General features: G+C 61.5%; 105 protein-coding genes, 4 tRNA genes and 2 pseudogenes (2 of these 111 cut by a window edge). 54 read left to right on the top strand and 57 right to left on the bottom strand.

Annotated elements, in window-relative coordinates; translation table 11 throughout:
• Positions 1-928, top strand: the final stretch of a protein-coding gene (gene metH / locus BM186_RS09845; RefSeq protein WP_074914995.1) for a methionine synthase. 2,783 nt of this gene lie to the left of the window's left edge; the window shows 928 of its 3,711 coding nt (coding positions 2,784-3,711); the start codon falls outside the window, past its left edge; it ends in the stop codon at positions 926-928.
• A 151-nt stretch (positions 929-1,079) separates the two neighbouring features.
• A complete protein-coding gene (gene osmE, locus BM186_RS09840; protein ID WP_072424036.1) occupies positions 1,080-1,415 on the top strand; it encodes an osmotically-inducible lipoprotein OsmE in 336 nt (111 codons plus the stop codon).
• A 41-nt stretch (positions 1,416-1,456) separates the two neighbouring features.
• Here osmE and BM186_RS27125 read toward each other — a convergent pair whose 3' ends face one another.
• Positions 1,457-1,543 carry a small membrane protein YohP gene (locus tag BM186_RS27125; RefSeq protein ID WP_442873392.1) on the bottom strand — a complete coding sequence of 29 codons (87 nt, stop codon included), beginning with the start codon at positions 1,541-1,543 and terminating at the stop codon, positions 1,457-1,459.
• 88 nt (positions 1,544-1,631) lie between these two features.
• Positions 1,632-1,925, bottom strand: coding sequence for a DUF1883 domain-containing protein (locus tag BM186_RS09835; protein WP_074914993.1), 294 nt, complete (start codon positions 1,923-1,925; stop codon positions 1,632-1,634).
• Positions 1,926-2,064: 139 nt separating this feature from the next.
• On the opposite strand from BM186_RS09835, the gene BM186_RS09830 reads away from it, so the two are divergent.
• The 3 genes from BM186_RS09830 (at position 2,065) to BM186_RS09820 (ending at position 6,176) form a co-directional block, all read left to right on the top strand.
• Positions 2,065-3,090, top strand: a complete 1,026-nt coding sequence (locus tag BM186_RS09830) for a DUF5924 family protein (protein ID WP_074914991.1) — start codon at positions 2,065-2,067, stop codon at positions 3,088-3,090.
• 15 nt (positions 3,091-3,105) lie between these two features.
• A complete protein-coding gene (locus BM186_RS09825) occupies positions 3,106-4,146 on the top strand; it encodes an RNA methyltransferase (protein ID WP_074914989.1) in 1,041 nt (346 codons plus the stop codon).
• A 146-nt stretch (positions 4,147-4,292) separates the two neighbouring features.
• Entirely contained in the window at positions 4,293-6,176 is a 1,884-nt protein-coding gene (locus tag BM186_RS09820) for a methyl-accepting chemotaxis protein (RefSeq protein ID WP_074914987.1), read from the top strand.
• Between the two features lie 69 nt (positions 6,177-6,245).
• Here the strand turns inward: BM186_RS09820 and BM186_RS09815 are convergent, their stop codons facing one another.
• From BM186_RS09815 to BM186_RS09800, 4 genes are read right to left on the bottom strand one after another with little or no spacing between them, the layout of a single operon-like run.
• Positions 6,246-7,322 (bottom strand): polyamine ABC transporter substrate-binding protein, encoded by a 1,077-nt coding sequence (locus BM186_RS09815; RefSeq protein ID WP_099481827.1) that lies wholly within the window; start codon positions 7,320-7,322, stop codon positions 6,246-6,248.
• Between the two features lie 48 nt (positions 7,323-7,370).
• Positions 7,371-7,712, bottom strand: a complete 342-nt coding sequence (locus BM186_RS09810; protein ID WP_064494789.1) for a cupin domain-containing protein — start codon at positions 7,710-7,712, stop codon at positions 7,371-7,373.
• 33 nt (positions 7,713-7,745) lie between these two features.
• Positions 7,746-9,152 carry an NAD(P)/FAD-dependent oxidoreductase gene (locus BM186_RS09805; protein ID WP_074914983.1) on the bottom strand — a complete coding sequence of 469 codons (1,407 nt, stop codon included), beginning with the start codon at positions 9,150-9,152 and terminating at the stop codon, positions 7,746-7,748.
• A 45-nt stretch (positions 9,153-9,197) separates the two neighbouring features.
• A complete protein-coding gene (locus BM186_RS09800; protein WP_072424043.1) occupies positions 9,198-10,019 on the bottom strand; it encodes a helix-turn-helix domain-containing protein in 822 nt (273 codons plus the stop codon).
• 118 nt (positions 10,020-10,137) lie between these two features.
• Between BM186_RS09800 and BM186_RS09795 the strand changes: the two genes are divergently transcribed.
• Complete coding sequence (locus BM186_RS09795; RefSeq protein ID WP_017676936.1) at positions 10,138-10,365, top strand: DUF2970 domain-containing protein; 228 nt, start codon at positions 10,138-10,140, stop codon at positions 10,363-10,365.
• Here the strand turns inward: BM186_RS09795 and BM186_RS09790 are convergent, their stop codons facing one another.
• Positions 10,366-11,352: an ABC transporter substrate-binding protein gene (locus tag BM186_RS09790; protein WP_239690091.1), complete on the bottom strand. Its 987-nt coding sequence runs from the start codon at positions 11,350-11,352 to the stop codon at positions 10,366-10,368. It lies immediately after the preceding gene.
• Positions 11,353-11,859: 507 nt separating this feature from the next.
• Here BM186_RS09790 and BM186_RS09785 point away from each other — a divergent pair.
• The 3 genes from BM186_RS09785 (at position 11,860) to BM186_RS09775 (ending at position 14,543) form a co-directional block, all read left to right on the top strand.
• A complete protein-coding gene (locus tag BM186_RS09785; protein WP_072424045.1) occupies positions 11,860-13,518 on the top strand; it encodes a nitrite/sulfite reductase in 1,659 nt (552 codons plus the stop codon).
• Positions 13,502-13,999, top strand: coding sequence for a DUF934 domain-containing protein (locus BM186_RS09780; protein WP_064494784.1), 498 nt, complete (start codon positions 13,502-13,504; stop codon positions 13,997-13,999). The genes BM186_RS09785 and BM186_RS09780 overlap by 17 nt, the downstream gene beginning before the upstream one ends.
• Before the next feature lie 142 nt (positions 14,000-14,141).
• Positions 14,142-14,543, top strand: coding sequence for a hypothetical protein (locus tag BM186_RS09775; protein ID WP_017676941.1), 402 nt, complete (start codon positions 14,142-14,144; stop codon positions 14,541-14,543).
• An 87-nt stretch (positions 14,544-14,630) separates the two neighbouring features.
• Here the strand turns inward: BM186_RS09775 and BM186_RS09770 are convergent, their stop codons facing one another.
• Positions 14,631-16,322, bottom strand: coding sequence for a DEAD/DEAH box helicase (locus tag BM186_RS09770; protein WP_074914981.1), 1,692 nt, complete (start codon positions 16,320-16,322; stop codon positions 14,631-14,633).
• A 289-nt stretch (positions 16,323-16,611) separates the two neighbouring features.
• A complete protein-coding gene (locus BM186_RS09765; RefSeq protein WP_074914979.1) occupies positions 16,612-17,391 on the bottom strand; it encodes a spermidine synthase in 780 nt (259 codons plus the stop codon).
• 136 nt (positions 17,392-17,527) lie between these two features.
• Here BM186_RS09765 and BM186_RS09760 point away from each other — a divergent pair, with 136 nt between their 5' ends.
• The 8 genes from BM186_RS09760 to BM186_RS09725 all read left to right on the top strand — a co-directional run bounded on the left by BM186_RS09760 (position 17,528) and on the right by BM186_RS09725 (position 25,882).
• The gene (locus BM186_RS09760; protein ID WP_074914977.1) at positions 17,528-18,856 is read left to right on the top strand and encodes a flavin-containing monooxygenase; all 1,329 of its coding nucleotides are present in this window, start codon (positions 17,528-17,530) and stop codon (positions 18,854-18,856) included.
• Entirely contained in the window at positions 18,853-19,791 is a 939-nt protein-coding gene (locus tag BM186_RS09755; protein ID WP_074914976.1) for a bile acid:sodium symporter family protein, read from the top strand. The genes BM186_RS09760 and BM186_RS09755 overlap by 4 nt, the downstream gene beginning before the upstream one ends.
• Positions 19,791-20,573 carry an SDR family NAD(P)-dependent oxidoreductase gene (locus BM186_RS09750; RefSeq protein WP_074914973.1) on the top strand — a complete coding sequence of 261 codons (783 nt, stop codon included), beginning with the start codon at positions 19,791-19,793 and terminating at the stop codon, positions 20,571-20,573. The genes BM186_RS09755 and BM186_RS09750 overlap by 1 nt, the downstream gene beginning before the upstream one ends.
• Complete coding sequence (locus BM186_RS09745) at positions 20,573-21,313, top strand: sulfite exporter TauE/SafE family protein (protein ID WP_074914971.1); 741 nt, start codon at positions 20,573-20,575, stop codon at positions 21,311-21,313. Before BM186_RS09750 ends, BM186_RS09745 begins: the two co-directional genes overlap by 1 nt.
• On the top strand, positions 21,310-23,103 hold the full coding sequence (locus tag BM186_RS09740; protein WP_074914969.1) for an N-acyl-D-amino-acid deacylase family protein: 1,794 nt from the start codon (positions 21,310-21,312) through the stop codon (positions 23,101-23,103). The genes BM186_RS09745 and BM186_RS09740 overlap by 4 nt, the downstream gene beginning before the upstream one ends.
• Before the next feature lie 74 nt (positions 23,104-23,177).
• Positions 23,178-24,524: a class II 3-deoxy-7-phosphoheptulonate synthase gene (locus BM186_RS09735; protein WP_072424053.1), complete on the top strand. Its 1,347-nt coding sequence runs from the start codon at positions 23,178-23,180 to the stop codon at positions 24,522-24,524.
• A gap of 161 nt (positions 24,525-24,685) precedes the next feature.
• The gene (gene loiP, locus BM186_RS09730; protein ID WP_074914967.1) at positions 24,686-25,441 is read left to right on the top strand and encodes a metalloprotease LoiP; all 756 of its coding nucleotides are present in this window, start codon (positions 24,686-24,688) and stop codon (positions 25,439-25,441) included.
• A gap of 51 nt (positions 25,442-25,492) precedes the next feature.
• Complete coding sequence (locus BM186_RS09725) at positions 25,493-25,882, top strand: lysozyme inhibitor LprI family protein (RefSeq protein ID WP_074914965.1); 390 nt, start codon at positions 25,493-25,495, stop codon at positions 25,880-25,882.
• Here BM186_RS09725 and BM186_RS09720 read toward each other — a convergent pair.
• Genes BM186_RS09720 through BM186_RS09705 form a run of 4 tightly spaced genes read right to left on the bottom strand, consistent with a single transcriptional unit; the run spans position 25,879 to position 28,777 of the window.
• Positions 25,879-27,072: a winged helix-turn-helix domain-containing protein gene (locus BM186_RS09720; RefSeq protein WP_074914963.1), complete on the bottom strand. Its 1,194-nt coding sequence runs from the start codon at positions 27,070-27,072 to the stop codon at positions 25,879-25,881. The two genes, BM186_RS09725 and BM186_RS09720, sit on opposite strands and share 4 nt — an antisense overlap.
• Positions 27,073-27,110: 38 nt before the next feature.
• Positions 27,111-27,557, bottom strand: a complete 447-nt coding sequence (locus tag BM186_RS09715; protein WP_074914961.1) for a DUF3291 domain-containing protein — start codon at positions 27,555-27,557, stop codon at positions 27,111-27,113.
• A 26-nt stretch (positions 27,558-27,583) separates the two neighbouring features.
• Positions 27,584-28,528, bottom strand: coding sequence for a DMT family transporter (locus BM186_RS09710; RefSeq protein ID WP_074914959.1), 945 nt, complete (start codon positions 28,526-28,528; stop codon positions 27,584-27,586).
• Between the two features lie 24 nt (positions 28,529-28,552).
• Positions 28,553-28,777, bottom strand: coding sequence for a DUF1127 domain-containing protein (locus BM186_RS09705; protein ID WP_074914957.1), 225 nt, complete (start codon positions 28,775-28,777; stop codon positions 28,553-28,555).
• Positions 28,778-28,874: 97 nt separating this feature from the next.
• Here BM186_RS09705 and BM186_RS09700 point away from each other — a divergent pair, with 97 nt between their 5' ends.
• Complete coding sequence (locus tag BM186_RS09700; RefSeq protein WP_064494772.1) at positions 28,875-29,729, top strand: LysR family transcriptional regulator; 855 nt, start codon at positions 28,875-28,877, stop codon at positions 29,727-29,729.
• Here the strand turns inward: BM186_RS09700 and BM186_RS09695 are convergent.
• Positions 29,724-30,491, bottom strand: a complete 768-nt coding sequence (locus BM186_RS09695; protein WP_074914955.1) for a sulfite exporter TauE/SafE family protein — start codon at positions 30,489-30,491, stop codon at positions 29,724-29,726. The genes BM186_RS09700 and BM186_RS09695 overlap by 6 nt on opposite strands.
• A 100-nt stretch (positions 30,492-30,591) precedes the next feature.
• Here BM186_RS09695 and BM186_RS09690 point away from each other — a divergent pair, with 100 nt between their 5' ends.
• Complete coding sequence (locus tag BM186_RS09690) at positions 30,592-31,554, top strand: LysR family transcriptional regulator (RefSeq protein ID WP_074915252.1); 963 nt, start codon at positions 30,592-30,594, stop codon at positions 31,552-31,554.
• 94 nt (positions 31,555-31,648) lie between these two features.
• Here the strand turns inward: BM186_RS09690 and efp are convergent, their stop codons facing one another.
• From efp to BM186_RS09675, 3 genes are all read right to left on the bottom strand, one after another.
• Positions 31,649-32,221 carry an elongation factor P gene (efp, locus tag BM186_RS09685; protein WP_074914953.1) on the bottom strand — a complete coding sequence of 191 codons (573 nt, stop codon included), beginning with the start codon at positions 32,219-32,221 and terminating at the stop codon, positions 31,649-31,651.
• 34 nt (positions 32,222-32,255) lie between these two features.
• Positions 32,256-33,398, bottom strand: coding sequence for an elongation factor P maturation arginine rhamnosyltransferase EarP (gene earP, locus BM186_RS09680; protein WP_074914952.1), 1,143 nt, complete (start codon positions 33,396-33,398; stop codon positions 32,256-32,258).
• A gap of 108 nt (positions 33,399-33,506) precedes the next feature.
• Entirely contained in the window at positions 33,507-33,713 is a 207-nt protein-coding gene (locus BM186_RS09675) for a hypothetical protein (protein ID WP_074914950.1), read from the bottom strand.
• A gap of 252 nt (positions 33,714-33,965) precedes the next feature.
• Here BM186_RS09675 and BM186_RS09670 point away from each other — a divergent pair, with 252 nt between their 5' ends.
• Positions 33,966-35,291, top strand: coding sequence for a type II toxin-antitoxin system HipA family toxin (locus BM186_RS09670; RefSeq protein WP_074914948.1), 1,326 nt, complete (start codon positions 33,966-33,968; stop codon positions 35,289-35,291).
• Positions 35,292-35,558: a helix-turn-helix domain-containing protein gene (locus tag BM186_RS09665; protein ID WP_074914946.1), complete on the top strand. Its 267-nt coding sequence runs from the start codon at positions 35,292-35,294 to the stop codon at positions 35,556-35,558.
• Between the two features lie 431 nt (positions 35,559-35,989).
• On the opposite strand, the gene tssA is transcribed toward BM186_RS09665, so the two are convergent.
• From tssA to BM186_RS09640, 5 genes are read right to left on the bottom strand one after another with little or no spacing between them, the layout of a single operon-like run.
• A complete protein-coding gene (gene tssA, locus BM186_RS09660) occupies positions 35,990-37,054 on the bottom strand; it encodes a type VI secretion system protein TssA (RefSeq protein ID WP_074914944.1) in 1,065 nt (354 codons plus the stop codon).
• Positions 37,051-40,875 (bottom strand): type VI secretion system protein, encoded by a 3,825-nt coding sequence (locus BM186_RS09655; protein WP_074914942.1) that lies wholly within the window; start codon positions 40,873-40,875, stop codon positions 37,051-37,053. Before BM186_RS09655 ends, tssA begins: the two co-directional genes overlap by 4 nt.
• A complete protein-coding gene (locus BM186_RS09650) occupies positions 40,872-41,642 on the bottom strand; it encodes a DotU family type IV/VI secretion system protein (RefSeq protein ID WP_074914940.1) in 771 nt (256 codons plus the stop codon). Before BM186_RS09650 ends, BM186_RS09655 begins: the two co-directional genes overlap by 4 nt.
• 30 nt (positions 41,643-41,672) lie before the next feature.
• The gene (gene tssK / locus BM186_RS09645; RefSeq protein WP_072424063.1) at positions 41,673-42,998 is read right to left on the bottom strand and encodes a type VI secretion system baseplate subunit TssK; all 1,326 of its coding nucleotides are present in this window, start codon (positions 42,996-42,998) and stop codon (positions 41,673-41,675) included.
• A 53-nt stretch (positions 42,999-43,051) separates the two neighbouring features.
• The gene (locus tag BM186_RS09640) at positions 43,052-43,522 is read right to left on the bottom strand and encodes a type VI secretion protein (RefSeq protein WP_074914938.1); all 471 of its coding nucleotides are present in this window, start codon (positions 43,520-43,522) and stop codon (positions 43,052-43,054) included.
• A gap of 209 nt (positions 43,523-43,731) precedes the next feature.
• On the opposite strand from BM186_RS09640, the gene tssB reads away from it, so the two are divergent.
• The 12 genes from tssB (at position 43,732) to BM186_RS09585 (ending at position 56,590) form a co-directional block, all read left to right on the top strand.
• Entirely contained in the window at positions 43,732-44,325 is a 594-nt protein-coding gene (tssB, locus tag BM186_RS09635; RefSeq protein WP_017676969.1) for a type VI secretion system contractile sheath small subunit, read from the top strand.
• A gap of 29 nt (positions 44,326-44,354) precedes the next feature.
• Positions 44,355-45,833, top strand: coding sequence for a type VI secretion system contractile sheath large subunit (gene tssC / locus BM186_RS09630; protein WP_017676970.1), 1,479 nt, complete (start codon positions 44,355-44,357; stop codon positions 45,831-45,833).
• 82 nt (positions 45,834-45,915) lie between these two features.
• The gene (locus BM186_RS09625) at positions 45,916-46,419 is read left to right on the top strand and encodes an Hcp family type VI secretion system effector (protein ID WP_017676971.1); all 504 of its coding nucleotides are present in this window, start codon (positions 45,916-45,918) and stop codon (positions 46,417-46,419) included.
• A 20-nt stretch (positions 46,420-46,439) separates the two neighbouring features.
• Positions 46,440-46,880 (top strand): type VI secretion system baseplate subunit TssE, encoded by a 441-nt coding sequence (gene tssE, locus BM186_RS09620; RefSeq protein ID WP_074914936.1) that lies wholly within the window; start codon positions 46,440-46,442, stop codon positions 46,878-46,880.
• Positions 46,864-48,651: a type VI secretion system baseplate subunit TssF gene (tssF, locus tag BM186_RS09615; RefSeq protein WP_074914934.1), complete on the top strand. Its 1,788-nt coding sequence runs from the start codon at positions 46,864-46,866 to the stop codon at positions 48,649-48,651. The genes tssE and tssF overlap by 17 nt, the downstream gene beginning before the upstream one ends.
• Positions 48,615-49,634, top strand: coding sequence for a type VI secretion system baseplate subunit TssG (tssG, locus tag BM186_RS09610; RefSeq protein WP_074914932.1), 1,020 nt, complete (start codon positions 48,615-48,617; stop codon positions 49,632-49,634). The genes tssF and tssG overlap by 37 nt, the downstream gene beginning before the upstream one ends.
• The gene (gene tssH, locus BM186_RS09605) at positions 49,634-52,183 is read left to right on the top strand and encodes a type VI secretion system ATPase TssH (protein WP_074914930.1); all 2,550 of its coding nucleotides are present in this window, start codon (positions 49,634-49,636) and stop codon (positions 52,181-52,183) included. Before tssG ends, tssH begins: the two co-directional genes overlap by 1 nt.
• 40 nt (positions 52,184-52,223) lie before the next feature.
• Positions 52,224-52,847, top strand: coding sequence for a YopT-type cysteine protease domain-containing protein (locus BM186_RS26270; RefSeq protein WP_122983564.1), 624 nt, complete (start codon positions 52,224-52,226; stop codon positions 52,845-52,847).
• 128 nt (positions 52,848-52,975) lie between these two features.
• Entirely contained in the window at positions 52,976-53,602 is a 627-nt protein-coding gene (locus BM186_RS09600) for a DNA/RNA non-specific endonuclease (protein WP_074914929.1), read from the top strand.
• Positions 53,603-53,610: 8 nt separating this feature from the next.
• Positions 53,611-53,988 (top strand): hypothetical protein, encoded by a 378-nt coding sequence (locus BM186_RS09595; protein WP_064494761.1) that lies wholly within the window; start codon positions 53,611-53,613, stop codon positions 53,986-53,988.
• A gap of 45 nt (positions 53,989-54,033) precedes the next feature.
• A complete protein-coding gene (tssI, locus tag BM186_RS09590) occupies positions 54,034-56,040 on the top strand; it encodes a type VI secretion system Vgr family protein (RefSeq protein ID WP_074914927.1) in 2,007 nt (668 codons plus the stop codon).
• 7 nt (positions 56,041-56,047) lie between these two features.
• Positions 56,048-56,590 (top strand): toxin-antitoxin system YwqK family antitoxin, encoded by a 543-nt coding sequence (locus BM186_RS09585; protein ID WP_074914925.1) that lies wholly within the window; start codon positions 56,048-56,050, stop codon positions 56,588-56,590.
• Here the strand turns inward: BM186_RS09585 and BM186_RS09580 are convergent, their stop codons facing one another.
• The 6 genes and pseudogenes from BM186_RS09580 to BM186_RS26120 form a co-directional block, all read right to left on the bottom strand.
• Positions 56,591-56,986 (bottom strand): DUF4280 domain-containing protein, encoded by a 396-nt coding sequence (locus BM186_RS09580; RefSeq protein WP_074914923.1) that lies wholly within the window; start codon positions 56,984-56,986, stop codon positions 56,591-56,593.
• Between the two features lie 289 nt (positions 56,987-57,275).
• Positions 57,276-58,244, bottom strand: coding sequence for an LLM class oxidoreductase (locus BM186_RS09575; protein ID WP_074914922.1), 969 nt, complete (start codon positions 58,242-58,244; stop codon positions 57,276-57,278).
• Between the two features lie 220 nt (positions 58,245-58,464).
• On the bottom strand, positions 58,465-60,246 hold the full coding sequence (locus BM186_RS09570; RefSeq protein ID WP_083431587.1) for a monovalent cation:proton antiporter-2 (CPA2) family protein: 1,782 nt from the start codon (positions 60,244-60,246) through the stop codon (positions 58,465-58,467).
• Positions 60,247-60,572: 326 nt separating this feature from the next.
• Positions 60,573-61,043, bottom strand: coding sequence for a phosphate-starvation-inducible PsiE family protein (locus BM186_RS09565; RefSeq protein WP_045733300.1), 471 nt, complete (start codon positions 61,041-61,043; stop codon positions 60,573-60,575).
• Between the two features lie 279 nt (positions 61,044-61,322).
• Positions 61,323-64,154 carry a heat shock survival AAA family ATPase ClpK gene (clpK, locus tag BM186_RS09560; protein WP_074914920.1) on the bottom strand — a complete coding sequence of 944 codons (2,832 nt, stop codon included), beginning with the start codon at positions 64,152-64,154 and terminating at the stop codon, positions 61,323-61,325.
• Positions 64,155-64,259: 105 nt separating this feature from the next.
• Positions 64,260-64,593, bottom strand: a pseudogene (locus BM186_RS26120) (Hsp20/alpha crystallin family protein); the annotation flags it as partial.
• Between the two features lie 986 nt (positions 64,594-65,579).
• On the opposite strand from BM186_RS26120, the gene BM186_RS09555 reads away from it, so the two are divergent.
• Positions 65,580-69,335 carry a hypothetical protein gene (locus BM186_RS09555; RefSeq protein WP_074914918.1) on the top strand — a complete coding sequence of 1,252 codons (3,756 nt, stop codon included), beginning with the start codon at positions 65,580-65,582 and terminating at the stop codon, positions 69,333-69,335.
• Between the two features lie 200 nt (positions 69,336-69,535).
• Here the strand turns inward: BM186_RS09555 and BM186_RS09550 are convergent, their stop codons facing one another.
• The 16 genes and pseudogenes from BM186_RS09550 to BM186_RS09480 form a co-directional block, all read right to left on the bottom strand.
• Complete coding sequence (locus tag BM186_RS09550; protein ID WP_074914916.1) at positions 69,536-70,771, bottom strand: tyrosine-type recombinase/integrase; 1,236 nt, start codon at positions 70,769-70,771, stop codon at positions 69,536-69,538.
• Complete coding sequence (locus BM186_RS09545) at positions 70,764-71,216, bottom strand: hypothetical protein (RefSeq protein ID WP_074914914.1); 453 nt, start codon at positions 71,214-71,216, stop codon at positions 70,764-70,766. The genes BM186_RS09550 and BM186_RS09545 overlap by 8 nt, the downstream gene beginning before the upstream one ends.
• A 281-nt stretch (positions 71,217-71,497) precedes the next feature.
• The gene (locus BM186_RS26760) at positions 71,498-72,355 is read right to left on the bottom strand and encodes an aldehyde dehydrogenase family protein (protein WP_206602772.1); all 858 of its coding nucleotides are present in this window, start codon (positions 72,353-72,355) and stop codon (positions 71,498-71,500) included.
• A gap of 75 nt (positions 72,356-72,430) precedes the next feature.
• Positions 72,431-73,389, bottom strand: a pseudogene (locus BM186_RS26755) (DUF927 domain-containing protein); the annotation flags it as partial.
• Complete coding sequence (locus BM186_RS09535) at positions 73,379-74,446, bottom strand: toprim domain-containing protein (protein WP_083431586.1); 1,068 nt, start codon at positions 74,444-74,446, stop codon at positions 73,379-73,381. The pseudogene BM186_RS26755 and the gene BM186_RS09535, both read right to left, overlap by 11 nt.
• Before the next feature lie 3 nt (positions 74,447-74,449).
• Positions 74,450-74,806 carry a hypothetical protein gene (locus tag BM186_RS09530; RefSeq protein WP_074914912.1) on the bottom strand — a complete coding sequence of 119 codons (357 nt, stop codon included), beginning with the start codon at positions 74,804-74,806 and terminating at the stop codon, positions 74,450-74,452.
• Positions 74,803-75,057: a helix-turn-helix transcriptional regulator gene (locus BM186_RS09525; protein ID WP_074914910.1), complete on the bottom strand. Its 255-nt coding sequence runs from the start codon at positions 75,055-75,057 to the stop codon at positions 74,803-74,805. Before BM186_RS09525 ends, BM186_RS09530 begins: the two co-directional genes overlap by 4 nt.
• Positions 75,058-75,145: 88 nt before the next feature.
• Positions 75,146-75,973: a hypothetical protein gene (locus BM186_RS09520; RefSeq protein ID WP_074914908.1), complete on the bottom strand. Its 828-nt coding sequence runs from the start codon at positions 75,971-75,973 to the stop codon at positions 75,146-75,148.
• A 33-nt stretch (positions 75,974-76,006) separates the two neighbouring features.
• Positions 76,007-77,317: a tyrosine-type recombinase/integrase gene (locus tag BM186_RS09515; RefSeq protein WP_074914906.1), complete on the bottom strand. Its 1,311-nt coding sequence runs from the start codon at positions 77,315-77,317 to the stop codon at positions 76,007-76,009.
• Between the two features lie 162 nt (positions 77,318-77,479).
• Positions 77,480-77,566, bottom strand: a tRNA-Leu gene (locus BM186_RS09510).
• 121 nt (positions 77,567-77,687) lie between these two features.
• Positions 77,688-77,761: transfer RNA gene (locus tag BM186_RS09505), tRNA-Cys, on the bottom strand.
• A gap of 38 nt (positions 77,762-77,799) precedes the next feature.
• A tRNA-Gly gene (locus BM186_RS09500) sits at positions 77,800-77,875 on the bottom strand.
• 67 nt (positions 77,876-77,942) lie between these two features.
• Positions 77,943-78,503 (bottom strand): CDP-diacylglycerol--glycerol-3-phosphate 3-phosphatidyltransferase, encoded by a 561-nt coding sequence (gene pgsA / locus BM186_RS09495; RefSeq protein ID WP_017677046.1) that lies wholly within the window; start codon positions 78,501-78,503, stop codon positions 77,943-77,945.
• Between the two features lie 33 nt (positions 78,504-78,536).
• Positions 78,537-80,360, bottom strand: coding sequence for an excinuclease ABC subunit UvrC (uvrC, locus tag BM186_RS09490; protein WP_026088577.1), 1,824 nt, complete (start codon positions 80,358-80,360; stop codon positions 78,537-78,539).
• 2 nt (positions 80,361-80,362) lie between these two features.
• Complete coding sequence (gacA, locus tag BM186_RS09485; RefSeq protein WP_017677048.1) at positions 80,363-81,007, bottom strand: response regulator transcription factor GacA; 645 nt, start codon at positions 81,005-81,007, stop codon at positions 80,363-80,365.
• A 164-nt stretch (positions 81,008-81,171) separates the two neighbouring features.
• Positions 81,172-81,259, bottom strand: a tRNA-Ser gene (locus BM186_RS09480).
• 165 nt (positions 81,260-81,424) lie between these two features.
• Between BM186_RS09480 and BM186_RS09475 the strand changes: the two genes are divergently transcribed.
• The 7 genes from BM186_RS09475 (at position 81,425) to BM186_RS09445 (ending at position 85,661) form a co-directional block, all read left to right on the top strand.
• Positions 81,425-82,093: a Bax inhibitor-1/YccA family protein gene (locus tag BM186_RS09475; RefSeq protein ID WP_021489164.1), complete on the top strand. Its 669-nt coding sequence runs from the start codon at positions 81,425-81,427 to the stop codon at positions 82,091-82,093.
• A gap of 121 nt (positions 82,094-82,214) precedes the next feature.
• Positions 82,215-82,607, top strand: coding sequence for a sulfurtransferase complex subunit TusD (gene tusD, locus BM186_RS09470; protein ID WP_074914904.1), 393 nt, complete (start codon positions 82,215-82,217; stop codon positions 82,605-82,607).
• Entirely contained in the window at positions 82,607-82,966 is a 360-nt protein-coding gene (gene tusC, locus BM186_RS09465; protein WP_045733264.1) for a sulfurtransferase complex subunit TusC, read from the top strand. Before tusD ends, tusC begins: the two co-directional genes overlap by 1 nt.
• On the top strand, positions 82,966-83,265 hold the full coding sequence (gene tusB / locus BM186_RS09460; protein ID WP_074914902.1) for a sulfurtransferase complex subunit TusB: 300 nt from the start codon (positions 82,966-82,968) through the stop codon (positions 83,263-83,265). Before tusC ends, tusB begins: the two co-directional genes overlap by 1 nt.
• Positions 83,262-83,597 carry a TusE/DsrC/DsvC family sulfur relay protein gene (locus tag BM186_RS09455; protein WP_074914900.1) on the top strand — a complete coding sequence of 112 codons (336 nt, stop codon included), beginning with the start codon at positions 83,262-83,264 and terminating at the stop codon, positions 83,595-83,597. Before tusB ends, BM186_RS09455 begins: the two co-directional genes overlap by 4 nt.
• Entirely contained in the window at positions 83,594-84,589 is a 996-nt protein-coding gene (locus BM186_RS09450; RefSeq protein ID WP_074914898.1) for a glycosyl transferase family protein, read from the top strand. Before BM186_RS09455 ends, BM186_RS09450 begins: the two co-directional genes overlap by 4 nt.
• A gap of 73 nt (positions 84,590-84,662) precedes the next feature.
• Positions 84,663-85,661, top strand: coding sequence for a glutathione S-transferase family protein (locus BM186_RS09445; RefSeq protein WP_074914896.1), 999 nt, complete (start codon positions 84,663-84,665; stop codon positions 85,659-85,661).
• A 54-nt stretch (positions 85,662-85,715) separates the two neighbouring features.
• On the opposite strand, the gene cysG is transcribed toward BM186_RS09445, so the two are convergent.
• The 6 genes from cysG to ftsK all read right to left on the bottom strand — a co-directional run bounded on the left by cysG (position 85,716) and on the right by ftsK (position 93,494).
• Positions 85,716-87,104, bottom strand: a complete 1,389-nt coding sequence (gene cysG / locus BM186_RS09440; RefSeq protein ID WP_045733260.1) for a siroheme synthase CysG — start codon at positions 87,102-87,104, stop codon at positions 85,716-85,718.
• Positions 87,105-87,269: 165 nt separating this feature from the next.
• The gene (serS, locus tag BM186_RS09435; RefSeq protein ID WP_074914894.1) at positions 87,270-88,550 is read right to left on the bottom strand and encodes a serine--tRNA ligase; all 1,281 of its coding nucleotides are present in this window, start codon (positions 88,548-88,550) and stop codon (positions 87,270-87,272) included.
• Positions 88,551-88,630: 80 nt separating this feature from the next.
• Positions 88,631-89,011, bottom strand: coding sequence for a fluoride efflux transporter CrcB (gene crcB / locus BM186_RS09430; RefSeq protein ID WP_021489173.1), 381 nt, complete (start codon positions 89,009-89,011; stop codon positions 88,631-88,633).
• On the bottom strand, positions 89,011-90,333 hold the full coding sequence (locus BM186_RS09425; RefSeq protein WP_074914891.1) for a replication-associated recombination protein A: 1,323 nt from the start codon (positions 90,331-90,333) through the stop codon (positions 89,011-89,013). The genes crcB and BM186_RS09425 overlap by 1 nt, the downstream gene beginning before the upstream one ends.
• A 3-nt stretch (positions 90,334-90,336) precedes the next feature.
• Complete coding sequence (lolA, locus tag BM186_RS09420; protein ID WP_017677060.1) at positions 90,337-90,963, bottom strand: outer membrane lipoprotein periplasmic chaperone LolA; 627 nt, start codon at positions 90,961-90,963, stop codon at positions 90,337-90,339.
• A 125-nt stretch (positions 90,964-91,088) separates the two neighbouring features.
• Positions 91,089-93,494 carry a DNA translocase FtsK gene (ftsK, locus tag BM186_RS09415; protein ID WP_370731136.1) on the bottom strand — a complete coding sequence of 802 codons (2,406 nt, stop codon included), beginning with the start codon at positions 93,492-93,494 and terminating at the stop codon, positions 91,089-91,091.
• 193 nt (positions 93,495-93,687) lie between these two features.
• Here ftsK and trxB point away from each other — a divergent pair, with 193 nt between their 5' ends.
• The 4 genes from trxB to infA all read left to right on the top strand — a co-directional run bounded on the left by trxB (position 93,688) and on the right by infA (position 96,492).
• Positions 93,688-94,638: a thioredoxin-disulfide reductase gene (trxB, locus tag BM186_RS09410; protein WP_045733255.1), complete on the top strand. Its 951-nt coding sequence runs from the start codon at positions 93,688-93,690 to the stop codon at positions 94,636-94,638.
• A gap of 55 nt (positions 94,639-94,693) precedes the next feature.
• Positions 94,694-95,374: a leucyl/phenylalanyl-tRNA--protein transferase gene (gene aat, locus BM186_RS09405; RefSeq protein ID WP_045733252.1), complete on the top strand. Its 681-nt coding sequence runs from the start codon at positions 94,694-94,696 to the stop codon at positions 95,372-95,374.
• 54 nt (positions 95,375-95,428) lie between these two features.
• Positions 95,429-96,136 carry an arginyltransferase gene (locus BM186_RS09400; protein ID WP_074914888.1) on the top strand — a complete coding sequence of 236 codons (708 nt, stop codon included), beginning with the start codon at positions 95,429-95,431 and terminating at the stop codon, positions 96,134-96,136.
• 137 nt (positions 96,137-96,273) lie between these two features.
• Positions 96,274-96,492 (top strand): translation initiation factor IF-1, encoded by a 219-nt coding sequence (infA, locus tag BM186_RS09395; protein WP_002553999.1) that lies wholly within the window; start codon positions 96,274-96,276, stop codon positions 96,490-96,492.
• 95 nt (positions 96,493-96,587) lie between these two features.
• Here the strand turns inward: infA and clpA are convergent, their stop codons facing one another.
• Together clpA and clpS are read right to left on the bottom strand one after the other, a co-directional pair.
• Positions 96,588-98,858, bottom strand: a complete 2,271-nt coding sequence (clpA, locus tag BM186_RS09390) for an ATP-dependent Clp protease ATP-binding subunit ClpA (protein WP_074914886.1) — start codon at positions 98,856-98,858, stop codon at positions 96,588-96,590.
• 29 nt (positions 98,859-98,887) lie between these two features.
• The gene (gene clpS, locus BM186_RS09385; RefSeq protein ID WP_003460431.1) at positions 98,888-99,250 is read right to left on the bottom strand and encodes an ATP-dependent Clp protease adapter ClpS; all 363 of its coding nucleotides are present in this window, start codon (positions 99,248-99,250) and stop codon (positions 98,888-98,890) included.
• A gap of 231 nt (positions 99,251-99,481) precedes the next feature.
• Between clpS and cspD the strand changes: the two genes are divergently transcribed.
• On the top strand, positions 99,482-99,751 hold the full coding sequence (cspD, locus tag BM186_RS09380) for a cold shock domain-containing protein CspD (protein ID WP_072424088.1): 270 nt from the start codon (positions 99,482-99,484) through the stop codon (positions 99,749-99,751).
• Positions 99,752-99,826: 75 nt separating this feature from the next.
• Here cspD and icd read toward each other — a convergent pair whose 3' ends face one another.
• Entirely contained in the window at positions 99,827-101,083 is a 1,257-nt protein-coding gene (gene icd / locus BM186_RS09375) for an NADP-dependent isocitrate dehydrogenase (RefSeq protein ID WP_017677068.1), read from the bottom strand.
• A gap of 360 nt (positions 101,084-101,443) precedes the next feature.
• Here icd and BM186_RS09370 point away from each other — a divergent pair, with 360 nt between their 5' ends.
• On the top strand, positions 101,444-103,672 hold the full coding sequence (locus BM186_RS09370) for an NADP-dependent isocitrate dehydrogenase (RefSeq protein WP_074914884.1): 2,229 nt from the start codon (positions 101,444-101,446) through the stop codon (positions 103,670-103,672).
• 165 nt (positions 103,673-103,837) lie between these two features.
• A complete protein-coding gene (locus tag BM186_RS09365) occupies positions 103,838-104,275 on the top strand; it encodes an NUDIX hydrolase (protein ID WP_074914882.1) in 438 nt (145 codons plus the stop codon).
• 33 nt (positions 104,276-104,308) lie between these two features.
• Here BM186_RS09365 and BM186_RS09360 read toward each other — a convergent pair whose 3' ends face one another.
• From BM186_RS09360 to BM186_RS09345, 4 genes are all read right to left on the bottom strand, one after another.
• Positions 104,309-105,691 carry a tripartite tricarboxylate transporter permease gene (locus BM186_RS09360; RefSeq protein WP_093052517.1) on the bottom strand — a complete coding sequence of 461 codons (1,383 nt, stop codon included), beginning with the start codon at positions 105,689-105,691 and terminating at the stop codon, positions 104,309-104,311.
• Positions 105,691-106,218, bottom strand: a complete 528-nt coding sequence (locus BM186_RS09355) for a hypothetical protein (RefSeq protein WP_052716904.1) — start codon at positions 106,216-106,218, stop codon at positions 105,691-105,693. Before BM186_RS09355 ends, BM186_RS09360 begins: the two co-directional genes overlap by 1 nt.
• 136 nt (positions 106,219-106,354) lie before the next feature.
• The gene (locus tag BM186_RS09350; RefSeq protein ID WP_074914877.1) at positions 106,355-107,266 is read right to left on the bottom strand and encodes a hydroxymethylglutaryl-CoA lyase; all 912 of its coding nucleotides are present in this window, start codon (positions 107,264-107,266) and stop codon (positions 106,355-106,357) included.
• On the bottom strand, positions 107,263-108,549 hold the full coding sequence (locus BM186_RS09345) for a hydroxymethylglutaryl-CoA reductase, degradative (RefSeq protein WP_072424090.1): 1,287 nt from the start codon (positions 108,547-108,549) through the stop codon (positions 107,263-107,265). Before BM186_RS09345 ends, BM186_RS09350 begins: the two co-directional genes overlap by 4 nt.
• A 117-nt stretch (positions 108,550-108,666) precedes the next feature.
• Between BM186_RS09345 and BM186_RS09340 the strand changes: the two genes are divergently transcribed.
• From BM186_RS09340 to BM186_RS09315, 6 genes are all read left to right on the top strand, one after another.
• Complete coding sequence (locus BM186_RS09340; RefSeq protein WP_026088579.1) at positions 108,667-110,052, top strand: aminotransferase-like domain-containing protein; 1,386 nt, start codon at positions 108,667-108,669, stop codon at positions 110,050-110,052.
• An 88-nt stretch (positions 110,053-110,140) separates the two neighbouring features.
• Positions 110,141-111,253 carry a tRNA 2-thiouridine(34) synthase MnmA gene (gene mnmA, locus BM186_RS09335; RefSeq protein WP_059392143.1) on the top strand — a complete coding sequence of 371 codons (1,113 nt, stop codon included), beginning with the start codon at positions 110,141-110,143 and terminating at the stop codon, positions 111,251-111,253.
• The gene (hflD, locus tag BM186_RS09330) at positions 111,250-111,870 is read left to right on the top strand and encodes a high frequency lysogenization protein HflD (protein ID WP_017677077.1); all 621 of its coding nucleotides are present in this window, start codon (positions 111,250-111,252) and stop codon (positions 111,868-111,870) included. The genes mnmA and hflD overlap by 4 nt, the downstream gene beginning before the upstream one ends.
• A 2-nt stretch (positions 111,871-111,872) precedes the next feature.
• Entirely contained in the window at positions 111,873-112,736 is an 864-nt protein-coding gene (locus BM186_RS09325) for a DMT family transporter (protein WP_074914875.1), read from the top strand.
• A gap of 148 nt (positions 112,737-112,884) precedes the next feature.
• Positions 112,885-114,255, top strand: coding sequence for an adenylosuccinate lyase (gene purB, locus BM186_RS09320; RefSeq protein ID WP_074914873.1), 1,371 nt, complete (start codon positions 112,885-112,887; stop codon positions 114,253-114,255).
• Between the two features lie 78 nt (positions 114,256-114,333).
• A protein-coding gene (locus tag BM186_RS09315) for a ribosomal protein uL16 3-hydroxylase (RefSeq protein ID WP_074914872.1) crosses the window boundary here: on the top strand, positions 114,334-114,975 show its 5' portion. Its footprint extends 525 nt past the window's final position; only the first 642 of its 1,167 coding nucleotides appear in the window; its start codon is at positions 114,334-114,336; its stop codon lies off the right edge, out of view.

The raw sequence follows: 114,975 nt of genomic DNA, 5'->3' as shown, positions 1-114,975 counted from the left end.
ACCGAGCTTTACCGGTGCCAAGGTGCTGGACGATATCGACCTGGCGACGCTGGCCGAGTACATCGACTGGACGCCCTTCTTCATCTCCTGGGACCTGGCTGGCAAGTATCCGCGCATCCTCACCGACGAAGTGGTTGGCGAAGCCGCCACCGCGTTGTTCGACGACGCCCAGGCGATGCTGAAGAAGCTCATCGACGAGAAACTGATCAAGGCCCGCGCGGTGTTCGGCTTCTGGCCAGCCAACCAGGTCGCCCATGACGACATCGAAGTCTACGGTGACGACGGCAAGCCCCTGGCCACCCTGCATCACCTGCGCCAGCAGAGCATCAAGCCCGACGGCAAGCCGAACCTGTCGCTGGCCGACTTCGTCGCGCCGAAGGAAAGCGGCGTAACCGACTATGTCGGCGGCTTCATCACCACCGCTGGCATCGGTGCCGAGGAAGTGGCCAAGGCCTACGAGGCCAAGGGCGACGATTACAACTCGATCATGGTCAAAGCGCTGGCCGACCGCCTGGCTGAAGCCTGCGCCGAATGGCTGCACGAGCGTGTGCGCAAGGACTACTGGGGTTATGCCAGGGATGAACAGCTGGACAACGAAGCGCTGATCCGCGAGCAGTACAAGGGCATCCGCCCTGCCCCCGGATATCCGGCCTGCCCGGATCACACCGAGAAGGCCACGCTGTTCAAGCTGCTCGACCCCGAGGCTGACTACAACAAGGCGGGCCGCAGCGGCGTGTTTCTCACCGAGCACTACGCCATGTTCCCGGCGGCAGCGGTGTCCGGCTGGTACTTCGCCCACCCAGAGGCGCAGTACTTCGCCGTGGGCAAGGTCGACAAGGATCAGATCGAGCAGTACAGCAAGCGCAAGGGGCAGGACGTCGCCGTCAGCGAACGCTGGCTGATGCCCAACCTGGGCTACGACGACTGATGCCAAAGAGCCCGCAATCGCGGGCTCTTTTCATTCATGCAGCACGAACCAGGCGCGACTCGCGCCGATCATCGAAAAGCTCGAACTCTCATGCATGGGCGCGGCTCCAAAACCTGTCGAGCCATTTCGGCTCAATCGACGGAGCGATGACATGTACAAGCACAGCCTTGCAGTACTGGCCGTAGCGGCCGCGGTGAGCGGTTGCTCGACCTTCGAGAACCCGGCCGATTACGTGACCTTCCGCAATGAGCCATTGGTCAAGCAGGTCGACCACGGCATGACTCAGGAGCAGGTACGCACCCTTGGTGGGCCTCCCTCTTCGGACGTGCGCAACAGTGTCACAGGCGGCACCTGCAACAACTACGTGTTGAATGTCGACGGCCTGGAACAGCCCTATTACGTGGACTTCGACGTCAACGGCCGGGTCGACAGCAAGGGCTTCATGACTTGCGAGCAGCACCAGGGCAACCAGCGCAAGCGGCTCTGAATACGATCAGCCCCGCTGCACGCAGCGGGGCCATTCATTGGCTAGAAGATCAGTGAGAGCAATCCCACCACCACGATCAGGCCGATGATGAAAATGATACCGACGGTACCGCCCAGAAACTTCAGCATGCTGACTCTCCTTTTTCGAGGTTCACGAGTTGTGACCTCGGCCTGGCTGTCAGCGTTTAGCTTTTTTCTTCAACTGCCGCGGCGAGTATCAGGCGCCTGGGCGACGGACGATCTTGATGCTGTACTCCATCTGCGGCTTGCGCGTCACGCTTACCGCGCGACGGCTGACGGTATCCAGCGTGATGTTCCAGAAGCCACCGGAGGGCACACGGATCTTCGCCGGGAACTTGATGAAGGCACCGCCGTGATAACTGTGACGGCCACGATTCCTGAAGGCGCGGAAGTTGGCATCGTTCATCAGGCGGATGTTGCAGGGCTGCGAACATTGGATGACCACCAGATCGCCCTCTTCCAGATGCTCGCGTTGATGGATGAATTTCATCTTTTTCGGACTCGGTGGTGAAACGGGGGCGCAATATTGCCGCAAGCGGCCCGGCACCGCCAGCGCAGCTGACGACTCGCTTGCAGCCAAGGCTCGCGCTACCTAGGATGCGCGCCCAACACTGCCATTTGCCGCTGCCATGAAAGTCGTACTCGACCGCATCCCCACGCTGATCGCCCTGCTGCGCCGTTACCCAGGCCTGGTTGCCCTGTTCGGCTTCTGCTCGGGCGTGGCCAGTTTTCTCCTGGTCGACCGTCAGGCGCACCTGGCCAAGGTCTTGGGCGTGGTATTGCTGGTCAGCTGGGTCTGGCTGATGCTGGAGAACCTGCTGCGCGAACGCATTGCCCGGCGCTTCGGCTTCGAATTGCCATTGCCGCTGCTGCGCTACGGCACACAGATGATCCACCAGGAAAGTCTGTTCTTCGTCTTGCCGTTCTTCTTCATCACCACCACCTGGAACAGTGGCCAGTTACTGTTCAGCGGCCTGCTGGCGATCGCCGCACTGGCCTCGATCACCGACCCGATCTATTACCGTTGGCTGGCGCCGCGGCGCTGGTTGCTGCTGATCTTTCACAGCCTGGCACTGTTCGCGGTGATGCTTACCGCGCTGCCGATCATCTTTCACCTCAGCACACCGCAGAGCTACCGGATCGCCCTGGCGGTTGCCACGGTACTGGCGCTACCAAGCCTGCCGGGCCTGATCGGCTTCGCTGGCTGGCGCCGCATTGTGCTGCTCGCCGCCCTGCCTCTGGCCATGGCCAGCGCCGGCTGGATGGCGCGGGTCTGGGTACCACCGGCAACGCTGTGGCTGACCGAGGTGGCGATCAGTGATCGCTTCGATGGCGAGCAGCGCACGCCGGGCCAGAGCCTGCAACAGATCAGCCCGGAACAGCTGCGCGACGATGGACTCTACGCCTACACCTCGATCAACGCCCCACGCGGCCTCAACGAACGCATCTACCACGTCTGGCAGCACAATGGCCGGGAAGTCGACCGCATTGCGCTGGACATCAACGGCGGGCGCAAGGAGGGCTATCGCGCCTGGACGCACAAACTCAACTTCCCGGCCTCGCCCGAAGGTCGCTGGCAGGTGCGGGTCGTCACCGAAGCCGGGCAGATGATCGGCGTGCTGCGCTTCGACGTGGTCGATACTCCGGCCAAGTGATAGCATCCGCGCCCCATGCAGCTCTCCGAACTCAACCAACGCCTCGCCGACCTTGGCGCCAAACCCCAGCATATCGGGCGCATCACGCGTGCCTGGCTGCAAGGCAAGCCGTTGGACACCGGCACCAAGCATCAGAAGACCGAGAACTTCCTGCCCCTGACAGTACGTGAAGGGCTGCCAGCCATAGCCAGCGAGCTGGATGCACTGGCCCGGCTGCGCTCCGAACACCCTGGCGCAGATGGCTCGGCACGCCTGCTGGTGGAGTTGGCCGACAAACAGATGGTGGAAAGCGTACTGCTGCCGCGCGATGGCCTGTGCATCTCCAGCCAGGTGGGCTGCGCCGTAGCCTGCGTGTTCTGCATGACCGGCAAGAGCGGCCTGCTGCGCCAGCTCAGCAGCGCCGAGATGGTCGCCCAGGTCGCCTTGGGGCGGCGCTTTCGACCGGTGAAGAAAGTGGTGTTCATGGGCATGGGCGAGCCGGCGCACAATCTCGACAACGTGCTTGAGGCCATCGATCTGCTTGGCACCGAGGGCGGCATCGGACAGCGCAACCTGGTGTTCTCCACCGTTGGCGACCCGCGGGTGTTCGAGCGCCTGCCCAAGCAACGCGTGCGCCCTGCCCTGGCGCTGTCGCTGCATACCACTGACGCCGAACTGCGCCAGCGCCTGCTGCCCAAGGCGCCGCGCATCGATCCCGAAGAGCTGGTGGAACTGGGCGAAGCCTACGCGCGCACCATCGACTACCCGATCCAGTACCAGTGGACCCTGCTCAAGGGCATCAACGACAGCCAGGAAGAGATGGACAACATCCTGCGCCTGTTCAAGGGCAAGTTCGCCGTGCTCAACCTGATCCCCTACAACAGCCTGGAAGCCGACGACTACCAGCGTCCCGACGGCGAGCGCATCGTCGAGATGGTGCGTTATCTGCACAGCCGCGGTGTGCTGACCAAGGTGCGCAATTCTGCCGGGCAGGATGTCGACGGCGGTTGCGGTCAATTGCGCGCCCGCGCGGTGGATGTGGTCAATACCAGTCGCTTGCACAGAAAGCGCGGCTGAGGCTCAAGAACGGCGCCTGAGAGCCGATACAAGAGCGTACAGAGAGACCACACGTCCAGCTGGCGAAAAGCCAGCACTGTATTGCCTCGCAGACAACTGCCTTGCATGGATGCAGCCCCGTCGTCTTGGTGCCCAGGAGCCCATTCATGAAAATCGCCCACAAGGTCGGTATCGCGGCCGCTACCGTGCTGTTCCTTACCACCAGCCTGCTGTCGCTATCCCAGGTCAGCCAGGTTCGCGACACCCTGCGCAATCAGGTCGAATCGAGCATTGCCGAATCGAGCAACGCCCTGGCCAGGCAGATCGAGAACTGGCTCAACGCCAAGCTGCGTCTGATCGACCTGATGTCGCAAACCATCGACAGCAACTACAGCCCTGAGGAAAACCAGCGCGTATTCGATGCGCCGCTGCTCAAAAGTGAATTCATCCTGGTATTCGGTGCGCTGGAAACAGACGGCAAGCCAATCAAGAACAGCGACGACTGGAAGCCCAGTGCCGACTGGGACGGGCGCAAACGCCCCTGGTACGCGACCGGTAAGGCTGGCAACCAGGCAGTGCTGACCGAACCCTACGTCGACTCGACCACCAATGAAATCCTCATTTCCGCCGTGGCCCGGATCAGCGACGCGGGCCAGTTCCTCGGCGTATTCGGTGGCGATATCCGCCTGCAATCGGTAGCCGATGCGGTCAACACCCTGGATTTCAATGGCGCCGGCTATGCCTTCCTGCTCAGCCGTTCGGGCAATATCATTTCCCACCCCAATGCCGAGTACAACGGCAAGTCCTACAGCGAACTGTTCGACGGCCAGAGCCCGGCGCTGGGCAAGGAACTGCGCGAAGTCGAGGCCGGCGGCAAGAACCTGCTGGCCTCCTTCACCCCGCTACCCAACCTGCGCGGCATGGACTGGTACATCGGCGTGGTGCTGGACGAGAGCGTGGTGATGGCCGAGGCCAACCGCCTGACCTGGCTGGCCGTGGTTGGCACCGTGGTCGGCGTGGCCATCAGCCTGGTGGTGCTGGGCCTGCTGATGAACAGCCTGCTCAAACCCCTGAGCCTGCTCAGCACCTCGCTGCGTGAGATCAACAGCGGCGAAGGTGACCTGACGCGCCGCCTGGCGATCACCAGCAACGACGAGATCGGCGAGCTGTCGCAGGAATTCAACCGCTTCCTGCAGACCCTGCAGACGTTGATCGGCGACGTCATGGGCAGCTCGCGCCAGGTCCGCGAAAGCACGGCCCTGACCTCCAACGAGTCGGAACAAGCCGCGCGCCGTCTGCAGGAACAGCTGCAGGAGCTGGATCAGCTCGCCACCGCCATGCAGGAAATGGCCTCCACCGCCGAGGAGGTGGCGCGCAACGCCCAAGCCGCCGCCCAGGCCGCCGTCGCCGCCAACGAAGAAACCGAAAACGGCGTGCGCGTGGTGTCGCAATCCAGCGCAGCGATCCGCCATCTGGCCGACGAGATGGATGGCACCAGCCACGCGATCAACGAACTGGCCAAGCTCAGCCACAACATCGAGTCGATTCTGCAGGTGATCACCAGCATCGCCGAGCAGACCAACCTGCTGGCACTGAACGCCGCCATCGAAGCCGCGCGCGCCGGTGAATCCGGCCGTGGCTTTGCCGTGGTCGCCGATGAGGTGCGCTCGCTGGCCTCGCGCACGCAGCAGGCCACCCAGGAAATCCGCCAGATGATCGATCAGCTGCAAGGCGGTGTACGTCAGGCCGAAAGCCGCATGCAACAGAGCCGCGACACGGCCAGCAAGACCGCCGAAGACGCTGGCGCGGCCAACGACATGCTCGGCCGTATCCGCGAGGCGATCACCCGCATCAACGACATGAACCTGCAGATCGCCACCGCGGCCGAGGAGCAAAGCGCCACCACCGAGGAGATCAACCGCAACACCACCAACATTCGCGACATCAGCCATGAACTGGCTGGCGGCGCCGAACAGCAGGTGCGCCAGTGCGGCTCGATGGTGGAGCAGGTTGGCCAGCAGGATCGCCTGCTGGGGCGTTTCAAGGTCTGAACCATGAGCGATTGAATGACGCACAAGAAAAGCCCCGGCATGCCGGGGCTTTTTTCATCGAGCAGGGGATCAGACGCCGCTCTTGACCTTGCTCCAGATACGCGTGCGCACCCGGTCGATCTGCAGTGGCATGGCCTCCAGGGTGTACAGCTTGTCCATCACAGCCTCTGGCGGATACACGGTCGGATCGGCCTTCAGCGCCGGGTCGACCAGCGCGTCGGCCTTGGTGTTGCCATTGGCGTACTTCACGTGGTTGCTGATGGCCGCCATTACCTCGGGCTGCAGCAGATAGTTCATGAAGGCGTAAGCGCCCTCTTGGTTGCCGGCATCAACCGGCATGGCCACCATGTCGAACCAGATCGGCGCGCCCTCCTTGGGAATCTCGTACTGGATCTTCACCCCGTTGCCTGCTTCCGCAGCGCGCGCACCGGCCTGCATGATGTCGCCGGAAAAGCCCACCGCCATGCAGATCTCGCCATTGGCCAGATCGCCGACGTATTTGGAGGAGTGGAAATAACGCACGTTCTTGCGCATCTCCATCAATAACGCTTCGGCGCGCTTGTAGTCCTCAGGGTTCTTGCTGTGGTGTGGCAGGCCCAGGTGATGCAGGGCGATCGGCAGCATTTCCGGGCCGTTGTCGAGGATCGCCACGCCGCACTGGTTGAGCTTGGCTAGCGTGGCCGGGTCGAACAGCACGTCCCAGCTGTCCATCTTCACGTCATCGCCCAGCACGGCGCGCACCTTGTCGACGTTGTAGCCGATACCGGTGCTGCCCCACAGATAGGGGAAGCCGTGCTCGTTGCCCGGGTCGTTCACCTCCAGCGTCTTCATCAGTACAGGGCTGAGATTGTTCCAATTCGGCAGCTTGGCGCGGTCGAGCTTCTTCAGCGCGCCGCCCTGAATCTGCCGGGCCATGAAGTGGTTGGAAGGAAACACCACGTCATAGCCTGAGCGCCCAGCCATCAGCTTGGCGTCCAGCGTCTCGTTGCTGTCGTAAACATCGTAATGGGTACCCAGACCGCTGCTCTTTTCGAACTGCTTGAGGGTGTCCGGGGCGATGTAATCGGTCCAGTTGTAGATGCGCACGCTATCAGCGGCATGAGCGGTGCCGGCCAGGATCAGGCACGGCAGGAGTTTCTTCAGCATGGGATACCTCATGAGTTGTTGTTCTAGGCAGTACTGAAAACGGCTGACTCAGAAGATCAGCACGTAGGTCTTGCGCACCGTTTCTTGTATGTCCCAGATGCCAAGGGTATTGGCCGGCATCATCAGGGCGTCGCCGGCGCGAATCTCGATGGGCTCGCCGCCGTCAGGGGTAAAGGTGCAGCGCCCAGCCACGAAGTGACAGAACTCCTGCTGCACGATCTGTCGGCGCCAGCGCCCGGGCGTGCACTCCCAGATGCCGGTCTCGACGCCGTCACTGCGCTCGACGCTGGTGGTCGAAGTAACCGCCACTGGCTCGCTCAGGGGCACGGCAACCGGATTGGACTCGTCCAGGCCGACGCTGGGTGTGTTACGAAAATGGGTGATATTCATTGGTACTCCAGATCAAAGGACGGCGGCATTCGCTCAGCCCATCAGGCTTTCCATGCGCGCCGCCACGGCTTGCGCCAGGCGGCGACGCCAGGCTGGGCTGCGCGGGTTGGCGAGCACCTCGTCCTCATGGACGAAGCTGCGGATGATTGCGTTGTAACCGAGCCAGCGGCACGGTTCGGGCTCCCAGCGCCTCAGGCCGGAAATCGGGCTGTCGCTCAATACCCAGGGCTGGCGCAGCAGCTCGCTATCGCGGCCAAGAATCAGGTCGGCCAGAGTACGCCCGCCCAGGTTGGTGGCACCGACGCCCTCACCGCCATAACCGCCAGACAGCGCGATGCGGTTACGGGTGTCGCGCAGCATGTGCGGCTGGAAGCGCCGCGCCATACCCAGGTTGCCGCCCCAGGAATGGGTGAACCGCACGTTGCGCAACTGCGGGAAGATTTCTCCCATCAAGTAGCGGCGCAGGCCCAACTCGTCTTCGGTGAGGTTGAAATCGCTGCGCAGGCGTCCGCCAAAGCGGTAGCCACCACGCGCACCGAAGATGAGGCGATCATCCAGGCTGCGTTGCCCGTAGGTGACCTGCCTGCTGAATTCGCTGAACGCCTGCCCGCGCTCCAGGCCGATACCGGCCCAGACATCGGCCGGCAGCGGCTCGGTGGCAACGATCAGGCTCTGCACCGGCAACTGGTGATTGCCCAGCGGCGGCAAGGTGGCGGCGTACCCCTCGATGGCCGGCACCACCCAATCTGCCGTGACAAGGCCGTGAGCGGTGCGCACAAGGCCTGGCTGCCAGTCGATCACCGGGCTGCGCTCATAGAGCTCGACGCCCAGGCCCTCGACGCAGTGCGCCAGGCCCCGCACCAGCTTGGCTGGCTGGATCGTCGCGCAATGCGGGCTGTACAGCGCACCGTAGGCATTGGCCAGGCGCAACTGTGCAGCCAGTTCGCCTGGCGCCAACCAGCGGTAATCGTCTTCACTCAGGCCCAGCGCACGCAGTTCCTTGAGGTACTCACGCAGGCGCACCTCCTGCTCCGGGTAGCGCGCCGCGCAATACAGCACGCCGCCCTTGCGCAGATCGCAGTCGATGCTTTCACGGGCGACCACCGAGGCCACTTCATCGGGAATGCCGTGCAGCAGGTCGAAGCCCGCCTTGCGCTCCAACGCGGGCACACCGGCCAACAGACGATCCTCGCCGAGCAGGTTGCCCATCAACCAGCCGCCATTGCGTCCGGAGGCACCAAAGCCGGCTGTCTCGGCCTCGACCATCACCACACGCAGCTGCGGCGCCTGGCGCTTGAGGTAATAGGCCGTCCACAGGCCGGTGTAACCCGCGCCGATGATCGCCACGTCGGCGTACAGATGGGCCTGCAGGCTCGGCCGCGCCTGCAGAGGATCATCGAGCTGATCCATCCACAGACTGATGTTGCGCCAGGGATTCATCCACGCCTCCGTCATCAATCGATGACGCAAGGCTAGTTGGGGCGATCAGTCGCTGTCTTGCGTGCGTGCCCGCGAGGAAATCTGCTTGAGGTAGGCCTTGGGCGACAGCCCGGTGTGGCGCTTGAAGCAGCTGTAGAAGGCCGACAACGAGTTGAAACCGGCGGCAAAGGCCAGCTCGTCGATACGCTTGAGGTCGCTTCCTGCCTGCAAACCATCGAGCAGGTACTGCAGGCGGGCGCGGTTGACGTAGCGGTAGAAGCTCTCGCCCAGAACCTGATTGAGCAGATGGGATATCTGGTTGCGGCTGTAACCCGTCGCTGCCGCCACCTGCTGCAGATCCAGCTCGGGGTCGAGAAAGGGCTGGCTGCGCTGAAAGTAGTCCTGCAGGTCCTGCGCCAGCTGACCGAGCTGGCGGGTCGACAGCCCCAGGCGGCTGATGGCCGGGCGCGAACTGGCCGCTTCACCAGTGCCACGCGCCTCATGCACCAGGGTGGCGTATTCGTTGATCCGCCAGATCAGCCCGTCGCGCACGGTGATGGCTTCACCGGTGCGGAACGACACCAGCCCTTCCCCGCCTTGCAAGCTGGTGCAGTACTGGATGAAGGCGGTATGCCCGTCGATACGGATGCGGTCGACGTGCTCCAGCAGCTCGCCCGGGCGGCGTGGCAGGTTGTTCTCGACGTACTCACGCAGCTCACCCAGGCGCATGCAGCGCTGCTGGTAGAAGTCGTTGTACTCGATCTCCGGGTGATACAGCGCCATTACCGCATCGAGGTCGCGGTGCTTCCAACTCAGGTGGTAGCGCAGGATGATCTCGCGGGTGCGCTCGGTCTGTGCGGCGTCGTCGGGGAAAAGATTGTCAGGCATGGTCTAGGTCGGTGGTCAGCGCTCGGGCAGATTGCCTGATTCGCCGCGGCCAGCCTAGCCCCTCGTGCCGACGCGTCGGTTGCGGACTATGCTTGCAGGATCGACGGAGAGGTTGACCATGAGCGATCAGGACAAAGACCCCCAGCAGGCCCCGCTGACCCTGCGCGAAATGCTGCAGAGCGTGCTGGCCGCCGCCCTTGGTGTGCAGAGCGGGAAGAATCGCAGCCGCGACTTCAGTCGCGGCAAGCCCAGCCATTTCATTCTGCTCGGCGTGCTGTTCACCACACTGTTCGTGATCGTATTGCTGGTGACGGTGAAGCTGATCCTGCACCTGGCGACTGGTTGATCAGTCCAGCAGGGATGCTATCGAGCAGTCGTAGCGCTGCTGTTGGGGCCGCGTCAGCGCGCTGAACTGGCGAAAGTCCATGTCGATGTCTGCCTGGCCAAGACGTGCCAGCAGTTTCTGCGATTGCGCCCTGTCGAGCAGGCGCAGCAGGGATGCCACCTGGTCCTGGCCGCCGCGCTCGATGAAATCCAGATCACGGGCATGGTCACTGAGCATCACCAGGGCACAAGCCCCCAGAATGAAGTGGCCGCTCGCCAGAACATCGATTCGTCCATCGATATGCGCCTGCAGCACCCGAGCCGAGTTGTTCAGGGCTGCATAGCGCAGGTCCCTGCCCTGTTCATCAGCCGCACGCATCACGCCGAATGCCATTGCATCGTTCGCGGACCACACCAGGCTCACCCCCGGATAGCGCGGCAGCAGGCTCATCGCCTGCTCATAGGCGCGCTGCTCCTGCCACTCGCCATGCACCGCCTGCACCAGACGCACATGCGGCGCCTCGTTCAGCGCACGTTGCAAACCGGCCAGACGCAAGATCGATGATGGTGTTTGTTTGACGCCGGAAAATGCCAGCAGCTCGGCCGGTTGCCCCTTGGCCAGCGCGATCAGTTCGCGCCCCATCAGGTAACCCGCCTCTTCATCATTGGGCACCAGGCTACCCAGCCAGTTGCGGTGACGCTCGCGGCTGCCACCGATCAGCGCCTGCTGCTCGTCGGTGAGCGTGCTGTGCAAGGCGAAAAGGCGAACCTGGCTGGCCTCGAACAGGCGCAGAAGCACAGGCCCCTGGAACTGCTCGTTGGTGAAAATCAGATAATCAGGGTGCTCACCGTCGAAAACCTGGCGGGCATTGCTCAGCATGCGCGCTGGATCACGCTCGCCGTAAAGCACTCTCAGGTCGATGCCGAGGTCGCCTGCGGCGTCCTGCATATAGCGGGTGTAATCGGTCCAGAACGGCTCGTCGGAATAGCCGGGATTGAGAAAGATCACAGACGGCGCACGGGGTTGCGCAGACACCAATGCGCAGCATAGTAATAGCCACAGGCCCAACACCCACCGGATCACGGCACCCCTCCCCAATTAACCGGGGCGCAGTATAGGGCGCAAATAACAAAAGGCCGACCGCTAATGCGTGTCGGCCTTCGCCCTCACTGTCCGCTGACCCAGAAGACAGCCGTACCTACCGCAATCAGGATCAGGCAAAAGATCGCCCAGGCATCGATAACGCTGTCGGAATTTTCCACTTCAGTGCGTTCGGTCATGATTCCCCCTCTTCTTGTGCTTTTGGGTGATGCACACTGCATTTAAGACCAGCCTTGGCCATCGCTCAAACCATATGGTTATGCTCTGGGGCAGTCTTATTCCTTAAACCTAGGTTTATATATTCAAACATCACTTTTACGCATAAACCTGAGCTGGTATCGTGCCCCGGCTCCTCGGGGAGTGCGCGGCCGTGCGCGCTGATTGGCAGTAAGTAGCCTGAAAACAGGACCCTTCATGTACGTATATGACCAGTACGATCAAAAGATCGTCGAGGATCGCGTCAAGCAGTTCCGCGATCAAACCCGCCGCTACCTCGCCGGAGAGCTGAGCGGCGAGGAATTCCGTCCGCTGCGCCTGCAGAACGGTCTGTATATCCAGCGTTACGCGCCCATGCTGCGCGTCGCCGTGCCCTACGGCCTGCTGTCGTCCGCTCAGGTTCGTGTGCTTGCGCGTATCGCTCGCGACTACGACAAGGGCTATGCCCATATCAGCACCCGGCAGAACGTCCAGTACAACTGGCCGGAACTCGAAGACGTGCCGGAGATTCTTGCCGAGCTGGCCACCGTGCAGATGCACGCCATCCAGACCAGCGGCAACTGCATCCGCAACACCACCACCGACCAGTTCGCCGGTGTGGCCAAGGACGAGATCGTCGATCCGCGCCCCTGGTGCGAAATCATCCGTCAGTGGTCGACCTTCCATCCCGAATTCAGCCACTTGCCGCGTAAGTTCAAGATCGCCGTCAACGGCGCCGTGAGCGACCGCGCTGCCATCGAAGTGCATGACATCGGCCTGGAAGCAGTGAAGAACGAGGCCGGCGAGCTGGGCTTCCGCGTTTCCGTCGGCGGCGGCCTGGGTCGTACCCCGATCGTCGGCAGCTTCATCAACGAATTCCTGCCCTGGCAGCACCTGATCAGTTATCTCGACGCCATCCTGCGCGTGTACAACCGCTATGGCCGTCGCGATAACAAGTACAAGGCGCGCATCAAGATTCTGGTCAAGGCGCTGACCCCCGAGGTGTTCGCAGAGCGCGTGAACGCCGAATGGGCCCACCTCAAGGATGGTCCGACCACCCTGACCGAAGCCGAAGTCGCCCGCGTTGCCGCACACTTCGTTGATCCGGCCTATCTGACCCTGCAGGACGAAGACGCCCTTCTCGCCCAGCAGAACGCCGAACACCCAGGCTTCGCCCGTTGGCGCGAGCGCAACACCTTCGCCCACAAGAAGCCTGGCTACGTTGCCGTGACCCTGTCGCTCAAGCCCACCGGCGTGGCGCCGGGCGACGTTACCGACAAGCAGCTGGACGCCATCGCCGACCTGGCCGATCGCTACAGCTTCGGCGAAGTGCGCAACAGTCACAACCAGAACATCATCCTCGCCGACGTCGAGCAGCGTCAGCTGCTGGCCCTGTGGGGCGAGCTGCGTGAGCAAGGCTTCGCCACGCCGAACGTGGGCCTGCTGACCGACATCATCTGCTGCCCGGGCGGCGACTTCTGCTCGCTGGCCAACGCCAAGTCGATCCCGATCGCCGAAGCCATTCAGCGTCGTTTCGACGATCTCGACTACCTGTTCGACATCGGCAATATCGACCTGAACATCTCCGGCTGCATGAACGCCTGTGGTCACCACCACGTCGGCCATATCGGCATCCTTGGCGTCGACAAGAAAGGCCAGGAGTTCTATCAGGTATCGCTCGGCGGCAGCTCCGGTCGTGATGCCAGCCTGGCGCAGATCCTCGGCCCCTCCTTCGCCGAAGCGGACATGGCCGATGTGATCGACAAGATCATCAAGGTCTACGTCGAACAACGTACCGAAGAAGAAAGCTTCCTCGATACCTACCGCCGCGTCGGTATCGACCCGTTCAAGGAGCGCGTCTATGCAGCGAATCATTAAGAACGGTCAGGTGGTCGACGAGACCTGGCACCTGCTGGCCAAGGACGTGACCCTGGACGTCATCCCCAACTGCGACGACATCATCGTCCCGCTGGCCCTGTGGCGCGAGCATGCGCATGCCCTCAAGGCCCGCGACGGCGGTCTTGGCGTATGGCTGGAAGCCGGCGACGAGATTGAGGAAATCGCCGATGACCTGGCGCATTTTCAGGTCATCGCCCTGGAGTTCCCGGCCTTCACCGACGGCCGTCACTCCTCCACCGCCTACCTGCTGCGCACCCGCTACGGCTACAAGGGTGAAGTACGCGCCATCGGCGACGTGCTGCGCGATCAGCTGTTCGCCCTCAAGCGTGTCGGTTTCGATGCCTTCGCCGTACGCGCGGACAAGGATCCGTACGATGCGCTGAAAGCCTTCGAGGACTACAGCGAGGTCTACCAGGCCTCGGCCGATCAGCCGCAACCGCTGTTCCGTCGTCGCGCCTGATCACGGTAACTGAAACGCCCAGAACGCCCCGACTGCTTCGGGGCGTTTTGCTTTGTGTACTCCGGCTCGCAGAATTCAGGTCGAACCCTAGTGCGTTGCTGAAGTCGGACTCTATAAGCCTATCGCATAGGGAGAGACCGCCATGAAGCACGACTGGGATCTGATCGAACGCCTGCTGCATGAGGCACAGAACTCCGCTGGCAAACCCTTCGCCCCGCGTCGCTACGCCGAAGACCTGGCCGAAGAGCATGAGAATGCCGGCGACCCCGTGGACAATCTCGATCATCTGCGCGCCGAGGCTGCACGCTACGAAGCGCGCCTGCTGCAAAACGGCTTTATCGAACCACGCCCGGAAGACGAAGGGGGCAACGGCGAAAATTTCATTCTCACCGCGCGCGGCGCGCAGCTGTTGAGCATGCTCGACAGCAGCATCCCCGGCAGTGAGCGACCACGCGAAGTGCTCGACGAAGCGGGTGAAGCGGCGTTGACGCCGGAGGTGTTCGATCGCCTGGCGCCCAAGGCCAATCTCAGCGAAACCGGCTGATTAACCCTCGCACAAACAAAAACGCCGCAACCCGGTAAGGGTTGCGGCGTTTCGTTGATCCTGCCATGAGCCATCAGGCCCGCGGGATCAATCCTCGCGGTAACGACGCAGCTTCAGAGCCTTGCCGGCCACGCGGGTATCTTTCAGCTTGCCCAGCAGGCGGTCCAGACCGTCTTCCGGCAGCTCGACCAGGCTGAAGGTTTCGCGGATCTGGATACGACCGATCGCTTCGCGAGCCAGGCCACCCTCATTGAGGATGGCACCGAGCAGATTCTTCGCGGCGATACCGTCACGAGTACCCAGCGCAGTGCGGCAACGCACGCGACCTTCGGTCAGCGGTACCGGCGCTCGGCGTTCGCGGAGTTCGCCGCGTTCACCGCCACGATCACTACGCTCGCCGTCACGTTCACGACGCTCACGTGGAGCGCCGCCAGCGCCCGGCACCAGTGGCTGCTCGCGCTCGACAGTGGCCAGATCCAGTGCCTGGCCGTTGGTGGCCTTTTTCAGCAGCGCAGCGGCCAAAGCACGTGGGCTGCAGCCGATATCGGCGGTCAGACGGTCGAGCAGATCGCCATGGCTGGCTTCGGCATCGGCCACCAGCGGCGCCAGGCTGTTGGTCAGTTTCTTGATGCGAGCATCGAGCACCTGCTGGGCGTTCGGCAGCTTGACCTCACCGACCTTCTGCCCAGTGACACGCTCGATCACCTGCAGCATGCGACGCTCACGTGGCGTCACCAGCAGCAGCGCACGGCCATCACGACCGGCACGGCCGGTACGACCGATACGGTGCACGTAGGACTCCGGGTCGTACGGCATGTCGACGTTGAATACGTGGGTGATGCGCGGTACGTCGATACCACGGGCAGCCACGTCGGTTGCCACGACGATGTCCAGACGGCCATCCTTGAGCGATTCGATGACGCGCTCGCGCTGGTTCTGGGCGATATCACCGTTCAGCGCAGCCGCCTTGTAGCCTTTGGCTTCCAGGGCGCTGGCCAGGTCCAGGGTGGCTTGCTTGGTACGCACGAAGGCGATCAGCGCGTCGAAATCCTCGACTTCCAGCAGACGCAGCACGGCGTTGGTCTTCTGGTCGGCGTGGATCATCAGATGCGCCTGCTCGATGCGCGAGACGGTCTGGGTCTTGGCAGCGATCTTGATGTGTTGCGGCTCACGCAGGTGCTTTTCGGCAATGGCACGAATCGAGTGCGGCAACGTGGCGGAGAACAGCACGCTCTGGCGGCTTTCCGGCATGGCTTCGAAGATCACTTCGAGGTCATCCATGAAGCCCAGCTTGAGCATTTCGTCGGCTTCGTCGAGCACCAGGTGCTGAATGGTGGACAGCACTTTCTCGTCACGACGCAGGTGGTCGACCAAGCGACCAGGGGTAGCGACGATGACCTGAGCGCCCTGGCGAATGGCCTTGAGCTGCGGGCCCATGGGCGCGCCGCCGTATACGGCAACGACATTCAGGCCAGGCATCTGCTTGGAATAGGTTTCGAAGGCGGTAGCGACCTGCAGGGCCAGCTCGCGGGTCGGCGCCAGGATCAGCACCTGCGGCTCGCGCTTGGCAGTGTCGATTTTCGACAGCAGCGGCAGCGCGAAGGCTGCGGTTTTACCGGTACCGGTCTGCGCCTGGCCGATCATGTCGTGGCCGGCGAGAATCACCGGAATGGCCTGCGACTGGATCGGAGACGGCTCTTCGTAACCGACAGCGGTCAGAGCGGCGAGAATATTGGGGTGAAGTCCGAGCGCGGCGAAGCCGCCGATTTCCTGGGTCATGGGTCTGCCTCAAGTGCATCCGCAAAGACCCATGTTCCAAAGCTGCACATGCCGTGTAAGACCTTTTGGGTCACCCTGGCAGCCTGGTCGGCGGGGATTTGCGAAAACGTGATGAAAGTGAATCGTCAAGGATAGTCCGCTGGGGACTGGCTGCCGGGTGTTAATTTCCCGGGCGAGTTGCGCTACCTGAACGTGGCCAGAAAATTGGCCGGCGCGCACTATACCGGAAAATCCTGACTCGGGTGCTGGTTTTTATCGATTGGCATGCATCCAACCGCTCAACGGCGCATCAAGTGGCCGGACGCAGCGCTTCGATCAGCGGCTGTAATGAATAACCCAGGCGCGGCGCCAGCTCGCCCGCACGCATCTGCAGGCGTCCCATGTTCAAGCGCTGCTCGAGGTCGGCCGGGATCAGCAGTACCACATTGCCCTCCTTCACCGGGCACTCCCAATAGTGCCGGTGATAGAGGCCACGCAGCAGTGCCGCGCCAAGCGGCTTGCCGTCATTGCCTGCCCATTGGTTGATGATCAGCCAGCCGCCCGGGTTGAGTTTTTCGCGGCAGCGCTCGAGAAAGCGCCAGGCCAGATGCCCGACACCAGGCCCCTGGTCGGTGTACAGATCGAGAAAGATCAGGTCGGCGGTTTCCGCGCTGTCGAGCAGTTCGGTGGCGTCGCCGATACGAATGGTCAGCCGTGGGTCATCGTCCAGGCCGAGAAACTCCATGGCCAGGCGCGGTACGTCTGGGCGCAGCTCGATGGCCTCGACGTCCTCCAACGGCAGGAACTTCAGGCAGGCCTGGGTCAGGTTGCCGGCGCCCAGACCAAGGAACAGTGCGGTTTCCGGTGCGTCGTGACACAGCGCGCCCAGCAACATGGCGCGGGTGTAGTCGTATTCCAGCCAGCTGGGGTCGCCCTGGAACACGCAACTCTGTTCGATGGCATCACCAAACTCGAGAAAGCGGTAGGCGCCGATCTGCACCACACGGATCACCCCGAAGGCGTCGCGCACCTCGGCCAGCTGAACCTCGTCCTGCTGCTGCAACTCGTCGTCCGGCGGCAACCCTGGCATCGATACCTCTCCCACAGTGACATCCCGTACCACAACAACCGGGCTAAAGGCGCCGATTGTCATTGAAGCAGCCGCCCCCGGTCACGCAATAATTCCAACACTTGCGCTGCTACTCATAACAATAACGAGGTTCGCCATGTACGCCATCATAGGTGCCGGCCCCATGGGCCTGTGCACGGCTCGGCAATTGAAGAAGCACGGTATCGATTTCGTCGGTTTCGAGCTGCACAGTGACGTTGGCGGCCTGTGGGATATCGATAACCCGCACAGCAGCATGTACCAATCGGCACATCTGATTTCCTCCAAGGGCACCACCGAGTTCCGCGAGTTCCCCATGCACGCCGAGGTGGCGCCCTATCCACACCACAGCGAGATGCGCCGCTACTTTCGCGACTACGCCAGGCAGTTTCGTCTCTACGAGCATTATCAGTTCGACTCCCGCGTGCTGCAGGTGCAACGCGAGCAAGATGGCTGGAAGCTGATCAGCGAGCGCAACGGCGAGCAACGCGAATGGCGCTTCGACGGTGTGCTGATCGCCAACGGCACCCTGCATACGCCCAACCTGCCGCGCCTGCCTGGCAACTTCAGCGGCGAGCTGCTGCACGCCAATGCTTACAAGAGCGCCGATATCTTTGCCGGCAAACGGGTGCTGGTAGTCGGCTGCGGCAACTCGGCCTGCGATATCGCCGTCGATGCCGTGCATCGCGCCGCCTCGGTCGACCTCTCGGTACGCCGTGGCTATCACTTCCTGCCCAAGTTCATCCTCGGCAAACCCACCGATACCTTCGGCGGTGCGATCAAGCTACCGCGCCGTCTCAAACAGCTGGTCGACGGTCTGCTGGTGCGCGCCCTGGTCGGCAAACCCTCGCAGTACGGTCTGCCCGACCCGGACTACCGCCTGTACGAGTCGCATCCGGTGATGAACTCGCTGGTGCTGCACCATATCGGCCACGGCGACATCCGCCCTCGCGGCGATATCACAGCAGTGAGTGGTCAAAGCGTGACCTTTGCCAATGGCGAACAGGCCGAGTACGACCTGATCCTCATGGCCACCGGCTACAAGCTCGACTACCCCTTCATTGCCCGCGACGAGTTGAACTGGCCGCAAGATGCCGGTGCACCACAGCTGTATCTCAACGTATTCCACCCCGAGCACGACGACCTGTTCATGCTCGGCATGGTCGAGGCTTCCGGCCTGGGCTGGCAGGGTCGTGACGAACAGGCGGAGCTGGTCGCGCTGTATATCCGCCAGTCGCGGGCTGGCAGCCCCGCTGCTCAGGCCCTGCGCCATACCATTCGCGCTCAAGCCAGCCAACGCCTGGATGGCGGCTATCGCTACCTGCCACTGGAGCGCATGGCCTATTACGTGCACAAGGACAGCTATCGTAGACGCATAGCCGAACACAGCGCCGCCCTGCGCCGTGAGCTGGCCAACGATGGCGCACTCGCTGCGCAGGGGGCATGAGCATGGAACAGGTGAATATCGCCTTCGACCCCAGCAGCCTGGTGCTGATCAACCTGATCGTCGCGTTGATGATGTTCGGCGTCTCCCTGGACCTGCGCGCCGAAGACTTCCGCCGCATTGCCCGCGCGCCCAAGGCCCCGGTGATTGGCATGCTGGCGCAATTCGTGTTGCTACCGGCGTTGACCTGCCTGGCTTGCTGGGCCCTGACCATCGAGCCGCAACTGGCGCTGGGCATGACCCTGATCGCTGCCTGCCCAGGCGGCAGTTTCTCCAACATCATGACCTGGATGGCTCGTGGCAACGTCGCGCTGTCAGTGAGCATGACCGCCGTTTCCAGCGTCGTCGCCAGCGTGCTGACACCGCTCAACTTCGCCCTGTACGCCTGGCTCAATCCACATACGCGGCCCTTGCTGACGCAAATCGAACTGGACCCGCTGGGTTTGCTGCTGCTCGTGCTGCTGGTACTCGGGCTGCCTCTGCTGGCTGGCATGTGGATCGGCCGGCGTTTCCCGCAACTGACGCTGAAAGTGGAAAAGCCCCTGCGTCTGTTCGCCTTGCTGGTAATGCTCGGTTTCGTCGCGCTGGCGTTCAGCCGCAACCTCGAGCAGTTCACTCGGCATTTCCATCTGTTCTTCTGGCTGGTGGTGGCGCACAACGCCCTGGCACTGAGCATTGGCTACCTCAGCGCCCGCCTGAGCGGGCTATCAGTGGCCGACCGCCGCGCCCTGACGCTGGAAGTGGGCATCCAGAATTCGGCGCTGGGCCTGGTGATCATCTTCACTTTCTTCCCACAGGCCAGCGGCATGTTGCTGATCGCTGCGTTCTGGGGTTGCTGGCACCTGATATCCGGCCTCAGCCTGGCCTGGCTGTGGTCACGCAGGCCGCCTGCGGCCAACGCATTGCTGTCGCCCTTGCCCAGCGCAGGAGAGCAGTGATGCGTGTCGTACTGATCACCGGCGCCGCCAGCGGCCTCGGTTGGCAACTGGCGCGCGCCTGTCACGCCCGTGGCGATGCCCTGCTGCTCACCGATATCGACGCCAGCGGTCTCGCTGCTCGCGCCAATGAACTGGGCAGCGAGCGCGTAATGGCCCTTGCCGGCGACATCACCGAACCCGAGCTGCATGCACGTCTGCTCGATGGCTGCCGGCAGCGCTTCGGACGGCTGGACGTGCTGATCAACAACGCCGGCATCACCCACCGTTCGCCTACACTGCGCACCGATCCAGCGGTGTTTCGCAAGGTCATGGCGGTGGACTATCACGCGCCGCTGGAACTGACACTGGCCGCCCTGCCGCTGCTGCGTGAAAGCCGCGGTCAGGTGGTCGCCATCGGCTCCATGGCCGGCTGGATGCCAGTGCTCGGCCGCGCCGGTTACTGCGCCGCGAAAAGCGCCCTGGGCCAGGCCTTTGAGGTACTGCGCGCCGAGATCGCCCGTGACGGCATCGACCTGCTGATGGTCTATCCAAGTTTTCTCGATACGCCCATCGACCGCAATGCCCTGGGCGGCGACGGCAAACCGGCCGGCCATGCCCGCTCGACCATCGGCAGGATTCGCAGCGCCGACTGGATGGCAAGCCTGATTCTCGATGCACTGCAGCAGCGCCGCGAACGCCTGTTTCCAGATCGTGGCAGCTGGCTGGCGAGCCTGCTCTGGCGCCTGGCGCCGGCGCTGTATCACCGCAAGATGAGCCAGCGTTTCGCCGGGGAGATCAGCTGATGGCCCTGGCGCCCTACGCCCTCGGCGGCTTCATTCTGCTGGCCTACACCCTGGAAGCCGTTACTGGTTTTGGCAGCGTGGTCATCGCGCTGTCGCTCGGCGCATTGCTGCTGCCCATCGATCAGCTGTTGCCGATCCTGGTGCCGCTGAACATCTGCATGACCGGCTATCTGGTGCATCGCCACTGGCAGCAGATCGACCGCCGCCTGCTGCTTGGCACCCTGCTGCCCGGCATGCTTATCGGCACGTTGCTCGGCTATTGGCTGCTGCCTTATCTGGACACCCAGGCGCTGAAGCTCGGCTTCGGTGCGCTGATCGTCTGGTTCGCCGGCCGCGAACTGTGGCGCATGCGCCGGGCGAGCGCACTGCCGCAACGCCCGGCCTGGCTGACTCGCGTCATTACCCTGGCCGCCGGCCTCAGCCACGGCCTGTTCGCCTCGGGCGGTCCGCTGCTGGTCTACGGCCTGGCCGGCACCCAGCTGGACAAGGCGCGACTGCGCGCCACCCTGGTTACTGTCTGGTTCACCCTCAACAGCCTGCTCACCCTTGCCTTTCTGCTCGACGGCCGCCTGCTGCCAGCGCTGCCCCAGGTGCTCACCTACGCCCCGCTCCTGCTGCTCGGTGTGTGGCTGGGCGAACGCCTGCACCGGCGCTTCGACGAGCGTCATTTCCGCCTCGCCATCTACATCCTGCTGTTGGTCACCGGCATCCTGCTGCTGGCGCCCTGGAGACTGCCATGAGCTACGACATCATCATCAACAACGGCCTGTACTTCGACGGTACCGGCGCGCCGGGGGCAATCCGTCATATCGGTATCCGTGACGGCAGGGTCGAGGTGCTCAGCCTCAGCCCGCTGGACGAGGCCGGTTGCCCCGAAGTGATCGACGCCAAAGGCCAGTGGCTCACCCCCGGCTTCCTGGAGATCCACTCGCACTACGATGCCGAGGTGATCGCCGCACCCGCGCTGAAGGAATCGGTACGCCATGGCGTCACCAGCGTAACCATCGGCTCCTGCTCCATCAGCATGGTGCTGGCTGATGCCGAAGACTGCTCCGACCTGTTCACCCGCGTCGAAGCGGTGCCGCGCGAGTACGTGCTGCCAATCCTCAAGGAAAAGAAAACCTGGCGCGACGCCGCCGGCTATCGGGCCTTCTACGACCAGTTGCCGCTGGGCCCGAACGTCAATTCCTTCCTCGGCCATTCGGAGCTGCGCGTGGCGGTGATGGGCCTGGAACGCGCCACCAGTCGGGTGACGCCGAGCGAAGCCGAACTGGCGCGCATGGAGCAATTGCTCGAAGAGGCGCTGGACGCTGGCTGTATCGGCTTGTCGGTGATGACCACTCGGCTGGACAAGATGGACGGCGACCGCGCCTGGTCCAGCCCATTGCCGTCGACCTTCGCCAGTTGGAAGGAGTTCTCCCGGCTGTTCGCCGTACTGCGGCGGCGCGGCGCCGTGCTGCAGGGCGCGCCGAACGCGGTGACCAAGGTCAACGTGTTCGCCTTCCTCTGGCAGGCTCACGGCTGGTTCAGGAAACCGCTGAAATGCACCATGCTGACGGCGCTGGATCTCAAGTCGCAGCCGCTGCTGCACCGTTTCACCCGCCTTTCCGGCTGGCTGGCGAACCGGGTGCTGCGCGGCCACTTCCGCTGGCAGACCCTGCCGGCGCCCTTCACCCTGCGCCTGGAAGGACTCAACGTGAATGCCTTCGAGGAATTCGGTGCCGGCGAGATCCTGCGCAACATCAAGGACCCGGATGAGCTCTACGCCAAGGTCAGAGAGCCGGCGTTCCGCGCCCTGTTCAAGAAGCAAGTCAAGGCCGTACTGACCAAGGGCCTGTGGCACCGCGACTTCTCCGACTGCTGGGTGACCGAATGCCCGGACCCCAGCCTGGTCGGCAAGAACTTCAAGCAATTGGGGCAGGCACGGGGCCTGGATGCGGTAGACGCCTACTTCGAACTGGCCTGCCAGTACCGCGATGAGCTGAAGTGGACGACCTGCTACGGCAACCAGCGCGAGGCGATCATGCGCAAGCTGCTGGCCAGCCCCTGGACGCACCCCGGCTTCGCCGACTCCGGTGCGCACCTGCGCTCCATCGCCCAGTACAACTTCCCGCTGCGTTTTCTCAAATACGTGCGGGACGCCGAATTGGCCGGCGAGCCCTTCATGGAGCTGGGCAAGGCCGTGCGCCGCTGCAGCGGCGAGCTGGCCGACTTCATCGGCATCGACGCCGGCTATCTGCGCGTCGGTGATCGTGCCGACCTGGTGCTGATCGACCCCGCCGGCCTCGATGACACCCTGGACGAACTGCACGAAGCGCCGATGGAGGTGCTGGGCCTGGTGCGGGTGGTCAAACGCAACGATGCAGCGGTTGCGCTGACTATGATCAACGGTCGCATCGCCTATCGACGCGGCCTGGAATACCCGGATGACCTGGGCAAGGCGCAGTGCTACGGACGCTTCCTGCCGGCGCGTACTGTATCGCCGCGCATGCGGCCTGCGTGCGCATTCGGGCCCGCCCCGGCGTCATGAGCCAATACACATACGAGCTGCGGGGCTTATCGGTTACCATGCGTCTCCGCCTGATCAACCGCTAGAGACGCAGCATGTCGAACGCCTGGAGCCCCGAAAGCTGGAGGGCCAAGCCCATCCAGCAGCAGCCTGAATACCCTGATGCCGCGCACCTGACTCGCGTCGAGCAAACCCTGGCCGGCTACCCGCCGCTGGTATTCGCCGGCGAGGCGCGCGAGCTGCGTCGCCAGTTCGCCGAGGTCACCCAGGGCCGCGCATTCCTGCTGCAGGGTGGCGACTGTGCCGAGAGCTTCGCCGAGTTCTCTGCCGCGAAGATCCGTGACACCTTCAAGGTGCTGCTGCAGATGGCCATCGTCATGACCTTCGCTGCCGGCTGCCCGGTGGTCAAGGTCGGGCGCATGGCCGGCCAGTTCGCCAAGCCGCGCTCGTCCGGCAGCGAAACCATCGATGGCGTCACCCTGCCCGCTTACCGCGGCGATATCGTCAACGGCATCGGTTTCGACGTCGCCAGTCGCGTACCGGACCCGGAGCGCCTGCTGCAGGCCTACCACCAGGCCACCGCCAGCCTCAACCTGCTGCGCGCCTTCGCTCAGGGCGGCTTCGCCGACCTGCACCAGGTGCACCAGTGGAACCTCGACTTCATCGCCAACTCGGCGCTGGCCGAGAAGTACCACCAGCTCGCCGGCCGCATCGACGAAACCCTGGCCTTCATGCGCGCCGTGGGTATGGACAGCGCGCCACAACTGCGCGAGACCAGTTTCTTCACCGCCCACGAAGCGCTGCTGCTGAACTACGAAGAAGCCTTCGTCCGTCGCGACAGCCTCACCGGCCGCTGGTACGACTGCTCCGCACACATGCTGTGGATCGGCGATCGCACCCGCCAGCTGGACGGCGCACACATCGAGTTCATGCGTGGCATCGAGAACCCCATCGGCGTCAAGGTCGGCCCGAGCATGGACCCAGACGAGCTGATTCGCCTGATCGACACCCTCAACCCGGACAACGATCCCGGTCGCCTCAACCTGATCGTGCGCATGGGCGCGGACAAGGTCGAGGCGCACTTCCCGCGTCTGCTGCGTAAGGTCAAGGAGGAAGGCCGCCAGGTGTTGTGGAGTTCCGACCCGATGCACGGCAACACGATCAAGGCCAGCAGCGGCTACAAAACCCGCGATTTTGCGCAGATTCTCAGTGAAGTCCGGCAGTTCTTCGCCGTACACCAGGCCGAAGGCACCTACGCCGGTGGCATCCATATCGAGATGACCGGGCAGAACGTCACCGAGTGCATTGGCGGTTCGCGCCCGATCACCGAGGACGGCCTGTCCGACCGTTACCACACCCACTGCGACCCGCGCATGAATGCCGACCAGTCTCTGGAACTGGCGTTCATGATCGCCGAAACGCTGAAGCAGGTACGCCGCTGACCCTCCGCGCCCTGGCCACTGGCCAGGGCGCGAACCGGCTCGCACATCTTCTGTGCGGTGTCCGGCATAATGCTGTCCCATCGCGAGCACCGGACAGGTGCCCAAGCTCCACCCAGCCGGAAAGGACTCGCGGCCAACACCCCCAACAAGGACGATGAACCATGCAACTGCGCACCACCCTCTCCGCTTTCGCCCTGTCCAGTGCTCTCTTGCTGACTGGCTGCCAGAACATGTCCCCCGATGCCATGCTGCAATCCGGCCTGATGGCCGTGCAGGCCGCGACCCTCAGCGACGCCGAAGTGCGCAGCATGTCCGACCAGGCCTGCGCCGAAATGGATGCCGAAGCCAATATCGCCGGCCCGAACAGCCCGTACAGCAAGCGCCTGGACAAGATCGCCAACAACCTCGGCCATCAGATCAACGGCACGCCGATCACCTACAAGGTGTATCAGGCCGATGAGGTCAACGCCTGGGCCATGGCCAACGGTTGCGTGCGCGTCTACAGCGGCCTGATGGACCTGATGACCGACAACGAAGTGGAAGGCGTGCTCGGCCACGAGATCGGCCACGTCGCCCTCGGCCACAGCAAGAAGGCCATGCAAACCGCCTACGCCACCACCGCCGCGCGCAATGCTGCAGCCGCTTCAGGCAACGGCACCATCGCCGCATTGTCCGCGTCGCAGCTCGGCGCCCTGGGTGAGCAACTGGTCAATGCGCAGTTCTCGCAAAGCCAGGAAAACGCCGCCGACAACTTCTCCTTCGACCTGCTGACCCAGCGCAACATCCCCCGTGACGGCCTGGTCACCGCGTTCGAGAAGCTGGCCAAGCTGGGCGGCGGCGAAAGCAGCATGTTCTCCTCGCACCCGGGCTCCAGCGACCGCGCCGCCAATATGCGCACCCGCCTGGCGGCCAAGTAGAGATCAGGTTCAGGGGCTGCAGTGCAGCCCCTGTTTCGTTGGGAGATTGCCATGTCTATATTGCGTAACGGCTTGCTGCCGCTCACTCTGCTGCTGCCGCTCGGCGCCTGGGGCGATTACGACAAGCAGTACCAGGCCTGCCTGGATGCCAGTGGAATGATCAATAACGCCAGCGTCGCCGGCTGCGCCGAAGGTGTATCGGAAACAGTGAAGAAGGAGATGAACCGCGTCTACCAGCAGCTGTTCCTCAAGCTGCAGGAAGACGCGCCACAGGACGCCGAACAGCTGGAAAACGCGCAGAAGGCCTGGCTGGTCTACCGCAACGGCCAGTGCGACCTGCAGGGCAAGCACGTCGGCTCGCCGATGTACTACACCTGCCCGATGGAGCTGAATATCCAGCGCGTAGAGCAACTGAAGTTGCTGCTGGAGAACGGCGGCTAACCGAGCAGCCCGCGCAGGCTTACACTCGGCGCCAACCACACTCCATCCAGGCCCAACCAGTGCGCCAGCGCGCGCAGTGAATCGCCCAGCGCCAGGCGCGCCTCCTCGCTCAACACAGCTTCCTCCAGATGCACGGCATGCACCGCCAGGCGCCCGGTAGCGCGCTCGCTGCGCAGGTCCACCCGCGCCAACAGGCGTTCGTGGTGCAGGAACGGCAGCACGTAGTAGCCATACACGCGCTTGGCCTGCGGGGTGTAGATCTCCAGGCGATAGCGAAAGCCGAACAGCCGCTCGGTGCGCTCGCGCTCCCAGATCAGTGAATCGAACGGCGACAGCAAGGCGCTATGGCGAACACGCCGGGGAATGCGCGGCTCACCACGGCAATAGGCCACCTGCCGCCAGCCCTGCACCGAGACGGGCAACAGTTCGCCCGCCTCCGCCAATTCGGCGACACGGCGCTTGCTGTCAGTGACGTCCAGCCGGTAGTAGTCGCGCAAATCGCGCTCGGTCGCCACGCCAAGGGCATCGGCAGAACGCAGCAACAGGCGGCGCTGCGCTTCGGCCTCATCCAAGTCCGGGTGATTCAGCACATCCGCGGGAATGACCCGCTCCGGCAGGTCGTACAGCCTTTCAAAGCCGCGGCGCCCAGCCACAGTGACCAGACCTGCGGCGAACAGCCATTCCAGCGCCATCTTTTCCACGCTCCAGTCCCACCAGGGGCCGGCCTTCTCGGTACGCGAGGAAAGGCTGCCGGCGCCCAGGGCACCGCGCTCGCGCACGGCCTGCAGCACGCTGGCTATCGCATCGCGCCGCTCCACGCCGAACTTCGCCAGCTGACTGTAGATGCCCTGCCCATCTGCAGCTCGGCGCATTCGCCAGCGCAGCAGCGGATAAAGCTCGAGTGGCAACAGCGAGGCTTCGTGCCCCCAGTATTCGAACAGCCGCCTGCGCCGCGCCCGGCCCCAGGCCAGTTCATCGAGGTGCTCGGCCTGGTAATGACCAAGACGGGAAAAAGCCGGCAGGTAGTGCGAGCGCACCAAGGCATTGACCGAGTCGATCTGCAACACACCAAGGCGCTCGATCTGCACCTGCAGCTGCTTGTGGGCGATGGTGCCGCGTGGAGTACGGCCGAACCCCTGAGCAGCCAGGGCCAGGCGGCGGGCTTCGGCGAGAGAAAGTGAAAGCATCATGGCGACCAGCCTATCAGGCAGTTTGGCTGCCGACGAGTTCAGGCCGGCGCGGCGAACGCGTGGCGAAAGGTGAAGGCCTGCGCCGTCGCGCCATACTCGCGCAGATGAGCCAGGCGCTCGGCGGCCTCGACCACGCTCGGCCGATGCCCGGCTGGCACCCACCACAGCACCTGGTGCGCCTGCTCGACACGCTCGAACCATTCGCGACGGCGCTTGAGCATCTCGGTATGTGCCGATTTGTAGACGTAATCGCTGAGCGACTGCACGTCGTGCCAGACCGACATGTTCACCAACACCTCGTCACCGAACGGTCGGATCGCCGTGGCATCGCCCGCCTCGTCCTGCAAACGCCAGACATAGCCGGGCGAACCTTCCGCCAGCGCATTGATACGCTCCAGATTGGCAACGAAGTCGGCCATTTCCGGTGACTCCAACGGCATCTTCATCCAAGCAATGTTCAGTTGGGCCAAGTGATAAGCGAACAATTTCCAGCCTCCATGCAAATGAATGATCAGGGTTGCTGAGGCAGGCCACGCCAGCCGGACAGACGTCGACGCAACCAGGCCTCGCTGCTGACCAGAGTGATACCCGACAGCACCAACGCCGCGCCGATGATGAAGTTCAGGGTCAGTGGCTCGTCCAGCACTAGCACGCCGAAGGTGACGCCAAACAGCGGCGTCATGAACGAGAACACCGCCATGTTCGAGGCCAGGTAGCGGCGCAGCAACCAGAACCAGGCCAGGTAGGTGAAGAACGACACCACCACGCCCTGCAGCAGGATGCTGGCAATGGCCACGGACGTCCAACGCAGCTGGGACAGGTCCACCACCACCAGCGCGTAGGCCAGCAGCAGCACGAAGGCCACTGCCAACTGATAGAACAGGGTCAGCCCGGCCGGCGCCTCGGACAGGCGCGAGCCCCGCACCACGACCGTGGTCGCGCCCCAGGCCATACCGGCGCAAAGTCCCAGCGCATCGCCGAGCAGCATGTCGCGATCGATCTGGGCCCAGTTACCGCCCACACCGAAAGCCATCACCACGCCGCCAAAACACAGCGCGATGCCCAGCCACTGCAGGCGACGCAGACGCTCGCTGGGCAGCAGCAGGTGCAGACCCAGTGCCGAGAAGATCGGCGCCGTATAGAGAAATACCGCCATGTGCGAGGCGGTGGTGTAGCGCAGGCCCAGCGCGATGAAGAAGAACTCCAGCGCGAACAAGACACCGGCCAGGATTCCGGCCAACCAGGTCGTACTGACCCACTCGCGCCAACCGCGCTGCCACAGCAACAACAGGCCGACCAGCACCGCGGCAACACCCGAGCGCAACGCTACCTGCAGCATGGGCGCGATATCGTCCGCCGCCAGCTTGATTGCCACCTGCTGGCTACCCCAGATGGCGCACAGCAGCAGCATCATTTGGAACAGGAAAAAATCGGCGCCCTTGCGTACCGCGGTCATTCAGCAACTCCTGTCATGTGTCACTCACTTTCTCAACGGGTCATCCCAGAACGGCCGTTCGGCCTCCTGCACCGCATCGGCCCGGGACAGTCCCAGATCCTTCAATGCAGCATCATTCAGTTGCGCCAGCTGTGCCCGCTCGCGAGCCAGCTGACGCCAGCGCCGCAGCATACGCCATACACCGACCAGTGACGGCAACCGTTCGAAGTGGATGGCCTGAGCCAGCGCGTAACCTTTCTGACCGTTCATCTTTTCGCCCTCCCTGTGGGGTTGGCGTCAGTGTCGGGCCAGGCTTATGATCAATCCAACGAATGTTTCTTATGGAATCCATCTCTAGGATTGATGAATGGCCTTCCACCCCAGTATTGATACCGAATTGCTACGCAGCTTCGTTGCCATCGCCGACACTGGTGGTTTCACCCGCGCCGCAGAAACAGTCAATCGTACCCAGTCAGCCGTGAGCATGCAGATGAAGCGGCTGGAGGAAGACGTGGTGCAGCGTCCATTGTTCGAGCGCGACGGCCGCCAGGTGCGCCTGACACCCGAGGGCCAGGTACTGCTGGGTTATGCGCGGCGCATTCTCAAGCTGCACGGCGAGGTGCTCAACACTCTGCGCGAGCCGCATATGGTCGGTGCCGTGCGTATCGGTACGCCGGACGACTACGTGATGCGCTTTCTGCCGGAGATTCTCTCGCGCTTCGCCCAGGCCTATCCGCTGGTGCAGGTGGAGGTGCATTGCGAACCCTCCGGCCAGCTGTTGCTGCGCCAGGATCTCGACCTGACCATCGTCACCCGCCAGCCCGGCAAGGAGATCGGCCAACTGCTGCGCCAGGAGCGCTTCGCCTGGGCCGTGGCCCAGGGCTTCTGCCCGCATGAACAGAACCCCATGCCGCTGGCCATGTTCAACGCCGACTGCTTCTGCCGCGAATGGGCCTGCAACGCGCTGGATGCGATGAGTCGTCCCTACCGCATCGCCTACACCAGCCCCAGCCTGTCGGCGATTTTCGCCGTGGTGCGCGCGGGCCTCGCGGTCACCGCGCAGTTGCAAAGCCTGATCACGCCGGATCTGCGCATCCTCGGCGAAGCCGAAGGTCTGCCCCTGCTGCCGCTGACTAGCATCGTGCTGCTGCGCAACGAAAGCAGCCAGTCTCCGGTTACAGAATGCCTGGCCGAGCATATCGTTGAAGGTTTTCGCCTATAGGCGGCCACCCGACTCCAGCGCGAGCAGCAGTGCACAGAGCAGCAGGAAGCCGCAGAACAGACTGCGCAGCAGACGCTCCGGCAGCGAATGCGCCAGGCGCACGCCCCAACTGATGCTGAGCAGACCACCCACGGCCAGCGGCACACCCATCCACCAGTTGACGTGATCATGCAGCGCGTAAGTGAACAGCGTCACCCCGGTACTGGGTAGCGCCAGCGACAACGACAATCCCTGCGCCACCACCTGGGTGGTGCCGAACACACTGGTCAGCACCGGCGTCGCCACCACCGCGCCGCCCACGCCAAACAGCCCGCCCATCGCACCGGACACCCCGCCCAGCACGCCAAACCAACCCCAGTGATAACGCAGCTCGCCGCTGGCCGGCGTCTGAGCCATCAGCATGCGCAGCAGGTTGTAGGCCGCCAGGGCCAGCAGAAAACCGACGAAGGCCCAGCGCATGGTGCGCGAATCCACCTCCACCGCATACAGCGAGGCCAGCCAGGCGCAGAAGAAACTGGTAACGCCGAGTAGCAGGGCATAGCGCAGATCGATGCGATTGCGTTGATGGTAACGCCAGATCGCCAGCATCACGTTCGGCACCACCATGACCAGTGCAGTCCCCTGAGCGAGCTGCTGATCCAGCCCAAAGACAATGCCCAGCACCGGAATGGCGATCAGCCCACCACCGATGCCGAACAAGCCGCCCAATGTTCCCAGACCCAAGCCCAGCAACAGATTCAGCAACAGGTCGAACAGATTCATGACACCTCCAGACAGTGGGCGCATGTTAATCAGTCGCGGCTAGCGCGGAAACGCACAGCAACGCACAATGGCTTTGCTTTCCCCGCACAAACAGGCTGCCATGAACCCCGATGCACTGACCGACCAACTGGAACTCTTTCTCGACGTACTGGAAACCGGCAGCTTCTCCGCTGCGGCCAGGCGCCATCCGCTCACGCCTTCGGCAGTGGCACGACGCATCGACGCCCTGGAGCGCGCTATGGGCAGCAGCCTGTTCAACCGCACGACCCACGCGGTGCGCGTTACTCCGGCCGGTCTGGCGTTCGCCGAGCGCGCCAGGCGCATCCTCGCCGAGCTGCACCTGGCGCGCGCCGAAGCGGTCTCACTGAGCAGCGCACCCGAAGGCCTGATCCGTATCGACGCCCCCTCGCCCTTCGGTCGTCGCCACCTGGCCCCGGCGATTGCAGAGTTCCTGCGCGCCAATCCTGGCCTGGACGTACAACTGCGCCTGATCGACAGCTTCATCGACCTGCAGGGCGAACACCTGGGTGAGGTGGATATCGTCGTGCGTATTGGCCCCCTGCCCGATAGCCGCCTGGTCGCCACACCGCTGGCATCGATGACGCGCATCGTCTGCGCCAGCCCGGAGTATCTGCGTCGACGCGGCATTCCTCGCAGCCCGCTGGAGCTGGAACAACACGACGGCCTGGACTGGGACAGCCTGGCGCCACCCTACGCCTGGCGCTTCGAAGTCGACGGTAAGCTGCAGCTGTGCAAGCCCAAACGCCTGCGCCAGACCAGCAACAACGCCGAAACCCTGCTGTTCAGCGCCCTCGCCGGCCTTGGCGTTGCCCACCTGCCCACCTGGATGAGCAGCGAGCATCTGCAACGTGGCGAGCTGATCCCACTGTTCTGCGAACAGGGCCTTCCGGCCATCGAGCCGGTGAGCATCTACGCCCTGCGTCTGGAGCGTGAAGCCAGCCCACGCACCCGCTTGCTGCTGAGCTTTCTGAAGCAGCGCTTCGGCTTTCCGCCGCCCTGGGACCAGGCGCTACAGGCAAGCCTGGCCATCCCACAGCAGTAAGGCTTGTGTGGGAGCGGCTTCAGCCGCGATAGCGCCCTGAAAATCAGGCACAAAAAACCCGGCACCTAGGCCGGGTTTCTCGTGCAGCTTACGCTCAGGCCGGAGCCTGGGTGCGGCCCTTGTAGGAACCGTCGCGGGTGTCGATCTCGATCCAGTCGTCGATGTCGACGAACTCGGCAACCTTGATCTCGGTACCGTTGCGCAGCTTGGCAGGCTTCATGACCTTGCCGGAAGTGTCGCCACGAGCAGCGTTCTCGGTGTAGACAACCTGACGCACGATGGTGGTCGGCAGGTCGACGGAGATCACCTTGCCTTCGAAAAACACGGCTTCGCAGACGTCGGTCATGCCTTCTTCGATGAACGGCAGAACGCTTTCCAGATCTTCGGAACGCAGCTCATAGGAGTTGTACTCCGGGTCCATGAACACGTAGTCCTCACCGCTGATGTAGGACAGGTTCACTTCCTTGCGCTCGAGAATCACCGGCTCCATCTTGTCGTCGGCTTTGTAGACGGTCTCGGTCTTGGAACCGTTGAGCAGGTTCTTCAGCTTCATCTTGACGATGGCGCTGTTACGACCGGACTTGGTGAACTCGGCCTTCTGGATCAGCCACGGCTGGCCATCGATCAGGGCCACGCTGTTGACTCTCATTTCTTGTGCAGTTTTCATGCGGATATCCGAAATATGCGGGAGGTACAGAAATCTAGGCCGCGTATGATAGCCAATTTAGGTAAAACTGTTCCAGCGTCGTGGCAAGATCCGCCCGAGCGGCCTGCTGATCGCACCACTGCTCGGCATGTCGCTGCAGTACTGGCCAAGCCTCGAGAAGCGCAGGCCAGGCCGTTTCCATCCCTTCACCGCTATTCCATGCCCGCCAGCATTCAGCCTGAACAGCAGCGGCTTCAGGCATCAGATCGGCGTTATAAATCGCCAGAAACGCCTCGAGTTTGTCCCAGTGCGCCCGCTCCTCCTGCGGGTAGATGTGCCAGAGCAACGGCCGCCCCGCCCATTGCGCGCGGACGAAGGAATCCTCACCGCGTACCGCATTGAAGTCGCAGCACCACAGCAGGCGATCGTAGTCATCCTGGGCAACGAAGGGCAGCACATGGATCAGCAGATTACCGCGCCGGCCGTGATCACCCGGCGCCAGTAGCTCCCCGCCAAGCCAGACCTGCAGGTCAGCGAGAATCTTGCCCTGCGGCACCAGCAGTTGCGTCGGCAGTGGATCGGCTGCCAGTGCATCCAGCCATCCCGCCAGACCTGCGTTCTCGTAGGCGAACAGCGATATGAGCCGCCCCCCCGCTTCATGTGCCACGCCGAGTGACTGCAGGAAAGCCTGCTGCGCCTGCCCGTCAGCTTGAAAGGTGCGCCGCCGCGCCAGCAGATCGGCCTCGCGCAGCAAACCGCCCGTGCCCTCCACGAACCCAGGAAAGAAGAAGAATTTCTGCAGGCCTCCAGGCTGCGGCGATGGCAAGCCATGACAACCAGCGACCCAATCCTCGGCACTGAGGTATTCCAAGTTCAGCCACAAACGGCGCGTACCGCTGGCCGCCATCGCTTCGATATAGGCAGGCGGCAACTGACAGGCGAAGGCCTCGATCACCACCTCGGCTGGTTCCACCGAGGGGAACGGCTCACGCCACTGGCGCACCTCGACACCGCTCCAGCGCTGGCAGTCAGCATCGACGCTGGCCTCGGGGCACAGGCGTACGAATGCACCCAGCTCGTCGACCCATAGACGCACCGCATGTCCCTGCTCGGCCGCCAGTTGCCGGGCCAGCCGCCAGGTCACGCCGATATCACCGTAGTTGTCCACTACGCTGCAGAAGATGTCCCACCTGGCCACACTGCGCCCCTTCGGAAAATGATCGCCATTCTAACCGGCGAGCAAGAAAAAGCCCGCCAGAGGCGGGCCAAGAGGAGCGCTGGAGCGAGCGCGGGGTAAAACAGTGAATCAGGCCAGCAGCGTATCGCCCTCACGACGAATGGCACTGCTGAGTAGCCAGACCGCCTGGCAAGCCAGCGCAGCCTCACGGGAAGCGAAAGGGCCGGCTTTGGGCTGGCCATCCACCATCACCAGCCAGCACGCCATATGACCATCGGACCTGAGCTCAGCCGGTACGGCACTACCAACCAGGGAAACCACATCGATACGGGACATCATGACCTCCAAGCCAACTCAATCTTTGTTGGACTCAACATTAGGCCGATGCCGCTCTAGACAGAAATCAGTGCTCTCGATAGTGACCATGGATATTGCCAATGGCGGAAGCGCAGGCGGCACAAACTGCGCCACGCGCAAGATAGGCATTAGAGTGCCTTTAAAACCCAATCCCAGGGCAATTTAAGGCATTTTATTGCCTTTATTCGCAAAAGCTACTAGTCTAAACGGCATTAAAGTGCCGGAGTCCATATGCACTCTCTCACCCTGCAACTGTACAGTGGCCACGCTTGGCATGACGCCATGCATCTCAACTTCGAGCAGCCCGAGGCGGGTCTGGCGGGGGCGTGTTCTTTTGGCTATGAGCAGGCATATCTGCTTGAAACACTGGAGCACATTGGCAGCCGCCTTGAGCATGCAGTTAGCGTCACAGTGCCGTTGGACTGGGAATCCCATCGAGCAAGCGAAGCGCCTGCCTTCCTGCACGACATACTGCCCGCTGGAGCAGCAAGGCGCTTCCTTCTCCAGCGCCTGGGTGACCAAAAGCCCGAGAATCTTGGACTGGATCTATTTTTGCTAAGTCGGTGCGCACCAGCGCCGGTGGGAAACCTGCGTATCAAGGAGGCAGCAGCAGCGCTTCAGGAAAGCCCGCTGTTAGGCTTCTCTCGCGAGGATGTAATCAACCGCGACGCCCGTTTTCTCGAATACGCCTACGAACAGGGTGCGGCCATCGGTGGTGCCACAGGCGCAGGTGGCGAAGCGCCCAAATTATTGCTGACTGAAGACCGGGAGGGTGCCCTGCACCCAGATGCGGCTTTGCCGGATGAGTCTGCAACCCGCCACTGGTTTGTAAAGTTCGCGCGAAACCAGGCCAGGCAGACCGACCAAGATATCCTGCGTAGCGAGTTCTGCTACTACAGAGCCATTCAACGGCTTGGCCTGGATACGGTACCCGCAGAAGGCCTGGCGCTAGAGGAAGGCCGCAAGCCTAGTCTGTGGATGCATCGCTTTGATCGCCATCTCAGCGCCACAGGCGTAGAACGCAGCGCAATGGAATCCCTGTACTCACTCGCAGGAGTAACCGTGCCGGGCAGCTACCTGCTGCATACCGACGCCCTGAATCACTTGGTCCGGCTGTGGCAGAAGACGGGGCAAGGCGCGCAAGTTGGCGACATGATCTTTGAGTATCTACAGCGAGACTTACTCAACCAGATCCTTGGCAACTCGGACAACCACGGCCGCAATACCTCAATTTTGCGCAACCGCACGGGGCTGAAACTCGCCCCTATCTACGACCTTGCGCCCATGGTGATGGATGATGAAGGCGTCACTCGCACTACAAAATGGCCTCAATCCATAGAGATTGCCGGCGAGGTCAACTGGCGCCAAGCCTGCGCCGCACTAGCGCAATGGACCGACGCAGATGTTCTTTATGAAAGACTCAGAGGCGCAGCACTAGACTTCCTGGCCCTTCCCGACCTGCTGAGCGATCAAGGGTTGCCAAACTCCACGATGAATCATCCGCGTATTGCGCTGCGCACCCTTCATCAAAGACTCAACCGATGGGAGCTCATCTGAATGGATATCATCGAGCGCAACCGTATTCTGACTGAAATACAGACCCAACTGGCATCGGGCGAATTGACCATCGGCCAGGCCGTGCGCAAATTCCGCAAGGAAATCACCGGATTGCAGCAGGCCCGTTTCGCACAGATGTGCAAACTTTCCCTGCGCGCCCTTCGTCAATTGGAACATGACGAGTCGAATCCAACCGTGCAGACCCTCAATAGCGTGTTCAATCCATTTGGGATGCAAGTTGGCATTGTGCCGAAGAGTCGAAGTTAATAGATGCAGCTTGAGCCTGAGGGGTAGCGACAGCCCAGACGGTTCGATGGAAGGTTTTATTGATGGTGCTGGGACGGGACTCAAACCTGTATGACGGCGGAGTTTAAGTCTCATAACAATTCCAATAAAAACAGAGACTTAAAAATGCTTTTCCACAAAAATCACAACTAAGATTCGCTACAGACCGCGAATTTCAAGGGGCTCTATCGAATTGCGGAACCTTTTCTCTGCGCCGGATTGACTACTTTCGGTTCTACTCAGAGCTGAGCCAATAGAGGATTGGAGTAAGCGAACGGAAATCACATCTTCCCATGGGAATGGGATCCGGGATCTCTGAAACTCGGCTGCTAGCCATTACTTAGATACGCCCGTGCTAACGGGGTAAATTCCTCCACCAGCACTTCGGCGAACATACCGAGCCTGAGACCGCTTTACTTAAGCACCCCAAGCAGCTTCCATAGCCGCCTGGATTCGGCATCGGCGCTGATCAATTCGTCCAGCAACTCGCCAAGCGGCTGGTTGCCCCACTCCACGGCCCGACGAATGACATATGGCACCGGGCTATGTGGCTCGGTTCTGGCGAGGTAGTCGGCGATCTGCGCAAGCTGGCGATAAGCCTGCTCACGACTGCTGGGCATACCAACCATAGGCAGCGAAGGTGTAGAGGGCTCGGCAGTCGGCCCGTCCGTTACGGCAACGATCTCTGGCTCGATTAAAGGGATGTGTTCTGACATCGGAACGAACTCCTCGATCTGAGCACGTAGGTTGGTCAGTGTCTGACGCAGGGCACTGAAGCTGGGGGCCAACTCAGCCAGCCAGCCGTCACTCCAGTTTTCCAGCCGTTCAAGAGCCGCGAGAGCGGCCTGCAGCTCAACATCAGCAGTGATGAAATGACTCGTTGGTGTCTGCCTGAGCCTTTCATGTAGCTTGTGATATTCCAGTCGGGCCGTTTCTGCCGCGATCTTGTCCTGCTTGCTGTCACTCATTTGCACCTGACGTTGCTGCAACTGCAGCCAGTCGTGCAGGGTCACGTGCGCGAACTCTTGCGCATCGATGCCAAAGAGCGGCGTCTGGATCAGCAAAGTGGCGCTGTATTGACGAACCATCCACTCCAGGGGAAAGACACGCCAGCTACGGTCACCTTCCTCTGGCTGCGGATGCAGAGTATCCGGATAGCGTTCGCATAACCCTGTCAGCAACTCCAGTGCAGCACTCACCCCGGCGAGCCCGCGGCGATGTATCCAGGCTTCGCCCAGCCAAACGGCAATCATCAGATCCTTGCTGCGACCTCGCAGTAGATCACCTGCCAACGCCTCCAATGCGGCCCAGTCCCCGCGCTTGAGGTCGCTTTGCCAGACACCGGTTGGCAGACTCGCATCATCCTCACGCCGTAGTTCTCGCAGGCGATCCCAAGCGCCCTCGTAACGCAGAGTGGGGCCGCAAACGGTGTCACCGGGAATGGGTTCCAGATACTGTTCGATAGACGCGGATGTCATGGTTCCATCACCTCACTTCGCAAAGCCTGGAGCTGGAAGCTGGAGAATGGCGAACTGGGTGCGGCGACAGGTAGAGGCTGGATTGACAGGGGTAGCTTGCTGCCCTGACCAAGCAGTGACAGGCGAATGAACATTTGAGCCTGCGGGCTGGCATCCAGCGTTCCCCGAACAGGAACCTGCAAGGTGAGAGGAAAGTCCGTGTAGTCCATGTTCGGCAGACGTTGGGGTACCACGTGCGAGCGCATCATACGCAGCAAAGCCCAAGGGCCACGATACTCCCAACCCGCTTCAAGGCCATTTACGGCCATGCTTGGTTGCAACGGATCTATCACGGGCCGTTGGCTGCTGTCGCGCGCCCAGCGCAACACGAGCTGCAGCGGATCACCAACGTTCCAGTGCAGGCGCTGGCCAGACTCGCCAGGATGACTGATCTGGTGCCCCGCTCCATTCAAGGTCCAAGCGATTACCTGATCGGCGCCCCACTCGTCTTCGCGATCCGTTCGCCAACGCACTTCAAGCTCCACGCCAATTGTCCCGGATTTGTCGCGTATGAACATTGGGCCAAGCCAGCTTCTGGCCTGTCTCATCCGAGAGAGGAAATCTTCAGCCGCCAGACGGTTACCTGGCGGCGCTAACACAAGCCCCTTCTCAGCGACCTCCAGATGAGTATCGATCAACTCCAGCAGGTGTTTGACGCGCGCAGGGTCAGCATCGCCATTTTCCAGGCTATATGAGAACGGAAAACGTCCTGCCAAATACTGGTTGAAATAATCCGCCAGTGCGCTCCACGCCTGTTCTGCGCCCTGTATCTGCAGCTGACTACAGCGCTTGTGCACTTGATCAGTAATACCACGGGTATATCGGGCCAGATCGCCATCGCCCTGTGGCAGACTGGCTGTTGACAGCACCTGCAGGCAGTTGTCGACGTCCACTTCCACCAGGTCCCTGGTCACCAGTTGCTCGAACAACGCAGGTGCGCTGGTGGGGTTCTGCGCTTTGTACTTCTGCATTTCATCCATTATCGAGCCAAGCCTCGACACCTTGTCTTGCAGGGACAGGGGCAAATCTGTCTGTGTCCTCAGCCACGTAAGTTCGGGTCTGACCCTGTCGATGCTGGTACTGATCTCCGCGAACTGTCGAGATAATGATGCTTTCAGATCCTGCACATCGGTGGCCCGGAACAACTTGAGTCCCAGATCGGGCTTACCATCCCAATCGGACACCGGGTAGCGTTCGGTGAACAGTGGCAAGCTGTCGATGTCAGCGAGTACGGCATCTACATCCGCCATGGCACGCAAGGTCAACTGGGATTGAAGAGTATTGGCCAAATCGGCACGTCCAAGAGCCGCCAAAGCTTGGATGACCTCCATGGCCTTTTCGACAGAGACATTGAACCGGCTCTCCGAAGATCCGTAGATATAGCGTCCACCTGATGAGGTCAGCTCTGACCACATGGCGATAGCGGCGGCTTGTTCAGCAGCCTTGAGCATGCCGGGACGATACGCCGGCGAGATTTGCGCCAACTCCTGAGCCACAAAGCTCTGGTAGCTTTGCTGGTAAACCAGTGCCTGAGCCATTTGCTGCTCGGTCAAATTGATCACCCCACGAGTATCAACGGCGCTATCCGTGCGGCGCATTGCGCTTACTGCAAAATCTCGCTTGAGCAGATCATTGATACTCCTCGACAGTTTGCTGATGTGCTCCTGCAAAACCAGCGTTCCGCCAGCCTGCCGCTGCAGGAGGTTGTCGCGACTAGCGGCACCCTCGATCCATTGACTGTGGAAACCTTTGCGCAGTTGCTCAGCCTCGAGCGTAACGGAGGCTTCAACGCTTGGTCCCAGAAGTCGGCTCTGCTTCACATCGTTCATCAGGTCGCGGTAACCCGGCACCAACTCCTCACCACTACTATGGCTCCATGCGGAGTTAGTAAGAATGATCAGATCCTCGAGATGCCCGATAAGGCTGTTGATTTCCTCAAGCTTGTTCAGCGAGGTATCCCTGCCATATTCCAGATCGTTCAGGTTCCTTTTGAGATAACCGGCAGGCGTAACGAAGTTCCCTGCCAGGAAGTACTGCGCCAGCCAAAACTTCATCAACGTTTGAAACTGTCCAGAGAGTTGCCTGCGATTGGGCTCCAGATCCACGGGGCGCAGTCCAGGTGCAGCAAGGCTCCGCAAGGTCTGGTCGTAAAAGGATCTCCGGGCCAAGCTAGAGGGGTCGAGACTAAGTCCCAGTGCATCGTTGCTGAGTTGAGTCAGTGACTCGATAAAGCCCTCCTGGCCGCTTAGGGTATCGTTGAGCAGACGATTGTGCCGCTCCAGGCTTACAACGCCCTCAGCCAAGGTGCGAGCCTTCACATAGTTCGGCCACTGATCCGGCTGGGCGCTTTCGACATCCGGGCGACGTTGCTCGTTGCGGATATCCAGCAACGTCTTGAGCTGGTACTCCTGCAGTTGCTGCAGTGGCACCAGCGCCTCGCGGCGAGCCATACCACGCAATAGCAGGTCCATCTGGGTATCCAGCGAAGATCCCCAGGAGGTGGGGTAGACCAACGATGAAAAATGCCAGCGGGGCGCTCGCTGCAGCAGCACCCAGAACCCCTGAACATTGAGCCGGGCTTGCTCCTGACGACGCTCGGGGGCTCGCAAGCTCACATGGCCGGCATGCACCTCCTCCAATAAGCGACTCAACTCACGTGCATCCTGCTGTCTTGCCTGCCATACCCACAGCATGCCCACCAGCCAGCAGAGAGCCAGTACCGCAGCAACGCCACCCACCGTTTTCTGCCAACGTTGACGTAGGCGCAGCACACGCGGAAGAGCCTGTGCCAACCCCTGTTCGGCTAGCAGCCGCTGCCGCCAGAGCAACTGAGTGAATGCCCCTTGCATCGAAGGCAGCTCACTAGGATAGAGCTGCTCAGCATTCGATTCTTCACGTACCTGTGAGGCCCCCAGGTAGAGGCCGCGTAATCTTGGAGCCTCGCCTTGGGCATTGCCCTGAAAAACGGGCTCCAGCAAATTACGCAGGTTGCCCTTGAGAGCCAGCAACAGATCAGGCAGGCGATATAAATCCTCAGCTAACTCGCCTTTCAAAGTACCGACCTCAATGATGGCTGCCTGCAAGCTTTGAACTACAGATTCCAGCGCATCATCGAGCCAATAACTCTGCCAGCCGGCATCCAGCCCATAGGATGATGACCACCCCAACAGACGCTCACGGCCTTCTTCAGGAAGTGCGGCTACCAGCTCCTGAAACCCCGGCATTTCCTCGAAGCCCGTAATCAGGACATACACCGGAAGACCCAGGCCAAGACGCTGAAGCAACTCACCAAAGCGACGGCGCAGAATAACCACGTCGGCTGCACTCTGGGCTCCGTCCTGCAACTGGCCAAGTGGGATATTCCAGATCACGCCATCCAAAGGACGCTGGCCACGCAGCCTAAGCAGCATACTGAGCAGACGACGCCAGACGAAGGTGGAGGCAGTACTGCCATCGCCGGGCAGGAATACGCCTTGAGGCACCACCAGTACGGCGCCATCCTGGTCGGCCCACCACCGGCCGAACCAGGCCGGACGTCCAACAGGCGTGAGCTGCCAATCGCTACAAAGCTGGCTACCCTCCCGCGGATCGCCGAGCAGCATCAGCCAGGGAACCTGATAGCGCGACTCGATCCCCTGTTCCTGTTCCATCCTGCGTACCGCGGCATAGAAGCTACGAATCGCCATACCGGATTGAGTACGCAACCACCAGAACAAAGCAGCCAGGGCTACAAGCAGCAGGAGAATACCTACCACGCTGAGAACGATCGCGAGAGCGCTCATTCAACCGGGCTCCCACCGTCGTCCATGGTGATCAGATGCATCAAGGGGGTCAGCTCCGACTGAATGTCACTCCACATCCAGTGTCCGACCGTGCTCAGAACCACCAGCAACCCGCAGATAGCCAGTCCCAGGCGCATACCATCTGGCAGCACTCGCCTCATGGGTAGACGTAAAGGCGCAGCACGGCTCGGCCGCGCCAGGCTGCTCATCGCGCCATTCACCGCTGGCTCACGTTGCCAGGCGAAGGTGAAAAGTGCATGCCGCCAGCGCGCATGCAGTGCCCGACCGCGGTCGCTACGCAAGCCGCCATAGAAGCCAAGAATCAAGCACTGGAGGTAGACGTTAGCCAGATCACGAGAGGCCGGAGCCCGCTCCTTGAGTAGCTTGTGAATGGCACGTGGCAGTCGCTCACCTGCATTGCGCGAACCATACAAGCGAATTTCAAGCGGACGTGGCTGCCATGCCGACCTGCCTGGCCAGGCATCGAACAAGAGCCGTTCATCAACCAGGGCGACGAATGCATAGACCATCGCCTTGACCTGGCTCGAGGAGGATGCGCCGACACTGGCGAATGCGCTGCGCCAGAGACGGCGAACCACGAGGATCGTGGCCTCTGCCATGCGTTCGATCTGTTCGTTGCCAGGGTTGCTCAGTCCTGCCACACCATCCCAAACCTCTCGCCATTCGATCCAGGCTTCCCGAAAAGCCTGGCTCAGAGGTGCCTCTCCGAACTCTGGGGGGTAAAGAGAAACGCTCCTTTGCGACATCTATGCATCCTTGGCTTGGGAAGGCTGATTTCAGTGGCTATCGGTCGTAAATAGAAGAACCTGCCAGGGACTTGAACTCACCCTCTGAGAGGTAACCGCCAGGCAAAGTGGTTGCTCCGGATCGAACCAGTCACCGGAAGCCTGAATCAGAAAAAGGTGAGTTTCCTCACCCACACCGTACGCGGCTCGTTCGTGGCGGTTCATGGGCTGGTGAGGCAGACCGCTCATGCGCTGCTGTACGAGTGTCGGTACGTGTTGTCGCGAGGCGATCACTGCCTGCCCCAGCCATGCCCGCGCAGCTTCCTGCCCAGTGCCCGCCGGCATGCGCAGCCCCACGACAAGGCGCTGACGACCTGTCTGGATATCTGGCAAATCAATCGAGAACCCTTGCTCGGAATGCTCGAATACCAAGCAACGGTAACCGACGCGGATGCTGTCCAGGTTCCGGTGCAGCCACTCGATTACTTCGTCGAAGCCTCGCTTGAGTTCGAGAAAATCAAGAGGTGCGAATGCTGGCACGCCGTTCAATGGATCTAATGCACTCCAAGCTCCTGCCAACCCGGCCAGTAAGCCATGCAGATTCGCTGGAGTAGCCGCTCGACTGTTCAAAGCGACTTCAACTTCCGGGAGACGGGCCCACAGCGCCGTCAATTGCCGTCTGAGCTCCTGCGCATCATCACGATTTCCCGCTTGCTCGGCTTGGCGCAACCGTCCGGCGAGGAACAGGCATTTTTCGCGCCCCCTTGCGCATAGCGCAGAGACCATCTGACCCAGGTCAGACTCGGGCAGGATCAATCCCATCGGTGGCACGTAGGGTTGCCTGACGAATCCACCACCCTCGTTGGAGATCCGCAACAGGGGTAGACAAATCGAATCAGCCCTGTCGCTATCAGTCACCAAGCGTAGATTGGGGCGCCAGACGAGAATCGGCTCTGGATGCTCGCCGCTGGCAAGATCAGGTACCGCCTCTGCGAGATGTGATTGCAATCGTCCGTTGAGGGGCAGTACCTGGCCGCTGCGGCCAAGAGGGTTGACTGCCAGGTAGACAGTCACGCTGGCATTGGCTGAAGCTGCCACAGCAGGTCCCACATCGAACTCAAGAACCTTGCCGCCACCCGGTTGCACACTGACGGGCAAGCCATCTGGCAGGATCGCCTCAAGGGACTGGATACGCACCAGGCCGGTACTCAGTGCGGCAGGGTCGACCTCCAATTCGGCCACCCCCCAGAACCAAGGATTGCCGGCTCTGGCGCAGAGCGCAGCGATAACCTCAGCGCGTATCCCCTGCAGTTGGAAATGCTGAGGCAACAGTTGCATGCCCTCGTGCCAGCAGACTGCGTCCGGCAACACCTTCATACCACTCCCCTTCGACATCCGCTGTTTGGCATGCACGCAGCGTGCGCAACTGGTTAGCGATCCCGATCCGTCAGCAGACGCATTTCCCTGCTATCGAAGCGAAGCCACACACGGCCTGATTCGCTCAGGCGCAAACGGTGCGCACCAGGAGTGTTATAGCCGGCGAATACCAAAAGTCCAGCAGCCTGGTCACCAGAGAAAGGGAAGTCGCGAACGTCGCGAAATTGGCCGGGCACCAGCTCCAGACTCCACACCGAAAACAGTTGCCGATAGTCACGGCGGTACTGATCTCGCTCGGTGAACCACTGTCTGGAAGGAATCTCGGACAGCAGTTTGAGCAGGTCTGGATCGTGCACCGCAACGAAGTCCACAGCGATAGGCGTGTCGTCATTGGCGCGCTCTGCTACATCGAGCGTCAGGCTATCCAGTCCGATCCTCTCGCCCCGAAAACCACATCCGGTCAGCATGAGAATTAGGAGCAGCAGTAGAGCAGGAAAACAGGAAATCAAACGTCCCTGTGTCATGAAGACTTCACCTTGAATTTCACATTTGCAAATTTATAGACCTGATCTAGCGTCTATGAAAGTTCGTCCTCATGACGGATGTGGATGGATCGTCAAGGACGGGCTCGGTTTTCGGCTACCCCGTTGCAGTAGCGGTCCAGCAAGGGAGTGCGAGCATAGGATCCTTCCGCTGCATTGCGCTCCAGGTACTGCCCCGGAGCCCAACCAACATGGCTGAGAGCACGCAACACAAGCTGGATCGGATCCGTCCGCCACGGGTCCAGATCACCTACGACGTCGAAATCGGTAACGCGATCGAAAAAAAGGAACTGCCTCTCGTGGTCGGTATCCTCGCTGACCTCTCCGGCAAACCCGAAACACCGTTGCCCAAGCTGATCGACCGCCGCTTCACCGAGATCGACCGCGACAACTTCAACGAAGTACTCGCCTCCATCGAACCGCGCAGCACTTTGCAGGTGGAAAACACCATCAGCGGCGACGGCAGCAAGCTCAACGTTGAACTGCGCTTCCGCCACTTCGACGACTTCGACCCAGTCAACATCGTCAATCAAATCACGCCACTGCGCCGCTTGTATGAGGCACGCCAGCGTTTGCGTGACTTGCTTACCAAGCTCGACGGCAACGATGACCTCGACAAACTGTTGCAGGACGTAGTGAGCAATACCGAAGGCCTGCAGGAGATCAAGTCCTCACGCCCAGAGAGCGAATCTCCAGCCCAAGCCGCAGGCACCGCCGACGTCGAAGCACCAGTCGATACCCCTGCTTCCGACGACGGTGAAGCACCGACCGAACCCCAGGCCTGAGCGCCCCTTGAACACCCGGAGATGACGTAATGGCCACCAAAGCCGGTGCTTCCAGCGAGAGCACGACCCAGACCCTGACTCTACTCGACCGAATCATTGCCGAGGGCCGAATGGCCCACGACGAAAGCCAGCAGGACTATGCCCGCGACATGCTCGCGGAATTCGCCACTCAGGTGCTTGACGAAGGCATGGCCATCGACAAGGACACCGTGGCCATGATCAACGACCGCATCAGCCAAATCGACAAGCTGATCAGCGACCAGCTCAACGAGGTTCTGCACCATCCTGACATGCAGAAGCTGGAGGCCTCCTGGCGAGGCTTGCACATGCTGGTGGACCAAACGGAGACCAGCAGCCGCCTGAAGCTGCGCCTGCTCAACGTCACTCAGAAGGAATTGCAGAACGATCTGGAGAAGGCCGTCGAATTCGACCAGAGCTCGCTGTTCAAGAAGATCTATGAAGAGGAATACGGCACCTTCGGTGGACACCCATTCAGTCTGCTAGTGGGCGACTATGCATTCGGCCGCCATCCACAAGACGTCGCCCTGCTAGAAAAACTCTCCAACGTCGCAGCCGCTGCCCACGCGCCATTCATCGCCGCCGCCAACCCTAAATTGTTCGACATGAACAGCTTCACCGAGCTGGCCGTGCCTCGCGACCTCAGCAAGATCTTCGAGAGCCTGGAGCTGATCAAGTGGCGCAGCTTCCGCGAGAGCGAGGATTCGCGCTACGTCTCACTCGTGCTGCCGAACTTCCTCCTGCGCCTGCCCTATGGTCCGGACACCAATCCGGTGGAGGGCATGGACTACGTCGAGGACGTCAACGGCACCGACCACTCCAAGTACCTCTGGGGTAATGCCGCCTGGCTGCTGGCACAGCGCATCACCAGCGCCTTCGCCAAGTATGGCTGGTGCGCGGCTATCCGTGGCGCCGAAGGCGGTGGAGCGGTGGAGGGCCTGCCGGCACACACCTTCCGCACCCTGTCTGGCGACCTGTCGCTGAAGTGCCCGACCGAAGTGGCGATCACCGATCGCCGCGAGAAGGAACTCAACGACCTCGGTTTCATCTCTCTGTGCCACAAGAAGAACACCGACATGGCAGTGTTCTTCGGCGGTCAGACCACCAACAAGGCCAGGCTCTACAACACCAACGAAGCCAACGCCAACGCCCGCATCTCGGCCATGTTGCCCTATGTGCTGGCAGCATCGCGCTTCGCCCACTACCTGAAGGTGATCATGCGCGACAAGGTGGGCAGCTTCATGACTCGCGACAACGTGCAGACCTACCTCAACAACTGGATCGCGGACTACGTGTTGATCAACGACAACGCGCCCCAGGAGATCAAGGCCCAGTACCCCCTACGCGAAGCACGCGTGGACGTCTCGGAAGTCGCCGGCAAGCCAGGCGTCTACCGCGCCACGGTGTTCCTGCGCCCGCATTTCCAGCTGGAGGAGCTGACCGCGTCGATCCGTCTGGTGGCCAGCCTACCGCCGCCTGTAGCGGCCTGACCCGACGCCCCCGCCGGCCGTTTCGGCGGGGGCTCGCCCACATCACGATCCACTCTGTTTCCAGACCCAGGAGTTATCCGCGATGGATGCCATCATTCTCGACCTCGGCGACGACATCAAAGGCGACAGCCTGCTCGAGGGCTACACCGACAAGATCGAGTTGATGTCCTACAGCCACAACGTGGCAATGCAGGTCACCAACGATGTCAGCAACTCTGAGCGCACCTCCGGTAAACCGCACATCGGCGAGTTCACCGTCACCAAGTTCGTCGATACCGCCACCCCCTCGCTCAACGAATACTGCTGTGCCGGCAAACCCATCACCACAGCCAAGATCACCATCGGCCGCAACGCCGCCGAAGGCGACGGCAAGCTGCTGCCGTTCATCATCTACACCCTCGATAACGTGGTGCTTTCCAACGTCAGCGTCAGTGGTGGTGCGGGCGGTAAGCCGGTGGAAACCCTGTCGCTGAACTTTACCAAGATTAAATGGGAACTCACCGCGCAGAAGGACGATGGCACCAAGGAAGGCACCGCCGCCTCCACCTGGGACCTGGCCGCCAACAAGCTCGTCAAGTCCAGCTAAGTTAAGGACACCACCGCTCAATGCCGCACAGCGGACTGCTACCTCCCCTGTTCGAGCGCCTCTCCACCCAGTTGGACGAGGCACCGGACTACGACCGCAACGCACTGGCCGAGTCCGTCCGCCTGGAGTTGGCGCGCCTGCTCAACACTCGTCGCCCCCGACGAGCGCCCGGCCGGCCGCTGACGCTGCTCGACTATGGCATCGCCGATTGGACTGCCCTGCAAGCCCTGCGGGTCGATGACCGCCGTCTTCTGCTGCGAGAACTACGCGCCGCCATCCAGTACTTTGAACCACGCCTGCAGTTGAGCGAGATCGATGTCGAGGCGCTGCCCGACCAACCCCAGCGCCTCGGCATCCGCCTGGCCGGGCGCCTACGCAGTGGCCGCCGCTCCTGGCCTGTGTTGTTCCTCCTCGCCCCCGGCGACGACGGTCTAGAGGTACGCCATGAGCGACTCGATTGATGCCGATCTGCTGGACTACTACCAACGCGAACTCACGTGGCTACGCCATGCCGGTGCCGGTTTTGCCCAGCGCTACCCTAAAGTGGCGCGACGTCTGGAGCTGGCCCCGGACGAATGCCCGGACCCCCACGTCGAACGACTGCTGGAGGGCTTCGCGCTTCTTAGCGCACGGCTCCACCGGCGTCTCGACGATGACTACGCCGAATTTAGCGACGCCCTGCTGGAGCAACTCTACCCACTGGCCCTGAGACCCATTCCCTCCTGCAGCATCGTACAGTTCGAGCCGGACCCGACTCAGGGCAACCTCGCCGAGGGTTATACCCTGCCTCGTGACACACCACTTTTCGTCACCACCCGAGACGGTGCCAGCGTGCACCTGCGAACCAGCGCCGAGGCGGTGCTCTGGCCGCTGCGCATCCGCGAGGCGACTCTGCTGGATGGCGACGCCGCCGTGGCCTTCTCCGGCCACCCACGCGCACGCTCGGCACTGCGCCTGACGCTGGAATGCCTGGGCGAATTCGACTGGGCGGAGCTACCGGTTCGCCGCCTGCGGATTCACCTCGCCGCTTCACCGATGACGAACGCCACCCTCTATGACCTACTCGCTGCCCACGGCCTCGGGGTGTGGAGCGGCGCGCCAGAAGCCCCGCTGCAAGCAGTGCCTGGCGATTTAGTCCCGGTGGGCTTCGGCGACCACCAGGCGCTGCTGCCTGACGAAGATGGCCAACATCCCGGCCTGCGCCTGCTGGCAGAGTACTTCGCCTTCCCCGACAAGTTCGCCTTCTTCGATCTGCCGCTGCTGCCACCGATCGATGGCGGACGTGACTGCCAGGTGCTGATCGCCTTCGACCGCGCCCCGCTGGGCAGGCCGCACCTGCAGGCCAGCGAACTGCGCCTGGGCTGCGCGCCGGCAATCAACCTGTTCCCGCGCACTTCTGAGCCCTTGCGCCCGGACGGCACCCGCAGCGAGTATCGACTGGTGGCCGACGCCCACCGCGAGAACAGCGTGGAGATCCACAGCATCCGCGCCCTGCGCGCCGCTACCCCACAGGGCGTGCGCCGTGTACCGGACTACTACGGCCACAGCCACACCGGCGAAGGTCTGTACTGGCATGCCCGTCGCGTCCAGGGCCTGAATCCGACGCGGCCCGGTAGCGACCTGCTGCTCAGCCTGGTGGACACCGCTTTCGACCCGTTGCACGACGCCCCCGAATACAGCCTCACCGCCGAGCTACTTTGTACCAACCGGCACCTTGCCGAGAATCTAGCCGCCGGCACCCGCCTGGGCTTCGAGCGCCCCGGCCCGGTGGCGCTGGCCAGCCTGCTGACCCCGCCAACACCGCAGAGCCTGCCGTGTCTGTCCGGCCCCTCGCGCTGGCGACTGGTGTCCCAGTTGAGCCTCAATCACCTATCGCTTGTGGAAGGCCCGAAAGCACTTGAAGCGCTGCGCGAACTGCTGCACCTGCACAACCTGCGGGACGAAGCAGGGCCAAGACGACAGGTGGAAGGCCTAGTGGAACTGACCTGCGAGCGCGTGGTGGCGAGGGTTGGCGAAGATGCCTGGCGCGGCTGGCGCAACGGCCTAGAGGTGCGCATCCGCCTCGACCCACAGCATTTCGCCGGCACCAGCGCTGTGCTGTTCTCCGCCGTACTGGCGCAGTTCTTCTCCCTTTACGCCACGCCCAACCGCTTCGTGCGTACGGTGCTGGTAGACGCCGACAAGGAGATCCGGACATGGCAGCCCCAGGCCGGCAAGCCCCTAAGCCTCTGAGCCGGCGCCTGCGTGAAAAGCCCCAAGCCTTCGAGTTCCTCCAGGCCCTGTTGCTGCTGGAGCGCGAACGCCCCGATGCCACGCCGCTGGGTCAGGGTAGCAGCCCGGACGACGAAGCCCTGCGCCTGCGCGGGCCACTCACGCCGACCTTCGCCGCCAGCCAGGTGGAACGCCTGGAGGAACAACAGGGGCAGCCGCCGGTGCTGAGCACCGCCGTATTCGGCCTCGGTGGCCCAGACGGCCCCCTGCCCTATGCCTACCAGGAATGGCTGCAGCAGCGAGCCCGCCACAAGGACCACGCCCCGGCGGAATTCCTCGACCTGTTCCACAACCGACTGCTCGCTCAGCTCTACCGGGTGCTGAGTCGTCATCGCCTGGCCCTCGGCTTCCAGCCACCCGAGCGGGCCCCCGTCCACCAGCCACTCCTGGCTCTGGCCGGTCTGCTGCCGCACAGCCTGCAGCAACGCATGGACCTGCCGGACGCAGCCCTGACCGCCCGCGCGGCGCTATTCAACGGCCCGCGCCGCTCCCTGGCTGGCTTTGCCGTGCTGGTGCGCCACCACTTCGGCGTGGCAGTGGACTACGAGGCCTATCAGGGCACCTGGCGGGATATCCCGCCAGCCAGCCGCAGTCGTCTACAACGCGGCGGGCGCAACCTCGGTCTGGGCCGCGACGCCATCGCCGGCACCCGGGTCTGGGATGAGCATGCTGGCATCCGTCTCACCCTCGGCCCGCTAAACACCGAGCAGGCCAACACCTACCTACCCGGCGGCGCGCAGCACCAGCGGCTTGCCGACTTCGCAGGGCTCTACCTCGGCCCCGACATGGACTGCCACCTGCGCCTGTTGGTGAGGCCCAGCGCGCCGCTGCGCCTGGATCGCCGCCAACCGCCGCGCCTACGCTGGAGCGGCGGGCTGCACCTGGCCGCCGGCAGCTCCCTGCAACGCATCGACACCCGCCTGCGGTTCAAGGAGATGCCCTGATGGAACTCGCCGCGCTGATCGGTCGCCTCAACGCCGACAGCCGCCGTGCGCTTGAACGCGCCGCGCAGCGCTGCCTACAACGCACTCACCATTACGTGGAGATCGAGCACCTGCTGCTCGAGTTGCTCGACATAGAAGGCGGCGATTTCGCCTGGTTGCTGCCGCGCTTCGGCCTGGAGCGCGACAGCCTGGCCACCGAAATTAACCGCGCCCTGGAACTGTTCAAGGCCGGCAGTACCCGCACCCCAGCCCTCTCCGCCCAGACCATCGGCCTGCTCGAAGACGCCGTGGTGCAGGCCAGCGTGCAGGGCCAGGCCAGCATCCGCTCCGGCCTGCTGCTGCTCGCCCTGCTCGACCGCGACGAGCGCCGTAGCCTGCTGCTCAACAGCGCCTCTTCGCTACTGCGCATCCCGCGTGAAGCCCTGCGCGCCAACCTCCTGGAATGGACGCAGGCCTCCCGCGAATACAGCGGCGGCCCCGGCCCGGCCGGGAAGGCCCGCCTAGCCCAGGAAGCCTCGCAGGATAGCGTGCTCGACCAGTACACCCAGGACCTCACCGCCGACGCCCGCGCCGGTCGCATCGACCCCATAGTCGGGCGCGACGGGGAGATCCGTCAGAGCATCGACATACTTCTGCGTCGGCGACAGAACAACCCGATCCTGGTGGGCGCTCCCGGTGTCGGCAAGACCGCCGTGGTCGAGGGTCTGGCCATGCGAATAGCCGCCGGCGACGTGCCACCGCCGCTGCAGAACGTCATCCTCCGTGTACTCGACCTCGGCCTGTTGCAGGCCGGTGCTGGGGTCAAGGGCGAGTTCGAGCAACGCCTCAAGGGCGTGATCGATGCGGTGCGAGGCAGCGAGCAGCCAATCATCCTGTTCATCGACGAAGCACACACCCTGATCGGCGCTGGCGGCAGCGAAGGTGGCAGCGACGCCGCCAACCTGCTCAAACCGGCCCTGGCTCGTGGCGAACTACGCACCCTGGCCGCCACCACCTGGCTGGAATACAAGAAATACTTCGAAAAGGATCCCGCCCTGGCCCGTCGCTTCCAACTGGTGCAAGTGGAAGAACCTGACGAAGCCACCGCCGTGGAAATGCTGCGTGGCGTTGCTGCCAAGCTGGAGCAGCACCATGGCGTGCAGGTGCTCGACAGCGCCATTCAGGACGCGGTCAAGCTCTCCCATCGCTACATCTCCGGCCGCCAGTTGCCGGACAAAGCCATCAGCGTGCTCGACACCGCCTGCGCCCGCGTCTCCCTCGGCCAACACGACGTGCCGCCACCGCTGGAAAGCCTGCGCCACCGCGAAGTGGCGGTGAGCGAAGAACTGCAACGCCTGCGCCGCGAACAGACCACCGGCCTCGACCACCGCGAACGCATCACCGTCCTGGAGCAGGAATCCGCCAGCAACCGCAGCGCCATTCGCGAGCTGGAAACCCGCTGGGGCGAAGAACGCGAAGCCGTGCGCGAATTGCTGGAGGCCCGCCGCGAACTTCTGGCCTTGAGCGAAAGCGCCGATGCCAGCCAGCCCGACGAAACCCTGGATGAACGCAGCGACTACCTGGCTGCCGAACTGGCGCGGCTCGAGGCCGGCCTCGACGCCATCCGCCAGGACGACCCGCTGGTGCCCGAACAAGTGGATTCACGCACCGTGGCGGCGGTGATCGCCGGCTGGACCGGCATCCCCATTGGCAAGATGCTCGCCGACGAAGCCTATGCCGTGCGTACCCTCGGCCAGCGCCTGGGGCAGCGGGTCATGGGCCAGGACAGCGCCCTGGGCACCATCGCCCAGCGCATCCAGGCCTACCGTGCCGGACTCACCGACCCGGCCAAGCCGGTGGGCGTGTTCCTGCTGGTGGGCCCTACCGGCGTCGGCAAGACCGAAACCGCCTACGCCCTGGCCGACGCCCTCTACGGTGGCGAACGCAACCTCATCAGCATCAACCTCTCCGAGTACCAGGAGGCCCACACCGTCAGCCAGCTCAAGGGCGCCCCGCCCGGCTACGTCGGTTATGGCAGCGGCGGCGTGCTTACCGAAGCGGTGCGCCGCCGCCCCTACTCCGTGGTGCTGCTAGACGAAATCGAAAAGGCCCACCCCGACGTGCTGGAGGCCTTCTACAACGTTTTCGACAAGGGCGTGATGGAAGACGGCACCGGTCTGGTGGTGGACTTCAAGAACACCGTAATGCTCGCCACCAGCAACGTCGGCGCCGAACTGGTGCTGGACACCCCCGCCGACCAGCTTGGCAGCGACGCCTTCAACGAACGCCTGCGCAAGGTGCTTCTACAGGCCTTCCGCCCCGCCTTCCTGGCCCGCATGACCGTCGTGCCCTACCGCCCACTGGATGAAACCACGCTGGAAGGCATCGTCCTGGCCAAACTGGAAAAACTGCGCGAGCGCTACAAGGCCGCCACCGGCAAGCAATTCGACTTCGACCCCGCCATCGTGAAAGCGGTGCTCGCCAAATGCAGCGCAGCGGGCGCGCGGGATATCGAAAACGTGCTTATGGCGCAGGTGACGGGGAAGTTGGCGGAGTGGGTGTTGGAGTGAAGCAAAAACGTTGCCTATAACAAAGAGATATGGAGAGATTATGTTTACCCCCATATTTGAAATAGACCAGGAACTTTGGACCCGAAGCGGCAGTACAATTGATATACAAATGGATGCTGGAATATGTTTTGCGCTTTGTCACGAATGGTGTTCCGCTCAAGCAAAAAGAGACTATGCAAATATAGAACTCTTCTTTTCAACACAATTCCCGGCAATGCATAGACTTTTTTCGCTTCAAAGAGGCTTCAACTTAGTATCCGACTCACTAACTCAAGGAGCAGGATATGCGAATTTTTATGCAGTAGATGAGAACCTGACAACAAGCATGCTTACACGAGATGCACGTCGCAGTGCAATAAATGTAACCGTTGCGTGCCGAACCCAGGCTCCAGGCATCATTCAAAATCTCCTTAACACTTGCTACAAAGGAGATACCTTCCTTCTAGGGTTTTGGGGCGTTGAAAATGGAGAAAACTGGGGCCATGTCGTAGGCGTCTCATGGCCACCCAACAAAGGAAAAGCGTACTTCTTCGATCCAAACCTAGGGCTTTTCAGAGAAGAAATAACTAACCAACTTGGCATAGACACAATGTCAGAGATAGACAACCTGTACAACAACGCAAACATAAACGACTTCACGCTATATGAGTACAGGAAAATCTAGAGAACAAAAAGGGCGATAAAAAGAACAGATTTATCAAAGTTCTCGTTTACCTTCCCTTTGCCAATCTGTTTATTTCATCAGAGCAAGCAGGTGAATCTTATAACCATGACCGTGAGGTGTTCCGAGCAATGCCACTGGATCCTGAATATAAATCGACCACGATCAGCGTAAACGGGACAAGCGTAACCGTCCCGCTGTATGCAAAGGCAAAACTGACGTCGACCAACATGACGGGGGGATCCGGTCCGGATCAGTCATTACTGCCCCCGGGCTTCATTTCAGGCATGTGTCCGCAACATCATCAGCGCGGCCATCTGATTGGCAACAAGCTCGGTGGAAGCGGCACCGATTTGCGCAACCTAGTGACACTGACCGAAGGAACCAACCACCCGATCATGTATGAATACGAGGCGATGGTTTATGACTACGTCAGGAAGAGACCCGGTATAGAGTTCACTTATCAGGTGACAGCCCAATACGAGCCATCCCGATACTTGGCTGCACAGATAGCTCCTGGTGGGGCAACAACTGGTGCAGCAAACAACCCGTACTGTCCCATGCCCTGCCCGGAGTCACTACGGATAGATTTCTTTTATGCCGAAGAGCCGGGAAAGCTGTTCTACCCGCTGATCTACCGCGTTTTGAACGAACATGGAGAAGGTTGGGAAACAGGGCCGCTGTACATTCTCAATGGCGTGTACAAATTTCATGAAGGCAGCCCCAAGCATGTTGCTCAAGGCTGCTGGGCTTCGTGAGGTCAATCATGCAATTCGACATTTTCCCAACCTTGGAACATGAGATTCGTCTCAGCCATCCTGATAGGGTGGTAACGCTAATAGCGGCCTGCGAGATGAACCAGGTCGGTCGGTTCAACATGCGGGAATCGGCGGCACACTCTCCTCGGATTGCCTCTAATAGCAGCCCTAACAAGCAAGACCACTGGATTTTCACATCCAGTGTGGTTCGCGCACAAACGGATAGCCGTGATCGAGCAATGGTATTCGTCGCAATCAAGAAGAAATACCTGACCAAGGTGCCTGACTCCCTCAACGGTTGGAGTTGTCCGTACGGAACGCCGATGCAGGTCATGAAGATCCAGCATGGCCGCTCGAGTTCCGGGCTGTCATTTCTCAATGCCTAGCAACGACCCTTCCACATAAGATCCCCACCTTGCAACGAGGCTCTAATGCCCCGCCCCACCGACACCAATACCAGCCTTTCCCTCAGCGCCTCTGCCCTGACGGATCTTTACCCCCAAACGCTTTCCGGGGGCGAGGTGTTGAACGAGTTGGGCAGCCTGACTCTTAATGGCGACAGCGCCACCGCGCTGACGTTGAGCAGTGCCGTGGCCACGCATATCACCACCACCCTCCACAACGACGCCAACCAGCGCCCCCTCGACGCCCTGGTCGCGGAAATTCGCCAGCTCCCCGCCGATGCCACGGCCGACCGCTACCAGGTGGTGCTGCGCCCCTGGCTCTGGTGGCTGACGCTGGCCAGCAATAATCGGGTGTTCCAGAACCTGTCCACCAGCGACATCGTCACCACGATCTTCAAGGCCCATGGCTTCACCGACTTCAAGCTGTCGCTCTCCGGTAGCTACGAGCCGCGCGAGTATTGCGTGCAATACGGCGAGACGGATTTCGCCTTCGTTTCGCGGCTGCTGGAGGAGGAAGGGATCTTCTGGTTCTTCACCCACGAGGACGGCAAGCACACGCTGGTGCTGGGCGACAGCAGCGATGCCTTCGTGCAGATCCCCAATGGGCCGAAGGTGCCCTATCTGGGCCAGGGTATCGGCGTGCGTGAGCTGCATGGCATCCGCTCGGCGCAGTACAGCGTGCAGGCGGTGGCCGGGGTGTACAGCGCCACCGACTACGCCTTCACCACCCCCACCACCTCGCTCTACAGCAAGGCCGAGGCGGTGGCCGGGCCGTTGTCGATGTACGAGCACCCGGGCGGCTACATCGCCAAGGCGCGCGGCGATGCGTTGACCAAGCAGCGCGTGGACGGGCTGCGCAGCCAGGAGAAGCGCCTGATCGGCGAGAGCGACTGCCGCTGGCTGGTGCCCGGCCACTGGTTCACCCTCACCGGGCATGACGACGCCAGCCTCAATATCGACTGGGTGGTGACCGCCGTCACCCATGACGCCAGCCACGAGCACTACCGCAACCGCTTCGAGGCCATTCCCAAGGCCACCGCCTACCGCCCGCCCCGGCTCACGCCCAAGCCGCGCATGCACACCCAGACCGCACAGGTGGTGGGCAAGGCCGGCGAAGAGATCTGGACCGACCAGTACGGCCGCATCAAGATCCAGTTCCCCTGGGACCGCGACGGCAAGAACGACGAAACCTCGTCCTGCTGGGTACGCGTGGTGCTGCCCTGGAGCGGCAAGGGCTTCGGCATGCAGTTCATCCCGCGCATCGGCCAGGAGGTGATCGTTACCTTCATCGACGGCGACACGGATCGCCCGCTGGTCACCGGCTGCGTCTACAACGGCGACAACACCCTGCCCTACGCCCTACCGGACAACCAGACCCAATCCGGCATCAAGACCAATTCCTCCAAGGGCGGTGGCGGCTTTAACGAGCTGCGCTTCGAGGACAAGAAGGACGCCGAGGAAGTCTTCCTCCAGGCGCAGAAGGACATGAAGGTCAACGTGCTCAACGACAGCACCGCTACCATCGGCCATGACGAGACCCTCACGGTGCAGAACGCCCGCACCCGCACGGTGAAGGAAGGCGACGAAACCATCACCCTGGAGAAAGGCAAGCGCACCGTGACCATCCAGACCGGCAGCGACACCCTCGATGTAAAGGACAGCCGCACCGTCACCGTCGGTGCCGACCAGACCCACAGCACTGGCGGCAACTACAGCCACACCGTCAGCGGCAACTACGAGTTGACCGTGGACGGTAACCTCACCATCAAGGTGACCGGCACACTCACCCTGCAGAGCAGCGGCGACCTCACCGCCAAGAGCGACCAGAACCTCACCACCCAGGCCGGCATGGCACTCACCGACAAGGCCGGCACCTCGCTCACCAACCAGGCCGGCACCTCCCTGGACAACAAGGCCGGCACCACCCTGACCAACGACGCCGGCGTCAGCCTCACCAACAAGGCCGCCGCCGAACAGACCGTTGATGGCGGCGGCATGCTGACCATCAAGGGCGGCCTGGTGAAGGTCAACTGAGGCGCCCATGGCCAACGGCAACCTCGACCTCACACGTGGCGACAGCCGCCTCCAGGGCAAGCTGCAGGACGGCGCCCTCGATGGCCCGGTACGCATCCAGGAAGCCGGCCGCCCGCAGGCCCAGCTCCTCTATGCCAACGGCGTGCTCCACGGCCCCAGCATCCTCTACCACCCCAACGGCCAGGTGTCGGCACAACTGCCCTACGCCGACGGACGCCTGCATGGCGTGGCTCAGTACTTCGCCGCCGAAGGCTGGCTGCAGCGCAAGGTCGCCTATCGCCAAGGCTTGATGCACGGCGAGGCCAGCAGCTACTACCCGGATGGCAGCCTGGCCGAGCTGGAGGTATATCGCGATGGGGTACGTGATGGCCTCTACCAACGCTTCCATAGCAGAGGCCAGGTGGCCCATCGCAGTCGCTACCTCAACGGCAAGCCGCTGGACGAAGGCCAGAGCTTCGCGGAAGACGGCCGCCCGCTGGACGCCGAAGGCAAACCTATCTCTAGGCTGCGCTGGTGGTGGCGGCGCTGGCAGGAGTCGGGCGAGGCCTGATCAGGGAATCAGCATTTGCACCTGGCCGGGCATGGCGATCTTGATCACACCAGCCCAATTGCACATCAGGGTGCTGTTGGAATCGAGCGACGGCATGTTGCCAAGCAACATGGTCGTTGGTCCGCCCGGGATCCAAGGTGTCGCGGTTGCCGGTACACAAGGCATGGGCGTCAACACACCCAAGGCTGCTGCAGTTGCGGCAGCGACCATGGGGTTGGCAAGGCTCTGGCACATGCCGAAAGGCAGGATATTCACCAGCGGGATGTGATCCATGATGTTCGCTGCAGGCATACCCGCCGTGAGCGTGCGGTTCTGCGGCAACACGCTCAACATGCTAGGGGCGACACCAAAACTGCACTGCAGTGTGGCGCCACTGCATACTTGTGGACAGCCCATTGAAGATCCTACTCGTTGCTGCAGGTTGGTTTATCAGGTTAGCCGAGGATCATTGTATGCAACTGATTTAAGTAAAAATAAATCGCCCCGATAAGTCCGACCGGAACGACGAACATCCACCAGGCCTTTCGCGAGTTCAGCATTGCACGCTATAGCTGGTCTCGCTTTTGGTTCTTTTTATTGAACAGCAGAGGTACATAGTCATTAACCCATCATCCCAGTCAATTCCAGAAAAGGCTCGGTGAGCGGATAGAAAGTGCGTGTCGTAGCTATCCAGCACCATGCCGCTTCATGTCGACAGGACGAAGTTGGGTAGCACGAACTGACCGAGCTCTTCGATAACCTCGCCCGCGGGGCGCTGGCCGTATTTCAGATTGACGATCACATGATTAACCCCGATCTCCTGCAAGCTTTCCAGCAACGAGATCAGGTGATATCGCCCTAATTGATAGCCCAGGTGGATCGGTCGTGGTGGTGTCTGCGGGTTATCGGTCAGGTCGATGTATAGCGACTGGGTGAAGGGTTTGAACAGCTCACCACATTCGGCACGAACCGCAGTGCGCCAGTTATCGACAATCAGCTGCTGCGTCTTCGGGGCGCGTGGATAACTGATCCAGCCATGACTGTAGCGGGCAATCCATTCCAGTGTCTGGCGGCTATGGCCGGTGACAAAGAAAGGAATTTCCGCCGTGGTCGGCTTGGGAATCAGATCCGCGCCCTCAAGCGTCCCGCCGGACCAGGTCAAAGGCATGAAACTGCTGCGCTGAGCCTCGCGAAATACCTCGAGGTATTCGCGGAACAGGCTGTCGCGTCGCTCCGGGTCGACACCGAATGCGGGAAACTCCACCGGCCGGTCACCGGAAGCCACACCGAGTAACAGGCGGCCACCGCTGAGCTGATCGACACTGGTAGCGGCCTTGGCGGTGTGCAGGGGATTGCGGATTGGCAGGATGATCGAGGCGGTACCCAGCGCAATCGAGTGTGTGTGTGCCGCCATAAAACCCAGGTAGACCCAGGGGTCGAAGACCTGACCCGAATCACCGAAGCTGGGGTCGCGTAACGGCACGTCGCGAAACCAGAGGGCAGAGAAACCCAGCTTGTCGGCACGTTGAGCCAGGCTCACCTGGTCGAGCATGCTCGGCGTATCACCGGCAAAGGCTTCGAGGGGAAAGAAAAGACCCAGGGTCAAGCGGCCTTGGCGGTAAGTGCGCTGAAAGCCAGGTTGTCGCTGATAGGGAATGGAATTCGGAGTGAACATACGCCCTCCTACCTATTTCAAAAGATGTTGAGGAGCTGAATGACATCCCTGCGAGCGGATATCAAATCAGCGTTATCAAGGCCACCCGGAACGCCGCGCAGGGCGTTTGTGATAGTCCGGGGGCAATACGTTGCGAAATCGCCAGTTACCCCCGCTGCAAGGCAGCGATACAGAGCGGGGTGGTCGACGGCGACAGCCCTATACGATCCCGAATGAATGCTCACTGGGTGTCCCGCGCTTCTTGGTTCGGCGGTTCGATATGCTCGATGTTTCCCAGTACCAATGCTCGCCCGGCAAACAGACCACCCGCTGTTTCCAGAGCAAAACGCTCGGCATCGCGCATGCGCACTTCCTCGGTTACCGCGTCGGCTTCGTGCTCAGACGCACCCAGCGTCAGCACGGCCTGACGGCCGAGCAGCAGGGCCGACTCAAAGGTTTCCCGCACTATGTAGTCCGCGTCGTGCTTGACCAGTTCCAGCGCGTGCTCGCGGTCAAAGGCACGCACCAGCAATTTCACTTGCGGGCAGTAATGCCGCGTACTTTCGACTATGCGTGTCGCGGCTTTCTTGTCGTTCACACAAACGATGATGGCGCGGGCGTGATGGGCACCGGCAGCCTGCAATATTTCATGGCGGGCACCATCACCGTAATAGGCCTTGAAACCATAGGGCTCCACGGCGCGGATCACTTCCGGATCTATCTCGATAATGGAAAGTTTCGCTCCCTGAGCGAGGGGTGCCTGGCAGGCAATCTGGCCCACGCGGCCAAAACCGATGATAAGTACATTGCCTTGCAGATTCTGTGCGGTTTCCACACCGGCCATCGAAACGCTCTGTGCGCGGGCAAAACGCCTGTACAGCAGTAAGGCCACCGGCGTAATGGCTATGGAGAGCACCACGATAGCCGTCATATTGGCGTTGACTTCGGGGCTGATGACCCTGAGCTTGAGCGCCTCGGCAAACAGCACAAAAGCAAATTCGCCACCCTGCGCCATAAGCACTGCACGATCCAGCGCATCGCCATGGGAGCTCTTTGCAAGGCGCGCGACCGCATAAATACACAGTGCCTTGACCACCATCAGCGCCAGCACACCAGAGGTGATGAGCATCCAGTTCGTGACCACCACTTGCAGATCCAAGGCCATGCCGACGCCCAGGAAAAACAGCCCCAGCAGCAGGCCGCGAAACGGCTCTATGTCGGCCTCCAACTGGTGGCGGAAGGTGGATTCCGATAGCAGCACGCCGGCAACGAACGCCCCCATCGCCATTGAAAGCCCGCCGATTTCCATCAGCAGCGCTGCCCCCAGCACCACCAGTAGCGCGGCGGCGGTCATCACCTCGCGCGCCCGGGCTTGGGCCAATACCCGAAACAGTGGATTGAGCAGCCACAATCCGATGGCCACCAGTGCGCCCAAGGACAGGGCGGCGATACCGATACGCTGCCAAAGCGGTGAAGTGGGTTCATGCACCAATTCAGTGGGCGCCAGAAATGCCACCACCGCCAGTAACGGCACTATCAACAGGTCTTCAAACAGCAAAATGGACACGATGCGCTGCCCCCTCGGCTCGGTTATGTCACCGCGCTCCGAGAGGACTTGCATAACCAAGGCTGTGGATGTGAGTACAAAACCGGCCCCGCACACAAACGACACCTGCCAGGGGAAACCAAAGGCCATACCGACGAAGGTGAGCAGAAAAGCACAGACCACCACCTGCAGGCTGCCCAGCCCAAATATCTGCCCACGCAGCTCCCATAGATGCGAGGGCTTCAGCTCCAGTCCAATCACAAAAAGAAACATCACCACACCCAGCTCGCCAACCTGAATGATGGTGTGGGGGTCATGGATCAGTTGCAGTCCGAAGGGACCAATCATCATCCCCGCTGTCAGGTAACCCAGCACCGAGCCGAACCCGATACGTTTGAGCAGCGGCACTGCCACCACGGCCGCAGCGAGCAACGTGATGACACCCAATAATTGTCCTGCGTAGCCTTCAGCGGCCATAGCCTTGACCCTCAGCCCATATCAGGAGCGGTTACAAAAACGTTCTTACACCCTCGATTTCGGGTGCTTCATCCGACTGGATGGCACGCGTGACATACGACTTCAGCCTCAGCGCTGTAGCCGCCACCGGTTCGAATGACAAGACGAATAGGCTGGCTCGCAGGGGGCCCCACAGCCCCCTTTCGCCAAGTAAAAAGCCGACGGCGAGTGCGGCGAAACTGATCGACGTCCAAACCGGTAGCGCTGTTTTCAGGCAGTTACGCAAGCGATGCCGTGACCAGGCTCGACGTTTGTGGCGCGGACCACTCACTGTGAGGCATGGCGTCCTAGACGATTCGGTCATCGCGCTCACGCAACAGCCAATAGGTCAGCCCCAGGGCCAGAGTGGCGCCGGCCAATGCGGCGACTTTGGCCGGGCCGACATCGGGATCGAGAATCACGAACTTGCGGGACAGCGCAATCAACCCGATCAGGATGACCGTCTTGACCTGAATGATGCTGTCACGGCGCAGGGCCACGCGCACGATGGAGTGCTTGAATTCCATCGCGATCAGGAGCGTCATGATCATGCCGAACACACTCTGGAAGATCTTGTGGTCGAGCGGATTGAATGCATCGATGACCAGCAGGCTGAAGACAATGTGAATCAGCTGCACCAGAGACACCACGATAATCACCGCCATCACCGCTGAAAGGATGATCGCGACGGCCTGCTCGAAGCGTTCGTAAAACGTCATCACCGCCCAGTTACGGCGGAGTCGTTCGAGTGTCGTCCCGGTCTGATTGCTGTTGTTCATGCGCCACTCCTTCAGAAACAGGCCATTCCTACGAGAAATCGCGGTCGCTGCGCCTCTAGGCCTTCGTCCATGCCGAAGCGCGTGAACATGTCGCGGGTGATATCGGCAGCCCACCAGGTCGTCACGGCAGGATGTCGTGCAGCCTGGGGTACTCCACCACGCGCGCGCAGTAACGTTCTACTTGAATGGGCCGGGCTCGAGCCGAAAGATGCCCGGCACATCAAAGAGAACATACGGGCTGCCCGTCTCCCATTTTCAGGATCAGGGCAGCCCAGTGCTTCATGCTTTGCCACTTTCGGACTTCTTCTTGCGCGCCCCCTTGCTCGACTCCGATGGTTGCGCAGGTTCAGGTGGAGCTTCGGCGCTGGCCGCAGCGGCTGGCTTACGTTCGAAGGCAACCCGCTCCGCCTTGTCGTCCCAACGTGCACGGGCGTGATCGCCCTTGCCGATACCACCGCCGAGCATCTCGCGCGCCAGTGCCGTTTCCAGCTCGCTGCGAATCAGTCGTTTGAGCTCGCGAGCACCGAATTCGGGCTTGTAGCCTTCTTCCGCGAAGTGATCGACCAGCGTCCCATCGAACGTCAGCGTCACGCCTTGGTTCGCGGCATTGCGGGCCACGCGATCGAGTTGCAGGCCGACGATGTGGCGGATTTCCTCCTTGCCCAGCGCATGGAAGACGATGATCTCATCGATGCGATTGAGGAACTCGGGGCGGAAGTGCCCGCGCAGCACGTCCATCACCTCTGTCTTGGCCTTCTCGTACTCCTCGCCGGCCGCTCCGCGCGCCTTCAGCCGGCGCTGAATGATGTCGGATCCCAGGTTCGACGTGGCGATGATGATGGTGTTGGTGAAGTCCACCACGCGACCCTTGCCGTCGGTGAGCCGCCCGTCGTCGAACACCTGCAGCAGGATGTTGTAGACGTCGGGGTGGGCCTTCTCGATCTCGTCGAGCAGCAGCACGCTGTAGGGCTTGCGACGGACCTTCTCCGTGAGCTGGCCGCCTTCGTCATAGCCGACGTAGCCCGGCGGAGCGCCCACCAGCCTTGCCACGGTATGGCGCTCGCCGTACTCCGACATGTCGATGCGCAACAGGGCGCCCTCGTCGCCGTAGACGGATTCGGCCAGCGCCTTGGCGAGCTCGGTCTTGCCGACGCCGGTGGGGCCCAGGAACAGGAACGTGGCCACGGGTTTGCTGCCTTCGCGCAGCCCCGCGCGCGACAGCCGCACCGCATCCGCCACCGCGCGTACTGCCTCGTCCTGACCCACCAGGCGCTCGTGCAGCCGCTGCTCCAGGTGCAGCAGCTTCTCGCGCTCCTCCACCGTCAGCTCATTGACCGGGATGCCGGTCAGGCGCGAGACGATCTGCGCCACGTGTTCCGCCTTGACTTCGGCGCTGCCCGAGCCGCGCTCGCGTTCCCAGTCCTCGACCTGCGTCTTGAGTTCGATTTCCTTGGTTTCGATGCGCTTGCCGACCTCCGACGCATTATCGTATTGCTTGCGGGAAGCCAGGTAGTCCTGCTCCCGGCGCAACTGGTGCAGTTCGGCCTCCAACTCCTGCACCGCAACGGGGCGGGCCGTCGCCGACAGCTTCACGCGGGCGGCAGCCTGATCGAGCAGATCGATGGCCTTGTCCGGCAGGAAGCGCGCGGTGACATAGCGATCGGACAGCTCGGCGGCCGCGATGATCGCGTCCTCGGTGATGCTGACCTTGTGGTGCGCTTCAAAGGTATCGCGCAGGCCGCGCAGGATCATGATGGTCTGCGCCACCGTTGGCTCGGGCACCATGACCGGCTGGAAGCGCCGCTCCAGCGCGGCGTCCTTCTCGATGTACTTCTGGTACTCGTTGAGCGTCGTCGCGCCGATCAGGTTCAACTCACCGCGCGCCATCATCGGCTTGAAGACGTTGGCCACGTCCAACCCGCCTTCGCCACCACCCTGGCCGGCGCCCACAATGGTGTGCACCTCGTCGATGAAGAGGATCATCTCGCCCTGGTGCTCGGAGATCTCCTTCAGCACCTTCTGTACGCGCTCCTCGAACTCGCCACGGTACTTCGCGCCGGCCACCATGGAATTGATGTTCAGCTCGACCAGGCGCTTGTCGCGCAGCGTCTCGGGCACCTCGCCGGCCACCATGCGCTGTGCCAACCCCTCGACGATGGCGGTCTTGCCCACGCCAGGCTCGCCGATCAATACGGGGTTGTTCTTCTTGCGCCGCGCCAGCACTTCGATGGTGGTTTCGATTTCCTGCGCGCGGCCGATGACCGGATCCAGCTTGCCCGCATGGGCCATCTTGGTGAGATCGCGCGAATACTTGTCGAGCTCCGGCGTATTGGTCGGCGTCTCGGCGCGGCCATCCTCCGCACCTTTGCCGACCACCTTGTTTACCTGCTGACGCAGGGCCTGCGGCGTGAGGCCATAACGGCGCAGCAAGTTGGCGGCCAGCCCCTCGCCCTCTTCGGCCAGGCCGATCAGGAAGTGCTCGGGCCCGACGTAGGAATGTCCTAATTCATTGGAGGCGACGAAGGCGCGACTGAGCGCATCCTTCACCCGTGGCGACACGCCGATCTCGCCTTCGAACGGCTTGTCGCCACGCTTGGCCTCGGCTTCGATCTGGCGTTTGAGGTCATCGACCTTGATCTTGAACTGGCTCAGGATGGTCTTGATCACATCGCTGTCGGCCAGCGCCAGCAGCAGGTGTTCCGTATCGACTTCGGAGCGACCGAAGTCCGCGGCATGCTTGGCGGCTTCCTGCAACAGAGCCTCGGAGTGCTCGCTGATGCGGCTGGCCAACCCGCTGCCGCGACGGCGCGGCGTGCCCGACGCTGTGGAGGCTGGTTCGCCAAACGACGCATCGACCACTTCATCGGCATCGGCTGCAGCCGGTGCCGACGCTTCTCCGATGCGGAAGAAATCGCTGCCGAGAAAATCTTCGAACAGGCCGCTGCGCGAGCCGAAAAGGGCTTCCAGCGGGGAAATGGCGCGTTTTTGCTGGCGCACCAGTTGGCGGTAGTGATCGTCACACAACAGCATGGTGGTGAGGCGACCATTGAGATTGGCTTCCACCCGCGCGGTGGCGGGTTGGCCGCAGATTTGACATTGCTTCCTGGCCATGCGGACGCTCCTTAGTCATTGAGATGACGAGGTGCGGCATGCCGCGGCACCTCGTCCCCTGGTGGGACTTCGTGGCGACCGCAATGGAATATCCGACTCAGCTTCAATCGGAATCGAGCGGCCGTGCTTCGGTGCACTTGCTTCGCGCTTCGAATCCTGGTTGGCATCGTCGGGCAGGTTCAGTGCACACTGGAAACTGCCGTAGGAGAGTTCGACACGAGAAAAGCCGCTTCGCTCTTCTCTTGCTCCTGGCGCTTTCACCTCGCACCATCGGCACGTCGTTGTCGGGCGTGATCTGGAAGTCCTTTTCCTCGACACCGGGATCGTCGAGGGAAATCCTGTGCTGCTTATCGGTTTCCTGAATATCCAACGCCAGCTTCAGCATGCCTAGCCAATCGAACGGCAAGCGCGGCATGACAAGCGTCGGAAAACCAAATCCAGCCAAGCCCAAGGGGTTTGCTGCTGTTACTTGACAAAGTCTGCGCCTCGCAGGCTAGAAGTCAAGGAAAGTATCTAGCTTAAAAGCCTGAGGCGGAGAATGGGGTTTGCGAGGCTGGCTTGAGCACCACGGTGCAAGCGGCGGCCGAGGCCGGCTTGACGGGTGGTCATCCGTGGCAGGAACGTTTCATCACATGACGCTGGCAGTAACGCCGATCGACTGCTTGCTGATCAGATCGACTGCGGATGAGTGCGAGGATTACGGACCAAGCCATGCCGCCGAAAAAACGTAAGCGCTTGATTTAAGTGGTGCCGAAGCCGGAGCCGAACAGTCAGCCACAGGCCTCGCCAATACTGAGCAGCATCCATCTCGAAAGAGAAGCGTATCCCTAAACGTATCCCTAAATCTGACTCTACCCTCGTATGCGGGGGGGGCGTGACGCGTAACGATACTGAATCGACAGGCATGGGCTGACTTCAGAATTTTTTATTTCGCGGGCGTGTGTAAAAGGCTGGGCGCTCGGTGTCGAGTCTGTGAGGTTACAGGGATGTGACCACCCCTCCCCGAATGCGCGCTAGAGCCGGTGGCAGCGCGGGTTGTCGCGTGTTTGGCTTGCGGCGGGTGCGCTTGCCATGTCCACCTTGCCACCTTTTCATGGGGCGGTAGATGCAAGGAAAAACAACGCGTTAGGTGCTCTATTTGCCTGTTTTCTGTCCAAAAAAGGTGGACAAAAGGCAGCGATTTCGCCGGGCCGGAAAATTCACGAACCGCGCGGGCCTGCCGACCGTATTGCGAAGAGTGGCAACCAGAGGGACCCAACTCTAGTAGGGCCGCCCTGCACTGCTGTAACGGGCCTTTGTGTGCACCGGATTAATTTGGAGATTGCATTTATGTGGCAGAACGGCGAGCTTTCGACTCCAAGAAGCGCTACCTCACTTAGCTTGTGAGGGGCCTGTGCAGCCAAACCGCATATGGGACATCAGAACATGCAATGGATAGATGAAGCGGGGTTAGCTACTTGGGCGAAACGACTCGATGCCCGTGCGTATTTACCGGACATGATTGCTGACCTGATCAGAGCATCTATTGGTGATGCCAGCCGTTTTAGGTTTCCAGGCGGCGACGCAGGACAAGTTCGGGGTTGGGATGGAAGTCTAGAAACTACAGAACAGACATCGTTTGTCCCGGCCGGCAAGTCCAAGTGGGAGTTTGGTTCAGGTGCAGGGGCTACCAAAGCATCTAAAGACTATAGGAAGCGTACCGATGAAACCGACCCTGCCGAAATGGCAGAAAACACGCTCGTACTAGTTAACTTGGAGAAGTGGGATACCCCCCAAGAGAAGCTAACAGACTGGGAGAGTGCCCGAAAAGCCGAGGGTAAATGGAAAGACGTTCGCTATTTAGATGCTGTCGAGTTGGTTCACTGGCTTGATCATCATCCCGCCGTAGCTGCCCTTTATGCAAAGACTGTTCTGGAAGCGGCGCCTAAGGACGGCGCTCTTAGTACGGACGAATTTTGGGAAATGTACAGCACTCGGTTCCGTCCCCCCCTGCACGAAAAAGTAGTGATCGGTGATCGACAAGAAATCGCCGATGACTTATTGAAAAAGCTAGCAGGGCCAGCTCAGGCAATAATGCTAGGGGCAGAGTCTGCGATTGAGGTCGTAGCTTTCGCAGTCGCAGCGATCCGCATGGCAGAACCAGCAGTGCGAAAAGCTCTAGAGATAAAAACTCTCATTATTGAATCTGAAGCGGCCGCTCGTTTTCTGAGCAGGCATAAAAACCTGACATTTATTACCACCCAAAAAGGTGACGATATGTCGGGCATGCTTTCTACCATCGGCCCTACTTTATCTGCGGCCACTGGCGTGCAAGCTAGACAGCACAAGATGCTCACACGCTCGTCAGCTAACGGAATGGTTGATGGCTTTATAGAGATGGGGCTCGAGCGCGAGGAAGGGTACGAGCTCGCTCATCGATGCGGCAGAAGCCTCACTATCCTTGAGCGACTGAGATCAAATAAGCCTTATCAACCACCCGAGTGGGAGCGACAGGCCAGCAATTTGAAGGCCGCATTCTTAGCCGGCGGCTGGTCAGTGCGGCAGGAGTTGGACAAAACCGTTCTCAAAGAGCTGTCTGGGCTAGCAGATTATGCTGCGTTGGAGGAAAAGCTTCTTCCTACCATCATGTTGGCTGATCCACCGTTTGATCGTGTAAGCGAGTATTGGCAAGTACGGGCACCTGTTGATGCCTTCAGTTTTTATGGCCATCTCATAGGTGAACTTGACCTACAGCGACTGCGAGAGGCGGCTATCAAGGTATTCAGCCATGTTGTCGAGGAGCCCTCTCGCGACCAGAAATTCAGCCTTAACTATGTATCTCCAGCGGACTACAGCAAATGGCTTCGGGATGGGCTCGCTCTTACACTTCTCATCATCGCCACGATGGACAAAGTCGGTGGCCTTCAAGTATCCAACAGCACCCCGCAACGCTTCGTGGACGAGATTCTGAGCGCACTACCAGATTGGGGAAGAAACCACCGTACGCTCAAAGGGCTTTCGGAGCAGACTGTGCTTTTGGCAGAGGCAGCCCCTAACCCTTTTTTGACGGCCCTCGAGTTTATGCTCGGGGGCGAACGTAGCGAAATCGTTCGCCTCTTTTCCGATCAAGGCGATGATATTTTTGGCTCTTCGAGCCCACATATTTACATTTTGTGGGCTCTGGAGGTTCTGGCTTGGGACCCGAAACTACTGAGCAGAACAGCCATCATTCTCGCTAAACTGGCCGAACTCGACCCTGAGCCAGACTCACGCTATGTGAATCGTCCAATCAATAGTCTACGCGCGATCTTACTAAGTTGGTCGCCGAACACTCACGCCACGCTTAAACAACGGATTGCGTGTATCGACAATCTTATAGCTGAGTGCCCTGCCGTAGCGTGGCAATTACTGGTCAAGCTACTACCGAAATCACATGCCACATCCTCACCAACGCAGAAGCCAAAGCTGCGTGATGTTGCCCCGATTCATGAGGAGACGCTGACATTTGGGCTGGTTTGGGATTCGGAGCATGCGGTAGTTAGTCGTGCTATTCGAATGGCTGACGGGGACGATGAGAGAGTGATACTGCTCGTGAAGTCCTTTTCCTCGTTTAGACCTGTGGACAGGGAGGCTGTATTGCAGCTTGTCGATAGCCACCTTGCTAAGCACGAGGCCGAAGAGGCTAATCCAGTATGGAGCACACTACACGCCGAAGTTGCTAGGCATGAGTTCTTTGCGGACAGTGACTGGGCAATGGCCGAGGACGAAAGAAGGAACATAGAAGCCTTGCTTGATCGCCACCGCCCTTCTGATCCTTTTGCCGAGGACAAGCAACTTTTTGACGATTGGATGCCACATATAGGGCGCTACAAATCTGATGATCTTGGCGATCCTGATGATCTTAGGAAGGATGTTCTAGAACGCATTCTTTTGCGTGATGGTCCGCTTGGAATCATTGAGTTTGCTCACCGGGTCGCACTACCACATCTCGTGGGGCAGGCCCTGAATCGAACCGAAGTTTCTCAGCCTCAACTACTCGCCCTGCTTGCCGCTGCAATAACCTCAAATGCACCGGGTGAGCTCGCACTGAGTGCTTCCGCTCTAGGTGCTAGGCGTTATGGGCAGGAATGGGTGGAAGCCCTTCACGACCAAATATTTAGCCTAGTGGATGACGCGAGTGAGAAGGCAAAGCTGCTTCTTGGTTGGCCCATAAACCAGTCGACATGGGATGTCGCAAAATCGCTTGGCCAAGATGCATACGACGAATACTGGAAACGGATAAATTTCCTGCCGCATGAGTGCACATTAGAAGTGCTTCTACAGGCTATAGGAGAGTTTCGCCGCATGCAGAGGAGTCTTGAAGTATTGGGCTATGTGCATAGAAGACTTAGAGAGCTCCCCACCGAGTTGATTTTCTCGCTTTTGGACGAAGGTCTAGGTCAGATCGCACATGCAAATATTTTAGGTGGTGGGGGGATGCTCTCTTATTACTTGGACGCAGTGTTTAAGGAGCTTGAGTCTCGAGCAGATGCTAGGCGAGAAAACATCGCTCGGCAGGAGTACGCATACCTACCACTGCTATCAAATGACAATCGCCAACTTGTGCTATATGACCTTCTAGCCCAAGACCCAGCTCTTTTTGTCGACGTGCTGTCTCACGTGTATAGAGGCAAAAAGTCCGAGCCAAAAACTGAAGTTACCGATCAGGAAAAGTCTCGCGCACGCGTTTCATTTCGTCTGCTTTCGTCATTCAAGAAACTACCTGGCTCCAAGGATGGAGATGTAAATTTGGTTGAGCTTGAGTCATGGGTAGCAGGTGTCCGCACAGAAGCTGCGATACGTGACCTTTCAGAGATCGCTGACCAGCACATCGGGAAATTGCTGGCTTACGCTGAAGAGGACGCTGCAAAGCCCGCATCTTGGCCTCCTGCTTCGGTGTGTACTGTTATAGAAAGGTTTTCATCTGAGCAGATTGAAAAAGGGTTCGCCCTTGAGTGCTTCAATAAACGAGGAGTCTATTCAAAGGCTATCCATGAAGGAGGCGCGCAGGAGCGAGCATTAGCGGAGCGATATCGGAACTGGTCTGATGAGGCTGTTGAATTTCCTAGAACCGCTAGATTGCTGTCAAACGTTGCAGACTCATGGACCGCTTATGCAGAGCAAGAAGACTTACAGGCTGAAGTCGACAAGTTGAAAAGATAAGTGGCCGGTAGCTAAGTGGCACTATTGTTGAGGCTGCCCCTGAGTCTTGGTCAAAATCGGATTTGCGATATTGCTAACTTCTTACGCATAGATTGCTTTACTGATTTTTAACCTACTCCCCTGTAATCAATTTCTGACCCTCCCGCCCAGCCCCGCCGCCGCTGGCCTGGGCGGGAGGGGCTGGGGTTGGCCTGTCTCGCTTATGTCCTGGCGTCAGTCGCCCCCGTCGCACTGTGCAGAGAAGCAAAGCCACGCTCATCGAGCCAGGCATGCCAGCGCTCCAGAGCCTGACGTTTCTGTGCCTCGGCCGTGGTGTGGATATAGGTCACGTCCAGGGCCTTCAGCGCATGGTTCAGCAGCAGCTCGCCGATCAGGTAATCGACGCCGAGGTCAGCCCAGGCGGTGCGCGCGGTTTTTCTGAGGTCGTGGCTGGTCCATTGCTCGCCTGACAACGCGGTAAACGCCAACTGCGCCTGCATTTCGCTGAAGGGGCGGCCCTGCACGCCGGGGAACAGGTAGGCGCCGTCATAACCTCGGGCCACCTGGCTAGCACGATAACGGGCCAGGAAGGCGCACACCTGGGCGGTGAGTGGCAGGGTGTGGGCTTTCTTGGTCTTGGTGTCGACGGCAGGGATATGCCAGGTCTTGCCGATCAGGTCGAAGTGCCGCCACTTGGCTTGGCGGGTTTCACCGATCCGCGTGCCGTGGGCCAGCATCAGCACCGCCAGGGCGACCGCCGTGGTTTCGTGACGGTAACGGGCGGCCCAATGTTCTAGCAGGCGCCCACAATCGACCGGACGCAAGCGCGCATCTTTCGGCTTGATCTTGGTCTTGATGAAGTCGGTAAAGGTCATGTCGGCCATTGGGTTCTTGCCGATCAGGCCCAGGCTCGCGGCCTGCTTGAATGCGACCTTGAGCACGCCGAACACCAAGCGCACATGCGCCACGCTGTATTGCGATTGCAGCGGCCACATCAGCTTGCTGTCTAGCGTGGCATGGTTCAGTTCGACCAAACGCAGCGCACCGAGGCAGGGCAGTAACTGGCATTTCACCGCCGAGCGTGCCGTGGCCTTTCGGTTCTTGCTCAGATTGCCGTCGTGCGAAACGCGATGCGTATACCACTCCAGCACCTCGCCGACGGTCGACCAACCGGACGTGGACAGCGCGCCCGATTGTGGCTCGATGGCCAGGCGCTGCATGACGTTGGGCAGCACCGACAACACCGCCTTAACGGTGAGGTCGGGATAGTTACCGAGCTTGTGCCAGTGCTCTTTGCCCTGGGCGCGCGTCACGACGTAGAAACTGCCCCGCTCACGGTTCTGGCGATAGCGAAAGCGCAGCGGGCGTTGGGTGTCGCGCAGTTGGGTGATTGCGCTGTCGCCTGCATGCCGCTTGATTGCGGCTTCGGACAGGCTGACGGCAACGGATTTAGACATGGGGAGTCTCCAGGGTTGAGGTGATATGGCGTGTGATTTGCTGGTCGTAGTGCGTGCGCAGCTCGGCGCCGGCCGGGCAGTGCGTGGGAGATTTAGGGAGGTGGGCACGACAGATGCCGCACGCCATGACGTGGCTCAGGTAGGCGTCGCGGGCCACCAGCCAGGGCAAAGGCGATGCTGCGGTGGAGCTGGCATCGCCGGCCGGTGTCGGCGAACGCAGCGGGCGTGGTGGCGTTGTCCAGCCGTGCGAACGAATCAACCGGGCGGCGTCACTGATACGCCCGCTGTCCAGCAACCAGTCAGGCGAACAACCCAGCACGGCCGCCAGCAGTTCCAGCCACTGCGCGGCGGGCAGATTCGAGGGGCTGCCGGGCTCTGCGCTGTTGGTGACGGGTTGAGACCGTCGAACGAATGCGCCCAGGGCCACCAAGTCGAGCGGCGCCACTTTTGTTGGCTCATTGCTGCGAGCCACCTGCTGTCGGCCTGGGTCACACCGGGAACACCGGGAACAACCAGCAAAGACGGGGCTTTTAGCTGTTCCCGGTATTGGTTTTGACCGGGAACACCGGGAACAAAAAACCTTGTCCCTGTTCCCGGTTGTTCCCGGTGTGTTCCCGGTCTGTGACCCAGCAGAGGTGCCCACCAAGGCCGGCGCTTGCTGGGCTTGGCGGTTTGTTCCCGGTGTGACCCGGGGTTTTCCAGTTGACGATTTCTGGTCAGCCATGGCTATTCCTCCAGGGCGGCCAGCAAGGCGGCGGGATTGACCACGTAGACCCGCACGATGCCTTCACCCTTGACCCGCACGCGCTTGCTCAGGCGGCCGTCGCGGTCGTTGTCGCGCTCGGCGATGGCGCCGGCATTGTCGAGGCAGGCCAGCACGCGACGCGTATCGAAGCCCTGGGCGGCGTCCGCCAGCGCTTGCGCGGTGAACAGGTAGAGGCGGCCGTCGCCGTGGGCGCGATACCAGCCGGCGCGGTCATGCACAGCGGCGCCGTCCGTGCCGTCGATGTTGGCGAAGCGTGCCGCGTGGCGGTCGATGAAGGTCGACACCGCCCGGATGATCTTCGCGTCTTCGGACTGGCCACGGCCACGGAACTCAGCCCAGGCGCCGAACAGTTCCCGCATCGCGGCGATGGCGGTGCCTTGCGCCCACGGCAGCAACTCGCCTTTTATGGCCAGCTCGCCAGCCAGGGCGGCGATGGCGAACCGCGCCGCCGCGCGGGCATCCTGCCCGGTGCCGATGGGGAAGCCTTGGCGCATGTCGGCGAACAAGGCTTCCAGCTCGGCGGCGGCTTCGGCCGTCTGCTCGCGTGCCACCAGCAGCTCGACAAAGGCCGGCCCAAGGTGGCCGTAGTGTTGTGCCGTCGCGCGCTTGAGGGTGTCGGCGAACGCCCGGCCGGCACCTTTGCGGCCATCCTCGCTGGCGTTGTCATGGGGCAGGCCCAGGCCGTGCAAGTCGTCATAGGCGCCATAGCGGCGATAGGTGGGCACGTCCAATAGGCGCAGCTCTTGGCCGGCCTTGCTGCGCATACCAGCGCTTTCCATGTGCTTGCTCATGGTCAGCTCGCCGCTGGACAGCACCATGACCCGCCATTTCTGCACCTGGCGCGGTAGCCCCGACACCTTGCCGCGTTGACGGCCGGTGCCATTGCCCAGGGCGTAGATGATGCCGCCCACGTCCTGGGGCTTGGCTTCGCCGATTTCGTCGAGCACCAACAGGGTGTCATTGCGCAGCGTGGCCACGCCCTCCAGTCCCGTGCTGGTGGCGTTCCATGTGCGCAGGAAGTCGCGCGGCTTGCGGCCACGGCCAGCGCAATGCTCTTGCCGCTGGAGCTGTCGCCCAGCAGGTGGAAGCCGCCGCCGTCGGCGTCGAGCAGGGTCAGCAACGGCCCGGCCAGGGCCGCGCAGACGGCAAGAATCAACACCGGATTACCCAGGCAACGGGCGGCCACCTCGGTTTGCCAGCCGGCCAGGTCGCCGGCCGTGTCGTATTCATGACCGCCGGCCTCGGTCGACTGAAACACCACGTCACCACCGCCGATTACCCGGCGCGGCATGACGAACAGCGTCGGCCCGTACCAGCCGGTGCGCGTCGCCGCCATGGCTTGGCGTTCCGGGCTGCTGCTCATCAGGTAGTCCATCAGCGCTTGCCGCTGCTTGTGCGGGATGGTCGCGCCCATGTTGAGCAGCACCGCGCGCAGCTCGGCACCGTCGCCGGCCAGCATCTCCATCGGTGCCGCCCACTGCTTCCAGACGCTGGCCCCTTTGGGTAGCAGGTGCAGCAGTCGGCCGAAGTTCTCCCCGCGCTCATCACAGGTAATAGCCAGCACCTCCAGCGGCGAACAAACCAGCGTGTCGGTTTCCGCATCGTCGCGGATGCCGTGGAAGTAAAGGCCGGGGGCCAGGACGTGGCCTTGCCGCGTCTGTACCCAACTGGCATAGGTGGCCCAGCTCGGCCGGGCCGGTGTGACCGTGGGCTGTTTGATCTTCGCCTTGCGCTTCTTGAGCGCCGGCTTGCTGCTTGGTTTGCTCTGCCGCTTGCCGCTGGGCGTCGCCTCCCCCTGGCCCGCCGCCCCGAATGCCTCGCTCGGCTCCGGCTGGTTTGGCCTATCGGTCATGGGCAGCGTCCCAGCAATGCAGGTCGTTGAAGTCGGACAGCTCCAGAGGCGCACCCGCCGGCCACTCTGGGAACACCACCATAGCGCCTGTGGCCAGGGCGGCAGCATCGGCGGCCGTGCGGCCGGGGTTGCCGTCGCTCAGGCGGTCGTCATCGCCGGCGATTACCAGCTCAATCAGGCTGCCGTACTTGGCGCGCAGGGCTTGGGCCACCGGGCGCAGGTTGCCGGCATTCATGGCGCAGGCCACGGTGTCGGCGCCTTCGTAGTATTCGAACAGCGTGGCGCCGGTCGCCCAGCCCTCGCAGACGAACAGGCGCCGCCCCGGCTCGACTTGGCCCAGCAGGTGGAAGACGCCCAGCACCTGGCCGCCAAACAGAAAGCGCTTACCGCCGTCGGCGCCGATGCGTTGCAGGTTCACCAGCTCGCCGGCAGTGTTGAGCAAAGGCACAAGCAGCTCGCCGCGATGCTCGCGCAGGGCGTGGGCGTGCAACCGCTTCGCCGCCAGATAGTCGTGCGCCGGGTTGGCGGCGGCGCTGGCCTGCCACAGTCGGCGGGCGAAGTCGGCGGCGGCCTTTTGTTTGTGGTGTTTCCGCTCGGCTTCGCGGGCGGTGCGCTGCTCTGCCTCCAGCCTTACCGCCGCCAACCGCCGACGTTGGCCGTCGTCGTGACTATCGCCAGTGTCCTGGCGCCCCTCCAGCGCGTCGAGGCGCAGCCCCAGCCGGCGGGCCAGGTCGCACGCGGCGTCTGCCTGATTCACGTCCCACAGGTAGGCGGCCAGCGACACCAAATCGCCGCCGCCGTCGCCACAGGCGAAGTCATGCCAGCGTCCGTCCACCAGGGAAACCGAAAAGCTCCCGGCCTGCCGGTCGGCTCGCGTGGGGTTGCGGGCAACCCATTCGCTGCCCTTGCGGGTGCCTTCCGGCAGCAGCTCCGGCACCAATGCGGCAGCGTGCTGCAACGCGACAACGGCCACCGCGCGAATGTCTTCTACGATCCGGGTTTTCTTCAGGCGAGCCGATCCCGGCAACGCCTCGCGGCGCTGTTGAAAATAGCTCATGGGTTAGTCCTGACTTACGGGTGACAGGTAGGGAGTTGTCGGGCTGCGATGCGCGGTGGTGCGTATGCCGGCCAAGGTGACGTGCGCGTTACGGGTGACGGTCGCCAGCTCTGCCGACAGCCCCGCCAGTGCGGCCAGCATCGAGCAAATGGCAACGGCCACCCCATCATCGACATGGCCGGCACCCGTTGCGCCGTCCAACAGTTCGCCAATGGCGGCAATGCCAGAGTTCAAACGCTCGCCCTGGCACTCGGCAATACAGGCCAACCGCTCCAGGCGCTCGGCATGTTCGGACAGTTTGTCGACGGCAGATGCCGTCGGAGTGGCAAGCAGTTCCCGCCAGTAGTTTGGGGCGCTCATTGTTTCGCACCCTCGGAGCTGTCGGCCTGGGCCTTGTCCCGCGCGGCAATCTTGGCTTGCAGCCAGGTGTCCACCTCGGCCACGACGTAATAGGCGGCAGCCTGGCGGGCGTCACCATCCTTGATGGGTTTGGGAAAGGTCGGGTCTTTCGCCTTGAGCTTGGCGAGGCCGGAACGGGTCACGTCCAGCCATTGGCAGAGGGCGGGCTGACGGATCAGCCCTTTGCTTGAGGGGGGAGTATTCGGGTGCATTTATCCGCTTCCGTGTCCGTGTGGTGGGTACGGAGCAGATTCAACATCGCTTGCTTTAGCGCGTGTCCTAATAGGAAAAATTAGTCCGCTACCAAGAGCCTTCGGAGTCCTGTCTTGCTTGCTCGGCGACTAGTGCAGCGGCTTCAAAGTGACCTTGTGCAGTTCCTTTTCCGTTCATCTTGAAGATGCCCATGGCGTCTAAGTCCTTCTTCAGCTGAGCTTCCGCCTTGCTAGGGTTCTCCAATGGATAGCCTGCTTTTTGGGCCAAGGCTGCAATCATCAGATACAGACTCCTGCGTTCACGGGGGTCTAGTTTTTCATCTAGATCGGGTGTTTTTGCTTTTACGCATACTGCGCTTTCGCTGGCAGTGAAGGGACTCGCAAACCGGACAGTCGTTAAGTCTTGGTCATGGTCGCGGTCCATTTCCCATGTCTGGCAGCAAGAATGGGTCATGCGCCGAACATCGCCTCGGGCCAGATAACGCTTCACGTTTTTGGCCGCCTGTCTCACCTCTTGGTCGGCATACACTCTGATGTAGTGCTGTTCGGATACCGCTTCCAATAGGCCGTCGTTACGAGATACCAAGACCCTATAAGGTATCCCGTCAGTGGCTTTCAGTAGGCCGTCTGCTGGCAGGGGAAACGGCAAGACTTTCCAAAAATCTTCCTCGCATCCTGAGTCTACGCTTGTCAGGTTGGCTGCTTTGATGGCTTCGCCCCAAACGAGGTAAAAGGACCTCCCGTTGTACAAGTCCTTGTTCATAGGCATGAACTGCGCATAGGCGGGAACGATGCCCTGGCTTGCACATTTCCTCATGTCTTGAACAGTGATTTCCCGGCCAGTCAGCTTTGTGAGTACTTCGATGGCCTCATTTTCTTCGATATAGCCATCTACAGCTCTGTTATGACTTCCCACAGCACCACCCCTGTTTTTTGCCTGCGTTTGAAATCAGGCCCGCTTGATTGCCACCACGTTCGTCCCGCCCCGGTTCGCGAAGTCATACGGTGTCACATGCTGCTCACGATTTGCGTCGAGGTAATCGGCCCACCACTGCACCATCAGCCGGCGTTCTTCTAAATGTTCGGCCTTGTGAATGTAAGCGGCTCGTACACCGTTGCGTTCTTGGTGGCTCATCTGGCGCTCTACCGCGTCCCGCGACCAAAGGCCCGACTCGACTAGGGCACTGCATGCCATGGCCCGGAAACCGTGACCACAAAGCTCCGTCTTGGTGTCGTAGCCCATGCGTCGTAACGCCTTATTGATGGTGTTTTCGCTCATCGGCTTGTAGTGGTAGTGGTCACCGGGGAACACCAGTTCATAACTGCCGGATAGGACGTGGATTTGGCCAAGCAGCCCCAGGGCTTGCCGCGACAACGGCACCAGATGGGGCGTTCTCATTTTTGCGCCGCGCTGCGAGAACTTCACCCCTTCGATAGCTTCGCGCTCGCCCGGTATCGTCCAGAGTGCGCGTTTAAAGTCCACCTCGGGCCAGCGGGCAAACCGTAGCTCACTGGAGCGAATGAACACCACCAAAGCCAAACGCACAGCAAGGCTAGTCAAGGCCCGTCCTTGGTCGGCTTCAATTCGCCCTAGCAGCTCAGGCAGGCGCTCAAGTGCCAGCGCGGGACGATGCACGGCCTTTCTGGTGGCCGTGGCCCCCGATAGGTCGCGAGCGGGGTTGTAGTCGATTTGGCCGTGCTGCACTGCCAGCCTCATGATGCCGTCGATGTACTGACGTAGGCGGCCGGCCAGCTCCAGCTTGCCGGCGGCTTCGGCAGCTTTCAGCGGCTTCATCAGCAGCGGGATACTCTTCAGGTCAGCCAGTGGGCGCGCGCCAAGTTCAGGCAATAGGTGCGATTCGATGCGACTAAGTACAGTGGCCGCATGCCCGGCCGACCACTTCGCCGCCCCGGCCTTATGCCAGGCCCTAGCCGCCGCCTCGAAAGTGTTGGTGCTCTTCGCTGCTTCTTCGACTTTAGCCAGCCTGGCAGCCTCTACCGGGTCGATGCCCTCGGCGAGCAATGCCAGCGCCTCGGCACGACGGGTGCGCGCCCCTTTCAGCGTCAAAGCTGGATAGTTCCCGAAAGCAGTCAACCCGGCCCGCCCGTCCGGCTTGGTGTACTTGAACCGCCAGGACTTAACCCCCGTCGGCTTGACCAGCAGATAGAGGCCCTGCCCGTCGAATAGCTTGTATTCCTTGTCGCGGGCCTTTGCGGCCTCACATTTAGGGTCTGTGAGCGGCGTTACAGTGCGAGCCATAGGGATACGTTTTTCCGTCGAACCATCCGTATCCCTAAACGTATCCCTAAAATTAGGGGTTGTACAGAATCATTTGAAAACATACGGGCACAAAAAAACCGGCTTAGAGTGCCGGTTTTAGTGGGTTTCAGGTTCAATAGGGAACATCTGAAATCATGTCAATGGTGCCCGAAGCCGGACTCGAACCGGCACGCCCTTGCGAGCGAGAGATTTTAAGTCTCCTGCGTCTACCGATTTCGCCATTCGGGCGGTAGCGCTGTGCGAAGGGCTGGACTATATACAGCCCTTCGCTTACCCGCAAGGCACGCAACGCCTGCCCGGGATAATGAAAAAAGCCTCGTAGATCAGTGATCTACGAGGCTTTTCGAATTGGAGGCTGAGGTCGGAATCGAACCGGCGTTCACGGATTTGCAATCCGGTGCATAACCACTCTGCAACTCAGCCATGAAGCAAACGAGCCGCCTTGGCGACTCGTGTAAAACTGGAGCGGGAAACGAGACTCGAACTCGCGACCCCGACCTTGGCAAGGTCGTGCTCTACCAACTGAGCTATTCCCGCTTGTCTTGTCGACGGGCGCCATTCTATAGAATCGAATCGCGCCGTCAACCCTTTGATTCAAAAATACTTATTTCTTTTCCGAGGTGGTGCTGAGGTGCGGCCAGGCGGCCAACAGGTACTGCAGCATCGACCACAATGTGAGCACGGCTGCGACCACCAGCAAGATATATCCGAGCACGACCCAGAAGGTGAACACCGGTGGATTACCCAGCAGGATGACCAGCGCCAGCATCTGCGCTGCGGTTTTCCACTTGCCAAGGTTGGACACCGCGACATGCGCCCGAGCACCGAGCTCGGCCATCCATTCACGCAACGCTGAGACGACTATCTCGCGCCCGATGATGGTCGCGGCAGCCAGGGTCAGCCAGAGATTGGAGTGTTCGGCCGCCAGCAGCACCAACGCCACAGCCACCATCAACTTGTCTGCGACCGGGTCGAGGAAGGCGCCGAAAGGCGTGCCCTGCTCCCAGCGGCGGGCCAGGTAGCCATCGAGCCAATCGGTCACGGCGGCAATCGCGAAGACGCCGCTGGCAGCCCAATAGCTCCAGGAGAACGGTAAATAGAACAACAGGATAAAGACCGGGATCAGCGCGACCCGGAGCACGGTAAGCAAGTTGGGGATATTCATCGGCACAACTAGGCTGCGAGGTGAGCGGGCATTCTACTCGCTGTGCAGAGTGTCATAAATCAACTCGGCGAGCTTTTTACTGATTCCGGGCGCTTTGGCAATTTCTTCGGCACTGGCACGGGACAATTCCTGCAGGCCACCAAAGTGATTGAGTAGCTCGCGCCGCCGCTTCGGGCCGATCCCTGCTACTTCTTCCAGGGTCGAGGTGCGCCGCGTCTTACCGCGGCGAGCACGATGCCCAGTAATCGCAAAACGGTGCGATTCATCACGGATCTGCTGGATCAGATGCAGCGCTGGGGAATTGCCGGGCAAGGTGAACTCATGCTCGGCGTCGTTCAGGTAAAGCACTTCGAGGCCAGGTTTGCGCGTTGTGCCCTTGGCCACACCAAGCAGAATCAGATCCGGCACGGCCAGTTCCTGTAGCACCTCGCGCGCCATGGCCAACTGCCCCTTGCCGCCGTCCACCAGCAGCACATCGGGCAACTTGCCTTCACCATCCTTGATCTTGCTGAAGCGACGAGTCAACGCCTGGTGCATCGCGGCGTAGTCGTCGCCGGCGGTCACGCCCTCGATATTGAAGCGACGGTAATCGGATTTCAGCGGGCCTTCGGGACCGAATACCACGCAGGAGGCGACCGTCGCCTCACCGCTGGAATGGCTGATATCGAAGCATTCCATGCGCTGCGGCGGCTCGTCCATTTCCAGCACGGTAGCCAGCGCCTCGAAACGCTCGGCCAGATGCTGCCGGTTGGCCAGACGCGCTGCCAGCGCCTGTTCGGCGTTGGTCACTGCGAGCTGCTGCCAACGGGCTCGCGTGCCACGCACGCGCAAACTGATGCTGAGACTACGGCCGCGTAGCGACTCGATGGCCTCGATCAGCGTGGCGAAGTCTTCATGCTGCACGTTGACGATCAGCTCGCTGGGCAGGTCGCGCTCGGCATTACCCAGGTAGTACTGAGCAAGGAAGGCCATCAGCACGTCGCCACCCTCCTCTTCGATCGCCACCTGCGGGAAGAAATTCTTGCTACCCAGCACGCGCCCGCCACGCACGCTGATCAGGTGCACGCAGGCGCCACCGGGGGTGAGCATTACCGCGACCACGTCGACGTCGCCGGTACCACCTTCCATGCTTTGCTGGTCCTGCACGCGGCGCAGCATGGAGATCTGATCACGCAGCTCAGCGGCGCGCTCGAACTCCAGGGCCATCGAGGCCTTTTCCATGCTGGCCGAGAGCTCCTCGCTCAGTGCATTGCTGCGGCCATCGAGAAACATCACCGAGTGGCGCACGTCCTCGGCGTACTCCTCAGGACTGACCAAGCCGACGCAGGGACCTTTGCAGCGTTTGATCTGGTATTGCAGGCAAGGTCGCGTGCGGTTCTTGTAGTAACTGTCCTCGCACTGGCGAACCAGAAAGGTCTTCTGCAGCAGGCTCAGGCTCTCGCGAATCGCCAATGCACTGGGATAAGGGCCGAAATAGCGCCCCTTGGCTTTCTTCGCCCCCCGGTGAATGCCGAGCCGTGGAAAGTCGCCGTCGGAGAGAAACACGTAAGGGTAGGATTTGTCGTCGCGCAGCAGGATGTTGTAAGGCGGCCGCCATTCCTTGATCAAGGTCTGCTCGAGCAGCAGTGCCTCGGTCTCGTTGGCGGTGATGGTGGTTTCGATCTGCGCGATACGTGCGACCAGCGCGGCCGTCTTGGGTGCCTGACCGGTCTTGCGAAAGTAACTGGAGAGACGCTTCTTGAGGTTCTTCGCCTTGCCGACATACAGCAGGCGAGCCTCGCTATCGAACATGCGATAGACGCCGGGGCGACCACTGCAGGTCGCCAGGAAGGCACTCGGATCGAATGGGGCAGACATTTTCAGCTGACGGCGTCGACCATGCCGTGGCGCACCGCGAGCAGAGCCAGCTCGACATCGCTGGTGATGGAGAGCTTCTCGAAGATGCGATAGCGGTAGGTATTGACCGTCTTCGGCGACAGGCACAGCTTGTCCGAGATGTTCTGCACCTTGTGGCAGTTGGCGATCATCAGCGCGATCTGGATTTCACGTTCGGACAACAGGTCGAATGGCGAACCACTGTTCTGCGGCTGGAAGGATTTCAGCGCCAGTTGCTGGGCGATTTGCGGGTCGATGTAGCGCTGGCCGGCGAATACCAGGCGAATGGCCTGCACCATCTCATCCAACGCCGCACCCTTGGTCAGATAACCAGCGGCGCCCGCCTGCAGCAGGCGCGTCGGGAAAGGATCTTCCTCGCACACGGTAACGGCGACAACCTTGATGTCGGGATGGCTACGCATCAGCTTACGGGTGGCTTCCAGGCCGCCGATGCCGGGCATCTTGACGTCCATCAGGACGACGTCGGGCTTGAGTTCGCGAACCTTGAGCAGGGCTTCTTCGCCAGTGCAGGCTTCGCCCACGACTTGCAGACCGTCGATATCGGCCAGCATACGGGTAATGCCCGTGCGGACCAGATCGTGATCGTCGACAACCAGGACCCTAATCAATCGCCACCTCGTTGCACCTTGTCAGCCACCGTGCAACGACGGTGAGATTGAACTTGCCGGTCACCTTAACAAAAAGCCAGGGCCTGACCTAGCTTGGCGCACGGGAGTCAAAAAGCAAGCGCCAGATTAGGATCAGCAATTGCGTCGTGGCAATTTTGGAGATTTGGCGGAAGCGGTGAGATTCGAACTCACGGATAGTTGCCCATCGACGGTTTTCAAGACCGTTGCCTTAAACCACTCGGCCACGCTTCCAGATTCTTGAGTGCGGAGGCTAACGCTCAACCCTCCGCAGCAGTGCGGGCGGCAATCTTACCGGAACGCAACACACTGTCAAACTCTAAGTCTTGGCAGGCAACCCTGCTCTGTTATGATCCGGTACATCTGGATCTAAAGCCTCGTAGCCACAGGAGCGTCGCCATGCAAGAGCGAGATTATGCACTCAACCATTCTCAGGTTGAGCAACAGGAAGTCAGCAGTGTTCTGCGCAATACCTACGGCCTACTGGCCATCACTCTGGCATTCAGCGGCCTGGTTGCCTTTATCTCGCAGCGTGCCAATGTTCCTTATCCGAACATCTTCGTTGTGCTGATCGGCTTCTACGGCCTGTTCTTCCTCACTGCCAAGCTGCGCAACTCTTCGTGGGGCCTGCTTTCTACCCTCGCACTGACCGGTTTCATGGGTTACACCCTGGGCCCGATCCTCAATCGCTACCTGGGCATGGCGAACGGCGCTGAAGTCATCAGCTCCGCCTTTACCATGACCGCGCTGGTGTTCTTCGGCCTGTCTGCCTACGTGCTGACCACCCGCAAGGACATGAGCTTCCTCAGCGGTTTCATCACCGCAGGCTTCTTCGTTCTGCTGGGCGCCGTGGTTGCCAGCTTCTTCTTCCAGATCAGCGGCTTGCAGCTGGCGATCAGCGCTGGCTTCGTGCTGTTCTCCTCGGCCTGCATCCTGTTCCAGACCAGCGCCATCATCCATGGTGGTGAGCGCAACTACATCATGGCCACCATCAGCCTGTACGTATCGATCTACAACCTGTTCGTCAGCCTGCTGCAGATCTTCGGCATCATGGGCGGCGACGACTGATAGCTTTCGTCCCCCTTCAAGCCCGCTTCGGCGGGCTTTTTCTTGCGCGGCCGTCAGCTGCCTTTGTTTGCCGGGCACCCTGGCCTTATCATTGGCCCAGTTTTGCCTCGCCGGACGCCCCATGAAGTTTGCTATCGCCCTGTTTGCCGCCCCTCACCTGCCCGCCTCACGACGCGCACTGCGTTTTGCCCAGGCAGCATTGGCCGGTGGCCACGAAATCGTTCGCCTGTTCTTCTATCAGGACGGCGTGCACAGTGCCGCCAGCAACGTGGTCAGCCCGCAGGACGAGCTGGATCTGCCTAAGGAATGGCGCGAATTCGTCAGCGAAAACGAGCTGGACGCTGTGATCTGTATCGCCGCTGCCCTGCGTCGCGGTGTGCTCAACACCGAAGAAGCACAGCGCTATGCCAGGCCGGCTGCCAATCTGGAAGCACCCTGGGAGCTATCCGGATTAGGGCAACTGCATGAAGCCGCGCAACAGGCCGACCGACTGATCTGCTTTGGAGGCCAATAGTGAGCAAGTCTCTACTGATCATCAGCCGTCAGGCGCCCTGGAGCGGCCCTGGAGCCCGTGAGGCGCTGGATATCGCCCTGGCCGGCGGCGCCTTCGACCTGCCCATCGGCATGCTGTTTCTCGACGACGGCGTGTTCCAGCTAAGCAAAGCGCAGCAACCTGGTGCGCTACAGCAAAAAGACCTTGGCGCGAACCTACAGGCATTGCCGATGTTCGGCGTAGAAGATCTGTACGCCAGCCAACGCAGCCTGGCCGAGCGCGGCCTGAGCGATGCCGAACTGAATCTGGCGGTAGAGCGACTGGACGACAGCGCGCTGACCGCCCTCCTTGATCGTTATGACCAGGTGATCACCCTCTAATGGCCACCCTGCACATACTTTCCCATTCGCCGTTCGCCGATAGCCGCCTGGCCAGCTGCCTGCGTCTGTTGGGTGCCGCTGATGGCCTGCTGCTCAGCGGCGATGCGGTCTACGCGCTGCAGCCAGGCACAGCCAACCTGCAGGCGCTGCAACTGATGCCCGCCAGCGTCTCGCTCTATGCGCTGGGCGAAGACCTGACCGCCCGCGGCCTGCAGGCGCCCGAGCGCGCGCAGGTCGTGGACTATCCAGGGTTCGTCGAACTGTGCGCCCGCTACGCCAAGGTCAACAGCTGGCTATGAACACGCTCAATGTCGCCGGACGCGAAATAGCCCTGGACAAGGACGGCTACCTGGTCGACCTGCAGGATTGGTCAAACCCCGTAGCCGAGGCCCTGGCCGCAGCGGAAGAGTTGCAGCTGAGTGAAGAACACTGGGAAATTCTCGAATTGCTACGCGCCTTCTACGCCGAGTTTCAGCTATCGCCGGCCAACCGTCCGTTGATCAAGTACGCAGCCCTGAAACTGGGCCCGGACAAAGGCAACAGTCTGCACCTCAATCGCCTGTTCAAGGGCACCCCCGCCAAACTCGCCGCCAAGCTCGCCGGCCTGCCGAAACCGACCAATTGCCTATGAACCTGATCACGCCCGCCGAACACCCCTTCGCCCAGTTCGTGCGCATTCTTGGCAAGGGCAAGCGCGGCGCCCGCGGCCTGACCCGCGAGGAAGCCCGCGAAGCCATGGGCCTGCTGCTCGACGGCAAGGTCGAGGACACCCAGCTCGGCGCCTTCCTGATGCTGCTGCGGCACAAGGAAGAGAGCGCCGAGGAGCTAGCCGGCTTCACCGAGGCCATCCGCCCACGACTCGCCGCCCCCGATATTCAGGTCGACCTGGACTGGCCCAGCTATGCCGGCAAGAAGCGCCACCTGCCCTGGTACCTGCTGGCGGCCAAGGCGCTGGCCGCCAGCGGCGTGCGCATCTTCATGCACGGCGGCGGCGCCCATACCGCAGGTCGTATGTATACCGAACAATTGCTGGAGCAGCTGGATATCTCTTGCTGCGACGGCTGGCAGGCAGTTGAAACAGCGCTCGACAAGCACAACCTGGCCTACAGCTACCTGGGCAACTGGATGCCGGCGCTGCAACGCATGATCGACCTGCGTAACACCCTGGGCCTGCGCTCGCCGATCCATTCCCTGGCCCGTGTGATCAACCCGCTCGGCGCCCGCTGCGGGCTGCAAAGCATCTTCCATCCCGGTTATCAGGCCGTGCATCGCGAAGCCAGTGGGCTGCTCGGTGACCATGCCATCGTGATCAAGGGCGAAGGCGGCGAGATCGAGGTCAACCCGGACGGCGCATGCCATCTCTACGGCACCCTCGATAGCGAGAACTGGGACGAAGAATGGCCTGCGCTGTCGGCGCAGCGCCATGTCAAACCCGAACGACTCGACCCAGCCGTGCTGGACGCATTCTGGCGCGGCGAGCACGATGACCCTTACGGTCGCCTGGCGGTGATCGCCACCATGGCCGTCGCATTGCGTGGCCTGGGCTTGGCACGTGAAGCAGCGTTCCAGCAGGCTCAGCAGCGTTGGGATGCACGCCTTCAATCTAACCAGTCGATCATTTAAGCCAGCTTTTTCCACCGTTCAATCGAGTTCATAACGTTAGACTCCAGATTCACTCAAAACGGAGGCAAGCGTCATGGGCTTGTTGATCGATGGACGCTGGCACGACCAGTGGTACAACACCGGCAATAGCGGCCGCTTCCAGCGCGAAAGCGCACAACGCCGCAACTGGGTAACCGCCGACGGTAGCGCCGGGCCAAGTGGTGACGGCGGCTTCAAGGCTGAAGCCGGACGTTATCACCTGTACGTCTCGCTGGCCTGCCCCTGGGCTCACCGCACCCTGATCCTGCGCAAACTCAAAGGCCTCGAATCGCTGATCGATGTATCCGTAGTGAGCTGGCTGATGCGCGAACAGGGCTGGACCTTCGACCGCGAGTTCGGCTCCAGCGGTGATCGCCTCGACAACCTGAGCTACATGCATCAGCGCTACACCGCCGATGACCGCCACTACAGCGGCCGTGTCACCGTGCCCGCGCTGTGGGACAAGCAGACCGGCGGCATCGTCAGCAACGAGTCGGCGGAAATCATCCGCATGTTCAACAGCGCATTCGATGGCCTGACAGGCAACGACCTGGACTTCTATCCCGAACCGCTACGCGAGCGCATCGACCAGCTCAACGAGAGCATCTACCCGGCGGTTAACAACGGCGTCTATCGCGCAGGCTTCGCCACCACCCAGGAAGCCTATGAAGAGGCCTTCGACGAGCTGTTCGCCATGCTCGATGAACTGGATGCGCTCTTGGACAAGAATCGCTACCTGGCCGGCGAATACCTGACCGAAGCAGACATTCGCCTGTTCACCACGTTGATCCGCTTCGATGCCGTCTATCACGGGCACTTCAAATGTAACCTGCGACGCATCGAGGACTACCCGAACCTGTCCAACTGGCTACGCGAGCTGTACCAGTGGCCAGGCATCGCCGAGACGGTGGACTTCACCCACATCAAATCGCACTACTACGCCAGCCACGCCACCATCAACCCGACTGGCGTGGTCCCCAAAGGGCCGCAGCAGGATTTCACTCGCGCGCATGATCGCCAGCGCCTGCCGGGTAAAGGTGTGTTTCAGCGCTAGAGTGACAGCGGATGATGGCTGAAGCCTCGATAACGAGGCTTCAGCCACAACACGTCAGATGCGGTTCTGGGCGCCTTCGAACCAGGCCAGTTTGTCACGCAGGGTGACCACTTCTCCGACTATTACCAGCGTGGGCGCGTGCACTTCATGCTCGGCCACCAGTTGCGGCAAAGTCTCCAGGGTACCGGTGAATACCCGCTGATTCTGAGTGGTACCCTGCTGTACCAGCGCTGCAGGCGTGGCGCCTGAACGGCCGTGAGCAATCAGCTGCTCGCAGATACCCGGTAGGCCGACCAAACCCATGTAGAACACCAGGGTTTGCCCCGGCGCCACCAGGTCTTTCCACGGCAGGTTGCTGCTGCCGTCCTTGAGATGCCCGGTGACGAAACGCACCGACTGAGCATGATCGCGGTGGGTCAGCGGAATGCCGGCATAGGCCGCGCAACCGGACGCAGCGGTGATACCCGGCACGACCTGGAAGGGAATATCTTCCGCCGCCAGTTGCTCGATCTCCTCACCACCACGACCGAAGATGAACGGATCACCGCCTTTCAGGCGCAGCACACGCTTGCCCTGACGGGCCAGATCAATCAGCAACTGGTTGATTTGCTCCTGCGGCACCGCATGATCGGCGCGGCGCTTGCCGACGTAGATGCGCTCGGCATCACGACGGCACAGCTCGATGATGGCGGGTGCCACCAGGCGGTCGTAGAGCACCACATCGGCTTGCTGCATCAGACGCAGGGCGCGAAAGGTCAGCAGATCGGGATCGCCCGGCCCGGCACCGACCAGATAGACCTCGCCCAGCGCACGTGGCGCTGCACCGGCCAGACGCTCCTCCAGCAGGCGCTCACCCTCCTCCGGCTTGCCGGCAAACACGCTCTCAGCGATCTGACCCTGGAAGACATCCTCCCAGAACACCCGGCGTTGCTGCACGTCGGGAAACAGCTGCTTGACTCGCTCACGAAAGCGCTTGCCCAGGTTGGCCAGCTGGCCGTAGGTGGCCGGAATCCAGGTTTCGATCTTGGCACGGATCAGCCGCGCCAGCACCGGCGCATCGCCGCCACTGCTGACCGCGACGATCAGCGGCGAGCGGTCGACGATGGCGGGAAAGATCACGCTGCACAGAGCCGGCGCATCCACCACGTTGACGGGAATGCCCAACGCCTGGGCCTCGGCAGAAATCTGCGCATTGAGCGGCACGTCATCGGTCGCTGCAATGACCAGGGCAACGCCCTGCAAGTCGCTGCTCGCGTAGCCACGCAGGAAGATGCCGCCAGGACCGGCCAGCTCCTGCAACTCGCTACGAATCTCCGGAGCGACCACATGCAAAACAGCACCAGCGTCGCTTAGCAGGCGCGCTTTGCGCAGCGCGACCTCACCACCGCCAATCACCAGTACCAGGCGATCCTGCAGCTTGTGGAACAGCGGAAGGAATTGCATAAATCAGCCTCGAATGAGGTGGGAAGGCGAACGACGGGCTCTTAGGGTGCGCCATGCGCACCGGACCAGGCTGAAAGACCTTGGTGCGCACAGCGCACCCTACGCCCATCGCCAAGCGCGCCGCCTGTAAACGGGGCAGCCGCACCACCCCGCTTTAGTACCGGCTCAGCCGATCACTTCAATGCCGCCCATATAGGGTTTCAGAACCTCGGGCACACGAATGCTGCCGTCGGCCTGCTGATAATTCTCCAGTACCGCCACCAGGGTGCGACCGACCGCCAGGCCGGAGCCGTTGAGCGTGTGCAGCAGCTCCGGCTTACCGGTTTCCGGGTTGCGGTAGCGCGCCTGCATGCGGCGCGCCTGGAAGTCGCCGCAGTTGGAGCAGGAAGAAATCTCGCGGTACTTGTCCTGGCTCGGCACCCAGACCTCCAGGTCGTAGGTCTTCACTGCGGAGAAGCCCATGTCGCCGGTGCACAGCGCCAGCTTGCGGTACGGCAGCGCCAGCAGTTGCAGCACACGCTCGGCGTTGGCAGTCATACCCTCCAGCGCCTCGAAAGACTTGGACGGCTCGACGATCTGCACCATCTCGACCTTGTCGAACTGGTGCTGGCGGATCATGCCGCGGGTGTCGCGACCAGAGGCGCCCGCCTCACTGCGGAAGCACGGGGTATGGGCGACGAACTTCAGCGGCAGCTGCTTGGCATCGAGAATTTCACCGGCGACGATATTGGTCAGCGAGACTTCGGCAGTCGGGATCAGGTACAGGTCGGCCTGGTCTTCACGACGGATCTTGAACAGGTCTTCCTCGAACTTCGGCAGCTGGCCGGTGCCCTGCAGCGCCGGAGCCTGCACCAGATACGGGGTGTAGGCCTCTTCGTAGCCGTGCTCGCCGGTGTGCAGGTTGATCATGAACTGCGCCAGGGCGCGATGCAGGCGCGCAATGGGGCCGCGCAGCAGGGCGAAACGCGCGCCGGACAGCTTGGCAGCGGTCTCGAAGTCCAGCCAGCCGTGCTGCTCGCCGAGGGCGACGTGATCCTTGATCTCGAAATCGAAGCTGCGCGGGGTGCCCCAGCGGGCCACCTCGACGTTGCCGTCTTCATCGGCGCCAACCGGCACGGACTCGTGCGGCAGGTTGGGAATGTTCAGCAGCAGGTTGTCCAGCTCGTTCTGGATCGCATCCAGCTCACGCTTGCCGGCTTCCAGGTCGCTGCCCATCTGATCGACTTCCGCCAGCAGCGGCGCGATATCTTCGCCACGCGCCTTGGCCTGGCCGATGGACTTGGAACGGCTGTTGCGCTCGGCCTGCAGTTGCTCGGTGCGCACCTGCACCGACTTGCGCTGACTCTCCAGGGCCTCGAAGCGGGCGACGTCAAGGGCGAAGCCACGGGTGGCGAGGCGCTCGGCGATTTCGGTGAGTTGCGTGCGGACAAGTTTGGAATCGAGCATGTTCGGGTCTCAATACATCGACGAAAAAAGGTTGCGGCCACCAGCGTGACGCGGGTTGCCGAGTGTAAAGCTTTAGCGGGTCAGGATGCCAATCGAGCCAGGCTCAGACCAGCCCAGGCGGCCAGCAAACCACCAAGGATACTGAATGCCAGGTAACCGAGCGCTTCGAGGGCGCGACCGCCCTCCATCAGTTTCATGATTTCCAGGCTGAAAGACGAAAAGGTGGTGAAGCCCCCCAAAACCCCGGTAATCAATCCGGTACGCAGCTCCAGCGACAGGTCGGTACGGGTAAGGAACAGACCTGACAGCAGACCAATCAGCAGGCACCCGATGATGTTTACCGCGAAAGTGCCCAGGTAGAAATGCCGGGGCCAGTTGCCGGCCACCCAGCTGGCGACCAGGAAGCGCATAACCGAACCAGCCGCGCCCCCTACAGCGACGGCAAGCGCCACACGAATCATCACTTTCTCCTCTGCCTTGGACTGTTGCCATCCAGGTTGCGCAGGTGCTGCAGCTTGTCGCGGATCTTCTGCTCCAGGCCACGTGGTACCGGGTCGTAATACTGGCGCGGCTGCAGATTTTCGGGGAAGTAATCTTCGCCCGCCGCATAGGCATCCGGCTCATCATGGGCGTAGCGGTATTCATCGCCATAGCCGAGCTGCTTCATCAGCTTGGTCGGCGCGTTGCGCAGGTGCAGCGGCACCTCCTGCGAGCCCTGCTCGGCAGCGTCACGCATAGCCGCCTTGAATGCGGTGTACACCGCATTGCTCTTCGGCGCACAGGCCAGATAGACGATGGCCTGGGCCACGGCCAACTCGCCTTCAGGACTGCCCAGACGCTCCTGCACGTCCCAGGCATTGAGGCACAGGGTCAGGGCGCGTGGATCGGCGTTGCCGATGTCCTCGCTGGCCATGCGCACCACACGGCGGGCGATGTACAGCGGGTCGCAGCCGCCATCGAGCATGCGCGCGTACCAGTACAGCGCGCCGTCCGGGCTGGAACCGCGCACCGACTTGTGCAGCGCGGAAATCTGGTCGTAGAAGGCTTCGCCGCCCTTGTCGAAACGACGGCGGCTGTCGCCCAGCAGGTTCTGCAGCAACGCCACCCCGATTTCGCCACCGTCCTCGGCCAGATCGGCGGCATTCTCGAGAAAATTGAGCAAACGACGGCCGTCGCCATCGGCGGCAGCCAGAAGAATCTGAAAGGCCTCGTCCGGCAGGCTGAGATGGCGATCGCCAAGGCCTTTCGGGTCGCTCAACGCGCGATTGACCAGCTTGCGCATCGCGGCCTCGTCGAGGCTCTTGAGCACATAGACGCGAGCACGCGACAGCAGCGCATTGTTCAGTTCGAACGAGGGATTCTCGGTGGTAGCACCGATGAAGATCAGCGTGCCGTCTTCCACGTAGGGCAGGAACGCGTCCTGCTGGCTCTTGTTGAAGCGATGCACCTCGTCGACGAAGAGAATGGTGCGACGGCCGTACTGAGCCGCGTGCTGCTGTGCCACTTCGACGGCCTGGCGAATCTCCTTGACCCCGGAGAGCACGGCGGAAATGGTCTCGAAATGCGCATCGGTGACCTTGGCCAGCAGGCGCGCCAGGGTGGTCTTGCCTACGCCAGGCGGCCCCCAGAAGATCATCGAGTGCAAGGCGCCCTGCTCCAGCGCCTCGCGCAGCGGCTTGCCCGGCGCCAGCACATGCTCCTGGCCGACATATTCGTCCAGGCTGGTAGCACGCAAACGCGCAGCCAGGGGCTGCGCGACGGGTTGGCGACCGAACAGATCCACGCCTTACTCCTGGATGACGTCAGCGCCTTCCGGAATGTCGAAGGTGAACAGATGGTCTTCGACCGGCTCGTTCATCTTCACATTGAGGAACAGGATGTTGGTGCGCTGACCGATGCTGTCGATCAGTTGCATGTCGTTGAGCACGCGATTGCGGAACGACAGGCGCAGGCTGTCGAACAGGCTGTCCTTGGCCTTGGGCTTGAGAATGAAGTCGACCACGCTGCCGCCTTCCTTGTAGTCGATCTCGAAATTCTCACGGATCTGCGAGACATCGCCGGAGAGCAACAGAGCCGGGGTGTGGGTCAGGCGTTGATCGAGTGTCTGAATGGTGACCTGCTCCAGATCCGGGTCGTACAGCCAGACCTTCTCGCCATTGGAGACCAGCAGTTGCTCCATGGGTTGATCGGTGTGCCAACGGAACATGCCCGGACGCTTGAGCGCCAGTTGCCCTGCAGTTTCCTGCAGCTGAGTGCCGCTGGCGTCGAGGGTCAACTGAGAGAAGCGCGCGCTGATGGTTTGCGCCTGGCTGAGCAATTCGCTCAAGCGCTTGGTGGCCGCCTCTTCATCAGCCTGGGCGGTCAGCAGGGTAAAGCTCAAAGCAGCCAGCATCAGCAGGCGAATAACACGCATATAAACCCCTTGAGTCCGTATAAGAATGGTGAGGCGACTCCGTACCCCGCATTGCTCGGCAGCACCTGGGCTGCCGTGAATCCTGTAGACCGCGAATTCAGCGGTTCATCCGCGAGACGCAACACTCAGTCACGAGATGAACCGGGCGCGAGTACCTCGCGTGAACCGTTGGTATTCATCGAGCTGACCACGCCGGCCATTTCCATCGCCTCGATCATCCGTGCGGCGCGGTTGTAGCCGATCTTCAGCTTGCGCTGCACGGCAGAAATGGAGGCACGGCGGCTTTCCAGCACGAAGTTGACGGCCTCGTCGTACAGCGGGTCTTCCTCGCTCCCCTCACCGCCTTCACCACCGCCACCTTCGAAGCTGCCGCCACCCTCTTCGGCACCGGCGAGAATGTCTTCGTTGTAATCCGGCGCACCACGCAACTTCCAGGCTTCGACCACACGGTGCACTTCATCGTCCGAGACGAAGGCGCCGTGAACACGAATCGGCAAGCTGGTGCCAGGCGGCATGTAGAGCATGTCACCGTGGCCGAGCAACTGCTCGGCACCGCCCTGGTCGATGATGGTGCGCGAGTCGATCTTGCTCGACACCTGGAACGCCATGCGGGTCGGGATGTTGGCCTTGATCAGGCCAGTGATCACGTCCACCGACGGGCGCTGGGTGGCGAGGATCAGGTGAATGCCCGCCGCACGCGCCTTCTGCGCGATACGCGCGATCAGCTCTTCGACCTTCTTGCCGACGATCATCATCATGTCAGCGAATTCATCGACAACCACGACGATGGTCGGCAGTGGTTTGAGCAGCGGTGCTTCGTCTTCCATGCTTTCGCGACGGAACAGCGGATCGGACAACGGCTCGCCAGCCTCGATGGCATCCTTGACCTTGCGGTTGAAGCCCGCCAGGTTGCGCACGCCCATCTTCGACATCAGCTTGTAGCGGCGCTCCATCTCGGCAACGCTCCAGCGCAGGGCGTTGGCCGCTTCCTTCATGTCAGTGACCACCGGGCAAAGCAGGTGCGGAATGCCTTCGTAGATCGACAACTCGAGCATTTTCGGGTCGATCATGATCAGCTTGGCGTCTTCCGGGCTGGACTTGAACAGAATCGACAGAATCATCGCATTCACGCCCACCGACTTACCGGAACCGGTGGTACCGGCCACCAGCAGGTGCGGCATCTTGGCCAGATCGGTAATCACCGGCTTGCCGCCGATGTCGTGCCCCAGCGCCAGGGTCACCGGCGACTTGGCGTCATCATATTCGGGCGTCGACAGCACTTCGGAGAAACGCACGATCTGGCGATTCTCGTTGGGAATCTCGATACCGACGGTGGTCTTGCCGGGAATGACTTCCACGACCCGCACGCTGGTCACGGCCAGCGAACGCGCCAGGTCCTTGGCCAAGTTGGCAATACGGCTTACCTTGACCCCTGCGGCCGGCTGGATTTCGTAGCGGGTGATCACCGGGCCAGGATGGATCGAATCCACCGCGACCTCGACACCGAATTCCTTGAGTTTGATTTCCAGCAGGTGGCCAACGCCCTTGAGCGATTCCGGCGAGTACTCGACCTTCTTGGCTTCCGCCGGGTCGAGCAGGGAAATCGGCGGCAAGGTGCCTTCCACCGCGCTGTCGACGAACAGCGGCGCCTGCTTTTCCTTCTGCACGCGCTTGCTCGGTTCTGGCGCCTTGGCCACGGGCGGCGGCGCAATTACCGGTGCGGGGCGCTTCTCGCGCTCGCTCATGTGCTTGCTCAGCGACTCTTCGCGTTCGAGCAGACGCTCCTTGACCTTGGCTTGCTCACGGCGATCCGAAACCACTGGTGCAGCCACTTCGGTGACCCGCTCATCCAGCTCGCGCAGCTGAATCTTCATCTGCTTGCGCTCGCTACGGGCATTCCACCAGCCGGTGATGGCGCCGTGAATCAGCTCGATCAGGTCGAGGGTGATCTTGCCGGTCAGGTCCATCACACGGAACCAGGACAGATCGGTGAAGACGGTCAAACCAAACAGAAACAGTGCCAGGAATACCAGGGTACTGCCCTGCACGTTCAGCGCATGCACGGCCAAATCACCCAGGCTGGCACCGAGCATGCCACCACCGGAGCCCTGCATGCCGGCGGCCGCTGCAAAATGAATATCGCCCAGCGCAGCACCGGAAAGAATCAGGAAGACCAGGCCGATGCTATGCCAGGAAAACAGCCAGCCGTTCCAGTGCCAGGGTTGATTGCGGGTGCGAAACACCTGCCAGGTCTTGGCGGCCAGCAGGAGCGGGAAGATGTAGGCGAAGTAACCCAGCGCGCCGAACAGTGCGCTGGAGAGCCAGGCGCCGATGCTGCCACCGGCATTCATGATGCGTTCGACCTGCACGCTGTTGTCCCACGCGGGGTCGGCAACGTTATAGGTCAACAGTGCCATCAGCAGGTACAGGCACATAGCGCCCAGGGCGATCAACGCGCCTTCCTTCAGTCGATACTGAAGCTTCTGACGCCAGTCGGTAATCTGGGTGGTGGAATTCTTCAAAACAGCCATTTCCTGCGCCCTTGGCGCGTCCATCTGATGGTTAACCGCGAAGCGGCCTATTGTAGGGCCAGCCTGACGCCCAGGCCAATTGCCAAGCTCCCGCACCCACCCCGCTTCGGTGTAGCATAGCCGCCAGCAGCTTCCATGCGGCTCAATTGGAGCACGCATTCTCTTTTGTGACAAAGGCTTATGGGGTTTTTTTATGAGCGAAGTCAAGCATTCCCGCCTGATCATCCTGGGTTCCGGTCCTGCCGGTTATAGCGCCGCCGTTTATGCCGCGCGCGCCAACCTCAAGCCCGTGGTCATCACCGGCATCCAGCCTGGCGGTCAGCTCACCACCACCACCGAAGTGGACAACTGGCCGGGTGACGTCGAAGGTCTCACCGGCCCGGCGCTGATGGAGCGCATGCAGAAGCACGCCGAGCGCTTCGACACCGAGATCATCTACGACCACATTCATACCGCCGAGTTGCAGAGCCGCCCCTTCGTGCTCAAGGGCGACAGCGGCACCTACAGCTGCGATGCACTGATCATCGCCACTGGCGCCAGTGCCCAGTACCTTGGCCTGCCATCGGAAGAGGCCTTCTCCGGCAAGGGCGTCTCCGCCTGCGCCACCTGCGACGGCTTCTTCTATCGCAACCAGGTGGTGGCTGTGATCGGCGGCGGCAACACTGCTGTGGAAGAGGCACTGTACCTGTCGAACATCGCCAAGGAAGTGCACCTGGTGCACCGCCGCGACAAACTGCGCTCGGAGAAGATCCTGCAGGACAAGCTGTTCGACAAGGTCGAGAACGGCAACATGCGCCTGCACTGGAACCACACCCTGGACGAAGTGCTGGGCGACCAGAGCGGCGTGACCGGCATGCGCCTGAAAAGCACCCTCGACGGTAGCACCAAGGAGCTGGCCCTGGCTGGCGTGTTCATCGCCATCGGCCACAAGCCCAACACCGAGCTGTTCGTCGGCCAGCTGGACATGCATGACGGCTACCTGAAGATCAAAGGCGGCAGCGAAGGCAATGCCACCGCCACCAGCATCGAAGGTGTGTTCGCCGCCGGCGACGTGGCCGATCACATCTACCGCCAGGCCATTACCTCCGCTGGCGCCGGCTGCATGGCCGCGCTGGATGTCGAGAAGTTTCTCGACGGCAACTGATGGACAAGGGCGAGCGCCCCCGCTCGCCCTCCCCTCCTCCGCTGGACAAGCGCACATGCTCACCTGGCTGCAACGTGACTCACTGCAGTTCCCGCCACTGGCTAAAGCCATGCGCGAGCCTAATGGCCTGCTGGCCGCTGGCGGCGATCTGAGCGCCGACCGCCTGATCAGTGCCTATCGACATGGCTGCTTTCCCTGGTTTCAGGATGGCCAGCCAATTCTCTGGTGGTCGCCCGATCCGCGCACCGTTCTGTTCCCTGATGAGCTGCATGTTTCCCGCAGCCTGGCCAAACTGCTGCGCCAGCAGCATTATCGCGTCACCTTCGACCAGAACTTCGCCGCCGTCATACAGGCCTGCGCCGAGCCACGCGCCTACGCCGATGGGACCTGGATTACCCGCGGCATGCAGGAGGCTTACCTGCAGCTGCATCAGCGCGGCACCGCCCACTCCGTGGAGGTCTGGAGCGGGGACGAACTGGTCGGCGGGCTTTACGGCCTGGCCATCGGCCAGCTGTTTTTCGGTGAATCCATGTTCAGTCGTGCCGACAATGCATCCAAGGTCGGTTTCGCCACCTTGGTCGGCAAGCTGCGAGACTGGGGCTTCGTCCTCATCGACTGCCAGATGCCTACACAGCATCTGCACAGCTTCGGCGCCAGGGCCATACCGCGCGCCAGCTTCGCCGAATACCTCAAGTGTCACCTCGATCTGCCCACCGGAGCAGATTGGCTCGCCTAGTCGATCTTCGCAGCCTGGCATACACTCTTTATCAGGCTTCCCAGAGACACCGCCATGACCGAGCTGGCCCGCCTGAAGTTCTATGCCACTCAACCCCATCCATGCAGCTATCTGCCGGAAGAACAGGCCACCACCCTGTTTCTCGACCCCAGCCAGCCCATGGATGTGCTGGTTTATGCAGAACTTTCGGAAATGGGCTTTCGCCGCAGCGGCGACCACCTCTACCGACCGCATTGCCAGCAGTGCACCGCCTGCATTCCTGCACGCATTCCTGCTGCGCGTTTCACGCCTAACCGCCAGCAGCGGCGCATCCTCAAACGCAATGAAGATATCGTCGTTCGCTGCGTGCGCCCGGCATTCACTGAAGAATATTACGATCTCTACGTGGGCTATATCGAGCAGCGCCACGCTGATGGTGACATGTATCCACCGAGCCGCGACCAGTTCTCGACCTTTCTGATTCGCGACCTGCCGTTCTCACGCTTCTATGAGTTTCGCCTGCAGGGCAGATTGGTTGCCATCGCAGTCACTGACGTTCTGCCAAACGGTCTGTCGGCGGTTTATACCTTCTACGACCCCACCGAAGAACGCCGCAGCCTGGGGCGATTCGCCATCCTCTGGCAAATCGGCGAGGCCGAGCGCCTGGGGCTGAAGGCCGTCTACCTCGGCTACTGGATCAAGAATTGTCGGAAGATGAACTACAAGACCCAGTACCGCCCCATCGAACTGTTCGTTAATCAGCGCTGGACACTGCTTACCTAGCCTCTCAGCCACCACCCCAGTCAGTTCGACACTCCAAGCCACTTGGCGCAGCCCACTGTTTTCGGGCACAATGCACGCCGCTTTTGCCTGGCGCCAGTTGCACCGGGCCATTTCCTGGATACCGAGGGCTTTACTGCATGTCGAAAGAAGACAGCTTCGAAATGGAAGGCACTGTCGTCGACACCCTGCCCAACACCATGTTTCGCGTGGAGTTGGAAAACGGGCACGTCGTTACCGCGCACATCTCCGGCAAGATGCGCAAGAACTACATCCGCATTCTCACTGGTGACAAGGTGCGCGTTGAGCTGACGCCTTATGACTTGAGCAAGGGCCGCATCACCTACCGCGCCCGTTAAGCCAAGCACCAAACGAAAACGCCCGGCATATGCCGGGCGTTTTCGTTTGCTCACTGAAAGCCACCAGGGCTTTCAGTGCACCTGAGACCATTCGATCAGGCGACCTCTGCCGCCGTCTCGAACTCGAAGCTGGGCTCGCCATCCTTGATGTCGATGTGTACTACGCCGCCATGCTCGGCCAGCTCGCCGAAGAGGATTTCCTCCGCCAGCGGACGCTTGATCTTGTCCTGGATCAAACGCGCCATCGGCCGCGCACCCATCATCACATCGTAACCGCGCTCGGCCAGCCAGCTGCGCGCTGCATCGCTGACCTCCAGCGTGACGCGCTTGTCCTCCAGCTGCGCCTGCAGTTCGGTGAGGAACTTGTCGACGATACTCTTGATCGTCTCGTGACTCAGGCGACCGAACTGGATGATGGTGTCCAGACGGTTGCGGAACTCCGGCGTGAAGCTCTTCTTGATCACTTCCATGGCATCGGTGGAATGATCCTGCTGGGTGAAACCGATCGACGCACGCGAAGCGGTTTCCGCACCGGCGTTGGTGGTCATGATCAGGATCACGTTGCGGAAATCCGCCTTGCGCCCGTTGTTGTCAGTCAGCGTACCGTGATCCATCACCTGCAGCAGCAGGTTGAAGACTTCCGGATGCGCCTTCTCGATTTCATCGAGCAACAGCACGCAGTGCGGCTGCTTGGTGATCGCCTCGGTCAGCAAGCCACCCTGGTCGAAACCAACGTAACCGGGCGGCGCACCAATCAGGCGCGACACGGTGTGACGCTCCATGTACTCGGACATGTCGAAACGCACCAGCTCGATACCCATGGCCTTGGCCAACTGCCGTGCGGCCTCGGTCTTGCCCACGCCGGTAGGGCCAGCGAACAGGAAGGAACCGACCGGCTTGTCCGGCGCCTTGAGGCCGGCACGCGACAGCTTGATCGCGGTTGCCAGCGAGTCGATGGCAGCGTCCTGGCCGAATACGGTGAGTTTGAGGTCGCGCTCCAGATTACGCAGCAGCTCCTTGTCGGAACTGGACACGTGCTTCGGCGGAATCCGCGCGATCTTGGCGACGATATCCTCGACCTGAGCCACCTCGATACGCGCCACGCGCTTGTCTTCCGGCTGCAGACGCTGGTAGGCGCCGGCCTCGTCGATCACGTCGATAGCCTTGTCCGGCATGTGTCGATCATTGATGTAGCGCGCAGCCAATTCAGCCGCTGCACGTAGGGCTTCATCACTGTATTCGATGTGATGATGCTGCTCGAAGCGCGCCTTGAGCCCCTTGAGAATGCCGACGGTGTCCTCTACCGAAGGCTCGACCACGTCGACCTTCTGGAAGCGTCGCGCCAGCGCGCGGTCTTTCTCGAAGATACCGCGGAATTCCTGGAAGGTGGTGGAACCGATGCAGCGGATTTCACCCGAGGACAGCATTGGCTTGAGCAGGTTGGAGGCATCCATGACCCCGCCCGATGCCGCGCCAGCACCGATGATGGTGTGAATCTCGTCGATGAAGAGGATGGCGTGCGGGCGCTTGCGCAGCTCATTGAGCAGCGCTTTGAAGCGCTTCTCGAAGTCGCCGCGGTACTTGGTGCCGGCCAGCAGTGCACCGAGATCCAGGGAATAGACCACACTGTCGGCCAGCAGATCAGGCACCTGCTCGTCGACGATACGCTTGGCCAGGCCTTCGGCGATGGCTGTCTTGCCGACACCGGCCTCGCCTACCAGCAGCGGGTTGTTCTTGCGCCGACGCGCGAGAATCTGCGCAACGCGCTCGACTTCATGCTCGCGACCGACCAGTGGATCGATACGTCCCTGGCGCGCCAGTTCGTTGAGGTTGCTGGCGTAGGCATCCAGCGGATTACCGGAAGCTGAGGACTCGCCGCCCTCATCATCCTGCATGTCCTGATCATTTTCGTGCTGATCGCCATGCCCCGGCACCTTGGAGATGCCATGGGCGATGTAGTTGACCACATCGATGCGGGCCACGCTCTGCTGCTTGAGCAGGAACACGGCCTGGCTTTCCTGCTCGCTGAAGATCGCGACCAAGACATTGGCGCCGGTCACTTCACGCTTGCCGGAGCTCTGCACATGGAAGACAGCACGCTGCAGAACGCGCTGGAAGCCCAGAGTCGGCTGGGTTTCGCGATCTTCATCGTGCTGAGGAATCAGTGGCGTGGTGGAGTCGATGAACTCCTGCAGATCGTGGCGCAGCTTGTCGAGGTTGGCCCCACAGGCCCGCAGCACACTGGCGGCTGCCTCGTTATCCAGCAAGGCGAGCAGCAGGTGCTCGACCGTCATGAATTCATGACGCTTGGCACGGGCCTCCTTGAAAGCCAGATTGAGGGTGACTTCGAGCTCTCGATTCAACATAGCTTCACCTCATACCCAAGTGGCCGGCGTTAACCGTCCTTCTCTATTTCACAGAGTAGCGGATGCTGGCTCTCTCGCGCGTATTGGTTGACCTGCATTGCCTTGGTCTCCGCAATATCGCGGGTGTAGACACCACATACCGCACGCCCTTCTGTATGGACGGCCAGCATGATCTTGGTCGCCAGCTCCCGGTTCATGCCGAAAAACGTTTCGAGCACTTCGACGACGAAATCCATCGGGGTGTAGTCGTCATTGAATAAGACCACCTTGTACATCGGTGGTGCCTGCAATGCTGGCTTGGATTCCTGAACAGCAATACCAGAGGAGTCATCCTCATGCTCTGCCGGGTGATCCTGATTGAATGTTAGTCGAATCTGGCTACTTGCATGCATGCTGAAATCAGAGGTTCAGGGCCGGACGAACGGGGATGCTAGAGGGAGTTTGACTGAGTTCTCAGCCATCCGCCGTATAGCCTTGACTAACGGCAAAAGGGTGTTACAACAAATGAATACCCACTGGTGGGTATCAGGGATTCCACGCCTTCGCCCAGCCTGGTCGGTTATCGCGTGGAGTCGAAGTGGATGATACTCCAGAGATGGAGTCCTTTGCAGAGGGATATCAGCATGCTCAGCGGTAAGGTCAAGTGGTTCAACAACGCCAAAGGCTATGGATTCATCCTGGCCGACGGCCGAGATGAGGACCTGTTCGCCCACTACTCGGCCATCCAGATGGACGGTTACAAGACACTCAAGGCCGGCCAGCCGGTCCGCTTCGAGATCGTGCAAGGCCCCAAAGGACTGCATGCCATCAATATCAGCGCGGTTACCGCCAACCAGGACGCCCCCGTGGCAGTACCCCAGGCGCAAAATATCGCGAGCACTGTCGAAGTCTGAGTACTCTGGCAAATCGCCACGAAAAGGCCGGTCATATGACCGGCCTTTTTTTCACGCTCTGAATCGGTCTACCGATTACATGTGGCTGATCATCGCATCGCCAAATTCGGAGCAGGACATCAGTTTCGCTCCCTCCATCAGACGCTCGAAATCGTAGGTCACGGTCTTGGCGGCGATGGCGCCGTTGGTGCCCTTGATGATCAGATCGGCAGCCTCGGCCCAGCCCATGTGACGCAGCATCATCTCGGCGGAGAGAATGACAGAGCCCGGGTTGACCTTGTCCTGACCGGCATATTTGGGCGCCGTGCCATGAGTCGCCTCGAACATGGCCACCGAATCGGACAGGTTGGCACCGGGCGCGATGCCAATGCCGCCGACTTCGGCCGCCAGGGCATCGGACAGATAGTCGCCATTGAGGTTTAGGGTAGCGATCACGTCATATTCGGCCGGACGCAGCAGGATCTGCTGCAGCATGGCGTCGGCAATCACGTCCTTGACCACGATATTCTTGCCGGTACGCGGGTTCTTGAACTGCATCCACGGACCGCCGTCAAGCAGCTCGGCGCCGAATTCCTCGCGGGCGATCTCGTAACCCCACTCCTTGAAGGCTCCCTCGGTGAACTTCATGATGTTGCCCTTGTGCACCAGGGTTACCGAGCTACGGTCGTTGTCCACGGCGTACTGCAGCGCCTTGCGCACCAGGCGCTTGGTGCCGGCCTCGGAAACCGGCTTGATGCCGATACCGCACATATCGGTGAAGCGAATCTTCTTGACGCCCATTTCCTCGGTGAGGAACTTGATGACCTTTTCGGCCTCGGGGCTGCCAGCCTTCCACTCCACGCCGGCATAGATGTCTTCAGAGTTCTCGCGGAAGATCACCATGTCCACGTCGCCCGGTTTCTTCACCGGACTGGGCACGCCCTCGAACCAGCGTACCGGGCGCAGGCAGACATAGAGATCAAGCTCCTGACGCAAGGCCACGTTCAATGAGCGGATGCCACCACCAACAGGCGTGGTCAGCGGGCCTTTGATCGAAACCACGTAATCACGTACCGCTTCGAGGGTTTCTTTCGGCAGCCAGGTGTCCTGATCGTAAACCTGGGTGGCCTTCTCGCCGGCATAAACTTCCATCCAGGAGATCTTGCGGGCGCCGCCATAGGCTTTTTCGACAGCAGCGTCGACGACCTTGATCATCACCGGAGAAATATCGACACCGATACCGTCACCCTCGATGAACGGAATGATCGGGTTGTTCGGAACGTTCAGCGACATATCGGCGTTGACGGTGATTTTGTCACCGCTGGCTGGCACCTGGATCTTTTGGTATCCCATGCTGGACTCCATCTTGTGGTTAGACAGTGTGCATCCCCGAGAGTAGCGCAAACCGCTCACGGAGACACATGTGCAAAGGTCTTATGCAACTGGGCATTCTGTGGCGAGGTGTCGCAGTGGTATACTGCTTAGGTGACTAACGAGTCATAAGGGGCGACCTGTCTGGAACCAGACAGCAACCTCTTGAACCCGGTAAACGGCCACCACTGTCTGCCGGCTCGAAATGCTCGACACTCTACGGGTGCATCCAACATCACCGCGGCGAGTCCTCGACCCGGCCCCGCCATCATGGGGCTCAAGCGCCTACCCGCGCAGGTCGAGTTTCTATGCGCGCTCAGCAAAGAAGAGAGTTAACCCTAAATGTCCACCCCTTCGAAGATCATCTACACCTTCACCGACGAAGCTCCGGCCCTCGCTACCTATTCGCTTCTGCCAATTGTAGAAGCCTTTGCCGCCTCGGCTGACATCTCCGTTGAAACCCGCGACATCTCTCTTGCTGGACGGATCCTGGCAAGCTTTGCCGACCGCCTGGACGCCGACAAGCGCATCGATGACGACCTGGCCAAACTGGCCGAGCTCACCCTGCAGCCGGACGCCAACATCATCAAACTGCCGAACATCAGCGCCTCCGTACCTCAGCTCAAGGCAGCCATCGCCGAGCTGCAGGCTCAGGGCTACAACATTCCGGACTTCCCGGAAGATCCGCAGAGCGACGAAGACAAAGAAGTTCGCGGCCGCTACGCCAAAATCCTGGGCAGCGCCGTGAACCCGGTTCTGCGCGAAGGCAACTCCGACCGCCGCGCCCCGGCCGCGGTCAAGGCCTATGCACGCAAGCACCCGCACAGCATGGGCAAGTGGAGCATGGCTTCGCAGTCCCACGCCGACTACATGCGCGGCGGCGACTTCTTCTCCAGCGAGCAATCGATCACCATGGCCAAGGCCGGTGACGTGCGCATCGAGTTCGTTGGCAAGGACGGCAAGGTCGAGGTCAAGAAACAACTCGCCCTGCAGGAAGGCGAAGTGTTCGATAGCATGTTCATGAGCTGCCGCAAGCTGCGTGACTTCTTCGAGAAGACCCTGCAAGACTGCAAGGAAACCGGCGTGATGTGGTCCCTGCACGTCAAGGCGACCATGATGAAGGTCTCCCACCCGATCGTCTTCGGCCACGCCGTCAGCGTTTACTACAAGGATGTGTTCGACAAGTACGGCGAACTGTTCAAGGAACTGGGCGTCAACCCGAACAACGGTATCAGCAGCGTCTACGACAAGATCAAGTCGCTGCCAGCCTCGCAGCAGGAAGAAATCCTCCACGACATCCACGAGGTTTATGCCCACCGCCCGGAAATGGCCATGGTCGACTCGGTCAAGGGCATTACCAACCTGCACATTCCGAGCGACGTGATCGTCGACGCCTCGATGCCGGCAATGATCCGCAATTCCGGTCAGATGTGGGGCAAGGACGGCAAGCAGAAAGACACCAAGGCCGTCATGCCTGAGAGCACCTACGCTCGCATCTATCAGGAAATGATCAACTTCTGCAAAACCAACGGCGCCTTCGACCCGACCACCATGGGCACCGTGCCGAACGTCGGCCTGATGGCGCAGAAAGCCGAAGAGTACGGCTCTCACGACAAGACCTTCGAAATGACCGCCGACGGCACCATGCGCGTCGTCGCCGCCGACGGCACCGTGCTGATGCAGCACCAGGTCGAAGCCGGCGACATCTGGCGCGCCTGCCAGACCAAGGACGCGCCGATTCGCGACTGGGTCAAGCTGGCCGTTACCCGTGCCCGTCAGTCCAACACCCCTGCCATCTTCTGGCTGGACCCGGAGCGCGCCCACGACCGCGAACTGCAGAAGAAGGTCGAGCTGTACCTCAAGGATTACGACCTGACCGGCCTGGACATCCGCATGATGGGCTACAACGAAGCCATCCGCGTATCCATGGAGCGCATGATCCGTGGCCAGGACACCATCTCGGTGACCGGCAACGTACTGCGCGACTACCTGACCGACCTGTTCCCGATCATGGAGCTGGGTACCTCGGCCAAGATGCTGTCCATCGTGCCGCTGATGGCTGGCGGCGGCATGTACGAAACCGGCGCCGGCGGCTCGGCACCCAAGCACGTACAACAGCTGGTCGAAGAGAACTACCTGCGCTGGGATTCCCTGGGCGAGTTTCTGGCCCTGGCCGTGTCGCTTGAGGAAACCGGCATCAAGACCAACAACGCCAAGGCCAAGGTACTGGGCAAGACCCTGGATCAGGCCACCGGCAAGCTGCTGGACAACAACAAGTCCCCGGCGCGCAAGGTCGGCGAGATCGACAACCGCGGCAGCCACTTCTACCTGGCACTGTACTGGGCGCAAGCCCTGGCCGAGCAGAACGATGATGCCGAGCTGAAGGCTCACTTCGCCCCGCTGGCCAAGCAACTGACCGAGCAGGAAGCGACCATCGTCGGCGAACTGGCTGCCGTACAAGGCAAACCGGTCGAAATCGGTGGCTACTACCGCTCCAACCCTGAGCTGACCAGCAAGGTGATGCGCCCCAGCGCTACCTTCAATGCCGCTCTGGCTGCACTGAATGCCTGATAGGGCTTGAGTGTCAAAAGAACCCCGGTCTTGTGCCGGGGTTCTTTATTTATAGGCGCGAACAATCGCCGTAGGAGCGAGCTCTGCTCGCGAAGCCATTTTTCGCGAGCAGAGCTCGCTCCTACAGAATCCTGCACGCTGATCGTTTTTTTTGGAGCACCGAAAATGGAGTGGCAACCCCATATCACCGTGGCCACGGTGATCGAAGATGATGGCCGTTTCCTCTTCGTCGAAGAGTTCAAGGCCGGCCGCCTGGTACTCAACCAGCCGGCCGGGCACCTGGAAGCCAATGAATCACTACGCGAAGCCGCACTACGCGAGACGCTCGAGGAAACCGGCTGGGACGTCGAGCTCACTGCCCTGCTCGGCATCTACCTCTATACCGCACCAAGTAATGGCGTGACCTATCAGCGCGTCTGCTTCAGCGCACGCCCGGTGCGTCACAACCCAGAGCGCGAACTGGATAGCGACATCAGCGGCATCACCTGGCTGACCCGCGACGAACTGGCCACCCAGCCCGAGCGCTGGCGCAGCGAGCTGGTACTGCAGTGCGTGGATGACTACCTGGCTGGCATCAGCGGACCACTGGAACTGCTGCGCTAACGCCAGGCGCACCGCTGCACCCAAGGTTGTCGCTTACCTCAACACGGCCAACATAGCCGGCACGCTCAATACCGCCGTGTAGTAACCCATGAACTGCACGCCGATGTTGAACCCCAGGAAGCGCCCGAGGAGGCCACCAATCAAGCCGATGGTGACCACCACCAGCACTCCGAGCAGGCCACCCTCCCAGATACCCACGACCAGTGCCAGACCGATGAAGGTGGAGATCACCGCCTCGTGACTGATCTTGCGGAACACGAAGGATGCCGCCCGGTGGGCGAAGCTCATGGAAAATGGATAAGCGATCAGGATGGCGACAAACACCGCCAACATGCCGTAACCGAAGAACTCCCAGTAGTTCAGCAGGTTGTGCAGGTTGTTGACCTCACCTGTCGCGCTGTCGACAGTAAAACGCGGCGGTGCATTGAACAGCGGCGCAGCCGGCCCGGCAGCTACCGGGCTTAGCGGCAGGCCGAAGGCGATCAGGGGAATCAGCGCTTCCGCGATGTACGTCGATTCAGTTACGCCATTACGCGCAGTGATCACCGTGGTCAGCCGCTCGTATGCCTGTTTGATGCGGGCACCGATCACCTCGCCCATGATCACGGTCATGGCCACGGGGCTGAAGACGAAGGTGGCACTGGTGACACTGGCAGCCATCGCGGTCATGTGTCTCTGACGCTTGTTGATCACTCGAAACGGATTGGGAAAGTAGCCTTTCCAGCCCTTCATGTCCGGCGCCAGGGAAAAGACGCGAAAGCCATCGCGACGCATCTTCTCGCGCTCGCCCGGCGCCAGCAGCGAGAACAGCGAGGCGATCAGCGGCGCGACTGCGATACCGAGGAAATAGCTGACGGCGAGTTTGACGTCGTGCTGAGCCGTCAACGCCTGCAAGGCAACGATGACCAGCACGAATGGCAGCAGCGCCAGCACCGAGGCCCAGCGACCGGCCGAGAAATAAGCGATGGCAAAGGCCGCACAGAGGAAAACCCAGGGAGCGAACTGCTTGATCACATCGCCGAATGGCGCCAGCAACACCGCGAACAGCACCGATAACGGCACTGCGATCAGCGCGGCCATCGCGCCGCCGGTGATCATCTTGCGCAAGGCCACGTGGGGCACGCCGAGTCGGCGCAAGTAGTTGGCGTCCCCGATCAGCGCAGTCGCCATGGTGTCGCCGGGAATCCCCAACAGCGCGGTGGGTACGGCGTGAGTCATATGCTTGGCGACCGCCCCGGCCAGAAAGAAGGTGAGGATACCGGCTGGCGGCGCACCCAGCATCACGACCAGCATGGTCAAAGGTGCCAGAGTGGTGGTTTCATCGGTTCCCGAAACCAGACCGATAGCGGAGAACAACACCGCGCCGAACAAACCCAGTGCCAGAGCCATCAGGATTTCGTAGAGCAACCCCTCCATCACGAACGTCCTCCACTTGGCTGCAGGGATGCATGCTCATCCACCTCGGTGTCAGCGGCAGACTCACGCGCTCCCTCCTCTCGCCGCTGGGCGTCGCGAAATAGCTCGTAGAGCCCCAGATCGCGCAGCTCGGCGATCACCTCGGGCGACGTCTCCTCAAGGCGACCAAGGCTGCCGTACTCCTTGAGCAGGTCGTTGACCACTTGCTCACGAAACGCGGGGTCCGCCACATGCTCGACCACATCGCGCTTGGGTTTGAACAGGAAGGCGCTGATCGTACCGCCACCCAGGCAGCCCAGAATTCCGAACAGCATGGCGTAGGCCTTGGCCATCTGCGCCGAATCCAGAATGTCGGCAAGAATCCCTAACGCCAGTGCATAGGTACCTAGACTGACGACTGCACTGATCAGAATGGCCAGCACGAGATGCCTGGAATCCACGGTGTCGCCCCACACCTCATAGAGGTTGTTGGTATCGCGCGTGACGTCGGACGGCGTTGCGGCCGGCCTGGCAAGTTCTTGAGTCATGATGTCCCTCGCCCTCACGGGCTCTTGTTGTTATTGAGGAAGCGCTTGGATGGACGACCGCCAGGTCGTCGTTCATGGGGCGTCGGGATACTGGGCGTGACACAACCTGCCTGTCATCACCAGCCCTCCGGCGCCGTCATCGCGGACGGGCTGCCTTGCTGCGCAGAGCCGTGGCCACTCTCGAGGCCGAGGCCTTGCCCAGCGCGGCATCGATAAAGGCTCCCGCTTCGAGCAGCGCCGGAAGATCAACACCGGTCGCCAGCCCCTGCTCATGGAACAGGTAGACCAGTTCTTCGGTTGCCACGTTACCCGTGGCACCTGGTGAATATGGACACCCGCCAAGTCCGGAAATCGAGCTGTCGAACACACGCACGCCAGCGTCCAGAGCCGCCTGAACGTTGGCCACTGCCATGCCATAGGTGTCGTGGAAGTGCCCGGCCAGGGCCGTGATCGGCACCTCGCTGGCGCACGCCTCGATGAGCGACCTGACCCGCCCCGGCGTACCTCTGCCAATGGTGTCACCCAGGCTGATTTCATAGCAGCCCATGGCATATAGCTCACGGGCTACTCGAACCACATCAGCCACCGGCACTTCATCGCCGAACGGACAACCAAGCACGCAGGACACGTAGCCACGTACCGCCATGCCCTGCTCTGCTGCCTTGGCAAGCACAGGCTGGAAGCGCTGCAGGCTTTCATCGATGGAGCAGTTGATGTTCCGCTGCGAGAACAACTCGGATGCGGACGCGAAAACCGCGACCTCCCTGCAGCCCGCCGCCAGCGCGGCATCCAGCCCCTGGAGATTGGGCACCAGCGCCGTGTAGGTCACCCCCGGGTGCTGCCGAAGCCGTCGCAGCACCTGATCGGAGTCGGCCATCTGCGGAACCCAGCGCGGCGAGACAAACGCCCCGGCCTCCAGGGTTCGCAACCCGGCTGCGACCAGGCGCTCGATCAGTTCCACGCGTATCGCCACCGGCAGCGTCTGGGTCTCGTTCTGCAGGCCGTCGCGTGCGCCGACCTCTACCAGCCTTACCGCATCCATGGTCATTGACCACGCTTTTCGCGCAGCAGAACCTCCGCGCGGTCGGCGCGCACATCTCGCGCCTCGACCATTCGCTTGACCAGCCAGTCCACCTCATCGCCACGGGCACCGGCCGACAGCGCGACATTGCGCGCATGCAGGGCCATGTGACCGCGCTGAATGCCTTCGGTGGCCAGGGCGCGCAGAGCCCCGAGGTTCTGCGCCAACCCCACGGCGACCGCAATTTCGCCCAGCTCCTGGGCACTCTTGACGCCCAGAATGCGCAGCGACAACTGCGCCAGGGGATGAGTCTTGGTGGCGCCGCCCACCAGCCCCAGCGGCATGGGCATTTCAATGGTTCCGACCAGATGACCTTGGCTGTCCTTCTCCCAGGTGGTCAGGGAACCATAGTGACCATTGCGGCAGGCATAGGCATGAGCACCGGCCTCCACCGCTCGCCAATCGTTGCCAGTGGCCACCACCAGGGGATCGATGCCATTCATGATGCCCTTGTTGTGGGTCGCCGCTCGGTAGGGATCGATCGCCGCAAAGGTATAGGCATCGATCACCCCTTCGATGACCTCGGCCCCCTTGTACGCCGGCGTATCCAGCTGCTCCGGCGCGATACGCACCTGGGCGCGGGCCAGACGCAGATCGGCGAGGTTGGAGAGAATGCGCAAACGCACCTTGCCGCCGGTGAGCTGCTCCATCAGCGGCGCCACCGCCTCTGCCATGGTATTGACCGTATTGGCGCCCATGGCATCGCGCACGTCGACGATCAGGTGAGCCACCAGCATCGGCCCGCGCGGGCTATCGATGAAGGTGTGCACCTCGATATCGCGACAACCGCCACCCAGGCTGTTCAGCAGCTGGTCCTTGCTGTTGGCCAGAGCGATGATCTCGTCCTTGCTGCGCAGCAGGCTGAGCCGCGCATTGTAGGGGTCGCTGACGCCAATGATCTGTACCTGAGCACGCATCAGGGGCGCACTGCTGGAGGTCTGAAAACCACCAGTCGGCCGCGCCAGCTTGGCCATGAACGAAGCCGCGGCAACCACCGAAGGCTCCTCCACCACCAATGGAATCACTACATCCCTGCCGTTGATGCGGAAGTTGCTCGCCAGTGCGTAGGGCAACTCGAACGTGCCGATCACGTTCTCGATCATGCCGTCGGCGATTTCAATCGGCAGTGCACCGGCATCGCGGAGAAGGGCCGAGTCCTCGGCAGACAGACCGATCAGTTGCTGAACGTAGTCGAGTCGTTTCGAGGGCGACAGATTGCGGAAATTGGGCAGGCGGGAGTCGATGGACATCGGGGAGCTCTCTTGGAGTCGTTTGTTCTTGGTTGCGAAACACTATCCGCACTGTATCCATGAAAAAAGGTACAGTTTGCCCAGACACTTCACCCATGTACCCACGACCTTTTCGCCATGCCCAGACAAACCCTTGCGCAAAGAGTGGCCGACGCCATTGCCAGGCAGATAGCCGAAGGCGCCCTGCAAGAGGGCAACAAACTGCCCTCGTTACGCGAGTACATGCGCCTGCATGGGTACGCCAAGAACACCGTAATCACCGCTTACGAACACCTGGCATCGCAAGGGCTGGTAGAAGCCCGGCATGGCAAGGGGTTCTTCGTCTGCAAGAACCTCAAAGCGCGCAAGGAGGATGACGAACCAGAGCCTTACACCCGGGCGCTGGACACCATCTGGATGATGCGCCAGCAGTTCGTGCGCGACCCAGGCCATTCACACCTGGGTGAAGGATTTCCGCCGATTGAATGGCTGATGGACATGCGCCTGGACAAATTCCACCGGCAAGTGGTGCGCGGTGGCGTCTCGACCCTGTTTCGCTACGGAACACGGCTGGGCAATCCCGACCTGCGCCAACGCCTGGTGCAGAAGCTGGCGGACTACCAGATTGCCGTGTCACCACGACAACTGGTGACCACCCTGGGCGCCAACCATGCAATGGACCTGATCATCCGTCGCTACGTGGCCCCCGGCGACACGGTACTGGTCGAGGACCCTGGCTACTATCCCTTGTTCGGCAAGCTGCAACTACAAGGGGCGCGCATGCTCGGCATTGCGCGAGAGGCTGATGGCCCGGACCTGGATACGCTGGAACGCCAGCTGAAGAAGCACCGCCCCAAACTGTTCTTCCTCCAATCCGTGGGCCACAACCCGACCGGCTCCGATCTGTCCCCAGCCAAGGCGCACCAGTTGCTGCAGCTTGCAGAAGCGCATGACCTGCTGCTGGTGGAGAACGACGCCATGGCCGACTTCAAACCCAGCTCGGCGATAAAGCTGACGGCCCTGGACCAGTCCGAGCGCACCCTGTACCTGGGCAGTTTCTCCAAATCGATTTCCGCCGCCTTGCGCGTCGGCTTCATCGCCGGCAGCAAGAAACGCATCGAGGAACTGGCCGACCTGAAGATGCTGCTGCACAACAGCGGCGCCGAGTACAGTGAGCGCACCATCGACGTGATCCTCGCCGAAGGGCACTTCCTGCGCCACCTGTCGCGCCTTCAGGAACGCTTGCGCGCTGCCACGCAACGCGGTCTGGCGGTACTCGACGGTTTGGGCGCCGAGGTGTTCTGCCGGCCCGAACAGAGCCTCTATCTGTGGGCTCGTTTTCCTGGGGCAGATGATGCCAATACCCTCACCCGCCAATGCCTGAGCCAGGGCGTGATGCTTGCGCCGGGCTCGATCTTCGCGGTCGATCGGCAGATGCCCGTGGCCTGGACGCGGCTCAATGTCGCCTACCTGGACGATCCGGCCTTTCGCCGCAGCCTCATGCACCTGGGGCTAGCAGGATAAGAACGACAGTCGCTCTCGCCTGCGCACTGAACGGGCGCAGGCTTTCTGGTAGACTCGGCAACTTTTCAGGCTTCACTCGCAGATTCCCATGCAAGCACCTAGCACCCAACGCGTGATCGTCGGCATGTCCGGCGGCGTCGACTCGTCCGTTTCCGCCCTGCTGTTGATGGAGCAGGGTTACCAGGTCGAAGGCCTGTTCATGAAGAACTGGGACGAAGACGACGGCACCGAGTACTGCACCGCCATGGACGACCTGGCCGACGCCCAGGCCGTATGCGATCGCATCGGCATCAAGCTGCACACCGCCAACTTCGCCGCAGAATACTGGGACAACGTGTTCGAGCACTTCCTGGCCGAATACAAGGCCGGACGGACGCCGAACCCGGATATCCTGTGTAACCGCGAGATCAAGTTCAAAGCCTTCCTCGACTACGCCCTGAGCCTCGGCGCCGACCTGATCGCCACCGGCCACTACGTGCGTCGCCGTGATATCGATGGCCGTACCGAGCTGCTCAAGGGTCTGGACCCGAACAAGGACCAGAGCTACTTCCTGCATGCCGTCGGCGGCGAGCAGATCGCCAGGACCCTGTTCCCGGTCGGTGAACTGGAAAAGCCGCAGGTGCGCGCCATTGCCGAGAAGTACGAGCTGGCCACGGCGAAGAAGAAGGACTCCACCGGTATCTGCTTCATCGGCGAGCGCCGCTTCAGCGACTTCCTCAAGCAGTACCTGCCGGCGCAGCCGGGTGACATCGAAACCACTGACGGCCAGGTCATCGGCCGCCACCACGGCCTGATGTACCACACCATCGGTCAGCGCCAGGGCCTCGGTATCGGCGGTCTCAAGGACGCCGGCGACGATCCCTGGTACGTGCTGCGCAAGGACCTGACGCGCAACGTGCTGATCGTCGGCCAAGGCAACGAACACCCCTGGCTGTTCTCCCGCGCCCTGCTCGCCTCGGACATCTACTGGGTCAACCCCGTGGACCTGAGCACGCCGCTCCGCCTCACGGCCAAGGTGCGCTACCGCCAGAGCGATCAGCACTGCACCCTGGAGAAGACCGAGAACGGCTATCGCGCCGTGTTCGACGAGCCGCAGCGCGCCGTCACCCCGGGTCAGTCCGTGGTGTTCTATGACGGTGAGGTGTGCCTCGGCGGCGGCGTGATCGAAACCGCAGAAGCCTGGTACGAGGACGCCCGATGAGCCCGCTGCAGGAGCAACTGGTTGCCCTCGGCGCCGTATTCGAAGCCGCCGTACTGGCCGACAAGATCGCCCGCACCGGCCAGGTCAGCGAAGCCTCTATGGGCTGCATGCTGGGCAGCCTGCTGGTGCGCGATCCGAAAAGCACGCTGGACGTATACGGCGGCGACGACCTCAACCTGCGTGACGGTTACCGCGCCCTGATCAGCTCGCTGGAACGTAATCCATCCGCTCTGCAGCGCGAGCCGCTGCGCTATGCGCTGGCGATGATCGGCCTGGAGCGGCAACTGGACAAGCGCAGCGACATGCTGCAGGTGATGGGCAGCCGGCTGGATCAGATCCAGCAACAGGTCGAGCATTTCGGCCTGGTCCATGACAACGTCATCGCCGCCTGCGGCGGCCTGTACCAGGACACCATCAGCACCTTCCGCCAGCGCATTCAGGTGCACGGCGACATGCGCTTCCTGCAGCAGCCGAACAACGCGGCAAAAATCCGCGCCCTGCTGCTTGCCGGCATCCGCTCGGCGCGCCTCTGGCGTCAGCTCGGCGGCCACCGCTGGCAGTTGGTGTTCAGCCGCAGCAAGCTGCTCAAAGAACTCTACGAACTGACGCGAAGCTGACCATGGAGCCCGCCAGCCGCAGCGTAAAACCCCTTCAGGGTGCCCTGCTGCTGGCGCTCTCGGCGCTGCTGTTCGCCTTTACCGGGGTCGGCATTCGCGAGATATCCGCCAGCGTCAACAACGAGTCGGTGGTGTTCTTCCGCAATCTGGTCGGCGTGCTGTTCTTTCTGCCGCTGCTGCTGGTACGCGGTGTTCGTCCTCTGCGCACGACACGGCTGAAATCCCATCTGTGGCGCACCACCTACGGCCTGGCGGCGATGTACTGCTTCTTCTACGCCATCGCCCACCTGCCACTGGCCGACGCCATGCTGTTCACCTATTCGGCGCCGGTGTTTACCCCGCTGATCGCACATATCTGGCTCAAGGAGCCGCTGACGCGGCGTATGCTGATCAGCAGCCTGATCGGCCTGTGCGGGGTACTGCTGGTGGCCAAGCCCAGCGCCGCCCTGTTCGAGGGGCCCGCGCTGTTTGGCCTGGCCGCCAGCCTGCTGGCCGCCTTCGCCTTCGTCTCCATCCGCGAAATGAGCGACAGCGAACCGGCCACGCGCATCGTCTTCTATTTCTCGCTGTTCAGTGCACTGTTCTCCGCCATTCCGTTGACCTGGAGCTGGCAACCGCTCGACTCCACGCAACTGAGCTGGCTGCTGGGCATCGGCCTGCTGGCCACCGCCAGCCAAGTGATCATGTCACGTGCCTACGGCCTGGCACCGCCCGGGCTGATCGGCCCGGTGGCTTATCTGGCCATCGTCTTCGCCGGCATCATTGCCTGGCTGCTCTGGGGCGAGACGCCAGACACGCTTTCGCTGCTCGGTGCAGCATTGATCTTCGCCGCCAGTCTGTTATCGGTCGCAAGACGCAGGGCATAGGCGGCCAAGCGCTGGTTTTCATGTATGATGTGTGCCCTTTTCGTCAGAGGTCGTCCCGGCACCTGAGCTAGCGCCCGCTTCATCGAAGCCAGCACGATGCGCAGTGACCCAGGATGGCTTTTCAGCCCGACAGCCCGAGAACGCCTACATGCAGCTTTCCTCGCTCACCGCGGTTTCCCCCGTCGACGGCCGCTACGCCGGCAAAACCAGCGCCCTGCGCCCCATCTTCAGCGAATACGGCCTGATCCGTAGCCGCGTACTGGTCGAAGTGCGCTGGCTGCAGCGCCTGGCTGCCCACCAAGGCATCCCGGAAGTCGCGCCCTTCTCCGCCGAAGCCAACGCCCTGCTTAACGAGCTGGCGGAGAACTTCGCTGTCGAGCACGCCGAGCGCGTCAAGGAAATCGAGCGCACCACCAACCACGACGTCAAGGCCGTGGAGTACCTGCTCAAGGAGCAGGCCGCCAAGCTGCCGGAGCTGGACAAGGTCAGCGAGTTCATCCACTTCGCCTGCACCAGCGAGGACATCAACAACCTGTCCCACGCCCTGATGCTGCGCGAAGGCCGTGACAACGTGCTGCTGCCGCTGATGAAGCAACTGGCAGGCGCCATTCGCGAACTGGCGGTGAAGTTCGCCGATGTGCCGATGCTGTCGCGTACCCACGGCCAGCCGGCCTCGCCGACCACCCTGGGCAAGGAACTGGCCAACGTCGTCTACCGCCTGGAGCGCCAGATCACTCAGGTCGCCGCTGTACCGCTGCTGGGCAAGATCAACGGCGCCGTGGGCAACTACAACGCGCACCTGTCGGCCTACCCGAGCATCGACTGGGAAGCCAACGCGCGTCAGTTCATCGAAGGTGACCTGGGCCTGACCTTCAACCCCTACACCACCCAGATCGAGCCGCACGACTACATCGCCGAGCTGTTCGACGCCATCGCCCGCTTCAACACCATCCTGATCGACTTCGACCGTGACGTCTGGGGCTACATCTCCCTCGGCTACTTCAAGCAGAAGACCATCGCCGGTGAGATCGGCTCCTCGACCATGCCGCACAAGGTCAACCCGATCGACTTCGAGAACTCCGAAGGCAACCTGGGCATCGCCAACGCGATCTTCCAGCACCTGGCCAGCAAGCTGCCGATCTCCCGCTGGCAGCGCGACCTGACCGACTCCACCGTGCTGCGCAACCTGGGTGTCGGCTTCGCTCACAGCGTTATTGCCTACGAGGCCAGCCTCAAGGGAATCAGCAAGTTGGAGCTCAACGCTCAGAAAATTGCTGAAGATCTGGACGCCTGCTGGGAAGTGCTCGCCGAGCCGATCCAGACCGTGATGCGCCGCTACGCCATCGAGAACCCGTACGAGAAGCTCAAGGAGCTGACTCGCGGCAAGGGCATCAGCCCAGAGGCTCTGCTGGCCTTCATCGACAGCCTGGACATGCCGGCCGCCGCCAAGGAAGAGCTCAAGCAACTGACTCCGGCGCGCTACATCGGCAACGCCGTGGCCCAGGCCAAGCGCATCTGAGCGACACCAGCCTCGAGGACGCCCGGCTGAGCCGGGCGTTTTTGTTTTAAGGTTTTTATCTATTTCAAGGGCTTACTGATGAATCCTGATACTCCGCTGCAATTGCTGGGTGGCCTCACAGCCCGTGAATTCCTGCGCGACTACTGGCAGAAGAAACCGCTACTGGTGCGTCAGGCCATTACCGACTTCGAAAGCCCGATCAGCCCGGACGAACTGGCCGGTCTGGCACTGGAAGAAGAAGTCGAGTCGCGCCTGGTGATCGAGCATGGCGAGCGCCCCTGGGAACTGCAGCGCGGCCCGTTCAACGAAGACACCTTTCAGAATCTGCCCGAGCGCGACTGGACCCTGCTGGTCCAGACCGTCGATCAGTTCGTTCCGGAAGTGGCCGAACTGCTGGAAGACTTCAAGTTCCTGCCCAAGTGGCGCATCGACGACCTGATGATCAGCTTCGCCGCCCCCGGTGGCGGCGTCGGCCCGCATTTCGACAACTACGACGTATTCCTGCTGCAGGCTCATGGCCATCGCCGCTGGCAAATTGGCCAGATGTGCGATGCCGACAGCCCGCTGCTCCCCCACGCCGATCTGAAGATCCTGGCTCAATTCGAACCAACCGATGAATGGGTGCTGGCACCCGGCGACATGCTCTACCTGCCGCCATGCCTCGCCCACTGTGGCACCGCTGAGGATGATTGCATGACCTATTCCGTGGGCTTCCGCGCG

This window comes from Ectopseudomonas toyotomiensis (genome assembly GCF_900115695.1).
GTDB classification, from domain to species: Bacteria; Pseudomonadota; Gammaproteobacteria; order Pseudomonadales; family Pseudomonadaceae; genus Aquipseudomonas; species Aquipseudomonas toyotomiensis.
This window is presented reverse-complemented; position numbering and strand designations above follow the sequence as displayed.

Bases quoted from the DNA above. Each gene is read 5' to 3' on its own strand.
- tssF (WP_074914934.1), top strand. From the start codon at position 46,864: ATGAGCGACTCGATTGATGCCGATCTGCTGGACTACTACCAACGCGAA.
- BM186_RS09455 (WP_074914900.1), top strand. From the start codon at position 83,262: ATGAACACGCTCAATGTCGCCGGACGCGAAATAGCCCTGGACAAGGAC.
- BM186_RS09360 (WP_093052517.1), bottom strand. From the start codon at position 105,691: ATGGAGGGGTTGCTCTACGAAATCCTGATGGCTCTGGCACTGGGTTTG.
- BM186_RS09725 (WP_074914965.1), top strand. From the start codon at position 25,493: ATGTCTATATTGCGTAACGGCTTGCTGCCGCTCACTCTGCTGCTGCCG.
- BM186_RS09675 (WP_074914950.1), bottom strand. From the start codon at position 33,713: ATGTCCCGTATCGATGTGGTTTCCCTGGTTGGTAGTGCCGTACCGGCT.
- tusB (WP_074914902.1), top strand. From the start codon at position 82,966: ATGGCCACCCTGCACATACTTTCCCATTCGCCGTTCGCCGATAGCCGC.
- BM186_RS09340 (WP_026088579.1), top strand. From the start codon at position 108,667: ATGCCCAGACAAACCCTTGCGCAAAGAGTGGCCGACGCCATTGCCAGG.
- BM186_RS09830 (WP_074914991.1), top strand. From the start codon at position 2,065: ATGAAAGTCGTACTCGACCGCATCCCCACGCTGATCGCCCTGCTGCGC.
- clpK (WP_074914920.1), bottom strand. From the start codon at position 64,154: ATGGCCAGGAAGCAATGTCAAATCTGCGGCCAACCCGCCACCGCGCGG.
- BM186_RS09445 (WP_074914896.1), top strand. From the start codon at position 84,663: ATGGGCTTGTTGATCGATGGACGCTGGCACGACCAGTGGTACAACACC.
- trxB (WP_045733255.1), top strand. From the start codon at position 93,688: ATGAGCGAAGTCAAGCATTCCCGCCTGATCATCCTGGGTTCCGGTCCT.
- tssB (WP_017676969.1), top strand. From the start codon at position 43,732: ATGGCTGAGAGCACGCAACACAAGCTGGATCGGATCCGTCCGCCACGG.
- BM186_RS09820 (WP_074914987.1), top strand. From the start codon at position 4,293: ATGAAAATCGCCCACAAGGTCGGTATCGCGGCCGCTACCGTGCTGTTC.
- BM186_RS09810 (WP_064494789.1), bottom strand. From the start codon at position 7,712: ATGAATATCACCCATTTTCGTAACACACCCAGCGTCGGCCTGGACGAG.
- infA (WP_002553999.1), top strand. From the start codon at position 96,274: ATGTCGAAAGAAGACAGCTTCGAAATGGAAGGCACTGTCGTCGACACC.
- tssK (WP_072424063.1), bottom strand. From the start codon at position 42,998: ATGAAGGTGTTGCCGGACGCAGTCTGCTGGCACGAGGGCATGCAACTG.
- BM186_RS09780 (WP_064494784.1), top strand. From the start codon at position 13,502: ATGCAGCGAATCATTAAGAACGGTCAGGTGGTCGACGAGACCTGGCAC.
- BM186_RS09640 (WP_074914938.1), bottom strand. From the start codon at position 43,522: ATGACACAGGGACGTTTGATTTCCTGTTTTCCTGCTCTACTGCTGCTC.
- osmE (WP_072424036.1), top strand. From the start codon at position 1,080: ATGTACAAGCACAGCCTTGCAGTACTGGCCGTAGCGGCCGCGGTGAGC.
- BM186_RS26270 (WP_122983564.1), top strand. From the start codon at position 52,224: ATGTTTACCCCCATATTTGAAATAGACCAGGAACTTTGGACCCGAAGC.
- BM186_RS09670 (WP_074914948.1), top strand. From the start codon at position 33,966: ATGCACTCTCTCACCCTGCAACTGTACAGTGGCCACGCTTGGCATGAC.
- BM186_RS09705 (WP_074914957.1), bottom strand. From the start codon at position 28,777: ATGAACGGTCAGAAAGGTTACGCGCTGGCTCAGGCCATCCACTTCGAA.
- BM186_RS09450 (WP_074914898.1), top strand. From the start codon at position 83,594: ATGAACCTGATCACGCCCGCCGAACACCCCTTCGCCCAGTTCGTGCGC.
- cspD (WP_072424088.1), top strand. From the start codon at position 99,482: ATGCTCAGCGGTAAGGTCAAGTGGTTCAACAACGCCAAAGGCTATGGA.
- BM186_RS09355 (WP_052716904.1), bottom strand. From the start codon at position 106,218: ATGACTCAAGAACTTGCCAGGCCGGCCGCAACGCCGTCCGACGTCACG.
- purB (WP_074914873.1), top strand. From the start codon at position 112,885: ATGCAGCTTTCCTCGCTCACCGCGGTTTCCCCCGTCGACGGCCGCTAC.
- BM186_RS09565 (WP_045733300.1), bottom strand. From the start codon at position 61,043: ATGAACAACAGCAATCAGACCGGGACGACACTCGAACGACTCCGCCGT.
- aat (WP_045733252.1), top strand. From the start codon at position 94,694: ATGCTCACCTGGCTGCAACGTGACTCACTGCAGTTCCCGCCACTGGCT.
- BM186_RS09755 (WP_074914976.1), top strand. From the start codon at position 18,853: ATGAGCATGGAACAGGTGAATATCGCCTTCGACCCCAGCAGCCTGGTG.
- BM186_RS27125 (WP_442873392.1), bottom strand. From the start codon at position 1,543: ATGCTGAAGTTTCTGGGCGGTACCGTCGGTATCATTTTCATCATCGGC.
- BM186_RS09475 (WP_021489164.1), top strand. From the start codon at position 81,425: ATGCAAGAGCGAGATTATGCACTCAACCATTCTCAGGTTGAGCAACAG.
- BM186_RS09325 (WP_074914875.1), top strand. From the start codon at position 111,873: ATGGAGCCCGCCAGCCGCAGCGTAAAACCCCTTCAGGGTGCCCTGCTG.
- tssE (WP_074914936.1), top strand. From the start codon at position 46,440: ATGCCGCACAGCGGACTGCTACCTCCCCTGTTCGAGCGCCTCTCCACC.
- BM186_RS09515 (WP_074914906.1), bottom strand. From the start codon at position 77,317: ATGGCTCGCACTGTAACGCCGCTCACAGACCCTAAATGTGAGGCCGCA.
- BM186_RS09525 (WP_074914910.1), bottom strand. From the start codon at position 75,057: ATGCACCCGAATACTCCCCCCTCAAGCAAAGGGCTGATCCGTCAGCCC.
- cysG (WP_045733260.1), bottom strand. From the start codon at position 87,104: ATGCAATTCCTTCCGCTGTTCCACAAGCTGCAGGATCGCCTGGTACTG.
- tssC (WP_017676970.1), top strand. From the start codon at position 44,355: ATGGCCACCAAAGCCGGTGCTTCCAGCGAGAGCACGACCCAGACCCTG.
- clpS (WP_003460431.1), bottom strand. From the start codon at position 99,250: ATGCATGCAAGTAGCCAGATTCGACTAACATTCAATCAGGATCACCCG.
- BM186_RS09690 (WP_074915252.1), top strand. From the start codon at position 30,592: ATGAACCCCGATGCACTGACCGACCAACTGGAACTCTTTCTCGACGTA.
- BM186_RS09600 (WP_074914929.1), top strand. From the start codon at position 52,976: ATGCCACTGGATCCTGAATATAAATCGACCACGATCAGCGTAAACGGG.
- lolA (WP_017677060.1), bottom strand. From the start codon at position 90,963: ATGCGTGTTATTCGCCTGCTGATGCTGGCTGCTTTGAGCTTTACCCTG.
- BM186_RS09625 (WP_017676971.1), top strand. From the start codon at position 45,916: ATGGATGCCATCATTCTCGACCTCGGCGACGACATCAAAGGCGACAGC.
- tusD (WP_074914904.1), top strand. From the start codon at position 82,215: ATGAAGTTTGCTATCGCCCTGTTTGCCGCCCCTCACCTGCCCGCCTCA.
- BM186_RS09710 (WP_074914959.1), bottom strand. From the start codon at position 28,528: ATGACCGCGGTACGCAAGGGCGCCGATTTTTTCCTGTTCCAAATGATG.
- BM186_RS09550 (WP_074914916.1), bottom strand. From the start codon at position 70,771: ATGTCTAAATCCGTTGCCGTCAGCCTGTCCGAAGCCGCAATCAAGCGG.
- mnmA (WP_059392143.1), top strand. From the start codon at position 110,141: ATGCAAGCACCTAGCACCCAACGCGTGATCGTCGGCATGTCCGGCGGC.
- tssA (WP_074914944.1), bottom strand. From the start codon at position 37,054: ATGACATCCGCGTCTATCGAACAGTATCTGGAACCCATTCCCGGTGAC.
- BM186_RS09775 (WP_017676941.1), top strand. From the start codon at position 14,142: ATGAAGCACGACTGGGATCTGATCGAACGCCTGCTGCATGAGGCACAG.
- BM186_RS09350 (WP_074914877.1), bottom strand. From the start codon at position 107,266: ATGACCATGGATGCGGTAAGGCTGGTAGAGGTCGGCGCACGCGACGGC.
- BM186_RS09555 (WP_074914918.1), top strand. From the start codon at position 65,580: ATGCAATGGATAGATGAAGCGGGGTTAGCTACTTGGGCGAAACGACTC.
- BM186_RS09825 (WP_074914989.1), top strand. From the start codon at position 3,106: ATGCAGCTCTCCGAACTCAACCAACGCCTCGCCGACCTTGGCGCCAAA.
- BM186_RS09805 (WP_074914983.1), bottom strand. From the start codon at position 9,152: ATGAATCCCTGGCGCAACATCAGTCTGTGGATGGATCAGCTCGATGAT.
- hflD (WP_017677077.1), top strand. From the start codon at position 111,250: ATGAGCCCGCTGCAGGAGCAACTGGTTGCCCTCGGCGCCGTATTCGAA.
- BM186_RS09700 (WP_064494772.1), top strand. From the start codon at position 28,875: ATGGCCTTCCACCCCAGTATTGATACCGAATTGCTACGCAGCTTCGTT.
- BM186_RS09580 (WP_074914923.1), bottom strand. From the start codon at position 56,986: ATGGGCTGTCCACAAGTATGCAGTGGCGCCACACTGCAGTGCAGTTTT.
- BM186_RS09365 (WP_074914882.1), top strand. From the start codon at position 103,838: ATGGAGTGGCAACCCCATATCACCGTGGCCACGGTGATCGAAGATGAT.
- BM186_RS09585 (WP_074914925.1), top strand. From the start codon at position 56,048: ATGGCCAACGGCAACCTCGACCTCACACGTGGCGACAGCCGCCTCCAG.
- BM186_RS09750 (WP_074914973.1), top strand. From the start codon at position 19,791: ATGCGTGTCGTACTGATCACCGGCGCCGCCAGCGGCCTCGGTTGGCAA.
- loiP (WP_074914967.1), top strand. From the start codon at position 24,686: ATGCAACTGCGCACCACCCTCTCCGCTTTCGCCCTGTCCAGTGCTCTC.
- BM186_RS09400 (WP_074914888.1), top strand. From the start codon at position 95,429: ATGACCGAGCTGGCCCGCCTGAAGTTCTATGCCACTCAACCCCATCCA.
- BM186_RS09735 (WP_072424053.1), top strand. From the start codon at position 23,178: ATGTCGAACGCCTGGAGCCCCGAAAGCTGGAGGGCCAAGCCCATCCAG.
- BM186_RS09570 (WP_083431587.1), bottom strand. From the start codon at position 60,246: ATGGCCGCTGAAGGCTACGCAGGACAATTATTGGGTGTCATCACGTTG.
- BM186_RS09800 (WP_072424043.1), bottom strand. From the start codon at position 10,019: ATGCCTGACAATCTTTTCCCCGACGACGCCGCACAGACCGAGCGCACC.
- BM186_RS09815 (WP_099481827.1), bottom strand. From the start codon at position 7,322: ATGCTGAAGAAACTCCTGCCGTGCCTGATCCTGGCCGGCACCGCTCAT.
- crcB (WP_021489173.1), bottom strand. From the start codon at position 89,011: ATGATTCGTGTGGCGCTTGCCGTCGCTGTAGGGGGCGCGGCTGGTTCG.
- BM186_RS09770 (WP_074914981.1), bottom strand. From the start codon at position 16,322: ATGACCCAGGAAATCGGCGGCTTCGCCGCGCTCGGACTTCACCCCAAT.
- BM186_RS09795 (WP_017676936.1), top strand. From the start codon at position 10,138: ATGAGCGATCAGGACAAAGACCCCCAGCAGGCCCCGCTGACCCTGCGC.
- clpA (WP_074914886.1), bottom strand. From the start codon at position 98,858: ATGTTGAATCGAGAGCTCGAAGTCACCCTCAATCTGGCTTTCAAGGAG.
- BM186_RS09695 (WP_074914955.1), bottom strand. From the start codon at position 30,491: ATGAATCTGTTCGACCTGTTGCTGAATCTGTTGCTGGGCTTGGGTCTG.
- uvrC (WP_026088577.1), bottom strand. From the start codon at position 80,360: ATGTCTGCCCCATTCGATCCGAGTGCCTTCCTGGCGACCTGCAGTGGT.
- BM186_RS09575 (WP_074914922.1), bottom strand. From the start codon at position 58,244: ATGTTCACTCCGAATTCCATTCCCTATCAGCGACAACCTGGCTTTCAG.
- BM186_RS09650 (WP_074914940.1), bottom strand. From the start codon at position 41,642: ATGTCGCAAAGGAGCGTTTCTCTTTACCCCCCAGAGTTCGGAGAGGCA.
- BM186_RS09370 (WP_074914884.1), top strand. From the start codon at position 101,444: ATGTCCACCCCTTCGAAGATCATCTACACCTTCACCGACGAAGCTCCG.
- BM186_RS09655 (WP_074914942.1), bottom strand. From the start codon at position 40,875: ATGAGCGCTCTCGCGATCGTTCTCAGCGTGGTAGGTATTCTCCTGCTG.
- BM186_RS26760 (WP_206602772.1), bottom strand. From the start codon at position 72,355: ATGGTGCTGTCCAGCGGCGAGCTGACCATGAGCAAGCACATGGAAAGC.
- BM186_RS09665 (WP_074914946.1), top strand. From the start codon at position 35,292: ATGGATATCATCGAGCGCAACCGTATTCTGACTGAAATACAGACCCAA.
- pgsA (WP_017677046.1), bottom strand. From the start codon at position 78,503: ATGAATATCCCCAACTTGCTTACCGTGCTCCGGGTCGCGCTGATCCCG.
- tssH (WP_074914930.1), top strand. From the start codon at position 49,634: ATGGAACTCGCCGCGCTGATCGGTCGCCTCAACGCCGACAGCCGCCGT.
- serS (WP_074914894.1), bottom strand. From the start codon at position 88,550: ATGCTCGATTCCAAACTTGTCCGCACGCAACTCACCGAAATCGCCGAG.
- BM186_RS09760 (WP_074914977.1), top strand. From the start codon at position 17,528: ATGTACGCCATCATAGGTGCCGGCCCCATGGGCCTGTGCACGGCTCGG.
- BM186_RS09835 (WP_074914993.1), bottom strand. From the start codon at position 1,925: ATGAAATTCATCCATCAACGCGAGCATCTGGAAGAGGGCGATCTGGTG.
- tssI (WP_074914927.1), top strand. From the start codon at position 54,034: ATGCCCCGCCCCACCGACACCAATACCAGCCTTTCCCTCAGCGCCTCT.
- BM186_RS09785 (WP_072424045.1), top strand. From the start codon at position 11,860: ATGTACGTATATGACCAGTACGATCAAAAGATCGTCGAGGATCGCGTC.
- BM186_RS09345 (WP_072424090.1), bottom strand. From the start codon at position 108,549: ATGTCCATCGACTCCCGCCTGCCCAATTTCCGCAATCTGTCGCCCTCG.
- efp (WP_074914953.1), bottom strand. From the start codon at position 32,221: ATGAAAACTGCACAAGAAATGAGAGTCAACAGCGTGGCCCTGATCGAT.
- tssG (WP_074914932.1), top strand. From the start codon at position 48,615: ATGGCAGCCCCAGGCCGGCAAGCCCCTAAGCCTCTGAGCCGGCGCCTG.
- BM186_RS09535 (WP_083431586.1), bottom strand. From the start codon at position 74,446: ATGAGCTATTTTCAACAGCGCCGCGAGGCGTTGCCGGGATCGGCTCGC.
- icd (WP_017677068.1), bottom strand. From the start codon at position 101,083: ATGGGATACCAAAAGATCCAGGTGCCAGCCAGCGGTGACAAAATCACC.
- BM186_RS09595 (WP_064494761.1), top strand. From the start codon at position 53,611: ATGCAATTCGACATTTTCCCAACCTTGGAACATGAGATTCGTCTCAGC.
- BM186_RS09530 (WP_074914912.1), bottom strand. From the start codon at position 74,806: ATGAGCGCCCCAAACTACTGGCGGGAACTGCTTGCCACTCCGACGGCA.
- BM186_RS09745 (WP_074914971.1), top strand. From the start codon at position 20,573: ATGGCCCTGGCGCCCTACGCCCTCGGCGGCTTCATTCTGCTGGCCTAC.
- ftsK (WP_370731136.1), bottom strand. From the start codon at position 93,494: ATGGCTGTTTTGAAGAATTCCACCACCCAGATTACCGACTGGCGTCAG.
- BM186_RS09720 (WP_074914963.1), bottom strand. From the start codon at position 27,072: ATGATGCTTTCACTTTCTCTCGCCGAAGCCCGCCGCCTGGCCCTGGCT.
- BM186_RS09765 (WP_074914979.1), bottom strand. From the start codon at position 17,391: ATGCCAGGGTTGCCGCCGGACGACGAGTTGCAGCAGCAGGACGAGGTT.
- BM186_RS09740 (WP_074914969.1), top strand. From the start codon at position 21,310: ATGAGCTACGACATCATCATCAACAACGGCCTGTACTTCGACGGTACC.